Origin of the sequence: Streptomyces sp. NPDC086519 (genome assembly GCF_040686075.1) — a bacterium.
GTDB lineage: Bacteria > Actinomycetota > Actinomycetes > Streptomycetales > Streptomycetaceae > Streptomyces > Streptomyces shenzhenensis.
Map to the genome: position 1 here is coordinate 56,364 of NZ_JBFBJL010000004.1, position 115,343 is coordinate 171,706.

The following is a 115,343-nucleotide window of genomic DNA, read 5'->3' on the forward strand; positions in this document are numbered from 1 at the left end:
CCATCGCCGCCACCCTGGGCTTCACCCTCGAGGAGGCCGAACACGGCCGGGCGGTCTTCGTACTGGTACCGGGCGAGGAGCACTACAACCCGATCGGCAGCGTCCACGGCGGCGTCTACGCCACGCTCCTGGACTCGGCGGCCGGCTGCGCGGTGCAGTCCGTGCTTCCGCAGGGCGTGGGTTACACCTCGCTCGACCTGACCCTGAAGTTCCTGCGCCCGGTCACCGTCGACACCGGGAAGGTCCGCGCCATCGGCACCGTCCTCAACGCCGGGCGCCGCACCGCCCTCGCGCAGGCGGAGCTCCGTGATTCCGAGGACCGGCTGCTGGCCCACGCCACCAGCAGTTGCATGCTCTTCCCGGTCCAGCCGCGCTGACCGCCACGCGCCGCGCGCCGACGGCAGGGGTTCTCGACGAGCCGCTCGTCGAGGAGCTCCCGCGACTCCGGCGGAGACCACCGTGGTTGCCTGTCCCCGTTGCGGCCGCGGTGGCCGGCGCCGCGACCGGTGATGCCGGCGACGAACCGCGCGAACAGTGGGCCCGACAGTGCCCGAGCAGCCGACCCGCCGCGGGACGGCGCTTTCCGGTGCGGCATACTCTCCCGATGGGTTCACGCACTTCCCCGATCAGCCGGTCGATCACGATACGGAGGGCGGTCGCGCGGGATGCCAAGCGGCTCACGCGGCTCGTGCGTGGCTCAGGCGCCTACGCGGGTAAGTACGCATCCGCGGTGGCGGGCTACCGGGTCGGTCCTGACTACATCGAAGCCCACCGCACCTTCGTGGCCGTCGGCACCGACGAGTACGGAGGCCGGGTCATCGGGTTCTACTCGCTCGTCCTCGTTCCACCGGAGCTCGACCTGCTGTTCGTCGCCGACGATGCGCAGGGACGGGGTATCGGGCGGCTGCTCGTCGCGCACATGCAGTCCGAGGCCCGTGCCGCCGGGCTCGACCGTGTCAAGGTCGTGTCGCATCTTCCCGCCGAGGACTTCTACCACCGCGTCGGTGCGGTGCGGACCGGGACCGCGCTCGCGAACCCGCCCGCCGTCCCGTGGGACCGTCCCGAATTCGAGTTTCGCATTCCTTCGGAATGACGCGGTGTACCGCGTCGCAGGGCACCGGCCTCGCCTGCGGCTGCCGGCGCACCGCGGCATCTCCAGGGGGAAGCGCGGGCCCGCCCAGCGCTACGGCGTGGGGGGCCGCTGCGGGGAGCGGAGTACGAGCAGGGTGATCTCGCTCGGGGCGAAGACGCGGAAGGGCGGGCCCCAGAAGCCGGTGCCGCGGCTGGTGTAGAGCAGGGTGCGGCTGCCGTGGCGGCTGAGGCCGGCGAGGGCGGGCTGGTCGATGCGGACCAGGTGGTGGAAGGGCCAGATCTGGCCGCCGTGGGTGTGGCCGGAGAGCTGGAGGTCGACGCCGCCGGCTGCCGCCCGGTCGACGAACTTGGGCTGGTGGGCCAGGAGCAGGACGGGGTGGTCGGGGTCGGCGCCGTGCAGGGCTCCGGCGAGGTGGGCGCCGTGGCCGGCGAGGCCGGAGTACTCGGCGGTGACGTCGTCCACACCGGCGACCACGAGGGTGTCGCCACCGCGTTCGAGCAGCAGATGGCGATTGCGCAGCGGCTCCCAGCCCAGCTCGTCCATCAGGTCGACCCAGCCCTGGGCCTCGCTGTAGTACTCGTGGTTGCCGGTGACGTAGACCCGGGCGCGGGTGGCCTGCACGGTGCCGAGCGGGGCGGCCTGGGCGCGGCGGCGTTCGGCCGTGCCGTCCGCGATGTCTCCGGTGTGGCAGACCAGGTCGGCTTGCAGCGTGTTGACCGTCTCGCAGACCCGCGCCGACCAGCGGGCGCGGTCGAGCGGGCCGTAGTGGGTGTCGGTGATGAGGACGACGCGCGTGCCGTCCAACCCGGCCCCCAGGCGCGGAAGTCGCACGTCCAGGCGGCGTACCCGTGGTACCCGGCGGGCCTCGGCGTACCCCCAGGTGAGCAGCACGGTAGCTACGCCGAGGACCGCCCAGGTGACGATCCGGGCCCGGTCCTGGCCGTCGCCGGCGCCGGTCACGGTCAGGGCGAGCCGCAGCGGGACGCCGAGCAGGACGGACCAGGCGAACAGGATCCAGACGGCGCCCAGCAGGGTGTCTCCGACGATCGCCGCCCAGTCCTGCTGGCGTCGGCCGTGGCCGCGCGCCATCGCGAGCGGCATCCCGATCAGGCCGAGGGCGAACAGGGCGGTGCCGGCGAGCGTGACGGGGAGCGGCCAGTGCTGGCCGGTGTACAGCAGCAGCAAGCAGGGCACGGTCCACAGCAGCACGGGGGCGATCAGGGGGAGGTAGCGCAACAGGCGGTGCAGTCGGCTCTGCTGAGTCGGGCGCGCCGCACTGTCGGCGGATCGGGTCTCGCTGGTGTCGGTCACGCTTCCCCTCCTTGAGCGGCCAGGCTGCCGTCGCGCGCACTGTATCCGGCCGTCCCGGGCCGGCCGGACGGACGGGGGTTCATGGTGGGCGGCCCCGTACGCCGAGGCGGCCTCCGATGTCCAGCAGTCCGTCGTGGATCCGCTTGCCCGTGCGGCGCTGCTTCCGCGGCGCGGTCCGTCCGCCCACCTCGGCGGCTTCGAGCGGTTCAAGAAGCAGCTCACCGTCGCCACCACCTCCGTCCAGGGCTCCGGCTGGGGCGTACTGGCCTGGGAGCCCCTCGGGCGCCGCCTCGTCGTCGAGCAGGTCTACGACCACCACGGCAACGTCGGCCAGGGCACCACCCCGCTGCTGGTCTTCGACGCCTGGGAACACGCCTACTACCTGCAATACAAGAACGTCCGCCCCGACTACGTCACCAAGCTGTGGGACCTGGTCGACTGGGAGGACGTCGCCGCCCGCTACGCCGCGGCAACCGGCGCCTGACCCACGTCACGACCGCACCCGGCGGGCCTGGAAGCCATCGTGGCGTGGCCCGCCGACTCGTTCCGGCGCTCTTCCGACCAAGATCAGAAACACCCGCGGTCAAGGTCCCCGGTGGCGTCACGCGCTTGCCGGCCGGCCGCCCGAAGGGCCGGCTGGCCGCCAGGGAGGAGCGCCATGGCACGGCCTCGGTGTGACCGAGGCAGGCCGGCCACTGTGGGTGGCCGTACGGCTCCTCGGCCGCCGCGGCGGCTTGGTCATCTGATGTTCGAGGTCCTGGTGGTCCATTGGGCCAGCGTGAGCCCGCCGGCCAGGGCCGCGCGGGCCGGCCTGCGCCGACGGGGCGGCACGTGGCCGCGCCCGGCCCGGCCGTCCCGGTGCGCCTGCTGGGTGCGGCGGGTGCCGCAGGCCAGGGAGTCGCGGAGGAGGGACAGGTGCGGCGGTACGGCCGCAAGGCGGTCATGCTCGTTCGGGGCCGCCACCGCTCGCTGCTGGTCGGCGGTGAAGGACCGATCCTCGACGGCCGTCCTGTCGCACCTCGTGGTCGGACTCTGGGCTTCGATCATGGTGAGACCTCCGTTCACCGTCTCACCTTCGCCCAGGAAGGGCCCCTCGCGCGTCGTCCTCCCGCAGTGATTCCCGACTACCACGGCCGCGGTATGCGGCACGCCCGCCTACAGCCGGGAAAGACATGGACATACCGAGGCGCACAGCGAGCGGACCACTACGCGGACGCCTGCGCCTCCGGTTCGGTCGCCGGACTGACCAGGCCGCACCGGTAGGCGATGACCACGAGCTGTGCCCGGTCGCGGGCCGCCAGTTTGGTCATGGCTCGGTTGACGTGGGTCTTGGCGGTGAGCGGACTGACGAACAAGCGTTCGGCAATCTCGTCGTTCGACAGGCCCAGTGCGACGAGCCCCACGACATCGCGTTCCCGCCCCGTCAGGCACTCCAGGCGCTCGTGCACCCCCGCCGGGCACGTCTCCGGCTGCGACAGGAAGCGTTTGATCAGCGCGCGGGTGGCCGCCGGCGAGAGCAGCGCCTCGCCGGCGGCGATCGTGCGGACGGCCTCGATCAGCTCCTCGGGGCGCGCACCCTTGCCGAGAAAGCCGCTCGCACCCGCGCGCAGCGCCTCGGCGACGTGCTCGTCGTCCTCGAACGTGGTCAGGATGAGGACTCTGACCGCTGTGAGGTCTGCGGACTCGCTGATGAGCCGGGTGGCGTCGAGGCCGTCCATCTCCGGCATGCGGATGTCCATCAGGATGACGTCCGGATGCCGGTCACGCGCCAGGTCCACCGCTTCCTGCCCGTTGGACGCCTCGCCCACCGTCTCCATGTCGTCCGTGGAATCGAACAGCATTTTGAAAGTGCCCCGCAGCAGGGCCTGGTCATCGGCAATCAGCACGCGAATCGTCATGGCTGTCTCTCCTGGGTGGTTCGCCGAACGTCTGGCAGGGGCGCAGTGGCAGGTCGGCCGTCACGAGGAAGCCGCCCTCCGGGCGCGATCCCGCGTGCAGTCGGCCCCCGACCGTGGCCGCCCGCTCCCGCATCCCGATCAGCCCGTGTCCCGTGCCCTCGGGAGAGGGCTGCCCTCCGGTTCCCCCGTCGTCCTCAATGGTGATCGTCAGCCGCTCCGGGCGGTATTGCAGGATCAGCCGGGCGTGGTCGGTCCCCGCGTGCTTGCGGACGTTGGTCAGGGCTTCCTGCACGATGCGGTACGCGGTCAGATCGACCGCCGGAGCCAGTGGTGCGGCGATGCCGCGCCGGGCGTGGCTGACGGCCAGCCCGGCGCGTTCGAAGGAGGCCAGCAGCGCGGGTATCTGAGCAAGGCCCGGCACCGGATCCCGCGAGGCCACCGGATCGCCGGACTGCCGCAGCAGCCCCACGGTCACCCGTAGTTCGTCGAGCGCCGACCGGCTGGTGTCCCGGATGTCCTCCAGGGCGGCCAGGATCTGTTCCGGTCGCCGTTCCGCCAGATGCGCGGCCACGCCTGCCTGAGCGTTGATCAGGGCGATGTGATGCGCGACCACGTCGTGCAACTCCCGTGCGATCCGGACTCGTTCGGCCGCCACCCGCTGCTGTGCCTCCTGTTCGCGCGTGCGTTCCGCGTGTTCCGCGCGTTCCTCCACGGCTGCCACGTAGGCGCGGCGTGAGCGCACCCCGTCTCCGACGGCGGCGGGCAGCGCCGTCCACGCCAGCATCGCCGCGTTGTCGGGGGCCAGCCATGAGTGCGGGGCGCCCGCGATGGCGGCGCCGACCAGAACGGCGGCCGAGGCGGAGGCGGCGGCCCAGGCGGTACGCCGGTCGGTCAGTGCGGCCACGGCGTAGACGGACACCAGCACCGGGCTGATCACCAGCGGGCTCTCCCGGAACCCGAGCACGATGAAGCCCAACCCGCAGCCGACCGCGGTGGCCAGTACGCCGAAGGGGTGGCGGCGTCGCCAAGCCAGGGCGGAGCAGCCGAGGCCGGCCAGCACCACAGCAGGCCACCACAGCGAGACCTGGTGTTCGTGCGGTTTGATCGAAGCAGCCACGACGGACAGCACGAACAGGACAGCCAGGCCCAGTGCCTCCCGCACACCGATCCCGGCCCACGCTCCTCGCCTCCAGGCGTTGATCACTGCCATGCCACCACCGTAGGGTCGGCGGCCGGATCGGGCATCGTGGCGGCCCGGCAGCGGCCTCCTGGGCCGGTCGCCTGATGCGCGGACCCGGTCCGTGTCCGGTGGAGGCGCCGACGCCGGGCTGCCGCAGCGGCCCTTCGACGCGCGGACGGTGGCGGCGCCGGGCGGGCAACCCCGAGACCTCGCGGCACCGGGTCCGGGCAGCCGGCGCGAGCCGGCCGCGCGGACGCCGGGCGGAAGGGCCGACCGAGCCGCCGACACCGTCGGAGGCGGAGAACACCGCTCCGCACAGGAAGGTCCGCGAACCGGAGGAGGAACGCGAGACCTCGCGCCCGCTCCAGCTTCTGCCACTGGCCTCGGACGGCCGCGGACCGGGCCGCGCCGCACAGAGCGCAAGGGCGGCTGCTCTTGGACGGTGGCGGGGGCGACCACCAGTGCCCCGGCCGCGATCAGCCCGAGCGTCCTGGCGGGTCGGCGCCGGGCGCCTTCTGCATCCGCGCCTCTTCGTGGCGCTCGCTCTGTTCGGCGGCCAGCCGCAGGTGGTGGATTGCCCCTGGCATGGGCCGAGTTGGCTGGAAAGCGTTCCGGGAATGCTTGACTCCGGTATGCATGTCCGTGATGGTAGTGCTTGGGCTTCACCGTGGGAGCCCTCCCACGACGTGGGACGCCCACTTCTGTCAGCAGTCCACCCTTCTGTCGCCGTGATGCGTTTTCTCATGTCAAGCACATTGATCTGCTACAGCCGCCAGCCCCGGCGTGCCGAGGGAAGGCGCCAGCGTGTGAAATCGTCGGTTTGCGAGGAGAGGCAGCTGTGGGCGAGTTTTCGGACACACCATCAGGTTGTACGACATCGATGTCGCGAGCGCTTCCGTGAGGCGCGGACACGCATGAGGACCCCGGTCCGCGCCGCCCCCGAGAGTGTCCGCCCGCACGGGTGGCAGTCCCTCCGAGGGCGTGCGCTCGCGGAGTTGCGGTGACCCCGTTGACCCAGAGTCCGACGTACCGCGCACTGATGAGCGCCGCAGGCGTACGCTCCCGGCGCTCAGTCCCGACCCGGGACTGCTCGCCCTCTGCCACCACGCCCGTTGCCCGGTGCGGCACGAGGGCCAGAAGGAACTGCTCCGCGCCGTCCGGCGCCTGCTGGACGAGGGCCACCCCTGCAACGTCCTCCTGCACCGCCTCGCCCCGCAGCCCCCGCGCGGCGAGGACCTGGACGGGATCGCACGCGACCATGCGGCGCCGGCCCGGATCGACACCGGGCCGACGAGCGACCCGGAACCGCGGGACCGGGCGGCGTCCAGCGATTTCGGCGTCGTCCCGTCCACGGTCGGGACGGACACCTTCCTTGCGGCGATGGGTGAGGCGATGGCCTGCGGTGCCGTGCCGGCCGCGACCGCACAGCGCGGTATGCGGCACTCCAGGCACTCCTTCGACCTGGACGCCCCCGGGGCCACCGGTCCGGCGGTGCCCCGCCCGTTCCGGGTGGCCGATCCGTTGCTGACGGACGCGGTGCGCGACGGGGCGGTACGCATGCTGAACCTCTGGCACGACGCCCCGGAACGCCTGGCCGGGCCGCGGCAACGGGCAGTCGTCGTCGGCCGCGGCCTCGCTTGGAAAGCGAAGCGCGGCCGCTTCCTCGCCGTCTCCGCCGCCTGCGGGGCCGGGACCAGGCCCGCCGACGCCACTCCGGCCGTGCACGGGGCAGTGGGCACGCGACTGCCAGGCACCGGTGCGCCGTCCGGCGTGGGGCACGGGCCGCCCCACGGTGAGGACGGCGGCAGCATGTCCGTGCGCTGGAACGACCCCGACGCGCGCCGGGCGGAGGCCGTCCCGGCCGCGCCCTCCGGCGTCCCTACGGTTCCGCCGACACCGTCCGGCGGCTGGTTCACCGGCACGGTCCCCCACGTCGCCGACGGGCCGCTCGCAGTGCTCGTCACCGACCACCGGGACAGGACGACATGGGCCGAACTCGCCCTCGGGGAACCGATGTCGCCGGCCTGACCACCGGGGCCGGGAGCGCCCGGCGACCCGCCGATCCCCGCGTGAACGTCTCGTTCACTGTGCCACTGCCATGGACGGATCCGTTTGATCATTGAACAGAGAAAGGCCGGCGCGTTGACGGATGACCTGCGCTTTGTCCTCCTGGGGGCGGTTCGCGCGTATCGCGGCAACACCGAGATCCGGGTGGGGCCGCCGCAGCAGCAGGCCGTGCTGTCGATACTGGCCCTGAACTCCGAGCATGCCGTGTCCATGGCCAGGCTGATCGAAGGACTGTGGGGGGACAAACCGCCCAACCGTGCCGTGACGACGGTACGCACCTACGCCTGGCAGTTACGCAAGCTGCTGGAACCGGATTTAGCCGCGCCGCGGCTGCTGCTGTCCGTAGGCGGCGGCTACCAGATGACGGTTCCCCAGGCCTCACTGGACGTGCGGCAAACGGAGTCCTTGTTGAACGAGGCGTTGCGGGCCAGGGCCGAGAAACGCCATCAGCAGGCCGACCGCCTGCTCGGGACGGCGTTGCGGATGTGGCGCGGCGATCCGCTGGCAGGTGTGCCCGGACCGTTCGCCGACCGGCAGCGCGAACGGCTGGAGGAACTGCGGCTCGTCATCCTGGAGGAACGCTTCGACCTGGCGATCGTGCGCGGCCGACACCACATGGTCATTCCAGGACTCACGGAACTGATCGCTTCCTGTCCCCTGCGCGAACGGCCGCACGGCCTGCTGATGCGGGCGCTCTACGCGGTCGGCAGACAGACCGACGCGCTGGCGGTCTTCAGCGACGTGCGTCGCCGCCTGGTGGAAGAACAGGGCGTCGAGCCGGGGACCGAGTTGTTGGCCATACACCGCCGCATCCTCGACGCGGATCCGACGCTGCTGTCCACCCCGCCCGCGCAGCCCAGGACACGTGGCGTGCGGCCGATCGAGGGGCGGCCGGCCGGTGACGGAGCACACGAGGGCGCCTCTCGCCGAGCACCCGGTGACGACTCCGCCGCCGGACCGGCGGCCGCCTACCGGGAGGACGACACCCGCGTGTTACCCGGGCCGGCACAGCTTCCCCCGGACCTGCCCGACTTCACCGGCCGGTCCGCCCAGGTGGCCCGGCTGTGCAACCTGCTCACCACGCGCGGCCGCTCGACACCGCCCGTGGTGGCGATCACGGGCATGGGAGGGGTGGGCAAGACGGTGCTGGCTCTGCACGTCGCCCATCAGGTGTGTCATGCCTATCCCGACGGGCAGCTCCACGCCGACCTGCACGGCAGCCACGAGAACCCGGCCGACCCCGCCGTGGTCCTGGGCGGATTCCTGCTGGCCCTCGGTGTGCCGAGCGAGGCGATACCCGAACGGCTCGACGAACGAAGCAAGCTGTTCCGGTCGGTCGTCAACCGTCGACGGTTGCTCTTCCTGCTGGACAACGCCCGCGATGCCGAGCACCTGAGGGATCTGCTGCCCGGGTCCTCCGAGTGCGGCGTCATCGTCACCAGCCGACCCAGGCTGTTCGGGGTTCCGCTCAGTGTCCAGCTGAAGCTGGACGCCTTCTCCTGCGCCGAGGCGCTGGAACTGCTCGGGACCGTCATCGGTCAGCAGCGCCTGGCCCGAGAGCGGCCGCAGGCGAAGGAACTCGTCCGGGTCTGTGGATACCTGCCGCTCGCCATCCGTATCGTGGCCGCGCGGCTGGCGGGCCGGCCACGATGGACCATCGCGGTGCTGGCGGCCCGTCTCGCCGACGAGCAGCGCAGGATCGCGGAGCTGCACGTCGGTGGTGTCGCCATCAGCGCTGTGTTCGAGATGGGCTACCGGCAGCTCATGCCCGAACAGGCGCGCGCCTTCCGGCTGCTGGCGGTGGTCGGCTCCCCGGGCATCACGCTGCCGACCGCCGCGGCGATGCTGGCACTGGACGAGGAGCAGGCTGAGAACCTGCTCGAATCCCTCGTCGACGCGGCCATGCTGGAGTCCCCCCGGCCTGGCGTCTACTGCTACCACGATCTGACCCGGGTCTTCGCCCAGCACCGGTTGGAGGAGCTCCACGAACACGACCAGCGGGACGAGGCACTGCACAGGCTGCTGGAATTCCTGCTGAGCACGGCGTGCAACGCGTTCATCCACGCGGTCCCGGGCGACCCGGTGGGCGAGGCACTGGGACCCCGCACCACGCCGGGACTGCGATTCGCCGACATGCATGCGGCACGCGACTGGGTCCACGCCGAAATCCCCACCATCACGGCGGCCCTGCACCTCGTCGAGCGGGCTCCGGCCGCCAACACGCGGGCCGCGCGCACCGCGGTCGACCTGCTGATCGCGCTCAGCCCGTTCAACCGCGACCCGGGCGCCGGACAGCTCCAGGGACCGGCACGCGCGCTGCTGCGGGCCGTCGAGCCGACCGGGGATCCCCGGACAAGCGGCCGTGCGCTGCTGCTGCGCAGTTCGCTGGCGCTGCAGAGCGGGCGCACAGCCGAAGCCGAGGAGTACGCCCTGGCAGCCGTGGCGGCGGCACGGCAGGCCGGTGACATCGTGATCCTCCGGCAGGCGCTCAACGACCTCGGGCTGGCGGTGCACTACATGCGCCGCTACGACGAGGCCGTGAACTGCTATGACGAGGCCATCACGCTGGCCCGTGAACTCGGCCACCGCTCGGGGGAGGCCGCCACGGTGATCAACGCCGCGCTTGCCCACGTGCACAGTGGAAGGGCCGACCGAGCCGTGACCGCCTGCGAGAGCGCGCTCGAACTGCTGGGCGACATCGGTGACCGGGCCGGAACGGCGTACGCGCTGTACGTACTGGGCCTGGCGTTGCACGAGCAGCGCCGTTACGACGAGGCGCTCGCGCGGTATCGCGACTCGCTGGCGGTGAGCCGTTCCCTCGGGGTCCGTGATCGCGAGGCGTACACGCTCTACCGGATGGCCGAGACACTGCGGGTGACCGGGAGGCTGCAGGAGGCGGTCCACTGCGCGACCAGGGCCACCGTCCAGTGCGAGGAACTCGACGCGGCCCGCGACCTCGCGCAGGCTCTGAGGGTGCTGGGCCTGACCCAGCTCGACCTCGGTCACGTCGGTACGGCTCGCCATCACCTGGAACGTGCCCGGGCGATCTTCGCCGAGCGGGAGCTACCGGAGTCCGCAGAGGTCGCGCGGCTGCTGGACGGGATGCCGCGCAAGCCCGGCACCTGAGATTCATCCTCAGCGGCGGGATCCGGTGCTGTTCCAGTCATCATAGAGTAATTCGGCTACTACAGAAGGCCTGTTCGTCCCGGCAGGACAAATGCTGTGCATCGCAGTCCACCTTGATCCTCGATATGCGTGGCAATCGCGATAACGCGTGGAGAATTGGATACCATAAGGCCGACCATTCTTGACGGCGTTCAGCCGGCGCCGCACGGGTTCGGCGACGTCGGCAGCGCAGCCGCCCTGCCGGCGAGGCCGTCGTGTCCGGTGCGACGTCGAACCAGGTCCGGGCGCCACCGGCGTCCTGGACGGCCGTCACCGGTATAGGGCGCCCGCCGACCGCCGCCGTGTTCGTCCGCGGAAATTCCCCCCTCGAACATCCGCATTCGGCCAGGACCGCCGCATCCGCCCCATCGACGTCGGCGAACGCCGACGCCGCGCCGGCCGCGATCTCCCGCGCTCACCGAAACCGGACGGCACCGCTGCGACTGTTCGACGCCCGAGCAAAGCTCGTGCCACAGTGGGGACCGACTCGTCGACAGGTTCCCTCAGCACTGTTCGGAGACCATCGCTGATCTCGCGGGTGAATACCCGAAGTTCTGGCCGGAGTTCGCGGCCACATCACGCGCTGCCGCGCACGACGGTGAGCGGAAGATCAGCGGCTGAACGCCCAGAGAAAAGCCTGGCCGAAAAAGGAGTGTTCCGTGGCACCCAAATCCCTCGCCCTGGAGTTATACGCGAACGCCGATGAACTGGTGGACCACCAGTTCATGAACCAGATGCGCGAGCAGGACATCACCCCGGTCCCCACCGACCCGTCGCTGCCGCGTTTCACGCTGGTCGTCGGCCCGTCCCCGTTCACCATGCCACGCGGCTGGGAATTCTTCCTGACCTCGCCGTACGAGGGCGCGAGCTACATCTCCACGGTGCTGCACAACGCCGGATACCCGGTACGCATCGTCGACGTCCGCTACGACCTCGACCCGTTGAAGTCGGCGTACGACCAGATCGTCGGGCAGACCGATGTCCTGGGCGTGTGCACCTTCGAGGACAACTTCCCGTTCTGCCGCGAACTGATGGCGAAGGTCCGCGAAGCGGAGCCGGACGTACCGATCATCGTGGGCGGCTCGCTGTGCACGTCGGTACCGCACATCTTCATGCAGAACACCGACGCGGACATCGTCGTCATCAGTGAGGGTGAGATCACCATCCTGGAACTGATGGAGAGCTACTCCGCGGGCAACTGGTCGCGGGATCTGCCCCACATCCGTGGCATCTGCTACCGCACCGCGGAGGGCGAGGCCAAGCGCACCCGGCCGCGGGGCCAGATGATGGATCTCGACGCGCTGCCCAGGATGCGGCTGGACCTGTGGCCGCAGTACCACAGCCCGATGGGCCTGCAGCCGCAGATCATCTCCTCCTACAGCCGCGGCTGCAAGATGGACTGCTCCTTCTGCTACCGCACGACACCGCAGGTCAGGGCGAAGTCCCCGGAGAAGATGGACCGGGACATGGCCTGGCTGAAGAGCCAGTACGGCATCGAGTTCTCCTTCTTCGTCGACCTGACGTTCAGCTCGCACCGCAAGCAGACCCTGGAGATCTGCGATGTCATCAAGGACCACGACATCCGCTGGACCTGCCTGACCCGCTGCGCCGACATGGACGTCCCCCGGATCAACGCCATGCGGGACTCCGGATGCGACATCATCCTGTACGGCGTGGAGTCGCTGGGGACCGATGTGCTGCGCGAGGCCCGCAAGGGCAGCAGCGAGAACCTGACGGTGCGTGCCATGCGCACCACCTTCGACGCCGGTGTGCGGTTCGGCTCCCTGCTCATCGTGGGGCTGCCGAACGAGAGCGAGGAGTCGCTCAACCACATGGTCGAGTTCGCCGAGACCTACAACCACGTGACGCGGGTCAAGTACCTGTCGGCCATGCCCGGTACCACGGTCTACAAGCAGGCCATCGCCTCCGGCCTGATCCGCTCGGAGATCGATCACCTGAACTGGCTGTCGATCGAACAGGCCCTGCACGAGGACGAGTTCCTCAACGTGAGCAACCTGCCCGAGCAGGTGTGCCGGGACGCCTACAAACGCATCTACGACTCCTACCAGCCCGGGCCCGTGATGGACTTCCGTCACTTCCCCGAACACTTCCAGTACTTCCACCCGCAGCCCGATGACGGCCTGGAGCGCTCCACCGATTACGCCGGCACCGGCTGGCGTAGTGAGTTCAGCTCCGCGGCAGGCCCGCTGGCACCCGGCTCCGACCGGTTCACCCTCGACAAGTGCGCCTCCCCCGAGGTCGCGGCGGCGGGCAGCAGTCTCATGCAGTGCGGCGCCCAGAAGATGACGTCGCCCTCGCTGGTCGGCGTCGGCGACGCATGACGGCTCAGGACGGCCCGATCCTGATCATCGGCACGGAGCGGTCCGGATCCAACCTGCTGCGGCTCATCCTCAACGCCCACTCCCGGATCACCGTCCCGCATCCGCCTCACTTCATGCGGTTCCTCACGCCCGTTGCCAGGTCCTACGGTGACCTGTCGGCCCCGGCCGGGCGTGCCCGCCTGACAGCGGTCGCCCTCGGCCTGCTGCGCCGGCACATCCATCCGTGGCCGCACCCGATCGACGCCGAGCGGGTGCTGGCCTCGGCCTCCGCAGGCCAGGGGCTGTTCGGGATCGTGGCCGCGATCTACGAGGAGCACCGGATCGCCGTGGGCAAGGCCCGCTGGGGGTGCAAGAGCACGTTCATGGTCGATCATGTGGCCGAAGTGCTGGCCGTCCGTCCCGACGCACGGTTCGTGTGGCTGGTCCGGGACCCGTGCGACGTGGCTTCCTCGGCCAAGCGCGCGGTGTTCGGGCCCAGTCACCCCTACCGCATGGCCGAGCTGTGGAGGGCCCAGCAGGAAAGCGCCCAGGCCGCGCTGGAGACCCACGGCCCCGATGTGGTGTACCTGCTGCGCTACGAAGACCTGGTGTCCCGTCCGCAGCAGGAGATCAGCCGGCTCTGTGCGTTCCTCGGCGAGCAGCCGGAGCCGGCCATGCTGGAGCATCACAGGTCCGCCGACGCACACCAGACCGCCCGGTTGGCGCAGGCCTGGCGCCAGGCCGGGCAGCCGGTCAGTGCCGACCGGATCGGCACCGGCCGCATGGGCCTGTCCACCCGCGAACGCCTGCTGGTGGACAAGGTGACCGAGCCGGTGAAACGGTCACTGGGCTACCCGGTCGACCCTGCGGCCCGCGCCGAACCCGATCCCTCGCCCCTCGCCGTGGCGTTGCGCTCGGCCTGGCTGCGCGCCCGTATCGAGTGGCGCTCACTGCGCGAGGACGACAACCATCGTGCACGGATCCGCCGCGACGCCTATGTGCGGTGGATCCGTCTCCGAACGGCGGTGCTGCCGGGACGCGCCCCGACCGCTCCTGGGCCGCACCTCACCGCGTACCGGAACACGGTCTGATGCCGCGGAGCCGCACCCGACCCGTTCCCTCACCGCCGATCTCCCGCGCCCTGCCTGCTCCCGACTGGGTGTGAAGGAGCACGGGCCCATTTCGAGGAGTTCCCCTTGACCATCAGTCGCAAGGACGTAGCCGACCACTTCTCCCTGCGGGCACCCACCTACGACCGCTCCAGTTCCTGGTGCACCGACACGAAGCTCGGCGAGCTGCTACTGGCCCTCGCCAGGCCCGGCCGGCAGGACCGCGTACTCGACGTGGCCTGCGGCACCGGCCTGGTGTCGCGTCTGTTCACCGGGCGGGTGGCGGAGCTGGTCGGAGTCGACCTCACCGAGGAGATGGCCGAACAGGCCGTCCCGCACCTTGACCGGCTGGTGGTCACCGGGGCCGAGCACCTTCCTTTCGAGGACTCCACGTTCGACATCGTCGTGTGCCGGCAGGGCGTCCAGTTCATGGACCTGCCCGCGGCGGTCGAGGAAATGGTCCGGGTGGTGCGGCCCGGCGGCCGGGTCGTCCTGGTCAACCTCTGCGCCTACGACGAGCGGGACCGCGAGGAGTACTTCGAGATCCTGCGGCTGCGCAACCCCGTACGACGCCACTTCTTCCTCCCCTCCGACCTGGAGGAACTGCTCCGCAAGGCGGGATGCGACCAGACGGAGACCCGGTCGTACGTTTCCGTGGAGAACGTGGACGTCTGGTCGGACAACGGCGCCATCGAGGAGGACCGCCGGGAAGCGATCCGTGAGGTCTACCGCAACGCCTCCTCCGACTTCCGCTCGCTGCACGCGGTCCGCGAGGCCGACGGGCGGTTCACCGACCACATGCTGTTCGTCCTGGCGGCCGGGTCCAAACCACCGACCGCGCGCACCAGTTCCGAGGAGAGCCATGACGCATCTGTCTGACGGACTCGCCGGTGACCTGCGCGCAGCACTCGCCGGGGAAGCGGCGTCCGCACTGCGCTACACCTACTTCGCCCAGACGGCCGAGATCGAGGGGCATGGCGAGATCGCGCGGCTGTTCACGGAGCTGGCCGACAGCGTCGTCTGTGCCGCGCACGGGCATCTGGACGTGTTACGCGACGCCGGCGACCCCGACGGCCAGGACGGCGTCGGCGACACCCGGCTCAATCTGGCCTCCTCGCTGGTCGACGCCCTCCACGACGCCGGCGAGCTCTACCCGCGGCTGACGACCGCCGCCCACGAGGAGGGGCACGCCGACGCCGCGAGCTGGCTGAGCACCCTCACGGCGCTCAAGAAACGGCACACCGGCCGTCTGAAGGCCGCACTGGACGACCTCACCCGCTCACCCGGCGAGCAGCCCGCCCTCGTTGCGCCTCACGGAGGAGCCGATGACTGAAGATCTCCTCACACAGACCGCGGCGGCACCGAACCGGTACGACGCGGCGTCGATTGTCGTCTTCTCCGGTCTGCAGGCAGTGCGCCGCAACCCCTCGATGTACATCGGGTCCACCACCGCGGAGGGCCTGCACCACCTGGTGTTCGAGCTGTTGGACAACGCCGTCGACGAGCACAAGGCCGGCTACTGCGGCACCCTGTCGGTGACCCTGCGCGCCGACGGCACATGCGTCGTGGAGGACGACGGCCGTGGCATCCCGGTCGATCCGCACCCGGACACCGGCCGACCCGCGTGCGAGGTCGTCCTCACCACCCTGCACTCCGGCGGCAAGTTCACCAGCGGAAACTACGTGCATTCCGCCGGTCTGCACGGGGTCGGGCTCTCCTGCGTCAACGCGCTCTCCGAGTGGCTGCGCGTGGACGTGCGGCGCGGTGGCGTTCACTACAGCCAGGAGTACGCCCGCGGTGAGCCGAAGGCCGAACTGGCCGAGGAGAGCCCGACCGAGCGTCGCGGCACCGTCATCACCTTCCTCCCGGATTCGTCGATCTTCGACACCGTCGAGTTCTCCGCCCGGACCCTCGGCGAAAGACTCCAGGAGATCGCCTTCCTGCACAACGGCCTCACCGCCCGGCTGGTGGACGAACGCACCGGCACGGAGACGAGGTACGCCTTCAGCAGCGGTGTCCGCGGCTTCCTCGGCCACCTCAACGCCGGTGCCCTCACCGTCCATCCCGAGCCGGTGGTCGTGTCCTTCGCCGCCGACGACACCGTCTCCTTCGATCTCGCCTTCCAGTGGACCGAGGGCTACACCGAGGAACTGCGCAGCTTCGTCAACGGTGTGCGCACCGACCAGGGCGGGGCCCATGTGGACGGCATCCGGGCGGCGTTGTCCGAGGTGATCAACCGCTATGCCACCGCCCACCGGCTGCTGGACTCCCGCACCGGCGAACGCATCACCACCGTGGACGTGCTCGAAGGTCTCACCGCGGTCGTATCGTTGCGGATGGCCGCTCCCAGATTCGACGGGCAGACCAAGAAACGGTTGCAGAACGCCGAAGTGGGCCGGGTGGTGCAGAAGGCCGTGGAGGCCGAGTTCACGCGCCGCATCGAGTCCGACGACCGCCTCGGACGGCAGGTGGCGAACCGCGTTCTGGACGCTGCCCGAGCCCGGCTCGCCGCCCGTCTGGCGGGCCGCACCGCCCGGCACCAGCGCCGCGAGCTGGACATCGACTACACGGTCTACCAGCGACAGTTCGGGATCCGTTCCAAGGACTGGCACGACTCGTGCACCTGGCTGACCGACGAGGAGCTGCTGACCAAGCACGCCGACATGTGTGAGGTCCCGACGGACGCCAGGCTGCTGGACGTGTGCTGCGGCAGCGGCGTCGTGGGCGCCTCCTTCCGGGGCCGGGTCGGGGAGATGATCGGCCTGGATCTCACACCGGAAATGGTCGAACTGGCGTCCACCCGGCTCGATCGCGTGGACCGGGGCACCGTGTACGACCTGCCCTACCCGGAAGCCTCCTTCGACCTGGTGGTCACCCGTGAGGTGCTGCACCTTCTGCCGCAGCCCGAGCGGCCGGTGTCGGAGATCTTCCGGGTGCTGCGCCCCGGCGGTCAGTTCATCGTCGGCCAGATAGTGCCGTACGCCGACGAGGACGCCTTCTGGATGTACCGCGTCTTCAAGAAGAAGCAGCCGCTGCTCTACCAGATGTTCCGCGAGGAGGAGTTCCGCTCCCTGCTGCTGGGCGCGGGCTTCACCGACGTACGGATGACGGAGCACCTGCTCTGGGAGTCCATCGACCGGTGGATCGACACCCACGAGACGACTCCGGCGCACCGGCGTGAGATCCAGCGGCTGTTCTACGACGCACCGCCCGAGGTTCGCAGCGTCCATCCGTTCGAGGTTCTGCCCGACGGGTCCATCCGGGACCAGTGGCGATGGTGCGTGTACTCGCTCAGGAAGCCCCAGTGATCCGCGCAACGGACGTGCATCCCACCGCCGCGACCCCCGACGTGCTGTCGTCCCTGCACGACCGGCTGAAACTGCTTCGGCAGGAACGCGGCAGCGCCACAGAGGACTTCACGGCCCAGGTCAGGTCCCTGCTCGTCATCGCCTCCAGCTCGCGCGGCGGTTCGAGCATGCTCACCGAGACGCTGCGCGCATCGCAGGACCTCGTCCATCTCCAGGCGGAGATCAACCCGTTCCTGCGACTGGTGGGCCTCGGCCATCCGGACAGCGGGAGCGGCTCCGACAGGCTCGACGCCGGGCACCTCGACACGCTCGCGCCGGCCCTCCGGCACCTGCTCGACGAGGAGCTGGCCCGTGACGCGGGTGCCGTGGCCGACGACCCGGACCCGGAGCAGTTGGCGCTCGACGTGGCCTGGCGGCTCGCGGTCCAGTGGCCGCACGTGCCGCTGGACCCGCTCGAGGTCGCCGGCCTGGCCAGGAGCCTGCTGGGCAGCGCTCCGGCCCCGGACCCGGGCGCGGTGACCCTGGCGGTGCTGCGGCACCTGCACGGACTGGGGCTGCCGGTCAACCCCTGGTACTACGACCTGCCCCGTGACCTGCTGCGCCGGGAGGGCTTCGGTACGCCCTCGTCCAACGCCCCCGGGCCCTTCCTGATCGAAGAGCCGCCGTTCGTACTGGCCCGCCCGTGGCGCCGGGTCCGGCCCGCTGATCTGCGCGACCGGACGCTGGTGGTCAAGACGCCCAGCAACGTCTACCGCCTGGACTTCCTGCGGTCGCTGTTCCCGAACGCACGGGTACGGGTACTGCACCTGACCCGCAATCCGGCCGCCGCGGTGAACGGCCTGTACGACGGGTGGCTGCACAACGGCTTCCACGCGCACCGGATGAACGCACCCCTGGCGATCGGCACCTACGTGGAGCGGTGCGAGGACAACCGGTGGTGGTGGAAGTTCGATCTGCCTCCCGGCTGGCAGGAGTTCACCGACGCTCCGCTGCTGAACGTCTGCGCCTTCCAATGGCGCAGCAGCCATCAGGCAGTGCTGGACGACCTCGAATCCGGCCGGACGGAGAGCCTGACCCTGCGCTTCGAGGACTTCATCGGCGGGTCCGAACGCCGCATCGCGTCCTTCGAGCGGTTGAGCCGCTGGCTCGGTATCCCGCTCCGCGGTGCCTTCCGGCACGCCGTCCACCACGGCATCGCCCCCGTGGTCGCCACCGCGCGGCCCCGCGCAGGCCGGTGGCAGACGCGGGCCGACCTGATCGGGCGGGCGCTGGACAAGGCGACCCTGCACGTGGCCGACCGCCTCGGTTACGTCGACCCCGCCCACTGGATCTGACCGAGGAGCGCATGACCACAGGCCAACGGCCCGCAATCGGCGGTTTCGGCACCGCCGGCGAACGGGCGGACGAGAAACCCCCGGGACGGCCAGGGGCCGGCCCGGGGGCGCAGTGCGGCCGCGCCGGACAGGGGGAGCACAGACGGCGCCCCGCGCTTGCGGACCACGTGCCCGAGGCGGGCCCGCGGGCGCTCGGCGCCGGCACGTCGAACCGGATGCCCCCGGACAAGGACCACGTCGCTTCGCGACCGCCCCGGCACCTGTCTTCCCTGCCCACGGCCCCCTGCCGACAGGAGCGAGAATGACCGATCTGCCCGACGCCGGGATCGGCGTCATCGGCGGCTCAGGCTTGTATTCCTTCCTCGCCGACGTCACCGAGGTGATGGTCGAGACACCCTATGGTCCGCCCAGTGACGCGCTGCTCATCGGCGAGTACTCGGGGCGGACCGTCGCCTTCCTGCCGCGGCACGGCCGTACCCACTGCGTTCCCCCGCACCGCATCAACTACCGCGCCAACCTGTGGGCACTGCACTCCGTCGGCGTGCGCCAGATACTCGCGCCCTGCGCCGTGGGCGGTCTGCGTCCGGAGCTCGGGCCGGGCACCCTCGTCATCCCCGACCAGGTCGTGGACCGAACGCACGGCCGGGAACACACCTTCTACGACGGCCGTCGGCGCTCCGACGGTGCTGTTCCGCGAGTGGTGCACGTTCCGATGGCCGACCCGTACTGCCCGGTGGGCCGGGAGACGACGCTGGCGGCAGCCCGTGCGGAGGGCTGGGAACCGCGCGAGGACGGCACGCTGGTGGTCATCCAGGGACCTCGCTTCTCCACACGCGCCGAATCGCGCTGGTACTCCGCCGCCGGCGGGTCGATCGTCGGCATGACCGGCCAGCCGGAGGCATCGCTGGCACGCGAACTGGGCATCTGCTACACCTCGATCGCGCTGGTCACCGATCTGGACGCGGGTGTGGAGGCCGGTGAGGGCGTCACTCAGGACGAGGTATTGCGCGTCTTCTCGGACAACATCGACCGGCTGCGCCCGGTGCTGTTCAGCGCCGTGAAGAGACTTTCCCGCCGGCGTTCCTGCCCGTGCGGTCACGCCCTGGACGGCGTGGAAACCGGAATCGGCGTGTCCTGACCGCAGCTCAAAAGGGGCCGGCCTCACAGAGGCGCCGGGAGCCGCAGTGACTCACCATCCGGTACGGGGTCCCTCGGCGGCGTACTCCTGCGCCCGGTGCCGTACGAGCTCCGGCAGTTCTCCACGGGCGAGGTCGGCGCACGTGGTGGTCTCGAGCACTTGGCGCAGGCTGGCCCGCACGGCCCGCCACACGTCCGGGAGCGCCGCGGCGGGGCCCGGGTACTCCAGCCCGCTCAGACTCAGGTCCCGCACCTTGGCCAGGGGGCCGTCCACTGCCCGGATCACTGCCGCAAGGCTGATGTCCTCGGCCGCCGCGGCCAGCACGTATCCGCCGCCGGGGCCGCGCACGCTGGACACCAGATGGGCCATCCTCAACTCCCGCAAGACCTCGAAGAGAAAACGCTGCGGGATGTCCTGACGAGCCGACACCTGCTCGGCCGTGAGAGGCGTGCCGGCGGCAGCTGCAAGCTCCGCCATCGCACGCACCGCGTAATCCGTCCTTGCCGAGATCCGCATTCGGAAAGATTCTCACAGCCACCCGCCCCGACGAAATGGCTGCGGGAACGTGAATACCCCGGTGCTTGCCGGTAGTTCATGAAAATGGTGAACTACGGCGTGCTGGTGCATGCATAGCCCGTGCGTTGCGGACCGGGCCGTACCCGCCGCCCAGCCCCGACTTCTCGTCAAGCACGGCGCCCACGCGATCAGTGCCCGGCGTCGGCCCGGCCAACTCGTCGTACCGACAGGAGGCAGCATGACGCCATCCACGTCCGCGCCGCGGGGATCCGTGGCGGTTGTGGGTCTGGGTGCGGCCGGAACACTGGTCGCCATCCAGCTGTGCGAGACCGCCGTGCGCAGGCGGATCCCGCTGGAGGTCCTGCTGATCGACCCGGCGCCGGAGGCCGGGCGGGGCAGGGCGTATGCCAGCCGTGATCCTCGGCACCTGCTGAATGTGCGTGCCGGAGACATGAGCTGTTACCCGGATGATCCCGGCCACTTCGTGCGCTGGCTCTGTCGCCACGGAGAACCCACCGTCACCGCTGCCGACTTCGTCTCGCGGTACCGCTACGGCGCCTACCTCGCGGACACCCTCGGTCAGTCCATCATCGCGGCACACGGCACCGTGAAAGTCCGCCGGCTGCGTACCCGGGTCACCGGCTGCCGTTTCGGCGGCGGGACCGGCGCGGCCGCCCGACTCGAGATGGCCGACGGCACGGCCGTCGACGCTGACGGGGTGGTGCTGGCCAACGGCCCGACGTCTCCTTCCTCCGCCAGGTTGCCCACTGCCCTGCGCAAGAGCGACCGCTTCATCGCGGATCCGTGGGCGCCCGGTGCTCTGGACGCCTTGGCCGCACCCGGATGTACGGACGACGTGCTCCTCGTCGGCACCGGACTGACAGCTGTGGACGTGGCCCTGAGGCTGGAGCGGCCCGGCCGTACGGTTCACGCCGTGTCCCGCAACGGGCTGCTGCCCCGGGCGCACATGGTGACGCACCTGCTCCCCGAGGCATGCGGCGATCTGCGCCCGGGGCAGCCACTGCCCGTGGTGCGCGCTGTGGTGCGCCGGCACCTGAGCCGGGTTCTGCGTGCCCAGGGCGACTGGCGCCCCGCGATGGACGGCCTGCGCCGGCACACGGCGGAGCTGTGGGCGTCCCTGTCCCTCGACGAGCGCGTGGAGTTCCTCGAACAGGACGCCGCCTTGTGGAACGTGCACCGTCACCGCATGCCGCCGGTGACCGCCGAGGCCGTGGCCCGGATGCGCCGAACGCGGCGGCTGCGTACGAGGCGGGGAGAGGTCGTCGGCGCTCGGGCGCTCACGCCGGACAGGTGGGCCGTCGTCCTCGGCGACGGCCACGAACTCGGTGCCGGCTGGGTGGTCGACTGCACGGGCCCGGGCCTGCTCCTGACGGACTCACCCGATCCGCTGTGGCGGAACCTTCAGGGGCATGGCGTTGCGGTGCCGGGTCCCCTCGGCATGGGCGTGTCCACCGTGGACGGGCGGTTGCGCGACCGGTCCGGGAGCACGCGCCACCCTGTGTGGACGCTGGGTGCGCCGCGCCGGGGTGAGCTGTGGGAGACCACCGCGATTCCGGAGATCCGTGTCCAGGCCGCGGCGGTGGCCGAAGGAGTGCTCGCCCTGCCGGCCGTCCGCCGCGCCGCGGCCGCGTCGGTCCGGCGCGTGATCCGGCGGCCCTCGGACGGCGGCGGGCTCGCGCTCAGTACTCACTCCGCCGCCGCGGCCGCGTACCGCTCAGGGACGGATCGCGTGCTGAAGGTGCAGGCCGGGGCCGAGAGGGCGTTCCGCCGAGCCACGGCCCTCGATCCGGGCTTCGCCGCGGGCCACGCCGCCCTTGCTCTGATCGGATACGAGAGCGGTGCCGACGTCGACATCCATCGTGCGCTGGCGGATGCCCGCAGATGCGCGCGCGAGCGGGCCGACGAACGCGAGCGCGCCTTCGTGGAGATGGTGGCCCGGCGGGTCCGGGGCACAGCCGCCGAAGCCGACGAGGCCCTGCTGCGGTACCTCGGCGAGTATCCCGGTGATCGGCTGGCACTCGCGGCCGCGGTCCCGACCATCTCCTTCGCCGGACTGCACGACGCCCACGGCGGCGCGGCGGTGCGGCTGGTCGAGCAGACCGCGCCGGCCCACCGGGGGCACTGGTTCCACACGTCCCTGCTTGCCTTCGTACGGCAGGAGGAGGGCAGTTACGACGAGGCCGGTGCGCTGGCCGAGCAGGCGCTGGCCGCGGAACCCCACTCGGGTCACGCCATGCACGCGCTGGCGCATGTGTACTACGAACGCGGTGACCACCGGACGGGACGGGCACGGCTCGACGAGTGGCTCGGCAGCCACGGGCGCGGGGTCACACACCGCGCCCACTTCTCCTGGCACGCGGCTCTGCACGAGTTGGCCCTCGACGACGCCGTGGCCGTGCGCCGCAGGTGGACGGCCCAGCTGGCTCCCGCGAAGGTCAAGGGAGTCCGTGCGCTGGTCGATTCCGGTTCCCTGCTGTGGCGGGCGTGGCTGACCGGGTCCTGGCAGGGCCGGATGCCGATCGCCGACGTGATGAACGCGGTCGCCGCGGACGCCTTGGAGCACCCGGTCACCGCCTTCACCGCCCTGCACGCGGCGGTCGCCCTCACCGCCGCGGGCGACCTTCCGGGGCTGCGGCGGCTGCAGTGCCACGCCTTGGACGCCGACCCGGTGCAGCGGGAGGTCATCGCGCCGCTGTGCGAGGCGTTCGGGCACGTCGTGGAGGGGACATGGGCAGAGGCGGCCGGGCAGCTGGAACACATCCTGCCCAAGCTCCCCACTGTCGGCGGCAGCGCCGCACAGCACGAGGTGGTCGAGGAGACCCTGCTGTACGCGCTGGTGTCGGCAGGTCGCTGTGACGACGCCAGAGCACGTCTGCAGGAGCGTCTGGACCGCCGCTTCTCCCCGTACGACCGCCGCCGGCTCACGGCGCTGACGACCTCGCCGGAGCCGGACGAGCCAGTGAGCCCTGCATCGTGGTCACTGGTCGGGTGACGCCCGCAACGCCGGAGGCTCCGGTGCCGTCGAGGAACCGTCCGCGGTCTCGACTCGGCGCCACCGCAGCCTCGTCGGCTCCTGTCCGCCGCACGCATGGCCGGCTGCGGGGTCATTCCTCCCGCAGGACCGGCTTCGGCAGCAGAGCGGTCAGCAGCACGCCGGCGAGGAGGAACGCCGAGCCGGTCAGGAAGGCCAGCGAGTAGCCCGCGGTGAGCTCTTCCGGGGCGATGACGCCTGATTGCGCATGCGAAGAGATCCGGCCGGACGCCGCCGCCGTGAGGACGGTCAGGCCAAGCGCGCCGCCCAACTGGCTGGATGTGTTGAGTACTCCGGAGACAGCACCCTGCTCGGGCGCCGGCACCCTGGAGGTGGCCGCCGCGGTGATGGGCGTCATCAGCAGTCCCGCGCCGGTCATGGTCAGGATGCCGGGGCCGAGAATCGTGCCCAGGAAGGTGCCGTGAACGGTGAGTGTGCTCTGCCAGACCATGCCGCCGGCCGCGAGCAGCCCGCCCGCCGCGCCGATCAGGCGGGCGTCCACGTGCTTCATCAGCCGTGGCGACAGTGTGGAGCTGAGCACGACCGACACGGTTTGCGGGAGAAAACAGAGTCCGGTTTGTACGGGGCTGTAGTGGAGCAGGTTCTGCATGTAGAGGGTGAGGAAGTACCACACAGGGAGAGTTGCCGCGCCGGCGGTGAGCAGGACCGTGTTCGCGACGGACACCGAGCGGATCCGGAAGAGCCGCAGCGGGATCAGGGGCTCGGCGGTCCGCGACTCGACCAGGACGAAGAGCGCGAGGGCGGCCAGGCTGCCGGCGACCGGCAGCAGTGCCTGCCAGGACGCCCAGCCGTGCGGTGTGCTCTGCGCGATGCCGTACGCGAGCGCGGCCACGCCCGCGGTGACCAGCACGGCGCCGGACAGGTCCAGCCGCCGGGCGAGTTCGTCGCGGCGCAACGGGAGACAGAGCGCGGCGCTCACCAGGAGCAGCGCCCCGATCGGGACGTTCACCAGCAGCACCCAGTGCCAGGACAGGACGCTGGTGAGCACACCGCCGATCAGGCCGCCCGTGGCCCCGCCTCCGGCGCCGACCGCGGTCCAGATGCCGATGGCCTGGGTGCGTTCAGGGCCCTCGGGGAAGGTCGTGGTGATGATCGACAAGGTGGTCGGTGCCAGCACCGCGGAGCCGAGGCCCTGTACGGCGCGGGCGGTGACCAGCATCCAGGGTTCCTGAGCCAGGCCGCCGACGAGGCTGGCCGCCGTGAACAGGCCGAGGCCGGTGAGGAAGGTGCGTTCGCGGCCGAAGAGATCGGCGAGCCTGCCGCCGAGCAGCAGGAATCCGGCAAAGGTGAGCGTGTAGGCGCTGACGACCCACTGGAGTTCGGTCTCACCGAGGCCCAGGTCGGTGCGCATGGACGGCAGTGCCACATTGACGACCGACACGTCGAGCACGACGAGGAACTGCCCCCCACAGACCACCGCGAGCACCGCCCAGGCAGGCCGGGTCCGTTTGCGCTCCTCTAAGTGGGCGGGCTCGAGCGACTGACTCATTTCGTTCACTCTTCCTGCTTCCTGTGTGGTCGGCGTCGAGGCCTCACGGTGCCGACCCGCGCCGGCCGGGGAAGGGAAGGCGCATTCTAAACACGCCCGTGAGCTGCGCACGAACGCTACGTCGACGCCGCGCACCGCACCCGGGGCAGGACCGCGGAGAAATGATTGAACACCATGGTCGCGAACGGAATCCCTGCATTACTCTCCGTCGGGAACGGCCCGCGGCAGCCGGGCAATCCTCTGCATGAATCCTCAGGTTCACAGGGTCATGGAGTCGCCGATCAGTCCGTGCTCGGCAGGACGAGTGAGGACAGCGAACCGGGTGGCGTGCGACGGAGCTGCCCGCATGTTCACGGAGCCCCGCTCTCTGCCTCCACGGCGGATGGGAGGGAGCCGGTGACAGAGCCGTTTCCACCTCCGACCGCACCGACCGGCACCTCGGCTGCCGACTGATCTGGGAGTGATGCGATGGGCGAGTCCACCCCTGCCTCGATGCCGCCGACTGTCTCCGACACCGGGGACGGCACCGCCGCCGGGGAGAAGGAGGGTGTTCCGGGTTCCGGCGGCGACACGGGGCCCGGGCCGGGAGACGCTGCCGCGCCGGCGGCGATGGAGCTGAGCGGAGTCGTCAAGCACTTCTCGTCACGTCGGCGTACCACGGTGGCGCTCGACGGTGTCGATCTCACCGTCCGCAAGGGCGAGTTCGTCAGTCTGCTCGGTCCCTCCGGCTGCGGGAAGTCCACCGTGCTGCGGCTGCTCGCCGGACTCGAAGAGCCCACCGCGGGCCGGGTCCGCGTGCACGGGCGTCCACCGGCGGCCCTGGTCGCGGAGCACCGGCTGGGCGTGGCCTTTCAGCACCACGCACTGCTTCCCTGGGAGAGCGTCGCCGGGAACGTCGCCCTGCCCTTCAGGGCTGCGGGCCGCCCGGTCGACCGAGACAGGGTCAGCGAGCTGCTCCGGCTGACCGGGCTGACGGACTTCGCCGAGGCACGCCCCCGCCAGCTGTCGGGAGGGATGTGCCAGCGGGTCGCCATCGCGCGGGCCCTCGCCCTGAATCCCGAAGTGCTGCTTCTCGACGAGCCGTTCGGAGCGCTGGACGTGGTGACACGGCGCCGCCTCAACTTCGAGCTCGCGCGCATCTGGTCGGAGCAGCGCATCACCACCCTCCTGGTGACCCATGATGTGGAAGAGGCCGTGCTGCTCGCCGACCGAGTGGTGGTGCTGACTGGTCGACCGGGCCGCGTGCGGCATACGGAGCAGGTCCGCCTGCGGCGCCCGCGCGGCAGTCAGCTGACGCGGGAGCACGATTTTCACGAGCGGGTCGACTGGCTCACGGCACTGCTCGACGGCGACCTCGGCGGCCCTGCGGCCGCCGACGAGAGCCGCCCCGCCGAACCGGGCCGCCGACTGCCGCGAAGGCACGGCTGGTGAGGGCCGAGCGGGCCGGACGCATCCGGACGGGGATGCTGGTGACGGCGGGTGCCGTGCTGTCGGTCGGCGTGATGGAGGCTGTCGGACGGCTGGAGCTCTTCGGCAGCGACTGGCCGCCGCTCAGCCAGGTGTTCGGCATCCTGCGCGATCCGGTCATGCGTACCCTGCTGGGCAGGTCGCTGAGCGCCACGGCGGGCGAGGCGGGGACCGGGTTGCTGACCGGCACGCTCACAGCGGTCGCCGTCGCGGTGCTCGGAGTGCTGCTGCCCGTGCTGCAACCGGGCCTGGACCGGCTGGCCGCGGTCATCAATGCCGTGCCGCTGATCGCGCTCGGCCCTCTGCTGATCGCCGCCGTGGGCCGTGAGGGCAGCTCGGCCCTGATCGCGGCGCTGGCGGTGGGGTTCGTCATGTTCGTCTCCATGACCTCAGGTCTGGAGGCGGCGAGCGCGGCGCACCGGGACGTGCTGACAGCCCTCGGCGCGCCCCGGATCACCACGCTGGTGCGGCTGCGACTGCCCGCGTCGGTGCCGACGGCGCTCGACGGCCTCACCCAGGCGGCTCCGGCGGCCGTGCTCGGCGCAATCGTCGGCGAATGGTTCGGTGCGCCGCGCGGGCTGGGAACACTGCTGGTCAGCGCCATGCAGAACGACCAGACGCTGTTGCTGTGGGCGGCGGGAACGGCCGCCGGCCTGCTGGCAATGGCGTCCTACGCGGTGACGGGGGCACTGCGCTCCTCGATGGCCTGGAGGTTTCAATGAGCGCGCCCGGCGCGTCCTGGCGGCGCGTCCTGGCGGCGCTGGGTGCGGTGCTCACCCGGAACTGGACGGTGCTCGCCCTGGTGCTCGCCTGGGAGTTGTGGGTACGCGCCCGGCACCTCAACGCCATCGTGGTGCCCGCCCCGTACGCCGTGGTGTCCGACATCGTCCGGAACCCGTCCGCCTACGCGGGCCCCCTGGGGCACACCCTGCTGAACTCGGCCGTCGGCCTGGTTCTCGGTATGGCACTGGGGGTGTGCTGTGCCGTCGCGGTCTGGTCCTCACGGGTGCTGCTGGGGCTCCTGACGCCGCTGGTGATGATCATGCGAGCGGTTCCTGTGGTGGCGATGATCCCGGTGATCGCCGTGGTGACGGGGTACGGGGCGGCTGCGGTGACGACGGTCACCACCCTGGTCTCGTTGTTCCCGGCCTTTGTGATGGTGCTGTCGGGGCTGCGTTCGGCGCCGGCGGCGATGACCGACGTGTTCACCGTCCTGGGGGCGTCCCGTCTGACGGTGCTGCGCAGGCTTCTGCTGCCGCACGCGGTTCCGCACTTCCTCGTCGCGCTGCGGCTGACGGCCCCGTCGGCGGTGCTCGCTGTGATGCTGGCGGAGTATCTGCTCGGCCGGGAAGGCCTGGGGACGCTCTTCGCCGACGCGACGATCTTCGTGGCGCCGCAGCGCGCCTGGGGTGGCGCTCTGATCGCCACGGTGGTGTCCGTCGGGTGTTTCGTGGCCGCGCGCGGTGTGGAGCGCCGCTACGCCGCCCGGTTCCGCTGACCTCTTCTCCTCGGTCTTTCCGCCTTCCGTCTTCTTTTCCGTTCCGTCCATTCGAAAGGACCGTCCGACATGTCCGCGTCCCCATCCCCTCGTCCGCAGCCGCACGAGTCCGTGTCCGCCCTGTCCCGCAGGCGTCTGCTGAAAGCGGCCGGTGCGACGGGGGCCGCCGCTCTCGGGGGCGGTCTGCTCGCCGGGTGCAGTAACACGGGCAGTGCGCAGGCCTCCTCGTCGACGGGCCGGGTGCGCGTGGCGCTCGGCTGGCTCAAGGACATCGAGTTCGCCGGGTTCTGGTACGCGGACTCGGCCGGCTACTACGCGGAGGAAAACCTCAGCGTCGAATTCCAGGCGGGCGGACCGAACGCACCGGACACCACCTCCCTGCTGGCCAGCGGGCAAGCCGACATCGGCGTGCACGCCAACATGCAGATCCTGCTGGGAGCCGTCGCCCAGGGAAATGACTTCGTCATGGTGGGGGCCGGGCTGCAGACCAACCCGGGCGGACTGATCTCCCTGGCCTCGGACCCGGTGCGGCACCCCCGGGACCTCAGCGGAGCAAAAATCCTGGGCCAGGTGGGAGCCAAACCGCAGATCAACGCGATTTTCGAGCTGGCGGGACTGAAGAAAGACTACGAATTCATCCCGGCCGGATCTACCGTGGACCCCCTTCTGAAGAAGAAGGGGAAAGCGTTCACCGGCTATGTCACCAGCCAGCCGGTCACGCTGGAGACCAAGTACAAGATGAAACCCGGCAGGGACTTCTTGTCGGTGACCTACGAATCGCTCGGGCTGCCCGCGTATGCGACCATCGTGTACTGCACGGAGACATTCCTGAAGCAGCACAGGACGGTGATGGAGCGGTTCATGCGCGCCACCATCCGCGGCTGGCAGGACAACGCCAAGAATCCGGAGCGTGCCGCGCACCTCGTGGTCGAGAAGTACGGCGCCGATCTCGGCCTCGACCTTACGGAGCAGATACGTGGGAATGAGATCCAGACCTCATTCATGGAGAATGCGATGACCCGCAAGAAGGGCATCTTCCGACTGGACACCGAGCGGCTGCGCGGACCCATGTACGCAGGACTGCGCGCCGCGGGCGTGAAGAACCTCCCGGATGCGGACAAGGTCGTCGACCACAGCATCCTGGACGCCGTCTATCGCGGGCGCAGCCGCGTGTGACCCCCGCCTGCGGGTGCGGAACGCGGAGTGTGTGCCGCGCCCGCAGGCGCAGGCGGGGCCCCGACCCGTGTCAGCGGCCGTTCAGGGCAGCGCGCAGCTGCTCCTCGACTCGCTCGGGGGACGGCAGGGGGTCGCCGAGCGCGTGGTAGAGGACCCGGAGCGTCCGCTCGTAGTAGTGGTGGTCCAGGGGCGTGCCCGTCTCGAACGAGGCGTATGCCATCTGGTACATGACCGGCATGAACTGGCGCACGTGCCGCGCACGCTCACTGGTGGCGGGCCACCGCTCGCAGATCAGGTGCCAGTTGTCCTCGTAGACCTTCAGGGCCGTGGCGTCGTCGGAGGTCGGGGTCGTCAGGCTCTCGACGTTGGGGATCCGGTGCAGGGCGATGGCGACCTCCGGCTGATGCGTCACCCGGTACTTGTGCCCGTGCACCAGTCGCAGGAAGAACTCCCAGTCCTCCTCGACGGGAAGCGCCGTGTCGAAGAACGCCCCGGCCGCGCGGGGAGAACGGCACACCACCGCGGACGGCGCGAAATGGTTGGTGACGTCGAGCAGCCCGCGGTCGAAGGGGAAGTCCAGCCGGACGAACACCTCGGCCTCGTCGATCGTCGTACCGGTGACCCGGGTCCGCGCGATGTTGATGTTGACGTAGACCAGGTCGGCGCCGTTCCGCAACAGCGGCAAGGTGCCGGTCAGGTGCTGCGGACTGAAGACGTCGTCATCGTCGAGGAACGCCACGTACTCGCCCTCGGCCACCTCGAGCCCGGCGTTGCGGGCCGCCGACGGGCCGCCCTGCGCCGGCTGGTTGATGAGGCGCACGTTCAGGGACCGGCCGGCGGCCTCGACCACGTCGTCGACAGGAGCACCGTGGTCGTTGACGACGATCACCTCTAACTGACCGTCGAAGTCCAGGGTCTGTACGCTCTGCAACGCAACGGCGAGGCGCTCGGGGCGATTGTAGGTCGGGATAATGACACTGACCAGCACTGATGATCCTCTCAAGGGTTCGGGTCGGGCGTGGGAAAGCAGAGGTTCCCCCGGCACACCTGTATCGGCGGTGCCTACAGTGACGCCCGGTCGACGGGACGCGTCGCAGGGGCCGGAGTCTATCGATCCGAGGGGTTCGCCGCCCTGCCGCCGTGGGACGGCCCGACTGACGGGGTGTCGGGCGAGCGGTGCAGGACACCGGTGAGACAACCGAGTGCGCCGGCTGCCCGGACGTACTCGCCGACGTCCACGACGCGTGTCCGGATGCCGGCTTTCTCCAGCCGCCGCCGGGTGCGCGGGCAGCCGTCCGGCATGAGGACCCGTCCGGGGGCGAGCGTGACGAAGTTGAGGCTGCGGGCGTGCACCACCTCGTCGTCGGGCTCGAATTCGATCAGCTCGTAGTCCCGGGCCCGCAGGGCGGCGCGCAGTTCGTCGGTCGCGGCGGCCGAGTGGAGGACCGCCTGCCGAGGACCGACGGGTACCAGCGAACCGAGCAGATGCTGCACGCCTGGGCCGAGCGGTATCGGCAGAACCGTCACCCCCTGCTCGCCCAGGACGTGGCGCAGCGCGGCGACCCCGGCCGCGTCGGTGCGGAAACCGGTGCTCACCAGGACCGTTTCGCTGTCGATCCACAGGGCGTCGGCCCCCTCGAACGATGCGGTGCCACGGACGGTGTGCACGATCGGGACGCCCGCCTGCGCCAGCGCGAGCGCCGCGTGACGTTCCTCGCCGGCCCGCTGCGCCGACGCGGTCCGCCCCAGCACGGCCCCTTCCGGGGTGACCAGGAACAGATCGCGCAGGAAGATCACGTTGGGCGGGGCGTCCGGTGGCGGGTGCGCCACATGGACAGCGACGCCCTCGGCCCGGAACGCCTCGGCCACGGCGTCCGTCTGCGCGCGGAGCCGCCCGAGGTCGACCCGGTGCGTCATCAGCTGCGCGCGGGCGTCGGTCACGGCGCCCGTGCTGTCGGGCGGCCGGGCGAGGAGCACGGATCGCAGCGGGTCGGTCTCCGAGCGGTAGCCGCAGCGCGCCCAGGTCCGGCCCGCGGCGACCTCCGCGGCATGGCTGCCGGGGCGGGCCGTCCAGCCGGGGCCGCCGAGCGTGCTGGGGTGGTCCGGCCCGGTGCGGGACGCGGTGTCCATGCCGGGGCCTCAGACCGAGTAGCCGAGGGAGCGGAGCTGACCACGTATGTCGTCGGTCACTGTGGTCGGCTCGGGCTCTCGCAGGGCGGTGCGGTAGTCGTCGAGCAGGGCCAGCAGATCCGCGCCGTCGTCGTCCGGGTCGGGCCTGGGCACGCCGTCGGCGCCGAACCGTTCGACCTGGACGCGGTCACAGGGGGTGGCCCGCTGGAGCGAGTCGGAATAGTGCCGCGTCATCCGCACCACCCTGCGGTCGCCCAGATAGGCGGCGTGCCCGACCAGGAAGTGCGGCAGCGGGCCCGGGGTCCGGCCGTTGAGCTGCCGTTCCTGGAAGGCGATGAAGTCGTTCAGCTCGACGTTGTAGGACTCGGCGACGGCGGACGCGTCCCCGTCAAGGGGTTCCGTGCCGCGTACCACGGAGGCAAGGGAACGGCCGTCGAAGTTCTTGAGGGCGGGGGCGGGGATGGCAGCGAGGTCCAGCGCGGTGGGGGCGATGTCGACGGTACGGATGCGGTGTTCGTACGTGCCCGGCGGTATTCCGTCGCCGACGATGATCAGTGGGACGCGCAGTACCCCTTCGGACATCGAGTTGAAGTGCCCGTTGGTCTGCTCGTCGAACTCCTCGCCGTGGTCGGCGAAGAGGACCAGCAGCATCCGCTTGCCGGTGGCGGTGACCCGTTCGGTGAGCCGGTCCAGGAAGGCGCTCAGCCGGGTGGCCTGGAAGTGCGCGACGCCGTCGAGGTACAGCTGGAAGAGCCGGTCGTACGCCCCCTGCTGGTGCAGATACGTGGTGGCACGCTTGTAGCGCATCAGCAGGTCCGCGTCCTCGGCATCGCGGTACGTCTCCACCAAGCGGTCGACGAACGGCAGCTCGTCGGGGAGTTCGGCCTCCAGCTCGGCCACCTTCTCGCGGTAGGCGTCGCCGCCCAGCGTGAGGTTGTGGAATCCGTACGGCACATGGACACTGCCGAAGTGCGCCAGGGCGACGCTGCGGTCCGCGGCCGCCACCGCTTCGACGAAGGCGTCGTCCTCCTCGACGAGGTAGGTGTCGATGTCCCGGGTGAATCCGAGTTCCTTCCCCAAAATGATGGGAAAGTCGACCTTCATCACGGTACGACGCCCGTCGCGCCGCCCGTACGTGAATATCGAAGGGGCCCTCAGTGAGCCGTTGTAGAATTCGTGAAGCCCATTGTGGAGCGGATACTGACCAGTGAATATCGCGCCATGCGAAGCCGCCGTGTAGGGCGCGGCGCTGATCATGTTCGGGAAGTACGCCCCGCGGGAAGCCAGAGTGTCGAGCACCGAGGTGCGCACCGGGCGGATATTCCGGTAGGTGTGCGGCCAGAGCGGTTTCGGATGCGCGGACATCGCGTCACTGCGAAGTGTATCGACAGACACCAAGACGACGTGGTCGTAAGGGCTTGACTGATGCACGGAAATCCGCCTCCGGTGGGCTCTTGGGGGGTGAAGCGGGCGGGGATGCGATGTTCGAGTGTGGAACACCTTCGGTTGAACGGTGTTGAACGGCGGCGCCAGGACGGCCCTGCGGCACGGCGGACCGGGGCAGAGGGGGCGTCAGCCCGCCGGCTTGCCGTCCGCCGCCGTGCCGTCCGCCGCCGTGCCGTCCGCCGCCGTGCCGTCCGCGGCCCGGTCCTCCGCCTGCGGCGGATAGATCTCCGGGTTGTCGAGCGGCAGTTTCAGCCAGGACAGCATCTGCCGGAGCTGGTCGTACGCGGCGAGCCGGGCCTCGTCGGTGCCGGCGCTCTCGGCCCGGTCGACGGGCTCCCACAGCCGGTGGATCATCACCGGACCTATCTCGAGCAGGCCTCCGCTGCCGCCGGTGGCCCACCGCGCCAGGACGTACCGGGCGATGGCCCCCACCGGGATGTCCAGATTGCGGGACATGCCGCGCAGGGTGTGCAGCGGGTCGAGCAGACCGTACCCGACGACGTCCGACTTGAAGTTGGCGTGCGGATCATCCTTCGCCCAGGTGCCCCGCCAGCGGCGCAGGCACACGACGTCGTCGCCGTCCTCACTCGTCCACACATCGGCGCCGGACGGTTCGCTCGCCACCCGGGTCTCCTTCCCGATTCCTCCGGCAGATCCGGGTGAATCTTCCTTCCGGATACACGATCGCGCAACTTTCCTTTCAGGCGGGCGGATGTTCATTCCCCCGCGCTGTACAGGAGGAGGCCGCACCGGTTAAATCTTGGAGCCACGCCTTTTCCAGCCGCGTCCCGACACCTCGCATGCCACGCCACCGCCGAGCTCCTGGGCCGGTCATTCTTGCAGGCAACCCCGGGTGAAAAGGAGTAGCGAATGCTGTCTATCACCAAGGAGTTCCATTTCTCGGCCAGCCACCAATTGGCGCACCTGCCGCCGGACCATCCGTGCACCCGGCTGCACGGGCACAACTACGTGCTGGTCGTGGAACTTTCCTGCGCGGACGAGTCGGTGAACCAAGCGGGGTTCGTTCGGGACTACCGGGAACTGGACTCGCTGAAGAAGTGGATCGACGAGGTCCTGGACCACCGTCACCTGAACGACGTCCTGCGGGAGCGCAATCCCTCCGCGGAGAACCTCGCCCGCTGGGTGCACGAGAAATGGTGCGAGGATTTTCCGGAAATGACCGCGGTCCGGGTGTCCGAGACACCCAAGACCTGGGCCACCTACCGGCCCGCCGCGTAGCTACGAGGAGGTGGGGCACATGGACAGGCCGAAGCTCGTCGTCAACGAAATCTTCGGCCCCACCTGAGTCCGTCCAGGGTGAGGGTCCGTCCACAGGCCGGTCGTGTGCGTTCCTCCGCCTCGGCGGCTGCAACCTGACCTGCACGTGGTGCGACACGCCGTACACATGGGACTGGACCGGCAGTTCGGAGTCCGGTGTCGCGCACCAGCCGGCTGACGAGCTGCATCCGATGGCCGTCGAGGACGTCACCGAGCGGCTGACCGCGCTCGGTACCGGTCTCGTGGTCGTCTCCGGCGGTGAGCCGCTGAGCCAGCAGGAGCGGCTGCTGCCCGTCATCCAGGCGGTACGCGCGGACGGCCGTGAGGTGGAGATCGAGACCAACGGGACCGTCGCGCCCCTGCCGGAACTGGTCGCCGCCGGAGTGCGGTTCAACGTGTCGCCCAAGCTCGCCCACTCCGGGGTCGCCGGGCGCCGGCGGCTCGTGCCGGGCACGCTCACCGCCTTCAACGCGTTGCCGGGCACCTGCTTCAAGTTCGTGTGCGCCGGGCCGGGTGACCTCGTCGAGGTCGAGGAGCTGGTCCGGGCGTACGCACTGGACAACATCTGGATCATGCCGCGCGGCCAGTCGCCGGAGGAGATCGCCGAGGGGCTGCGGGTCCTCGCTGATCCGGTCGTGGCCCGTCAATGGAATCTGACCGGGAGGCTGCACGTGACGCTGTGGGGAAACCAGCGGGGGGTATGAATGGGCCGCGACTTCAACACTTCGACACCGTTCCGAGCCGGGCACACCGGCCGGCCTCAGCCGGACCCCCTGGAGCGCATCGCCAGGGAGCTGCTGCTGGAGCTCGGTGAGGACCCGCAGCGCGAAGGACTCCTGGGGACACCGGCACGCTGGGCACGCTGGTGGCGGGAGTTCACCGAGTACGAGCCGGGCACGCTGGAGACCGTCTTCGAGTCGGCCAGCAGTGAGACCGTCGCGGTCTCCGGGATCGACGTCTGGTCCCTGTGCGAACACCATCTGCTGCCGTTCTCCTGCCGGGTCACCATCGGGTACCGGCCGCAGGGGCAGGTGCTGGGGCTCAGCAAGTTCGCCCGGATCGTCCACCAGCACGCCCACCGACTGCAGTTGCAGGAGCGGCTGACCTCCGACATCGCCGACGCGGTGGCCAAGCTCACCGCCTCCGCGGACGTCGCCGTGCTGTGCCGCGGCGAGCACCTGTGCATGGCCATGCGGGGCATCCGCAGCCCAGCCACGATGACCACGGTCGCCTGGCGGGGCGCGTTCGACGACCCCGCCGTACGAGCGGAGTTCCTCACACTCCAGCCGCCAGCCGCCCAGTGACCGGCGCCCGTTGACTTCGGCGCACGGGGCAGAGAGGACCGCAACACCAGATGCATGTCACCGAAGAGCTGCGGACCGGGCTCAGCTTCGACGATGTTCTGCTCGTGCCGCAGCGCACCGCGCTGCGCAGCCGCCGCCATGCCGACCTGAGCACCGAGCTGCTGCCCGGCCTGCGGCTGCGCATCCCCGTCCTGTCCGCCAACACGCAGTGGTGCACGGGTGACCGTATGGCCGTGGGCATGGCCCTCAACGGCGGGCTGGGCGTGCTGCACCGGATGCAGACCGTCGACCAGCAGGCGGACCAGCTCCAGGCGGTCAAGGCCCGTGAGCCGACCGCACAGGAGCGGGCGGCGGGCGCGACGCTGGACGCCATGGGACGGCTGGCGGCGGGTGCCGCCGTCGGGGTGACCGGGGACTGGCGGGAGCGGTCCGCACGGCTGGTCGAGGGCGGGGCCGACCTGCTGGTGGTCGATGTCGCGCACGGCCACAGCGACCAGGTCCTGGAATCCGTCGCCGAACTGCGCGGTCGCTATCCCGCGCTGGCGCTGATGGCGGGCAACGTCGCCACCCGGGCCGGCACCCGCGATCTCGCCGAGGCCGGTGCCGACATCGTCAAGGTCGGCATCGGGCCGGGCGGGGTGTGCACGACGCGGCTGGTGGCGGGCACGGGCGTACCGCAGCTCAGCGCCGTCCTGGACTGTGCCGCCGAGGCCGCCCGGCACGGGGTGCGGGTTGTGGCTGACGGAGGCGTCCGGCACGCCGGGGACATCGCCAAGGCGCTGGCAGCCGGCGCCTGCGCGGTCATGCTCGGCAGTCTCCTCGCGGGCGCCGCGGAGAGCGAGGCGCTGCCCGCGGAACGCGACGGGCGCCGGTACAAGACGAGCCGCGGCTTCGTGTCGCTCGGCATGGAACTGACGCTGCGGCGGGCCGCCGGGCAGAAGATCACCGCCGAGGAGGTCGACGACTACGTGCCGGAGGGGGTGGAGGCCACCTTCGCCTACACGGGGCCGCTGACCCGGACCCTGCGGCAGCTCACCGGCGGTGTGCAGTCGGCGCTCAGCTACTCCGGCGCCGACGGGCTCGACGCGTTCCGTGAACGGGCCGAGTTCGTCCGAGTCACCGCGGCCGGCCAGGTCGAGAACACCCCGCACGTCCGCGCGCGGACCGAGCACATCGAGATCGACCATGTCGCCGAGGCGGTGCACAGTGAACGGGCGTGAGCAGGCGGGCCCCACCGCCGCGGTCGCCGAGCAGCCTGGCATGTGGACCCGGCAGGGCCCCTACGAGCTGGGCTGGGACGACCTGCGGACGGCACTCGACCGGATTGCCGCGGCCCTGCGCGCCGACGGGTTCGTGCCCGGTGCGGTCCTCGCGGTGGCGCGCGGCGGACTGGTCGCCGCGAGCTATCTCACCTGTGTCCTCGACGCGCCCGTGATGCGCGTCGTACGGGTCCGCCGCACCCGTGACGACAGCCAGTACGCGGCCAAGCAGCCCCCACTGCTGGAGCAGGAGGGCCCCGCTCTGGAACCCGGCACCCCGGTGCTGGTCGTGGACGACATCGTGGGCACCGGCGCCACCGCGGACGTGGTCCGCTCGCACCTTCTGGCGGCGGGCTTCGAGGCCGCGGACCTGCGGTTCGCGGCCCTGGTCCGCAACCACCGCAGCGGATTCGTGCCGGACTACTGCCCGGCGGTCGTCGACGACTGGGTCGTCTTCCCCTGGGAACAGGGATGGAGCCGCACCCCCGGAGTCCGGCCCTTTCCGCTGGACGAGGCGCCGTGAGCAGACGCGGGGCGGGAGCCTTCGCCGGCAGCGGGCTGACCCGCGTCGCACCGGCCGAGGCCGGACTGCCCGCCTGCTACGGGGCGGTGGACGTCTACACCTGCGACCGGCCGCTCAGTGCCGAGGTGGACGTGGCCCGCACCCTGGCCGAGCTGGAACAGCAGTACGGTGCACGGCCCACCACGGTCTTCACCCGGATCACGGACCGTCCCGGGACGCAGGTCCTCGGGCACCCGTATCCGCGGGCGGTCCTGCTCGCGGCGCTCGGCACGGACGAGGGCAGCCGGCTGGAGGAGATGTCCGCCCGTCTTGCCGCGGCGCCGCACCCGGTGCTGCCCGTGCCCACCGGAACCGCGCCCGCGGCGGGCGGTACCACGCCACCGGGACGGGTGGAACTGGGCGGCCTGGACGACCTGCCCGTCCTCCAGCACCGTCCGGGCGACGGCGGACGGTATGTGACCGCCGGGATCGGGGTCACGACCCGGCCGGACGGCTCCGACGTGAACCTCGGCTTCTACTGCGTGCAGGTGGTGTCCTCCCGCCGGGCCCGGATCTTCCTCGATCCGCGCACCGACGCCCACCGCAACCTCATGGCGTGGGGTGCCGCGGGTACGCCCATGCCGCTTTCGGTCTTTCTCGGCGCGGACCCGGTCTATGCGGTGGTCGCCGCCTCCCGGCTGCCCGCCGAGGGCAACGACTACCAGATCGCCTCGCGCCTGCTGCGCGGTGAGGTCACCGTCAGCGGCACACCGCCCGTTCCCGCCGACGCCACGCACGTCCTCACCGGCCTGGTGCGCTGCGAGCGCGAAACCGAGGGCCCGTTCGGCGAGTTCAAGGGCTACTACGTGGAACAACGGCAGGGATTCGTTCTCGACATCACCGGCGTGACCGCCCGCCCGGGAGCCCCGTGGCCGAGTATCGTCGCGGGTGCGGAGTCCGGACTGACCCTGATGAGCTTCCAGAACGAGTATCTGATGTACGCGCACCTCTCCGGGCTTGGTCTGCCGGTCCGGTCGGTGCGCTACTCGCTGGAGGCGCGCGGCGAGTTCGTCGTGTCCATCGAGACCGACGCGCCCAGCCTGGAACTCGTGCGGGAGGCCATGCGGTTCGACGTCCGCTGCAAGCTGTTCCTGTGCGGGCCCGATCTCAGCAGCATCGGCCAGGCCCTGGCGACCCACGGTTTCGTCAGTCACCGCGAGCCGTACCACCGCAAGGGCAGAATCGAGGGCGAGCGGCTGGGGCTCGCGCTGGTCATCCCGCCGGCCGGGCGCCCCGTCGAGTACTGACCAAGGACTGAGGAACGCGCACAGTGACCAACCGCTTCTCCCGCATCCTGCCCGTTTCCCTGATGGTGCTGCCCGGACCGGGCGGCACCATCACGTTCGTCCGCCAGCTGAAGGGGCCGTACGCGGACAACTGGCTGCTGCCGGGCGGCGGTATCGAGCCGGGCGAGTCCGCCGGGGCGGCAGCGGTCCGCGAGGCGTACGAGGAGACGGGCTGCCGGGTGGATTCCTGCTCACCGTTCGCCGTGTACGAGTTCACCGGGCAGTGGGCCGAGGGCCGGTACCACCTGGTGATGTTCGGGTTCCTCGCGCACGGGACCCACCGGGTCCCCGACGGTTTCCAGGGGCACAACGTCGGTGCCGTGCGGCAGGTACGGATCGGCGAGCTCCCCCTGCACTCGACCGACCTGCAGATTCTCACCGACGCGGGTCTCGCCTCCTACCGGGAGCCGGAGATCAGCAGGGCCCTGGCCGCCGACGGCATCACGATGCACGCCCTGCGGGTGAGCGGTAGCGTCACGACGTCCGTTCCCCTTCCGGGCGACGGGTGAGTTTCCGGCCGGGCTTTTCTCCGGGCGTTCAGCCGCTGATCTTCCGCTCGCCGTCGTGCCCGGTAGCGCGTGATGTGGCCGCGAACTCCAGCCAGAACCTCGCGTATTCACCCGCGAGATCGGCGATGGTCTCCGAACAGTGCTGAGGAACGCCATTGACGAGCCGGTCCCACCTCTGCACGACCTGAGCCTGTGCGTCGAGCAGCCGCAACAATGTACGACCGGTCTCCGTCGAACGCAGAGACGGATCCCTGAGTAATCGCCGCACGAGAATTGCCGGGTTCCGGGCCCGATCCTGCACGGCGGCGAGACTGGCCGGCCGCACCGGCAACTGCTGCGTGTCCTCCTTGGCGCGTTGGCCGCCTGCTCGGGCACCGGCTCCGCGCCGTTTGGACTCCGGTACCGGGTCGCGTCCCGAAGCCAGCCTCTCGCGTACGTCGTGGGCGGTGCCGATGGATATCCCGGCTTCCTTGGCGACTTTCCGCAGCGGCATGTCCGGATTGGCGGTGATCAGCCGTCCCGCCAGTTCCCGGCCGGCTGTGGCATTGATCGGGCGGACCCGGCCGTCCTGGCCCATGCGGGAGTTCGACGGCGGAGTATCCGCCGTCGAACGCCGTCGGATGGCGGCGACGGTCTTCGGTGACAGACCGCTGACCCGCGCGATGGCCCGGTCCGACCAGTGCGGATGGGACTGGACGATACGGGATGCCGCCGCCGTTCGGTCCGCCAGCGTCAGCGGCAGCCCATGTCCCGCGTTGCTCTGCACCGCGAGCACGAAGGCGTCGGCCTCCGACCCGTCGAAGAAGTGGACGGCGATTTCCCGCTGACCGCGCAGCATGGCGACCCGCAACCGGTGGACTCCGTCGATGACCCCCATGGTGGAGCGGTGCACAAGAATGGGGGGGAACTCGGTTTCGAACGAGAGGAGAAACTGGGTATGTTTCACGTCTTCCCCCCCGATGCGGGGATAGTCCGTAATCGACAGGGACTCGATGGCGACCATATGTACCGGTTCTTCGGGTGCCTTGCGCCCAATTTCCGCCTCAGGCGACACTGTTCCTCCCATTCCCAGGACATAAGACGCATTCACACGGCGACGGCCGTGAGGGAACGTCCCCTCCTCAGACAGCGTACGAGTCGCCCATCAATATCCGATCAATGCTTGATCAGTGGCGCGTGGGAAGGAAAAAAACCGTGCACAACATTCTATTCGTCTCCCTGGACACCGTTCGGGCGGATGTCGCATACTCGGGCAAGATGCCGGGCATCGAGTCACTCCGGCGCGACGGTGTCACCTTCCGCCAGGCCATTTCGTCGGCGCCCTTCACTCCTGTCAGCCACGCGAGCGTCTTCACCGGGCTGCAGCCCGCCCGGCACGGCATCCGCCATCTCCTGCGTGAACGGCTCGCCCCGGAGGCCACCACGCTGGCCGAGCGCCTGAAGGCGGCCGGCTACGCCACGGGGGCCGTGGTCTCCTGCCCGGGGCTGAACAAGTGGTACGGCATGGACCGTGGGTTCGACCACTACGACGACGAGATCCCGCGCCTGCCCGACGGCTCCGACCCGCTGACCACGCCCGACGTGAAGAAGCGCGGCCTGGCTCTGAAGCGTGCGCCCCTGGTGGTGGAGCGTGCCCTGGCCTGGCTGGAGCAGCAGGAGGGGCCGTTCTTCCTCTTCGCCCACTTCTTCGACGCCCACTGGCCCTACGAGCCCCCGGAGAACTTCTGCTCCGAGGCGGCCAACCCCTACGAGGGCGAGGTGGCCTACAGCGATCACCATCTCCAGCGCCTGCTGCGCGGAATGGAGGAGAGGGGACACGCGCGGCAGGACACCCTGATCGTGTGCTTCTCCGACCACGGTGAGGACCTGGCGGGGTGGTACCCCAACGACCACGCGGGCTCCCTCGGCCACCCGTACGAGGAGGGGCACGGGTGCCTGCTGTTCGACGCCACCCAGCATGTGCCGCTCATCATCGGCGGGCCGGGGCTGCCCCGCGGGGTCGAAGCCGGCGGCCAGGTACGCCTGGTGGACATCGCCCCCACGGTGCTGGACCTGCTGGGCATGGACAAGGGCGACCTCGACGGACTGTCCCTCACCGAGTTCTTCGGCACCGGAGGGGAGGGTGCCTCCCGGCCCGCGTACAGCGAGACCTATTACCCGGAGGAGCGCCGGGCCGACGGGCAGTACCCCGGCCTGTCCCCGCTGGCCGCGGTGAGGCTTCAGGACGACGGTGAGGGCGGTCGGCGGAAGGTGATCTGGCAGATCGGCACCGACACGGTGGAATATTACGACCTGCGCGCCGACCCCCACGAACTGAACGGCCAGCGGTTGTCCGCCGAGGCACCCCCGCAGGCCTGACCGCGGAAACCGGGCGTCGTGTTCGACTGAGGAAAATTCCCCGCTGAACACCGGTAATCACCGGGCCGGCGCCGTACGGCGGTGCTTGCCAGAACTCGCCGACAGCGGCGAGGGTGGGACCCGCCGCACCGTCCCCCAAGAGTCGACGTCACCCTGGGTGACCCAGCGTTGAGGTGGTTCCCACCCCCATGACCGAAACCGATGTGACGGCTCCGCCGCTTCCTTTCCGCCGGGGGGATTCCCCTCTCGATCCGCCGATTGAGTTCGATAAATGGCGCGCCGAAGGCCCGCTTCGCCGAGTTTCCGTGGCCAACGGCGAAACGGCGTGGCTGGTGACCCGCTATCGCGAGATGCGAGAAGTGCTCGGCAATACGAGCATGAGCTCCGACATCACCAAGAAGGGGTTCCCCTCACCCCGCGCCGAGAAGCCGAAGCCGAGCCTCGGCAATTTCACACAGATGGACCCGCCGCAGTACGGGGCGGTGCGTCGGACGATGACCAAGACGTTCATGGTGAAGAACATCGAGAGGATGCGTCCGCTCATTTCTGAGCTGACGAACGACCTGCTCGACGCCATGGCGCGGCAACCGCAGCCGGCCGACCTCCACGCCCACTTCGCCCGTCCCCTTCCCTCTCTGCTGATCTGCGAGGTGCTCGGCATCCCGCATGCCGACCGCGATCTCTTCCAGGCCAACTCCGCGTCCATCGGGGACATGTCCCTCACCGAGGGCGATGCGTACTCCGCCCGTACGGACATCGCCGAGTACCTCCTTGACTTCGTGGACGAGAAGAACCGTCGTCCCGGCGACGACCTGCTCAGCGACCTGGTGGTCAACCGGCTGCGTACCGGGGAGCTGACCAGGGAGGAGATCGCCGGCATGGCGGCCCTCCTGGTGATCAACGGGCATGAGAGCAGCGCCAGCATGATCGGCCTGAGCGTGATCACTCTGCTGAACCATCCCGAGCAGCTGCACCGGTTCATGACCGAACCGGAACTGGTGCCCGCGGCCATCGAGGAGCTGCTGCGCTATCTGTCGATCGTGCACGTCGGTCTGCGCCGGGTGGCCACCAGGGACGTGGAGATCGGCGGCGTCACCGTCCGGAAGGGAGAGGGCCTCGTCATCCCCATCCATGTCGCCAACCGGGACCCCGACGTCTTCGACAACCCCGACCGGTTCGACGTCAGCCGCCCGGAGCAGCACCACCTGGCCTTTGGCCATGGCCTGCACAAGTGCATCGCGCAGTACATGGCGAAGGTCGAGTTGCAGATCGCACTGCCCGCTCTCTTCCACCGCTTCCCCGGGCTGCGCCTCGCTGTGCCGCTGGAGGACATCTCCTTCCGCGAGGACAACGTCGTGTACTCGGTCAACGCGCTGCCGGTGACGTGGTGACGGCGGTCGTGGCCGCCGGAGGAGCTACGGCACCCGGAGCGAACGCGGTCGGCGGGCCGAGAGGAACACGGTGCGCATAGAGATCGACGAGGCGAAATGCTGCGGCGGCGGGCAGTGCGTCATCGCGGCCCCGGAGGTGTTCGACCAACGTGATGACGACGGCCTGGTGCTGCTGCTCGACGCCGCACCGCCGGCGTCGCAGTACGCCGCCGTACGGCAGGCCGCGTTTCTCTGCCCGACCGGAGTGATACGCCTCGCGGAGGACGACTGACGTGTGCTCACCGGCCGGCGCGGGTTTCTCTTTCCGTCATTTCTGCCGTGAACGGCGGCAACGAGTGCCTCGTGCACATCATCGCAGCACATGGGGAGGTCGCCCTTGAAGACTGGCAGAAGCATCGACGTTCCGGTGGAAACGCCCTCCGGTACGAGTCGTTCGGTAACCCGTCGAGTTCTGCTGGCCAGTACCATCGGCAGTGCGATCGAGTGGTACGACTTCTATCTGTACTCCACCGCTGCGGCACTTGTGCTCGGGCCCCTGTTCTTCCCGAGCCGGTCGCCCACGGCCGGGACGCTGGCCGCCTTCGCCACATACGCGGCGGGATTTGTCGCCCGGCCGCTCGGCGGCCTCCTCTTCGGGCATTTCGGGGACCGGATCGGCCGTAAGTCGATGCTGGTGCTCACCCTGCTCATCATGGGGACGGCCACCTTCCTCGTAGGTGTGCTGCCGACGTACCAGCAGGCCGGAGTCGTCGCCCCGGTCCTGCTGGTGACCCTGCGGGTGCTGCAGGGAATCGGCCTCGGCGGCGAGTGGGGCGGCGGGGTCCTGATGAGCGGGGAGAGCGCGCCGGTCAACCGCCGCGGGCTGTACGCCAGTTTTCCGGCGAGCGGCTTTCCGCTGGGGCTGTTCGCGAGCACCGTCATGTTCCGGCTGGTCTCCGAACTGCCGGAGCACCAACTGCTGACCTGGGGCTGGCGGTTGCCGTTCCTCGCCTCCATCGGCCTCGTGGTGGTGGGAGTGTTCGTCCGCCGCGGAGTGCCGGAGTCCCCGGAGTTCGTGCGGGTCCGGAAGGCGGGCAGGCAGGCGCGGATGCCGCTGGCCGGGGTGCTGCGGCAGGGGCCCACGCCCGTGCTGCGCGGCGCCCTGGCCTCGCTCGGACTGGCCATGATCGTCAGCGTCTACTCCGTCTACCTGCTGTCGTACGCCTCCGCGGGCCCGCCGGCCGGGCAGGGGCCGAAGGTGCTCAACGGGCTGCTGGCCGGAGCGCTGCTGGAGGCCCTGCTGCTCCCGGTCATGGGCCTGCTGTCCGACCGCCTGGGACGCCGGCCCGTCATGCTGTTCGGCTACGCGGTGTGCGCTGTGGTGGGGCTGGTGGCGCCGCGGTGGCTGCTCTCCGGCAGCCAGACACTGATCATTCTGACCTTCGTCCTCGCTTTGGGGATCGGGCACGCCGCGGTCTACGGAGCCGTCTCGGCCTTCCTGATCGACATGTTCCCGCCCGAGCACCGGTACTCGGCCCTGGCGGTGACGTACCAACTCGGTGCGACCATAGCCAGTTTCGGGCCCCTGGTGGCAACGGCCCTCGCGGGTTCGGCGCACACCGCAGGCCCCGGCATGTGGCTGCTCTGGGCCTGCCTGACGGCGGCAGCGGTGGCGGTGGCCGCCGGGAGGTACCGCCTGCCCGGTGTCCCCACCCCGTCGGCACGGCCGGCCGAGCAGCCGCGGGCCGGTGCCGGCCCGCCGGGCCACGGAACGCGATGATGCCACGGTCGCCGGGTGGCGCCGCCTTTCCCGGCGTGCGCCCGGCCTGCTGCGCGTCCTGCCGGATCACAGGATCGTCTTTCAAACCGCCGTCCGATTCCATTCGTCCACCACGGACAACACGTTCTTGAGCGTCCCGACCACCGCGTCCGGCACCGCGTCGTACGCCCCCAGTTCCTCCTCCGGAATGCTGCTGTGCGGAACCAGGATCGTCCGCATCCCGGCCTGCTGAGCCCCGTACACATCTTCATAGACCCGGTCCCCGACGAATGCGCACCGGTCCGGCGAAGCCGCGCCCAGCCCCGCCATCGCCGCCGTGAAGATGTCGGGGTGCGGTTTGGTCCACGGCACCTCACTGGAGTAGACGGCGGCGTCGACGTAGCCGAGCACCCCGTCCCGCTCGAAGATCTCCTCGTGCCAGCCGGCCGGCCACAGCGTGTTGGAGAGCACGCCGACGCCCAGGCCGCGCTCGCGCAGCCCGTCCAGCACCTCCAGGGCGTGCGGGTCGACGAAGGTGTGCGCCTCCCAGGCCGACCGGTACGTCGCGAGGGCCCGCGCTCCCGGTGTCACCCCGGCGAGTTCGAAGACCCTGTCGAGCCGGGCCGAGCACCGGGTCGCGCGCGAGCGCGCCATCAGTTCCCGCTCGGCCCGCAGTAACCGCTCGCCCACCTCGTACGTCTCATGCGCGCCGACCCCGTCAAGGGCGGCCGCGGTTTCCTGCCAGATGCCTGCCAGGTCCACCGTGTGCCAGGGGGTGAGGGTGCCCGCCCAGTCGAAGATCACATGCTCGACGGTCATACCGCCTCCTTCACAGCCGTCCTCCCGTACGACGGCTGCCGTACGGCGATCCGCAACAGCACCAGTCCCACCACGCCCACGGCCGGCGGACAGGGCCCCACGCCCTCCACCAGCCGGCCGCCCAGCATCGCACCGAAGCTGTCGCTCCGGGCACAGAACAGCCCGGCCGGCCCCATGACCACCAGCCCGCGACCAGCATGCGGTGCGGCGGCAGCGGGCGCACCGGATGGCCCACGAACACACCGAGTGCGGTCACCAGCGTGGTGAGTAGGGCGACCTGGGCCAGGGAAAAGGAAAGGTCCTCCCGTAACTGCGCGGGTAACGGGGTCATTTCCCCCTGCTTGTGGCGGCGAAGAGCCCGGCCGGATAAATTGGGCGGGACCTCCGTCGGAACGAGCGGGGCCTCTCGCCTTTCCGTAGGTTCTTCCGACGCCGATCCAACTTCTCGGCGCGCCGGGCGCATCCGGTCTCCTCCGGCATCAAGCCCTCCCTCGCTCTTCGACTGTTCGGGGGTCATGTGGGATACGACGTGCTCGTGCTGGGCTCGCTCGTGATCGACCGCAAGTACTTCGCCACCGGCACGCTCGGCCGGACCGACCCGGTCTGGGGCGTGCAGCGGCACCACGGCGGCGTCGGCCGGAACATCGCCGTCAACACCGCGCGGCTCGGAGCCCGTACGGTCTTCGCCGGCCTGTCCGGGATCGGGCAGGACGCCGTCGATCTGGAGGCGGAGTTGACCAGTCTCGGCGTACGGCCGCTCCATGTGCGGCGCACCGACGACGGGATAGGCCGCTGGGACGTCCTGCTCGATGAACGGGGACGGCAGATCACCTGCCGCATCGCGCTGCCCGACCCGGCCGCCGCACGACCTCTGGCCGGACCCGTCCTCGCCGGCACCGTGTCGGCGGCGAAGGCCGTGGTCGCCGAGGGCGGACTCGACGAGGACCTGCTCACCTGGCTGTCGCGGGAAGCCCGGCGGAGCGGCACACCGATGTGCTGTCTGCCCACCCGGCAGCGGGACTTCGGCCCGCGCGCCCATCTGCTGCCGCTGTACGACGTACTGCTGCTCAACACCGGCGAGGCACAGGCCCTCACCGGACTGCCGGGCACCCCCGTCGAGCAGGCGCGGCGGCTGCTCGGGCGCGGGCCCCGCGTGGTCGTGGTGACCGCGGGCGCGGACGGCGCCGCCGTCGCCTCCACCGAGCAGCCGGTGCCGCTGGCCCTGCCCGCCGAGGCAGGGCCCTGCACCGATGACACCGGAGCCGGGGACGCGCTGGCGTCCGCGTTCATCGTCCACCTCGTACGCGGCGCGAGCCCCAAGGCGGCCTTGGCCCTGGGGTTGCGCGCGGCGCGGCTGACGATCGGATGCAGGCAGAGCACCTGCCGTACCCTGGCAACGGATCCGGTGCTCACGGTGCGCCGCACCCGGCGGTGGACACCACCCGGCACGCGTGCGTCCTGAAGTCCTCACCGGGTGCGGTGCCGGGACTCGGTTCCGTACTCGGCCGGCCGAGCAGCCGTCCGGCCGCCGGGAAAGGGCCCGGGTCGGCGAGTCCGGGAGCGCGGACGACCACCCTGGAGCGTACGCCGAAGGTCATCGCGTCGCGTGCCGGTTTCCGGCGGGGCTCTCCAGCGAGCAGTCGTCGCGGTCAAAGGGGGAAGCACTTTCCCACATGGAGACGGGGCGGGTGGGCCATCCGTCCCTGCGCACCGACCGCCGGCCGCACCCCCGCCCGGATGTCGGCCCAGGGCGGCGATGTCTCCGGGCGTCCTCCGTGCCTCCTGACCGCGCCCGCAAGCCGACGCGCTGCCCGTCGGCGCGAGTGGCCCTTCTAAGGTGGGGGAGAGCTCGTCGTCGCCAGCAAGGAGTGCACGTGGAGATCGTTGCGTACGGAGTTCTCGTGGACGAGCAGCCGCTGCTGCGAGCAGCGTTCGACACCGCGTTCGACGGCCGTCACGAGCTGCGCTGTCTGGGGCTGTTCCTGAACCGGGACACCGCCCCGACGGCGGCCGGCCACGAGGTGGTGCTCAGCAGTGTCAACGACACGCTGGACGCCGAGGTGCTGCGGGCGCTGGCCGAGGGCGGCACTCGGATGATCGCTCAGCGGGCCACCGGCTTCAACAACATCGACCTGACCGCGGCCAAGGAGCTGGGGCTGACGGTGGCCCGGGTGTCGTACTACTCGCCGTACTCGGTGGCCGAGTTCGCCTGGACGCTGGCCCTCGCCGTCAACCGCCGTATCGTCAGGGCCGCGCACCGCACCCGGGAGTTCGACTTCCGGCTCGACGGGCTGATGGGCCGCGATCTGCGCGGCCGGACCGCCGGGGTAGTGGGCACCGGCAAGATCGGAGCCGCGTTCGCAGCCATCGCGCACGGCTTCGGAATGCGGTTGCTGGGCTGGGACATCGCCGAGAACCCCGACTGCGTCGCCCTGGGCATGCAGTACGTCGAGCGGGAGCAGTTGCTCGCCGAGGCGGACCTGGTCAGTCTGCACGTGCCGTTGCTGCCCGCCACCCACCACCTGCTCGACGCCAAGACACTGGGGCTGATGAAGGACGACGCGATCCTGATCAACTCCAGCCGCGGCGGCCTGATCGACACCGGTGCCCTGCTGGAAACCCTGCGCGCCGGCAGGCTCAGCGGGGTGGGTCTGGACGTGTACGAGGAGGAGGCGGGGGTGTTCTTCCTCGACAAGTCGCTTGAGGTGATGACCGACGAGCGCCTCGCACGGCTGATGACCTTCAGCAACGTCCTGGTCACCTCGCACCAGGCGTACTTCACCCAGGACGCCGTCAGCCAGATCGCCGAGACCACCGTCGCCAACGTCGCGGACTACCTCACCGGCCGCAGCAGCGACAACACCCTCGTTGCTCCGCCCGCCCCCTGAGTTCCCGGAGAGCGGCCTTTCGGGTCCGTACTCAAAGGGACGGGGGCCGCATGTGTATCGGCCTCGCGTGCGAAGCGTCCGAGCAGGCCCCGCAGAGTGATCGACCGCACTGCCGTTCACGCGTTCGCCTGGTGGTCCGTCCGCGGCCGGGACAGGGCGGTCACCTTGTATCCGAATCCTGCGTGCCATGGCGAGCCACCGGGAACCTTGGCCGCGGGACAGAGCAAGGCGCTGGCCGGCGTCGTTTTCTCCCATGGGCGGGCAGCTGCTCGAGTTCGCCGTCCCCGCCGGAACCTGGGTGGCCGAGCGGCGTGAGGACACCGCGGACGTCGCCTCCTTCCTGCTGCGCCCGGCCGACGACGCGCCGTTGCCGACGGCGTGCGCGGGCCAGTACGTCGGCGTCCGCGCGCTGATGCCCGGCAGCGTGCACCGGACCCGCCAGTACAGCCGGTCCGACGCCCCCGGCGACCGGCTGCGGCGCATCACCGTCAGGCGGGGCGCGAGCGTGGCCGATGCCCCGGTGGGAGAGGTGTCCACCCCCTCGCACCGGGCGCCGGTTCAGCTGACCCGGCGGCTCTGCGCGCCCGGATGCAGGGGAGCCGGCCCCCGGTCGTCGTCGAGGCGGCAGGTCAGGCCGGCGACGACGCCCACCACCCCGTCGACCCGGTACGTCATCCGGATCGCCACGGGTATGTCGCTGCCGTGCTCCAGGCATCCTTCCAGCGTGACCATGCCGTCCCGGACCGATACCGTCACGGCGTTCGCAGTCAGGCCCATGCCGCCGCTCAGTACGTCGTCGACGACTTCCCGGCGGATCTCCTCATCGGTACGCAGGAACACCCGCAGCAGGTCGCGTCGGGTGGTGATACCGATCAGCCGGTCCTCCTCGTCCACGACCGGGAGACGCCCGACGCCGTGGCGTTCCATCACACGTGCGGCATCCGCGACCTGCTGCTCGGGGTGCACCGTGATCGCGGGTGTGGACATCAGATCCCCCGCGGTGGCCACCCCCGCGCCGGCCGGGTACCCCGGTGCCGGCATCGGGAGCCGCGGGGCGCGGCTGCCGGCGGACGGGGCCGCCTGGTGGCGGATCAGATCGGTCTCGGAGACCACGCCGACGACCTTGTCGTCGTGGTCGACCACGGGCAGCCCGCTGATCCGGTGCCGGTCCAGCAGCCGTGCCACCTCTTTGAACGGTGTCTCCGGGCGGGCCCGGACGACCTCACCGGTCATCACTTCACCGACGATGCCGGGCATCATGCCCCCTTCCTTCCCTGTCCGTCATCGGATGCCGGAACGCACGGGCACCGATGGGCCGTAGCAGCCCCTCCGGACCTCGTCCTGGAGAGCCGACTGCTGGTGTCTGGTCAGCTTGCCTCTCGGACGGCGGCAGGGGGCAGGGCCGACCGGCCCCGAGCACAGGACCGAGCCGCCCCGCCGCCCAGGGGACGGGTGGCCGAGAGGCCAAGGACATGGGGGAGGCGCGACGAACCCGCCCCCCAACCCGCTCACGGCTGGGACCCACCACAGGAACGGGAATACCGTGATCGCCTCTGCCGGCGCTTCCCCGGCGCGTGCCGCACCCCGGTCCTGCGGATGGCGGCGGGATGTCAGGTCTTGGCGATGGTGAGCAGCACCGCGGCGTCCTCCACAGCTTGCAGGCTGTGCCGGGCTTCCGGGATGGTGATCAGGTCGCCGGTCCGGCCCTCCCAGGAGGTGCCGCCGCTGGTGAGACGGACGCGTCCGTGCAGCACCAGCAGGGTTGCCTCGCCGGGGTTCTCGTGCTCGGCGAGCACGGTGTCGGCGGTCAGCGCGAGGACGGTCTGGCGCAGGACGTGTTCGTGGCCGCCGTGGACGGTGGCGGCGCTGCGTCCGTTGGAGGCGGCCGCGGCGCGTTCCAGGTGCTCGCGGACCAGTGCGTCGAGTGAGAGCTTCTGCATGGTGACAACTTTCCACGGGGGTGAGCGGTGACCGCCGACGCGCCGCACGGGTGGCGGGCAGCGGCGTGCTCGTCCCGGAACCCGGTCAAGGAGACCGGTGCAGCTCCCGCGCCACGCGGGCCAGGTTCACCCCGTAGCCGATGCCGAACGCGTGCGGGGTGAAGAAGGCATCGCTGTCGGGATCCCAGAACTCGCGGACGATCTTGTGCAAGGTGGGGCGCCGGAAGTCGTACGGCAGCCCGACGACGCGCCCGGTCCAGGTCCGCTCCTGCGGCGGTTGTCGCAGCTCTTTCGCCACCGCTGCGGCAACAACCGCGCCGGCGGCAGCGAGAACCATGCCCTTGGGTAGTCGTCTGTTCATGGTCGGCGCGGTTCGCCGGTCCGTCGATGCCATGTTCCTGCCTCGCTCTCTGCCCGCGTCGGACTGCCCGCATCGGAACTATTCGGCTGAACCTAACTTGAAGAGCGGGTCCGGGGCGGGTGCCGAAGGTCCCGATTGCAGGGCCGGTGGGCCAGTCTCGGCGGGGCGCTGATCAATCGAAGAAACGCGACCGCTGCGGCTGCTCGGGGGAACGTTCTTCGTGGTGCCCCGTACTGGGCCTGGAACAGGTCCGTGCCGAGACAGCGCTCTCCGGTGCCGGGCGGTACGGCGACGATCAGTGCGGCACGGTGCCGCGGGTCCCGGGCCGGCAGCCAGTGGCCGGCGCGGAGGGCGGCTCCGCCGGAGACGCCGGTGAGGATGTCCTCGGTGCGGGCCAGACGGCGGGCCCCGGTGCGGGCCGGGGATGCCGCCGGACAGGACGGCTGATGCCGCCGGTTCCGCTGCCGGCATGGCATCTGACCACGCTGGTCACGGGCCTGGGCGCGCTGCTGACCGGCGCCGGAGCGGCCCTGGTGGCCACCGCGAACGCCCTGGGAACGGATACGCGCCGGCCTTGACCGCCCTGGCGCGCGGCACCTACCTGTCCCGCTCCCGCGGCCGTCCGGCCCTGGCGCGCGGACCGGATCAAGGGCCTGTCGGCCCAACGGGAGGGACTGTTCGGCCGCCGCGCCGGTCCGTCCCGACTGCGCATGCTGATCAGCGACCGATCCGGAGGTATCCCGTGTACTACCGCGACCAGCATCCGTGCGGCTGTCTCCACCGCCGTCCTCCGTCAGGGGTGCTGCGCACGGTCCGGGCCGGTCACCGTCCGGCCGCCCGCCACGTCTGCCCTGACTCCAGGGCGGCCGGACGCAGCCTCAGGGCGCTGGGCAGGGCGGTCTGATGAGCGCCACCGACCGTGCCATTCGCCTTCAGCGGCACGATGCCGGGGAGCGGCCGTTCATCGTCATCTGGGAGTCCACCCGGGCCTGCCCGCTGGCCTGTCTGCACTGCCGAGCCGAGGCCGTGCCCGACCGTGACCCGCGCGAGCTGGACACGGCCGCCGCCAAGGACCTGCTGGACCAGGTCGCCGCCTTCGGACAGCCGGCCCCGCTGTTCGTGATCACCGGCGGCGACCCGTTCCAGCGCCCGGACCTGACCGACCTCATCGCCTACGGCAGGCGGATCGGCGTCCGGGTCGCCGTCTCCCCCTCGGGCACCCCGACGCTCACCGAGGAGCGACTGCGCGCCGTGCACGCTGCGGGCGCGTCCGGTCTCTCGCTCAGCCTGGACGGCTCCACCGCGGAGATCCACGACACCTTCCGCGGGGTGCCCGGCGTGTTCCGCTGGACCCTGGACGCCTGGGACACCGCCCGCGCCCTGGGCATGAAGGTGCAGATCAACACCACGGTCGCCCGGCACAACCTGCACGACCTTCCTGACATCGTCCGCCTGGTCGCCGACCACGGCGCGATGCTGTGGAGCGCGTTCTTCCTGGTGCCCACCGGACGCGGCCGCGGTCTCGGCGCGCTGACCCCGGCCGAGGTGGAGGACGTGCTCAACTTCGTCCACGACGTGGGTCTGACCGTGCCCGCCAAGACCACCGAGGCGCACCACTTCCGCCGCGTCGTTCTGCAGCGCCGGATCCTCGCCGACGCCGGCGACGACCACGTGGCGGTGCTCGGACTCGGACCGCTCTACCGGGAACTGCGCGAGCGGGCCGCCGAGTTGGGCCTGGACATGCGAGTGCGCCGGGTGCGGCGCCCGCCGCTGGACGTCAACGCGGGCCGCGGCTTCGCCTTCGTCTCGCACACCGGCACCGTGCACCCCAGCGGCTTCCTGCCGCTGAGCGCCGGCAGCGTGCGCGAGTCGCCGCTGACATCGATCTATCGCACCTCACCGCTGTTCACCGGGCTGCGGGCACCCGGCATGCTCCAGGGCCGGTGCGGGGCGTGCGAGTTCCGCCGGGTCTGCGGCGGCTCGCGGTCGCGGGCCTACGGCGTGACCGGCGACCCGTTCGCCGAAGAGCCGTGGTGCGGCTACCAGCCCGGTTCCTTCCCGTACCGGCGGGAGCTGGCCGGGCTGCTGGCCGGTGACGGCAGCGAGGAATCGCCTGTTCGTCGCCGTCAGGCCGCCGCCCCTGGCGGCAAGGAGCACCGTGTACAGCAAGAGCGATGACCCGGCCGTGGGCGCAGGCCGCCCGCCCAGCAGGTTCAAGGCGTCCGGTCTGCGCGGTCGGCACCTGGCCGCCCATGTTCTGGTCGCGGCCTGGGGGGTGCTCGCGCTGCTGGCGGCGAGCATGCAGCAGAGTCTGCCGGTGGCCCGTTGGCTGGCCGTCCACCTGTTCCTGCTCGGCGCCGCCACCACCGCCATCGTGGTCTGGAGCGAGCACTTCGCCGTCGCCATGCTCCACGCCCCGCTGCCCGACCGGCGGTGGAGCAATGCCCGGCTGGCCGGCGTCAACGCCGCAACGCTGGGCATCCTCACCGGCGTCTGGGCCGACCTGCCCGTCCTGACCGGCGTCGGCTGTGCGCTGCTGATCGCCGCGATCACCGCGCACCTGGTGGTGCTGGTCCGCATGGGCCGCGGCGCGCTGGGCGGACGGCTCGCCCCGATCGCCGACTACTACCGGGCCGCCGCCGCGGCACTGATCATCGGCGCGGTACTGGGCTGGCTGCTGGCCACCGGCAAGGCCGGCCCGCGGCACTACACCGGGCTGAAGCTGGCCCACGTGCACGTCGCTCTCCTCGGTTGGGTCGGACTGCCGGTCCTGGGCACGCTGTTCATGCTGTGGCCCACCGTCCTGGGGGTGCGCATGGCCGAGCGCACCACGCGGCTGGCGCGCCGGGTGCTGATGCTGACCGGTGGCGGCCTGCTGATCGCCGCCGCCGGCCTGGTGGCCGCATGGCGGCCCACCGCCGTACTCGGCCTCGCCTGCTACGCGGCCGGAGTCGCCGTGGCGGTGCAGCTGTTCGCCCGTACGGTGCGCCGCCGGCCCGCGATCTCGGCGGCCGCCGCGTGGATGCTGGCAGCCGCCGCGGGATGGCTGTTCGCCGGTGTGGTCGTGGACCTCGTGCTTCTGGCCGCCCGGCCGCTCACCGAAGTACGGGACGACATGCGGTCCCTGGTCCCGGTGCTGCTCGTCGGCCTCGTCGCGCAGGTCCTCATCGGGGCCCTCACCTACCTGCTGCCCGTCGTGCTGGCCGGCGGTCCCAAGGACCGGGGGGCACTGCGGGCGGTACTCGAGCGAGGCTGGGTGCTGCGGCTCGCCGCCCTCAACCTCGGTGTGGTCCTGCTCGCACTGCCGCTGCCCGATCTCGTCGGTACGGCGGGCATCCTGGCCGCCGGGGCGGCCGGCGTCGCGTTCCTCGCCCTGGTGGCGCGGGTGCTGCTGCACAGCGGACGGGGCCTTCTCCAGGACGGCGACCAGGACGGCGTCGCGCGCCGGCCCGTTGTGTGGGGCACCGCCGCAGGTGCCGTACTGACGGTGCTGGCGGTGCTCGTGGCCAACAGCGGCGGGGACCCGAGCGGCGGGGTGAGCGCCGCCGGGACGACGGGCGCGGGCACCGGGACCACCCGCACGGTCGCCGTCACCCTGGCCGGCATGCGCGTCCGCCCGGCCAGGATCCAGGTCACCGCGGGCACCGATCTGCGGCTGAAGGTGACCAACACCGACGCCCAGCGCCACGACCTCAAGGTCGAGGACGGTCCCTCCACCCCGATGCTCGCCCACGGCCACACCCGCGTACTCGACCTCGGACCGGTCACCGAGAACCGTGCGGCGTGGTGCACCCTGCCGGGCCACCGGGCGGCCGGGATGAGCATGGACATCGTCGTCACCGGCGCCACCGGCAGCGCGAGCGCGCGCGACGGCCACTCCATGACCGCCACCGTCGGCGGCGCGCTGGACCTGTCCGCCGACTTCACCCAGGGCTGGAAGGCGCGCACGGCCGACCTGACGCCCGCGCCCGGCGGGACGGTCCACAGGGTCGAACTGCACGCCGTCCGCCGGACCGTCGAGGTGGCCCCGGGCGTGAAGCAGCAGATGTGGACCTTCGGCGGCACCGCGCCGGGCCCCACCCTGCACGGCAGAGCCGGCGACGTCTTCGAGGTCACCCTCGTCGACGACGACCCCACCATGGGGCACGGCATCGACTTCCACGCCGGCTCCCTCGCCCCGGACGGTGCGATGCGCACCATCCAGCCCGGCAAGCGGCTGGTGTACCGCTTCCGGGCCGAGAAGGCCGGAGCGTGGCTGTACCACTGCAGCACGGCACCCATGCTCCAGCACATGGGCAACGGCATGTACGGCGCCGTCGTCATCGACCCGCCCGGCCTGCCGAAAGTCGCACACGAGTACGTTCTGGTCTCCTCCGAGCTCTACCTCGGTACCCCGGGCAGCGCGGCCCAGGTGGCGAAGATGCGTCAGGACACCCCGGACGCCTGGGTGTTCAACGGCATCGCCGCCCAGTACGCCAAGCAGCCGCTGAAGCTGAAGGCCGGCGAACGGGCCCGCTTCTGGGTGGTCGCCGCCGGACCGAGCGACGGCATCTCCTTCCACATTGTCGGCACCGACTTCGACACCGTGTACGAAGAAGGCGCCTACCTGCTGAAACCCGGCGACGCCGGCGGCTCTCAGGCGCTGGACCTGGCCGTGGCCCAGGGCGGGTTCGTCGAGACGACGTTCCCCGCGGCCGGCCACTACTCCTTCGTCGACCACGACATGCGTCACGCCGAGGCCGGGGCCATGGGCATGGTGGAGGTGAGCAGCTGATGGACACCGTCGGTCTGTGGTCCCTGGTGCGGTTCGTGCACGTGGCCGGTGCCGCTCTGTGGGTCGGCGGCCAACTGGCCCTCTCCCTGGTGATCCTGCCGCTGGCCCGCCAGTTGCTCGACCCGGAGGCCAAGGACCGCTTCACCGCCTCGGCGGGCCGCCGGTTCGGCATGCTGACCGGCGCGGTGTTCCTGCCGGCGCAGCTGGCCACCGGCTGGGCCATGGCCTGGCACAAAGGCGTCACCTGGGCTTCCCTCGCCGAACCCGGGTACGGCCGTACCCTCGCGGCCAAACTCGCCCTCTTCGTGGTGGTGATGGCCGCCGCGGGCGGGCACGGCATCGCCCAGGCGAAGGGCCACTCCGAACTGGCCCGGACCCTGGCGGTCGTGTCCCTCGTCGGCTCGCTCGGAGTCGTCCTGCTGGCCACCGCGCTGCCCGCCACCTGATCCGCGGCCCGACGAAAGGAACGAGGAGGCAACATGCGTACCCGAACCCGGCTGGACGCCGCCACCGTGGAGCCGCTGCTGGCGGCGGCAGTGGCGGCCCCGTCGATCCACAACACTCAGCCCTGGCGTTTCCGCCTGGACCCCGACAACCAGGCACTCGAGGTCCATTCGGCACCGCAGCGGACACTGCCGCTGACCGACCCGATGCACCGAGCCCAGTATCTGTCGGTGGGCGCCGCGGTCTTCAACCTCCGGCTCGCCGCCGTCCACCAGGGCCGGCGGCCGGAGGTGAGACTGCTGCCGGATCCCCGCCGACCAGGGCTGCTGGCCACCGTACGACTGACCGATCCGCTCGGCGCGGACGACCAGCCGTCGGACCCTGGTCTCTACGAGGCCATCGCACGGCGGCACACCAGCCGGATGCCGTTCACCGGCCGGACCGTGCCCGAGCCGATCGTCGCGGAGATGGCGTCGGCCGCGCGCGCCGCCGGCGCACACCTGTACACACCGGACATCGCCGGAACCCGCCGACTGCTGGGCCTGACCGCCGTGGCCGAAGCACGCAACCTGGCCCACCCGGACCGCACCGCCGAAACCCGCACCTGGATCACCGCCCCGGGAGCGGACACCCCCTACGGCATACCCGTCACCGCCCTCGGCCCGCCCGACGCGGCCGCACGGATGCCGATGCGCGACTTCGTCGGTGAGCTGCCCGCTCTCCGCCTGCCCGCCCTGTGGTTCGAACGCCATGTCCAGATCGCCCTGCTGTGGACGTCCCACGACCGGCGCGAGGACTGGTTGCGGGCGGGCCAGGCCCTGCAGTACGTGCTGCTCACGGCGACCGCCCACGGATTGCGCACCTCACTCCTGCACCAGGCCATGGAATGGCCCGACCTGCGGGCGGCGGCCCTCCCGCGACAAAAACGGTGCCATCCGCACATACTGATCAGATTCGGCTACGGTCCGGCCGGCGGCCCCACCCCGCGGGCACCCGGGCGCTGCGCTGGTCGCCCCGCGGGACCGCCCGCGCCCGCTGCCGGAACAAGCTGACCAGGCGGCCTCCGGCGCCCGCCCGGCCGCCGCCACCCGCACCGGCTGAGCGGGCAAGCCGGACATACGGCTGTGGAGATACGCAGCCCGGGCCTGTCCGTCCGCCGGCAGGGACTGATGGCCCCTGCCGGCGGCGAGCCACCACGCAGAGGGAAGGGACGGACACCATGGTCCGGCCGTTGAAGACGGAGAGTGACAGCTCCCCGTCAGGTGCTCCGGTGTCCGGCCGGCCTGGCCGATGCCGGCCCTGGCCACCATCGGCTTCGCCGTCAACTTCTGGGCATGGGCGCTGCTGACCCCGCTCGGCCCGCGGTTCGAGGACTTCCTCACCCGTCCTCGTTCCAGCAGTCGCTGCTGGTGGCCGCACCAGTCCTGGTCGGCTCCCTGGGCCGTATCCCCGTGGGCACGCTGACCGACCGGTTCGGCGGCCGGATCATGTTCCCGATCGTGTCCGGGGCCACCAGCCGGCGGGTTCTTCCTCGGTACCGGCGGCACCGCCTTCGCCGTCGGCGTGCCCTGCGCCAACGCCTGCTTCCCGCCCGAGCGGCGGGGCCTGGCCATCGGCGTCTTCGGTGAGCCGTGCTGCGGAGACGCTATGGACACAGATCCGTCGGCGGTCCTAGATTCGTTCTTGTGCGAGGTCAGCCAGGAGGATCGGCGCTAATCGTCACGTAGCAGGGGGAGCATGAGATTCGGCTTACTGGGGCCGTTACACGCCCAGATCGCCGGACGCGCGGTCCCGTTGAACGGGCGGCAGGCCAAGATGCTGGCAGCACTTCTGATCGACGCCAACAACATCGTCGCCATGGAACGGCTCGTCGCCGTGATGTGGGACACCAACGCGCCCGCCACTGCGGTCCGCCAGGTCCAGGACGCTGTCTCCGGGCTGCGCCGCAACCTCGTCGCCTGCGGAACACCCGGCACCCTGATCAGCACGCGGCGCGGCGGCTACGAGATCCACCTGACTCAAGATCAGCTCGACCTGCTGGAGTTCGATCACCAGCGACACCTCGCCGAACAGCACACGACCCCGTTGGAGACAGCAGTCGCGCTGCGGCGGGCGCTGGCCTGCTGGCGCGGAGACGCCCTGGTCGGCACTCCCAGCCAAGTCCTGGAGATCGACGCGGCACGGCTGAACGAGAAACGTGCGGCCACGCTCAAACAGTGCCTGGCCATCGAACTCGGCCTGGGGCGTCATCGAGAGGTCATCGACGAGCTGACCGCTCTGCTCCACGAGCACCCCTACGACGAGCAGGTCGCCGAGCACCTGATGGTCGCCCTCTACCGGTGTCGGAGACAAGGCGAGGCGCTACAGGTGTACGAGCGGCTGCGCCGGACACTGGCCGACGAACTCGGCGTCGACCCCACCCCGCCGTTGCAGGCGCTGCATCAGCGCATCCTGACCGCAGATCCCGCCCTGGCGGCTGCGATCCCAGCAAATGGCCCCTCGGCCACGCCACCGGAGAGCCCTGCCCCGGCGGCTCCCGGGCCGGCCATGGCGATGCCGGTGCGTCAACTTCCCCTCGACGTATCTGACTTCGTGGGCCGGACCGAAGCGCTGGCCGAGATCGCCGGGCTGCTCGACGGGTCGGCGTCGAACCGGGCCCCGGTGGCCGTCATCGTGGGCGGTCCCGGTGTCGGCAAGTCCTGCCTGGTGACGCACGCCGCGCGGCTGGCGAGCGCCAACTTCCCCGACGGCCAGCTCTACCTCAACCTCGCGGCGACATCGGATGAGCCGCGGGACCCGGGGCTGATGCTGGCCGAGGCACTGCGCGCGCTCTCGATCGCCGGCAGCGCGATCCCGAACGGCCTGGCCGAACGGGCCGCGCTCTACCGGTCGTTGCTGGTGGACCGTCGCATGCTGGTGGTGCTGGACGATGCCGGTCGCGCCGATCAGGTGCTGCCCTTGCTGCCTGCGGCCGACGGCTGTGCCGTGTTGATCACCAGCCGCACTCTGCTGACGCAACTTCCCGGCGCTCGGCACATCGACCTGGACGTGCTGAGCCCGGCAGAGGCGCGCGAGTTGTTCACGGGAATTGTCGGGCGGCGGCGGGTCGAGCGGGAACCGGGGGAGGCGGACGCGATCCTCGACTGCTGCGGCAACCTGCCGCTGGCGATCCGGATCGCCAGCGGCAAGCTCACGGGCCGCCCGGCTTGGTCGCTGCGGGTGCTGCGGGAACGGATCGAGGATGAGTCCCGGAGGCTGGCCGAGCTGAGGATCGGGGACCTCAGCGTGCGAGCCAGCGTCGAACTGAGCTTGCGGCTGCTGCCGGCCGACGCGGTGCGCGCGCTGAGCCTGCTGGGTCTGCTCGGCGCCTACACCCTGCCCGGCTGGGTGGTCGGCCCGCTGCTCGACCGCTCGGACGCCGAGGAGGTGCTGGACACCCTCGTCGACGCCAGCCTGGTGCGGCTGACCGCCACCGACGCCCTCGGCGAGCCGCGTTACCGGCTGCACGACCTGATCAGGACCTGTGCCGTGGAGATCGCCGCCCCACTGCCGACGGAAGACAAGCGGGACGCGATCATCCGGGTGCTGGCCGTTTGGCTTGAGCTGGTTGGACGCGGCACCGATCGGCTGCCGGCGGCCGGGCTGCTGGCAGCCGTGCCCGGTTCGGCACCGCGCCGGTCGCTGCCCGATGCGGTCGTGGACCGGCTGATGGCCGACCCGGTCGGCTGGTTCGACGCGGAACGCGACAACCTGCTCGGCGCGGTGAAACTGGCCGTGGACTGGGGCCTGGACGAGATGGCCTGGGAGCTGGCGGCCGGCGCGGCGACCTACTACGACCACCGGTGTCTCTATCAGGACTGGCAGCACGGGCACCGGCTCGCGTTGGCCGCGGCCGAGGCCGCCGGCAACGCGCGCGGCGCATCGGTGCTGCTACGCGGTCTTGGCCAGCTGCACATCTACCAAGACGAGTTCGATCGGGCCGCCCGGGCCCTGGAGTCCTCCCTCGGACTGTGTCAGGACGGTGGGGACAAACGCGGCGAGGCGCTGTCGGTGGCCATGCTGGGTACGGTCAGCCGGGTGCAGGGCCGTGACGACGAAGCCCTCGAACGTGTCGAGCACGCCCTGGCCATCGCGGCCGGTGAGGGCGACCGGCACATCGAAGCGCAGCTGTCCTGCTCCATGGCCGTGATGAAGCTCATGCAGGGCAGGCTCGACGAGGCGGAGTTCTGGTTCGACGGGGCCTTGAGCCAGGCCAGGGCGCTGGGCGACGGGCATCGCGTGGCCGTGGTGCTGCGGCGGTTCAGCCGGCTGCACGATCGGCGTGGTGATCCGGACGAGGCGCTGCGCTGCCTGTGGCAGGCCTTGGTCACCTTCGAGAATCTGGCCGACGAGCGGTGCGTTGCGTACACGCTGCTGGAAGTCGGCCGCGTGTACGCGGGTCAACACGACCGGGACCGGGCGAGCCCGGCGTTGGAGCGCGCGGCGGGCCTGTTCCACCGGCACGGCGACCGCCAGGACGAGGCCGCCTGCTGGCAACTGATCGGCGACCTGGACGCCGCCGCCGGCGCTCACCACCTGGCGCACCAGCACCGAGGGCGGGCGCTGCGGCTGTGGCAGATGATCGGCGACATCAACCAGACGAAAGCTCCGGCGCGACCGTCGTCGCCGTGAGGTGGCCATGTCCCTGATCGGAGATGTCTGTCCGATCAGGGGCCGTGAGGCAACGCGCGGGGACCGCACCGCCCATGGGCAACCGCCGCTTGACCAAGGGCGCCGAAAGGGGTTGTCAGCGCGTGCGGTCCCCACCGTGTCCGCCCGCGACACACCGCGGACGCTGCAAGACGCGCCACGGAGCGTACGAGGGACGGCCGAGCATCCGTTCCCGACGAGCAGGGGCCAGGCGGCGGGCGAACCGTCGGGACGCTGCTGCGAGGCTCCGTCGGCGTCGACCCCACACCTTTGCCGGGCACTGGTGAGGCGTTGCACGACCATCGGGAAAGGCCCTGCCGCACAGTGCGGCGTCATTCGGCAACGGACGACAGCCAGCCGGAGCTACCGGACCGTGAGGCGTCCTCCGCTGCGCTGTGCGGGGCCAGTCCCGTCGAGCGTCCCTCGGGATGCCGGCCCGGGAGGTCTTCCACATGGTCAGATGGCGGCAGCCAGGACCCCGCTCAGAGGGGCTGTCGTGACAGATGAGAGGCTCAGGCGGGTGAGTGAGACACCGATGAACACCCTGCAATACCGCTTTGACGGGCCAGAAGACGCCCCGGTCCTGATCCTCGGTCCCTCACCGGGTACCACCTGGCTCATGTCGTAGAAACCGTCTCTGGGCATCCAGTTGGTCCAGGTCGAGCGCGTAAGTCAAGGTCAGAGCCTTGTGGCGCGAGAGCGTCCGCGGGGTTGGCGACACGCCTGTGATCGCTCGTGACACGTGAGGACCCCCGTCGGCTTGCTTCGCCGGGGGGTCCGGCGTAGAAGGGACCGCGTCGGCACGCTGATGGCAGGCGAGCCACGGGCGGGGAGAGGGCAGCGGCTCAGAAGAGAACGCTGGAACTGCCGGGTGATCGATGCCGGGCAAGGACCTGGGCATCATCACCATGCTCATCGGCATCGTCGGCGGACTGCTCGGTGGCTGACTCGGGATCAACGTCTGATCTGCGAGGTCTCCGATCTGAGGCGTTGAACGCCGAGTGAATCAATATCTGTTCCCGAGGGATCAGTTTTTGGAGGGCCGCGCAGCCGGAGTTTTTGCCGCGAAGAGCAGAGTGGAATTATCCAACGCACACGGGCGACTCCGGCGTGCTACTGTCCATCTCAGTTGCAGTTGTGGTTCCCAAAACTTCAAGTGCCCCCGCCAGGCTTCTGCCGGGCGGGAGGACTTTTGTATTTCCGGTCATTTCCGGGCGGGGTAATCATCGCGGCGACACGGCGTCCGCGCAGCGTGGACGCCGATGCACTGCCCCAAAGGAGATATGGCATGGCTGCTGGTACCGTGAAGTGGTTCAACGCGGAAAAGGGCTTCGGCTTCATCGAGCAGGACGGTGGCGGCGCCGACGTGTTCGCCCACTACTCGAACATCGCCGCGCAGGGCTTCCGTGAGCTGCTCGAGGGCCAGAAGGTGAACTTCGACATCGCGCAGGGCCAGAAGGGCCCGACGGCCGAGAACATCGTTCCGGCCTAACGCTCACGCGCAATCCGTAGCTGGGGCCCGCATCCCTCGGGGTGCGGGCCCCAGCTGCACGCGTATCCCGCAGCGGCTTTCACCCGCGGGACGACCCGGAGGAATCCGCAGTACCACCACAAGCGGTTCCTCCCCCAGGGCGCAGGCGCATCCTGAAGCGCTGCATCGCAGCGGGCGCCCGGATCTCAAGGTCCCCATCGCGTCACCCATTTCAGCACCTGTGCCCACGGATGTTTCCGCCGGCCAGATCTGCTTTCTTTTGTCACCGGTCCATACTTGTAATTCTCCGTGCCATTCATCGCGGCGGGAATTCCTTGATATGTGCCACATCGAGGAAGGTTCCGCATGAACCGCACGTACACGAACGACCGCTCCACCCGCGCCCGTGACGGCCGTTCCGACGCCGGAAGGGGCGCCGGCGGCCATGGCTCGCGGGCACCGCGTCGTACCGGCGGGCCCGCGCGCTCCGGCGGTTACGGCCGTCGGCCCGCCGCAGTGCAAGGTGAGTTTGCGCTGCCCAGGACGATCACCCCCGCGCTGCCCGCCGTTGAGGGCTTCGCCGATCTCGACATGCCCGAGCAGTTGCTGGCCGAACTCGGCAGGCAGGGTGTGACCGCGCCGTTCCCGATTCAGGGAGCGACGCTGCCGAACTCCCTGGCGGGCCGTGACGTCCTCGGGCGCGGCCGCACCGGTTCCGGCAAGACCCTGGCCTTCGGGCTCGCCCTGCTCGCGCGTACCGCTGGGCAGCGTGCTGAGCCCCGTCAGCCGCTGGGGCTGATCCTCGTCCCGACGCGTGAGCTGGCACAGCAGGTGACCGACGCGCTGACCCCGTACGCCCGCTCGGTGCGGCTGCGGCTGGCCACGGTGGTGGGCGGCATGTCGATCGGCAGGCAGGCCGGCGCGCTGCGCGGCGGAGCCGAGGTCGTGGTCGCGACCCCGGGCCGGCTCAAGGATCTCATCGACCGCGGCGACTGTCGGCTGAACCACGTGGGCATCACCGTGCTGGACGAGGCCGACCAGATGGCTGACATGGGCTTCATGCCCCAGGTCACCGCGCTGCTCGACCAGGTGCGCCCGGAGGGGCAGCGGATGCTGTTCTCCGCCACCCTGGACCGTAACGTCGACCTGTTGGTGCGCCGCTACCTGACCGACCCGGTCGTGCATTCGGTCGATCCGTCGGCCGGTGCGGTCACGACGATGGAGCACCACGTCCTGCACGTCCACGGCGCCGACAAGCACCGCACGACCACCGAGATCGCGGCCCGGGACGGGCGCGTGATCATGTTCCTGGACACCAAGCACGCCGTCGACCGGCTGACTCAGGACCTGCTCGACAGCGGGGTGCGGGCCGCCGCGCTGCACGGCGGCAAGTCGCAGCCCCAGCGCACCCGCACGCTGGCGCAGTTCAAGACGGGGCACGTCACCGTGCTGGTGGCGACCAACGTCGCGGCGCGCGGCATCCACGTCGACAACCTCGACCTGGTCGTCAACGTGGATCCGCCGACCGACCACAAGGACTACCTCCACCGAGGCGGCCGTACCGCGCGCGCCGGCGAGTCCGGCAGCGTCGTCACCCTGGTCACGCCGAACCAGCGCCGAGGCATGGTCCGCCTGATGTCGGACGCCGGAATCCGGCCGCAGACCACCCAGATCCGCTCGGGGGACGAGGCCCTGAGCCGGATCACCGGCGCCCAGGCCCCGTCCGGCATCCCGGTCGTCATCACCGCGCCGGTGGTCGAACGCCCCAAGCGCAGCGCCTCCTCCCGAGGCCGCCGTCGCCCCGCCTCGGCGAGCAGGCGCACCCCGGTACGCCAGTCCGGCTTCGGCGCGGTGGCCTAGAACTTTCGTGATCAGGAAGCCGTCCCATCTCCGAAGGAGGCACCTTTTGACGCTTGTTCAGACACAGTCCCGCCCGGTGGACGCCGACCCCGTGCACAGGACGGCGGTGGAGGTCATGGACGCGGCCGGACCGCAGGTCTGTGACGACATGAGCGTCGAGGTGGCGCTGGCCGTCATGGCCGCCGCCCGCACGGCCCGGCTGGTCGTCTGCGACCAGGACGGCGAGTGCACCGGCCTGGTCACCCACGCCGAACTCGCCGCCGTCCGTGACAGCTCCGACTACACGGACCGTGTCCGCCTGCGCGACATCCTCGGCGACCACGGTTCGTTCGCCTCACCCGTGACCACGATGGCCGAAGCCGAGCACGCGATGCGCACCCGCCGGCTCGGTGCCCTGCCGGTGGTCGACGAGCAAGGCAGCGCTCCGGGCATCCTCGCCCTCTCCCGCTGAAACACCTCGCCCCTGGTCGGACCGTTCTCCCCTTCTCCCTGTGAGGCCACATGCGCTGCGTCATCGCCCGCTTCCCCTTCGAGCTCACCAAGAGCGGCGTGCTGGAATCGATGAAGGGCATCAAGCCCGAACCGGTCACCGGCGAATCGGTGATCATCGGCCGCCGCCACTACCCCGTCAAGCAGGTCGGCCAGGTCATCACGCGCCAGGACCGCCGTGACTTCAGCGCCACCGAAGTCCTGCGGGCCATGGCTGCGCTCGGCTTCACCTGCCGCGCCGTTCCCAAGGCAGTGCCGCTGCAGATTCTCGGCCCGATGCAGCACGCCTCCGCGATGCTCGGCACCCCCGTCACGGCCTGATCGGATAAACAGACACGAGCCGACACCTGAGCAGCAGTGTGGGCCCGACCGGTACGCCGGTCGGGCCCACACCGTGTGCAGCGGGTTCCCGTCACCGTTGCCCTACAGGATCCGGGTGACATCGAAGTGCAGACGCGTGGGCGGCCCGTCCTCCTTCACGGGGGCGTCGAAGACGGCGGGCGAACTCGCCCAAGTGAGCGGAATCCCCCAGCACAGCCGACACCCTCTGCCTCCACACCGCTTCGGCAGCCGGCCACCGGTGATGACAGCGCCACCGGTGGCCGCGGCCAGGGACATCTGGTTGCTCTGGCCGGACTCCACCAGGGCGGCAACGTCAACCGGCAACTCGTCGGGCTGCGGTATGAGGCGGATTGTGTTCGTCGGCCATCCGGCTGCTTGAGCGGTGACGCTACCGGGCAGGGAAGGCGCTCACGGTCTCGCCGCCGGAGGCCCGGCGGGCCATGCCCCCTGCCCTGGCTACCCGACCCCTGTGCCCCGCCCTCCACCTGCCAACCCCGCAGAGCCCCAGTGCTTGCCTGAAAGGGGCGGAGGACCACAGCCGACGCATGACGGCACCCGCTGCCGCGAGCCCGTGTCTCCGCAGCCCGCGGACTGCTCGAGTCGGGGGCCGTGCTGGTTCGCCACCAGCTGCTCGATCATCCCGGGATCGTCGAAGGCGGCACAGGGCCTTTTGCCACGCTCGTCAACCGTCGGCCTGGGGGCGTCACGGCTGGAAATGTCCGTGCCGGTCGGTGGTGTTCTCACGAGACGCAGTGTCGGCCGGTGCCGTCGACGGCAGCCGCGGCACAGGCGGCGACGTCACGCCCAGCCCGACATGCCACGCGGTGGTGGGTCACCGTGAGAGCCGGCCAGAGCCTCGCAGCTGCTTGAACCATCCATGGGGACCGGTCGAGGCGGAGTACCTCGTCTTCCAGCGCGCGAAAATCTGTACTCGCTGGAGTAGACATCGGCCGACGCTGCGGTTAAGGTTTCTCTTGTAGCCGAGATCAAGAGAGGCCCGGCAGAGATGAACTGCCGGGCAGCAGTACGCAGTTGCAGTTGGTATGACGGTGCGGTGGTGGAGTTCCGAAGCCAGAGTGGTCGCAGGACGGCGACGGGACTGACGACCGGACCGGGCGGCCCGCAGTGATCAGGGGCCGCCATGAGCAGTACCGCAGTGGCAGTTTCCGTTAGTGAGTAGTTGATCAAGAGGGAAGAACGGAGGAGCCGAGCGCCATCAGGATCGCCCGGGTGGAAGCCTTGGACCCGGGTACCGCAGGACATCGATAGTGAGGTGGTCTCCGGTCGAGCAACCGCGATCCCCGCGCCCCCGACAGCGTCTCGGTCGGGTCTGCGGAAACAGAGGGCCGGTGCAGTATCAGGGCCGGCAGATGGTGTAGGAGTTCCTTCGGGGCCCTGGTGCCAGTACGGCGCCAGGGCCCCTCGATGTGTCCCAGAGAGAGGTGCAATGACAGCAGACGACACGTTCGGCCGTCTCGATGACGACGACTACCCCGCCTACACCATGGGCCGGGCCGCCGAGATGCTCGGCACCACACAGGGCTTCCTGCGCGCCATCGGCGAAGCCCGCCTCATCACCCCGCTGCGCTCCGCGGGCGGGCACCGCCGCTACTCCCGCTACCAGCTGCGCATCGCCGCCCGTGCCCGGGAACTCGTCGACCAGGGCACCCCCATCGAGGCCGCCTGCCGCATCATCATTCTCGAAGACCAGCTTGAGGAAGCCCAGCGCCTCAACGCCGAATACCGCCGCGCCACCGAATCGGCGGACCCGACCGCAGCAGCGTGAGACGAGCGTGCCCGTCCGCGTCGGCGGGTACCGCACGCATGGTCTGCCGTGCGGTGTGATCGTTTCCGGTGGTGACGCGGCGTGTGGGCGTGTAGCGTCTGCGTCAGCTGTCGTGGTTCGGAACTCCCCCTTGCCCACGCCTTCGGTGTGGGCGTTTTGCTGTGCTGTGCCGCAGGGACCAGGGCGATCACCTCTGCCTTCCACATGGAGTGGTAGGCGTTCATCGACTGGAAGGCATCAGACATGGCAACGGGAACTGTGAAGTGGTTCAACGCGGAGAAGGGTTTCGGTTTCATCGCCCAGGACGGCGGCGGCCCGGATGTCTTCGCGCACTACTCCGCGATCAACTCCACGGGATTTCGTGAGCTCCAGGAGGGCCAGGCCGTGACGTTCGACGTCACCCAGGGCCAGAAGGGTCCGCAGGCCGAGAACATCACCCCGGCCTGACCTCACAGACCCGCCCGAGGGATCGCGCACACTGCGTCCGGTGAGCGCCGCCCGTGTGGGCTTTGCCGCCCACGGGGCGAAGCGCCTGCTCTCGTGCAGGGCGTGCACGATCAGGGGCCGCGCAGCCATTGCTGCGCGGCCCCTGATCTGTTGAGACGGGTGTGACCTCGGCCGAACTTCCTGACGGAAGCCCTGATCTTGCCCATGGCCGGCCGTTCCACTCGGCTTGGGCAGGCCCAATCGGCGGGAGGGTCGGCGGGGCTGGAGTTCACGCGGTGGCGAGCCGGCCCGGGCCCGGCGATGACCCTGGGGTCCTGGACCGACCTTTTGCATGCCCCCGCGGCCAGGCTCAGCGGGACGGTACGGCGGCCCCTCTGGTACACGTCGGTGTAGGACCGGTTCGCGATGACGATGTACGCCAGGGCGTGCGCGGTCTCGCCGATCTCCCGCATCACCTCCGCGTCCGGCGCCCCGCGCAGGAACAGTTCGAGGAGCCCGATGGCGTCCCCGCAGTTGGTCACGGGGGCGACGACCCGCACCAGCGCGCCCTCACCCTTGTCCTCCACGCTCGGGCGCTGGGTGCGGATCACGTCGTCGTACAGGGTGCCGCGCAGCGTGATGCGCCGGGCGGGTTCATCGGTGTCGACGCTGCCCGCCGCCCCCAGCCGTACGACCGAGTCGCCGGTGAAGTCGGTGATCAGGAACGACACCGAATTCGCCCCGAGATGATCCTTGAGCATGCGCGCGACCTCGTCGAGCGACTCCACGGGCGCCGCGGTCTCCTCCGCCGCCGGAGTCCCCGCCAAGGCCATCAACCTTTCCCCGGCGACGCCCGTTCTCCGGAGTACGACTGGTCGGTCCACCGCCTCCAGGCTGGCCTACGGTCACCGCGACTCCTTGCCGCTCGCTTGGCCGGTGTTCCACTCGGCCAAGCGCCCGTTCCTTCTCGCTGGCTGCTTGCTTGTTCTGGTCGATGAGGTGGTGCCAGGTGGGTGGCTGCTGACTCTCGTGCTCGGCCTCGATGCAGGCGAGACCGTGAACGAAACCGGAAACCGTGCCGCCGGGGCTCAGGCGTCGATGATGACGGGGATGATGAGGGGCTTGCGGCGGTAGGTGCGGAAGGCCCAGTTCGCCACGGCGCGGGCGACGAGTTGTTCGAGTTGGCGGGCGTCCCCGACGCCTTCCTCGGCCGCGGTGGCCAGGGTCTTCTCGATGACGGGGATGACGGGCTCGAAGGTGGTGTCGTCGTGGACGAAGCCGCGGGCCAGGAAGTCGGGGGCCTCGGCGAGGGCGCCGGTGTCGGCGTCGACGATCGCCACCACCGTGACCACGCCTTCCTCCGCGAGGGTGAGTCGGTCCTTGAGGGACGCTTCGGTGGCGCCGCCGACTTCCATGCCGTCCACGTAGACGTTGCCGGCGGGGACCTTGCCGGTGATGGACACGCGCCCGTCGACGAGGTCGACGACGACGCCGTCCTCGGCGATCACGACCCGCTCGGGGTCGACACCGGTACGGATGGCGAGGTCGCCGTTGGCCCGCAGGTGGCGCCATTCGCCGTGCACGGGCATGACGTTGCGGGGTTTGACGATGTTGTAGCAGTAGACGAGTTCGCCCGCGCTGGCGTGACCGGAGACGTGCACCTTGGCATTGCCCTTGTGCACCACGTGGGCGCCCCACCGGGTCAGGCCGTTGATCACCCGGTAGATGGCGTTCTCGTTGCCGGGGATGAGGGAGCTGGCGAGCAGGACGGTGTCGCCCTTGCCGATGCGGATCACATGGTCGCGGTTGGCCATCCGTGACAGCGCGGCCATCGGTTCGCCCTGGGAGCCGGTGCACACCAGAGTGATCTTGTGGTCCGGGAGCTTCTCCAGCTCCTTCGTGCTCACGATCAGACCGGAGGGGACCTTCAGGTAGCCCAGGTCACGGGCGATGCCCATGTTGCGGACCATCGACCGGCCGACGAAGGCGACCTTGCGGCCGTGCTGGTGGGCGGCGTCCAGGACCTGCTGGATGCGGTGCACATGGCTGGCGAAGCTGGAGACGATGACTCGGCGTGGCGCGGTGCGCATGACCTGCTCGATCGCCGGGTTCAGCTCACGCTCGGAGGTGGTGAAGCCGGGTACTTCGGCGTTGGTGGAGTCGGTGAGGAACAGGTCCACGCCCTCCTCGCCGAGGCGGGCGAAGGCGCGCAGATCGGTGATGCGGTCGTCGAGAGGGAACTGGTCCATCTTGAAGTCGCCTGTGTGCAGCACCATCCCGGCCGGGGTGCGGATCGCGACCGCGAGGCTGTCCGGGATGGAGTGGTTGACCGCCACGAACTCGCAGTCGAAGGGCCCGAAGCCACGCCGGTCGCCCTCGCGCACCCGCACGGTGCGCGGCCGGATGCCGTGTTCCTTGAGCTTGGCCTCCAGGAACGCCAGCGTCAGCTTGGAGCCGACGACGGGAATGTCGGACCGCTCGCGCAGTAGGTACGGCACGCCGCCGATGTGGTCCTCGTGGCCGTGGGTGAGGATGACGGCCACGATGTCGTCCAGCCGGTCCCGGATCGAGGTGAAGTCCGGCAGGATCACGTCCACGCCGGGCTGGGTCTCCTCGGGGAACAGCACGCCGCAGTCGACGATGAGCAGTTTGCCGGCGTGCTCGAAGACGGTCATGTTGCGGCCGATCTCACCCAGGCCGCCCAGGGCGATGACCCTCAGCCCTCCTTCGGGCAGGGTAGGGGCGGCTTTGAGGTCGGGGTGTGGATGACTCATACCTCGACGTTACCCGCAGAGCGGAACGAGATGATCTGTTGCCTGTGCGATCTCTCTGTGGCAACGGGGGAGACGGTGAGGTCCCGCTGAGGCGCGGGGAACGCCTGCGCCAGCGGTTGGGGGAGGTGGAGTACGGCCTATCCGGGGGACGAGCGAAGCGGCAGCCCGGGGACGGTGTCAGTGCCCTGTGCAAGGCTGTCAGGCCGACGGTCAGGGGGGCGGATGAACGAGCCGATCAGCGAAGAAGCCGCTGCCGGATCTGCCGTATCGCACGACGGGAGAACCGCTCCTCGAAGTCGATCACATCGACAACCATGCGGCGGGTGGGCGCGACTACCCGAGCGCGAAGGCGTTGCTCGTACCGACTGAAGGAGGGCACGCGCCCGGAGGGCCCACTGCCGACACGGCCACGAGTACATGCTGGAGAACGTCTACCTGGGCTCTCGTCGGCAGGCCCGCCAGTGCCGGAGCGGGGCAAGGCCCGCTAGGTCCACCCCGGCGATGTGACATCTCGTGACAGATGAGAGGGTCAGGCGGGTGAGTGAGACACCAGCGAACACCCTGCAATACCGCTTTGACGGGCCAGAAGACGCTCCTGTCCTGATCTTGGGTCCCTCACTGGGTACCACCTGGCACATGTGGGACCGGCAGATCCCGGAGCTGATCCAGCAGTGGCGGGTCTTCCGCTACGACCTGCCCGGGCACGGTGGCGCCCCGGCGCACCCCGCGGTCTCCGTGGCCGATCTGACCGCCCGGCTGCTGGCCACGCTGGACTCCTTCGGTGTGCAGCGCTTCGGCTACGCGGGCTGCGCGCTCGGCGGTGCCGTCGGCGTCGAACTGGCTCTGCGGCACCCGGAGCGGATCGCCTCGCTGGCGCTGGTCGCCACCTCGCCCCGGTTCGGGACGGCGGACGAGTTCCGCCAGCGCGGCGTGATCGTACGGACGAACGGCCTCGACCCGATCGCCCGTACCTCGCCCGACCGCTGGTTCACCGGCGGGTTCGCCGCCGCCCAGCCCGCGATCACCGAGTGGGCCGTGCAGATGGTCCGCACCACCGACCCCGGCTGCTACATCGCCGCCTGCGAGGCCCTGGCCGGCTTCGACGCGCGGCACGAACTTGCCCGGGTGGGCATCCCCACGCTCGTCCTGGTCGGTTCGGACGACCAGGTCACCGGTCCCGCCGAGGCCCGCACCCTGGTCGCCGGGATCCCGGACGCCCGGCTCGCGGTCGTACCCGGTGCTTCCCACCTGGTCCCGGTCGAGCAGCCCGTCGCCGTCACCGACCTGCTGGTCCGGCACTTCTCGACCGCCTGGCAGCCCGCCTACGACTCGACCACGGGCCAGATGGCCATCCCCGCCGCCCCGGTCAAGCCGGTCCTGGCGGCCGCTCCCCAGGCCGTGCCGCAGGTCGCTCCCCAGGTCGCGCCGATCGCCGAGATCGCCCCGGCGGTCGTGGCGCCGCAGCCGTTCGGACGGCCCGACCCGTACGACGCGGGGCTGAAGGTCCGCCGGGAGGTGCTCGGGGACGCGCACGTGGACCGGGCGCTGGCGCAGGCCGACGAGTTCTCCGGCGACTTCCAGGAGTTCGTCACCCGCTACGCGTGGGGCGAGATCTGGGACCGGCCGGGCCTCGACCGGCGCTCGCGCAGCTGTGTCACGCTCACCGCGCTGGTCGCGGGCGGCCACCTGGAGGAGCTGGGCTTCCATGTGCGGGCGGCCCTGCGCAACGGCCTCACCCCGGACGAGATCAAGGAGGTGCTGCTCCAGGCTGCGGTGTACTGCGGGGTGCCGGCCGCGGGCAGTGCGTTCCGGGTCGCCCAGCAGGTCATCCGCGAGGAGACCACTCCCGAGGGCTGAGGGAGTCGCGGGGGACCGGGGGAGTCCCGAGGACCGAGGAGCGGTTGGGGGCAGGATGGTGACCATGAAGCTCACCAAGAAGTCCCACGCGTGCGTGCGTCTGGAGAAGGACGGGCGGGTCCTCGTCCTCGACCCCGGCGGGTTCAGCGAGCAGGACGCGGCCGTCGGCGCCGAGGCCATCCTGATCACCCACGAGCACGCCGACCACTTCGCCGAGGACCGGCTGCGGGCCGCGCTGGACGCCGACCCGGCCGCCGAGATCTGGACGCTGAAGTCCGTCGCCGACCAGCTCGCGGCGGCCTTCCCGGGCCGGGTGCACACCGTCGGCCACGGCGACACCTTCACCGCCGCCGGCTTCGACGTCCAGGTGCACGGCGAACTGCACGCCGTGATCCACCCGGACATCCCCCGCATCACCAACGTCGGCTACCTCATCGACGGCGGCAAGGTCTTCCACCCCGGCGACGCCCTCACCGTCCCCGACCATCCCGTCGAGACGCTGATGCTCCCGGTGATGGCGCCCTGGAACAAGATCTCCGAGGTCATCGACTACGTCCGTGAGGTGAAGCCGCAGCGCGCCTACGACGTCCACGACGCCCTCCTCACCGATCTGGCGCGGCCGATCTACGACCGCCAGATCGGCGCCCTGGGCGGCACGGACCACCAGCGGCTGGCGCCGGGGGCCTCGGCCGACGTCTGAGGCCGGCTGACTGAGGCCGCCTGGCTGAGGCCCGGCGGCCGACGGCGGCGGCGGGTGCCTCAGGCCCGATGGCCGGGGCCCGGTGCCCGAGGTCCGACGGCCGAGGCCGGTTGTCACAGGGGCCCGGTAGGTTGTGGAGCATGCGCATCGCTACCTGGAACGTGAACTCGATCACCGCCCGCCTGCCGAGGCTCCTCGCCTGGCTGGAGAGCAGCGGCACCGACGTGCTCTGCCTCCAGGAGGCCAAGGTCGCCGAGGAACAGTTCCCGTTCGAGCAGCTGCGCGAGTTGGGCTACGAGGCGGCGGTCCACGCGACCGGCCGGTGGAACGGCGTGGCGGTGCTCTCCAGGGTCGGCCTGGAGGACGTCGTCAAGGGCCTGCCCGGCGACCCCGGCTACGACGGCGGTGCGGAGCCGCGCGCGATCTCGGCGACCTGCGGCCCGGTCCGGGTCTGGTCGGTGTACGTGCCCAACGGCCGCGAGGTGGCCCACCCGCACTACGCCTACAAGCTCCAGTGGTTCGAGGCGCTGAGGGCGGCCGTCGCCGGGGACGCGGGCGGCAGCCGCCCCTTCGCGGTCCTCGGCGACTACAACGTGGCACCGACGGACGACGACGTCTACGACGTGGCCGTCTTCGAGGGCCTCACCCATGTCACCCCCGCCGAGCGCGCCGCCCTCGCCGCCCTGCGCGAGACCGGCCTGACCGACGTCGTCCCGCGCCCGCTCAAGTACGACCACCCCTACACCTACTGGGACTACCGCCAGCTCTGCTTCCCCAAGAACCGCGGCATGCGCATCGACCTGGTGTACGGCAACGAACCCTTTGCCAAGGCTGTGAAGGACGCCTACGTCGACCGCGAGGAGCGCAAGGGCAAGGGCGCGTCCGATCACGCCCCGGTGGTGGTGGACCTGGAGGTGTGAGTGTCAACCTGGGACCATGAACATCCCCTTTCTGGGTAACAGGCACGGCAAGACAGGTGGCGTCCCCCACACCGCCGACCCCGATCTGCTCGCCGAGTGCGAGCTCCTGCGCGCCCAGGCGGCCGAGGAAGGTGTCGCGCTCGACGACACCCCGGCCTCGCTGGAGGCCCTCGACCAGTTGCTCCCGCGCTGGCGGGAGGACGAGGAGACCATGGCCTGGCTCGGTACCGACGCCGGCCTGTATCTGGGCACCGTCCTGACCCGGACCGTGTCCGGCGCCGAATGGGAGATCAGGGCGGACGGGGAGCCGGTCGTGCGGCTCGCGTCCGGCCGGGAGTTCGAGGTCGTCGAGTCCGGCCACGACTGGGCCGCGGACGGGGTCCCCGAACTCTCACAGCTCTACGCGGAGGTCGCCGAGGCCTGAACGGCGGCCCGCCCGCGCGGCGGGCCGGACGGCGCTCCGGACAGCGATCCGGACGGGGCTTCCCGCGCGGTGACAGCAACAGCGATAAAGGCGGCATAAATACGGCTAATGCCCGAAAAGTGCGTGTCGCGGCTTAAGTCCGCTCCCGGCTGGATAGTTTGCGGCAACCAAGACACAGCTGAGAGTGGGTAGGGCTGCGTATGGCCGTCGATCCTCTGATCGAACCGCGGGACGTCACCAAGTACTACGGCGAGCCGCTGCCCGCTCTGGTCGCCGGACTCACCTTCTGCGACAGCTCGGTGCTCGCCGGGGCGTTCCGCTCCAGGGCGAACAGCGTCGAACGCGGCCGGCGGGAGGCCGCGTTCGCGCTCGGCATGCGCAAGACCCGGGTCATGTCGTACGTCCTGGTGCCGCAGGCCGTACGGGCCGTGCCGCCCGCCGTCGTCAGCCGGCTCGTGGTGGCCCTGAAGGACACCTCGCCCGGCTGTCTCATCACCTACGAGGAGTTCCTCCATGCCGGGAAACCGATCGCGTCGAACCTCGACTACGATTTGCCCTTCATCCCTGTGGTGATGGTGATCTCGCCGATCTGCATCGGGATGTGCATGTTGCTCTCGTGGTTCGCCGGCTGGGTGGCCAGGCGGGAGCGGCACAGTCCCAAGACCGGGGCCGCCGAGGTGGCCCCGGCCGAACCGGGGACGCTGCTGCCGTAGGGGGCAGCAGCCAAGGGCCAGGCCCGGCCGGCGGCAGCCGGAGATCACTGCTCGCGCAGCGGAACGGACACGTACGACGGGTCGTCCACCGGCGAGGAGAAGGTCAGCTGCGCGCCGGACGGGTTGTGCTCGGTGTAGAGCGGGTCCACCGTGTCGATCACCAGCGCGAGCCGGTGTCCGGCGGGCACGTCGTAGGCCGTGGAGAACAGGTCCAGGTTCACGTCGAACGCCTTGCCGGGCGTCCGGCCGTGCCAGGTGTACGGCGCGTGGCTGACCAGCTTGCCGAGGCCGAGCGGCCCCACGTCGTAGAGGTAGGCGACGAGGGTGCCGCTCTCCGCGGTCGGCGTGAGGGTGGTGTGCAACGTGGCCGTGCCCCGCACCTGTTGGGCGCTGCCGTACCGCTCCGACTGCCAGACGGCGGCCCAGCGCCGGGGCAGCAGCGGGATCGAGGCGACCGGCGGCAGCTGGGCGACCTGGTCGAGCAGGCCGGAGAGGAGGACGACCCCGCCGTCCGCGCCCGAGTCGACGTTCGCGTGGATGGTGGTCGAGCCGGCGAGGGCGAGCCTCCTGCGGGTGGCGCCCACCGACTTCCAGTCCGGGTAGCCCTCGTAGTCGCCGCCGGTACGGGACTTGAGCCGCACCGGCTGCTCGCGGTCGACGCCGTTGTCCGTGCCCTTGAGGTAGTGGTCGAACCAGCGCTCGGTGTCGGTCCACACGTCGTTGGGCAGCCCCAGCAGGCCGGACAGCTCGGCGGTGGCGTGGTCGCCGGGGCGCAGCTCCAGGCGCTTAGGGACGGTCAGCTTGCCGTAGAAGTCCGCGTACTGGTTGGCCGGGAAGATGGAGTCGCCCCAGGCGTTGGCCATGAAGACGGCCGCGCCGTTCTTGTTGAGCTGATCGGCATAGGTCGCGGCGGAACGTTTCGCCCCCCAGGCGATCATGTCCTGCTCCTTGGCCAGGTTCGATGCGTAGAAGTCGTCGAAGATCTGCCGGACTTCGGGGCTCTCGCGCCCGGTGAGGGTCGCCGAGCCGTCGAGCAGGGCGGCCGCCTCGACATGCTGCGTACGGCCGGAGTAGATCGAGGCGATCAGATCCGCCCAGCCGCTGAGCGCGCCGACCGCCTTGATCCGCTTGTCGTGCGCGGCGGCCAGCAGGCTGATCCCGGCGCCGTACGACACCCCCGCCATGCCGATGTGCTGCGGATCGGCGTCGGTGTTGGCGAGCGCCCAGTCGATCACCTTGGACGCGTCCGCCACGTCCGCCGGACCGGCCACGTCTATCTGCCCGCCGGACTGCCAGAAACCGCGCACGTTGTAACTGAGCACGATGTAGCCCGAGTTCGCGAGCTCCTGGGCCTGGGCCAGGTACTCGACCTGGGGCAGCGACCAGCTCGTGGGCAGCACGATGAGCGGGTAGCGCCGTGCGGCGTCGGCGCCGGCCGGCGTGACGACGTTCCCCTTCAGGACCGTGCCGCCGTCGCCGGTGATGTCGACGAAGCGGACGGAGGCGGCGGCCTGGGCGGCCGGGGCCAGGCCGATGAGGGTGCCGGCGATCAGGGCCGCCGAGACGGCTCCTGCGGCGGTCGTGCGCACGGCGGTGGCACGGCGGGCGGGGCGGCGGCTCGCGGTGGCGCGACCAGGTCCCATGGGTCACTCCTCACTCGTGTCAGTGCAAAGTGACCCGACGGTAACCTCGACCTCTTACCGCAAGTAACCCGTCGGTAAGTTACGTGCGGGTAACGATCGTTGAATGGCGCAGGTAATCAGGAGGCGCGGTGCGAGGCGCGGGGCGTCTCGGTCGCGTCGGGCGGCAGCGGTGCCTGGGCGGCACGGGTGACGTCCTCGACGAGTTCGACCACGTCGGGGCCGTACGCCTGCGAGTTGACCACCTTGAGGAGCAGTACGAAGGAGTTGCTGCCGTGCTTGCGGGCGAGCCGCTGGTGGTTGCGGGCGAGGTAGCGGGTGGCCGCCTGGTTGGTGATCGCGCGCTGCCCGCAGAAGAGGAACACCGGGCGGGCGTCCGGGCGTTGGCCGGCGGTCAGACGGGCCAGCAGCACGTACTCCGTGATACCCGGATCCAGCCGGTAGCGCTCGGTGCCGATCTGGAAGGCGCCGCGGTCCGGGCCCGGCTCCGGGTCGATGTTGACGCGGACGCCCGGCAGCATCGCCGACATGTGGGCGAGCATGCGGCGGTTCGACCCCGGACCGCCCACGCAGAACTCGGTACGCTCGCCGAAACCCTGCTGGACGTTGTCCTGGGTGACCATCTGGAGGTTCGCGCCGCAGTCCTTGATCAGCGCGGCCAGCTCCAGGAGCGCGAACACGTCGAAACGGTGGACCGCCGGTTCGGACGTGGCCGGATCGCGGTTGACGACCAGCAGCGACTCGGAGTTCTCCGGCAGCCCGAAGAAGGCCTGCTTGCGGCGCAGGCTCCGGCGCCACAGCGAGGTACGGGCCAGCCAGCCGAGCGCCGCGCTGATGCCGGCCGCGACGACGCCGAGGATAATGTTGCGCAGGTCGTCATTCATGGGCGCGCATGCTAGCGGTCACAGGTGGCCGGAACGTACCCGTGTTCGGAGTGTGGCGGTCGTATGACAGTGCCCTGAATGTGGCTGTCGGGGTCGCGGCCCCGCCGGTACGCTGCGCGGACGTTCCGGAACTGGAGGTGCGGATGCGTCGCCCTGTCGCGCGGAAACTGACGGTCCTGGCGGTCTCGGCCGCCGTGATGTCGGTGGGGGCGGCAGCGCCTCCCGCATCCGGCGCCGGCACCGCCGCGAAAACCCCGGTGGCCGTCGGCTACGGCGGGGCGGTCGCCAGCGTCGACGCGGATGCCACCGCCGCCGGTATCGAGGTGCTCCGCAAGGGCGGCAACGCGGTCGACGCGGCCGTCGCGACCGCCGCCGCGCTCGGCGTCACCGAGCCCTACTCCTCCGGCATCGGAGGCGGCGGCTACTTCGTCTACTACGACGCCAAGTCCCGTACGGTGCACACCATCGACGGCCGCGAGACCGCGCCGCTGACCGCCGACTCCAACCTGTTCGTGGAGAACGGCCGGCCGCTCGCCTTCGCCGACGCCGTGAGCAGCGGACTGAGCGTCGGCACCCCGGGGACGCCGGCCACCTGGCAGACGGCGCTCGGCCGGTGGGGGACCCGGCGGCTCGGCAGTGTGCTCAGACCGGCCGAGCGGATCGCCCGCAACGGATTCGTCGTCGACGCCACCTTCCAGTCGCAGACCGCCGCGAACGAGACCCGGTTCCGGTACTTCCCCGACACGGCGAAGCTGTTCCTGCCGGGCGGGAAGCTGCCGGTGGTGGGCTCCACCTTCAAGAACCCCGAACTGGCCCGCACCTACGAGGAGCTGGGGAAGAAGGGGGTCGGGGCCGTCTACCGGGGGGACCTGGGCAAGGACATCGTGTCGACGGTCGACAACCCGCCGGTGGATCCGGCCTCGGGGTGGAAGGCGAGAGCGGGCAAGCTGTCCGTGAACGATCTGGCCGCCTACCGCGCCAAGGTGCAGGCGCCCACCGAGACGGGGTACCGCGGGCTGAAGGTCTACTCCATCGCGCCGTCGTCCTCCGGCGGGACGACCGTCGGGGAGGCGCTCAACATCCTGGAGAACACCGACCTCTCCAAGGCCGGTGAGGTGCAGTACCTGCACCACTTCATCGAGGCGAGCCGGATCTCCTTCGCCGACCGCGGGCGCTGGGTCGGCGACCCCGCGTTCGAGGACGTGCCGACGAAGGGGCTGCTGTCGCAGCGGTACGCCGACGAGCGGGCGAAGCTGATCAGCGACGACGCGGTGCTGACCAGCCCGGTCGCGCCGGGCGACCCCGACGACCCCGGGTCGACCGGTACGGCGGCGCCGACCACGTACGAGGGGGAGAACACGACGCACCTCACGGTCGCCGACAGGTGGGGGAACGTCGTCTCCTACACGCTGACCATCGAGCAGACCGGTGGCAGCGCGATCACCGTTCCGGGGCGCGGGTTCCTGCTCAACAACGAGCTGACCGACTTCTCGTTCACGCCGGCGAACCCCGCGGTGCACGACCCGAACCTGCCGGGGCCCGGGAAGCGGCCGCGGTCCTCCATCTCGCCGACGATCGTGCTGGACAGGGCGAACCGGCCGGTGGTCGCGGTGGGGTCACCCGGTGGGGCGACCATCATCACCACGGTCCTTCAGGTGCTGACCGAGTTCCTCGACCGGCATCTGCCGTTGGTCGACGCGATCGCGGCGCCCCGTGCTTCGCAGCGGAACGCGGCGAAGACCGAGTTGGAGCCGGCGCTGTACAACGACCCCGAGCTGAGGGGGAAGTTGGAGGCCATCGGGCACGCGTTCTCGTTGAATCCCGAGATCGGGGCGGCTACGGGGGTGCAGCGGCTGCCGGGTGGGAAGTGGCTGGCGGCGGCTGAGACGGTGCGGCGGGGTGGAGGGTCCGCGCAGGTGGTGGATCCGGTTCGGTAGTTCGCGGGCTGCGGGGGCGTGAGGGCCGGCCGCGCCCACGCGGCGGAGCCGCACATCGCTACAGCCCCACGCCCCTGAAGGGGCGCCTCAGGCCGGGGCGCTCGGCTGGTTCTGCTTGTTGAACACCAAGCGATCGCCCACCGCGTCCACCGTCACCTGACTGCCCTCCACGATCGTGCCGTCCAGGAGCAGCCGGGACAGCTGGTTGTCCACCTCCCGCTGGATGGTGCGGCGCAACGGCCGGGCGCCGTACTCCGGCTGGTAGCCGTGTTCTGCCAGCCAGTTGACCGCCGCGTCCGTGAAGTGGGCCGTGATGCCCTGGGAGTGCAGCATGCGGCGGGTGTGCTCCAGGAGGAGCTCGGTGATCTCGCGCAGCTGGTCGCCGCTGAGCCGGAGGAAGACGACCACCTCGTCGATGCGGTTCAGGAACTCCGGGCGGAAGTGGTCGCGGAGCGGGCGCAGGACCTGTTCGCGGCGGGCCTCCTCGGTCGCCTCCTCGTCGCCGGGGCCGAAACCGATGCCGGCGCCGCGCCTGGTGATCACGTCCGAGCCCAGGTTGCTGGTCATCACGATGACCGTGTTGGTGAAGTCCACCGTGCGTCCCTGGGAGTCGGTCAGGCGGCCGTCGTCCAGGACCTGGAGCAGGATGTTGAAGACGTCGGGGTGGGCCTTCTCCACCTCGTCGAGGAGGAGGAGCGAGTAGGGGTGGCGGCGGACCACCTCGGTGAGCTGGCCCGCCTCCTCGTGGCCGACGTAGCCGGGCGGGGCGCCCACCAGGCGGGAGACGGTGTGGCGCTCCTGGTACTCGCTCATGTCCAGCCGGACCATCCGGTCCACGCTGCCGAACAGCGCCTCGGCGAGCGCGCGGGCCAGTTCGGTCTTGCCGACGCCGGTGGGGCCGAGGAAGAGGAAGCTGCCGATCGGGCGGTTCGGGCTCGCCAGTCCGGCGCGCGAGCGCATGACCGCCTCGGAGACGACGGCGACCGCCTCGTCCTGGCCGACCACCCGCTGGTGCAGATGCGCCTCCAGGCCGAGCAGCCGTTCCTTCTCCTCCTGGGTGAGGCTGCTGACCGGGATGCCGGTCTGGCGGGAGACCACCTCGGCGATGGCCTCGGCCGTCACCTCCAGGTTCAGTCCCTCGTCCGCCTGGTCCTCGCCGGAGAGCTCGGTGATGCGGTTCTTCAACCCGCATATGCGGTCGCGTAGCTGGGTGGCGCGTTCGTACTGCTCGTCGGCGACCGCCTGGTCCTTGTCCCGGGTGAGCTGTTCGATCTCGCGCTCCATGGCACGCACGTCGCTGCCCTTGGTGCGGGCACCAAGGCGGACCCGGGCGCCCGCCTGGTCGATCAGGTCGATCGCCTTGTCGGGCAGCCGGCGGTCGGTGAGGTAGCGGTCGGAGAGCTCGACCGCGGCGACCAGGGCCTCGTCGGTGTAGCGGACCTGGTGGTGGGCCTCGTAACGGTCGCGCAGCCCGCGCAGGATCTCGATGGCGTCCGGCACCGTCGGCTCGGGCACCAGGATCGGCTGGAAGCGGCGGGCCAGCGCCGCGTCCTTCTCGATCTTGCGGAACTCCTCCAGCGTGGTCGCGCCCACGATGTGCAGCTCGCCCCGGGCCAGCGCCGGCTTGAGGATGTTGCTCGCGTCCATCGCGCCGCCCTCGCCGCCGCCCCCGGCCCCGACCACGGTGTGCAGCTCGTCGATGAAGACGATCAGCTGGTCGGAGTGCGAGCGGATCTCGCCCACGATGTTGGTGAGCCGCTCCTCGAAGTCGCCCCGGAAACGGGTGCCGGCCACCACGCCCGGCAGGTCCAGGGCGACCACCCGGCGCCCGGCGAGCCCGTCCGGCACGTCCGCGTCGGCGATCCGCTGGGCCAGCCCCTCGACGATCGCCGTCTTGCCGACCCCGGCGTCCCCGATCAGTACCGGGTTGTTCTTGCCGCGCCGGGAGAGCACCTCGATGGTCTGCTCGATCTCGTCGTCGCGGCCGATGACCGGGTCGATCCGGCCCTGGCCGGCCAGCTCCGTCAGGTCGCGGCCGTACTTGTCCAGGGTCGGCGTGCCGCCGGCCCGGCGCCGGGTGTCCTGGCCGGCGAGCGAGCGGTCGGTCTCCGCGGCGTCCGGCGGCAGGCCGGCGGCGGCGAACCGGGCGGCGTTCAGGATGTGCCCGGCGGCCGAGTCCGGGTTGGCGGCGAGCGCGCCCAGCACGTGTTCGGGGCCGATGTACCCGGCTCCGCTGGCCCTGGCCAGGTCGTGGGCGTCCAGCAGGGCCCGCTTGACGGCGGGGGTGAGGGAGAGCGAGGTCGGCGGGGGCGCCTCGCCGGGCGGGTGCTGGACCGGGCCCGCGCGGCCGTCGATCTCCGTCGCCAGCGAGTCGGGATCGGCGCCGGACCTGCTCAGCAGGGAGCGGGTGGGTTCCGCCGCGAGCGCCGCGCGCAGCAGATGCTCGGTGTCGAGGTCCCGGCTGCCGTGTTCGGCGGCGTACTGGGCGGCGCCCTTGACCAGTTCCCTGGCCGGCTGGCTCAGCAGCCTGCCGATGTCGATCTGCCGAGGCCCCTGGCGGGCTCCGCCGCCCCCGAAGAAGCGGGCGAGGAACTCTCCGAAAGGGTCCTGTCCGAAGCTGTCCGGTCCGGGGTAACCGCTGGTCATGAGCGTTCGTTCCGTTCCGGCGTCCCGGCGCCTGGCGGGACGCGCTCGCTGGTCGACGTGCCGGTCCACGCGGGTGCCCCTGCAGGGCCCGGTCACACCACCTTCGCACGCCCGCCGGAGGGGGGCATGTTCAGCCGTTCGGCGGCGGGCCCGTGTACGCCACCGCATTTCACGGGCAGCGGCCGCCCAGCCCGCCGCAGAGAATTCACCAGAGGAATTCAGCACCGGCCGGATGCGGAATCCGGCCGGTGCTCCGGACGCGCGTCATGCCAGGTGGGCAGCGGCCGTCGGTATTCGGCCGGGGCCGCCGCCTTGCTCAGGGGCGGAGGCGGCGGAGCACCGGCTGACGCCGCGTGGGCCGGGGGATCGGGACCCTCACACGCACGTTTTCCGTGAGAGCTCCTTCGCTGCTCGGGCGGATGTTTCACCGCCCGTCACGGATATGCGCGCGGGGGCCGCCGTCGTTGTTCAGCGTTCTGGAGAATCCTTTTGTGCGGCGCCCACCCGCATGTCGCGACAAGAGACACCCGGGAAATTCCCGGGTCAGCTCTCTGACTTCCTGGCCGTGAGAATCCGCGGGCCCGACTCCGTGATCGCCACCGTGTGCTCCGCGTGCGCGGCCCGGGAGCCGTCGTTCGTGCGCAGGGTCCAGCCGTCCGCGGCCGCGTGGTAGCCGTCCCGGCCGCCGATCAGCATGGGCTCGATCGCGAGGACCATGCCGTGCCGGAGCGGGAGGCCGCGGCCGGGGCGGCCCTCGTTCGGTACCCCGGGGTCCTCGTGCATACGGCGGCCGATGCCGTGGCCGCCGAAGTCCTGCGGGATGCCGTACCCGGCGTCCCGGCACACCCGGCCGACCGCGTGCGCGATGTCGCCGATGCGGTTGCCGACGACCGCCGCCGCGATGCCCGCCGCGAGCGCCCGCTCGGCCGTCTCGACCAGCCGTACGTCCGCCGGGCGCGGCCTGCCGACCGTGAAGCTGATCGCCGGGTCGCCCGCCCAGCCGTCCAGTACCGCACCGCAGTCGATGGAGACCAGGTCGCCGTCGCGCAGCCGGTAGCCGGTCGGGATGCCGTGCACGATCGCGTCGTTCACGGACGCGCAGATGACGGCGGGGAACGGGGTGGGCGCGAACGAGGGGCGGTAGCCGAGGAAAGGGGAGGAGGCCCCGGCCTCGCGCAGCACCCCGCGCGCCACCTCGTCCAGTTCGAGAGTCGATGGACGACCTCGTGGAGCGCTGAGCCCCGGCCGTCGTGTGGCGTGCATCGGTCAAGATCGGGCAATGAGGGCTCCGCCCTTCCGCCGAAAACTCCCCGTAGCACCCCTGTAACACGACTGGTGTTGCCTACGAAGCGGAGTGTTCCGGTCTGGCGGGAGTCGAGCGATGACTGTGGATCAGCTCCCGGGCCGGGTGCGGGAGTTCGCGAACTACCTGAACGGCCTGCTGGCGCGCCTCGACCAGGGCGCCGGCTGGTGCGCCGTCTTCTGGCAGCGCGATCCCGACGGAATGCAGGCCTGTCTCGGCGGGCGCGAGCTGCCGCCCTGGGACGTCGTGGCGGCGCTGCTCCAGGATCTCGCGACCGGCTACGGCCCCGAGACCGCCGCACGCGAGGCCGAGCAGGCCCGCCTCCTGCACACGGACGCGCTCACCGCGTACGACGCGCGGCCGGGCGCCCGCGAGGACCTGAGCGACCGCCTCGACATCACCCTCCGCGAACAGCGGTACGCCGCCGACCGGCTGGCCCAACTCGGCCGCGCCCTCGACTCCGCTCACTCCCGGGAGGAGGCCGAGGCCCTGCACGTCGACCTCGCCTGGGCCCGCGACGACCACCAACGGGCGACCGCCCGGTGCGCCGAGCTCCGGGCCCGGATGGCGAGGCTCCGGTACCGGACCGAAGTCGCCGGCCGCCTGCGGGGCGGCACCCCCGCCGTGGCCCCCCGGCCCGCCCCGGCCCCGGCTGCCGCCCCGGCCGCGACTCCCGTACCCGCCCCGGTCTCCACCCCGGACCCGGCCCCTGCCCCCGCGCCCGTCTCGGACCCCGTCCCCGCCCCGGCGAAACAGCGCAAGCGGCGGCGGGGCAGCGCCCGGTTCGCCGGCATGGCCGAGGACGAGGCCGCCCCCACCGTCGTACCGCTGACGCCGGAGGCGCCCGTGCCGGGTGCCGACACCGGCCGTCGTACCCCCCGCGGAGCCCGGTTCGCCGGAGCCGCCGAGGTGCCGGTGCCGACGGAGCCGGTGCCGGCACAGCCCGACGAGGAGGCCGGGCGGGCCGTGGCGGCGGCCGTGGAGCGGCTCGAACGGCTGCGGGCCGAGGGCCGCACCGGAGAGGCACACGCGCTCCTGGCCGAGGTCGCGCACTGGTCCGCCGCCCGGTTCCCGCTGCTCGCGGACGCCCTCCAGCGGTCCGGACTCGGCGCCGACTGGGCCACGCTGCTGTGGGAGACGGCCTCGCTGCCCCCCGCCCGGCTCGTCGCGGCCGCCGACGCCCTGACCGCCGCGGGCCGGACCGACGACGGCCGGCAGATCCTGCGCCAGGGCGTCGCCCGCCCCGCCACCGAGATCGGCGAGGCCGTCCTCGCCCTGGACACGGAGGGCCGCCACCGCGAGGCCCGGGCCCTGCTGGACACCTACGTCCAGGTCCGCACCCCGGAGGAGGCGGCCCACAGCGCGGAACCCGATCCCCGGCGCATGGTGCCGCTGCTGCTCCGTTCGGCGCAGTCGGTCTCCGACCAGCGCCACTGGGACCTGCTGCACGCACTGCGGGTGGCCGGCCTCGCCTCCTGAGGCCCGTCCGCCGTGGCGGGGCCGGCCGCCACGCTCCTCCACCAGGGTAGGAAACGCCATCGACTCGGCGGCTTAACGACGATGGTCTTGGCAAGGACTCCAAGGAGGCTTACTTTCGTCCCTCTACGGGCGTAGAGGCCTCTGACGACCCGCCGAAGGAGCAGTTCATGGCCAACGTCGTACGCGCCGCTCTGGTCCAGGCCACCTGGACCGGCGACACCGAGTCCATGGTGGCGAAACACGAGGTGTACGCCCGCGAGGCGGCCCGCCAGGGTGCGAAGATCATCGGATTCCAGGAAGTGTTCAACGCCCCCTACTTCTGCCAGGTCCAGGAACCCGAGCACTACCGCTGGGCCGAGCCGGTCCCGGACGGCCCCACGGTCAGTCGTATGCGGGAACTCGCGCGCGAGACCGGCATGGTGATCGTCGTCCCGGTCTTCGAGGTCGAGCAGTCCGGCTTCTACTACAACACCGCCGCCGTGATCGACGCCGACGGCACCGTCCTCGGCAAGTACCGCAAGCACCACATCCCGCAGGTGAAGGGGTTCTGGGAGAAGTACTACTTCAAGCCCGGGAACGCCGGCTGGCCGGTCTTCGACACCGCCGTCGGCAAGGTCGGCGTGTACATCTGCTACGACCGCCACTTCCCCGAGGGCTGGCGGCAACTGGGCCTCAACGGAGCCCAGTTGGTCTACAACCCGTCGGCCACCTCGCGCGGCCTGTCGGCCTACCTCTGGCAACTGGAGCAGCCGGCCGCCGCCGTCGCCAACGAGTACTTCGTCGCCGCCATCAACCGGGTGGGCCAGGAGGAGTACGGGGACAACGACTTCTACGGGACGAGCTACTTCGTCGATCCACGTGGGCAGTTCGTGGGGGAGGTGGCGAGCGACAAGAGCGAGGAACTCGTCGTCCGTGACCTTGACTTCGACCTGATCGAAGAAGTACGGCAGCAGTGGGCCTTCTACCGCGACCGCCGTCCCGACGCCTACGAAGGGCTGGTACAGCCGTGAAAGACCTCTTCGCCCGCCACCGCCAGGTCCTGCCCGACTGGCTGGCTCTCTACTACGACGAGCCCCTCGAAATCACGCACGGCGAGGGACGGCACGTCTGGGACGCGGACGGCAACCGGTACCTCGACTTCTTCGGCGGCATCCTCACCACGATGACGGCGCACGCGCTGCCCGAGGTGACGAAGGCGGTGAGCGAGCAGGCCGGCCGGATCATCCACTCCTCCACCCTCTACCTCAACCGTCCGATGGTCGAACTCGCCGAGCGCATCGCTAAGTTGAGCGGCATCCCGGACGCCCGCGTCTTCTTCACCACCTCCGGCACCGAGGCCAACGACACGGCGCTGCTGCTGGCGACCACCTACCGCCGGAGCAACACCGTCCTGGCGATGCGCAACAGCTACCACGGCCGCTCCTTCAGCGCGGTCGGCATCACCGGCAACAAGGGCTGGTCCCCGACCTCCCTCTCCCCGCTGCAGACGCTGTACGTCCACGGCGGCGTCCGCACCCGCGGCCCGTTCGCCGGGCTGAACGACCGTGACTTCATCGCCGCCTGCGTCGACGACCTGCGCGACCTGCTCGGCCACACCCGCCCGCCGGCCGCGCTGATCGCCGAGCCCGTCCAGGGCGTCGGCGGCTTCACCTCCCCGCCCGACGGGCTCTACGCCGCCTTCCGCACGGTGCTCCAGGAGCAGGGCATCCTCTGGATCGCCGACGAGGTGCAGACCGGCTGGGGCCGCACCGGCGAGCACTTCTGGGGCTGGCAGGCGCACGGCCAGAGCGGCCCGCCGGACATCCTCACCTTCGCCAAGGGCATCGGCAACGGCATGTCCATCGGCGGGGTGGTGGCCCGCTCGGAGATCATGAACTGCCTGGACTCCAACAGCATCTCCACGTTCGGCGGCACCCAGATCACCATGGCGGCGGGCCTCGCCAACCTGTCGTACCTCCTGGAACACGACCTCCAGGGCAACGCCCGCCGGGTCGGCGGCCTCCTCATCGAACGACTCCGCGCGGTCGCCGCCCAGCTGCCCGGCGTACGCGAGGTCCGGGGCCGCGGTCTGATGATCGGCGTCGAGCTGGTCAGGCCCGGCACGGACGAGGCCGACCCGAAGTCCGCCTCGGCGGTCCTGGAAGCGGCCAGGGAGGCCGGCCTCCTGATCGGCAAGGGCGGCGGCCACCACACCAGCGTGCTGCGCATCGCCCCGCCGCTGTCGCTGACGGCCGCGGAGGCGGAGGAGGGCGCGGCCATCCTCGAACAGGCACTGAGGAGTGCCTACTAGGCGCTCTGCCGGAAGCGCCGCGACCCGCCGTGTGTCGACTGCGGCGCCGTCGTGGCCGGCCGCGCAGTTCCCCGCGCCCCTTCGGGGGCGCTGCCTGAGGCCCCGTAAGGGGCGCGCGGGGAACTGCGCGACCAGCCCCCACCGGCCCGCAGGCCTCCACTCGCACCGAACCCGACCAAGGGACCACGCACGATGACCGCCACTTGGGATCCCCCGAACACCACAGACCCCATACTGTCGGTCCGCCAGATCCTCGCCCTGGAAAGGGTCCTCGCCGGCGACCCCGAGGTGGTGGCCGCCGCGGCCCACCTCGACCGCCCCGTCCGCTGGGTGCACGTCGCCGAGGCCCCCGACGTCGGCGTCATGCTCACCGGCGGCGAGATGGTCCTCACCACCGGCGTCCTGCTCGCCGGCGACGAACACAAACAGGCCGAGTACATCCAGTCCCTGCACCGGGCCGAGGCCGCCGCCGTGGTCCTCGGCCTCGGCCGCGCCTTCCCCGCCCCGCCCGAGGCCATGCGCCGCGCGGCGGACAGGTGCGGCCTCCCGCTGGTGGTCCTGCACCGCCCCTTCCCCTTCGCCGAACTGACGGAGGAGGTCCAGTCCCGCCTGGTACGGCGGAAGTTCGCCGCCGTCAGCCTCTCCGAGTCGGTCCGTACCGCCCTCACCGGCCTGATCACGGCCGGCGCCCCCCTCCAGCGGCTCCTCGACGAAGTCGCCGTGCACAGCGCCTGCCCCGTCGTCGTCACCAACCTCGCGCACCGGGTCCTCGCCACCGCAGGGGAGCGGTCGGCCGTGGACGACGTGCTGCGCGACTGGGAGCGCATCGCCCGGCAGGCCGGCGGCAGCGCCGGCGACGGCTGGATCCGCGCCGAACTCGGCGGCCGGGGCGAGCGCTGGGGCCAGATCATGCTCTGCGGCCACCGCGGCGACACCGCCACCGGACGGCTGCTCGCGGACCGCGCCGCCGAGGCCCTGGTGCTGCACCGCATGCTCGGCGGCGGCTCCGCCCACACCTGGGAGGAGCAGTCCGCGCAGAGCCTGCTGACCGACCTGGTCTCCGGGGTCGTACCGGCCCGCCAACTGCTGCCCAGGGCCCGGGCGGCCGGTCTCCCGGTCAACCGGCGCAGCTTCGTCCCGCTGGTCGTACGGGACGCCGAACCGGCCCAGCTGGAGCGGATCCTGCGCCTGCTGGGCCTGCCCGGACTCGTCGCCGAACTCACCGAGCGCACCACCGCCGTCCTCCTCAGCCTCGCCCGCGACCAGGACGCCGACGCCCTCGCCGCGCACTTCGCCGCCCGGCTGCACGACGAGTCGGCGGGGCCCCGCGCGGTGGTCGCCGCCGCGGGCGCCCGTACCGTCTGGGACGACGTACCCGGTGGCCTGCGCGAGGCCCAGCACGTCGCCGACGCGGTCGCCGACACCACCGCGGCCCTCGATCTGCCGGCCGTCGTCCGCCTCAGGGACGTCCACCTGCGCGGCCTGATCCGGCTGCTGCGGGACGATCCGCACGTCCAGTCCTTCGCCGAACGCGAGCTGGACGGACTGCTGTGCCCGAACGGCACCGACCCGGACCTGCTCGGCGTCCTGCGGACCTATCTCGCCACCGGCCGCAACAAGTCCCGCACCGCCCAGCTCCACCACGTCTCCCGGCCCGCGCTGTACCGCCGCCTGGAGGCGATACAGACCCGGCTCGGCGTCGACCTCGACGACTTCGAGCAGGCGGCCTCCGTGCACATCGCACTCCTCGCGCACGACGCGCAACAGCAGTGAAACATGCGACGACCTGGGAAAACGGCGGTGAAACATGGGTCAGCGGCAGCGTGACACGGTGGCACGCCGGGAGCCCGCAGACGTGACACGATGGCACTCAAAGCCCGCTTTCGGACTTTCTAGGCTCCTCGCACATCGAGCGACACACGCCCGAGCGACCGGAGGTCCCGATGAGCCGAGTGATTCGCGCCGCCCTCTTCCAGACCGCGTGGACCGGCGACAAGGAATCGATGATCCAGGTCCACGAGCAGGCGGCCCGCGACGCGGCCGCGCAGGGCGCCCAGGTCCTGTGCTTCCAGGAGCTGTTCTACGGGCCGTACTTCTGCCAGGTCCAGGACAAGGCGTTCTACGAGTACGCCGAGCAGGTCCCGGACGGCCCGATCGTCCAGCGTTTCCAGGCCCTCGCCCGCGAACTGGGCCTCGTCCTGATCCTGCCGGTGTACGAGGAGGAGCAGCCCGGAGTCCTCTACAACACCGCCGCCGTGATCGACGCCGACGGCTCGTACCTCGGCAAGTACCGCAAGCACCACATCCCTCAAGTCCCCGGATTCTGGGAGAAGTTCTACTTCCGCCCGGGGAACGCCGGCTGGCCGGTCTTCGAGACGGCCGTCGGGAGGATCGGCGTCTACATCTGCTACGACCGCCACTTCCCGGAAGGCTGGCGGGCGCTGGGCCTCGGCGGTGCCGAGATCGTCTTCAACCCGTCGGCCACCTCGCGCGGACTCTCCCGCTACCTCTGGCAGTTGGAGCAGCCGGCGGCGGCCGTCGCCAACGAGTACTTCGTCGGAGCGATCAACCGGGTCGGCGTGGAGGACCTGGGCGACAACGACTTCTACGGCACCTCCTACTTCGTGGACCCGGAGGGCCAGTTCGCCGGCGAGGTGGCCTCCGACAAGGAGACCGAACTCGTCGTCCGCGACCTGGACCTGGCCAAGCTCCGCGAGGTCCGCGACCGCTGGCAGTTCTTCCGGGACCGCCGCCCGGACGCTTACGGCCCGCTGACGGCTCCGTAGAAGCAGACGGCGCCGTTCGCGCCCCAAAGGCGCGCGGGGCAGGGCTGAACATGCGGCTGCCGCCGCGTGGGCGCGACCAGCCACCGTCGGACCCGTACGTGACCACGAACGAGAGGACCCCATGACCGGCCGTACAGTAATCCGCGGCGGACTCGTCATCACCGCGTCCGACGAGATCCACGCCGACGTCCTGATCGAGGACGGCCGTATCGCCGCCCTCGCCGCCTCCGCAACGCCCGCCGCCGAGGCCTTCACCGCCGAGCGCACCATCGACGCCACCGGCAAGTACGTCATCCCGGGCGGCGTCGACGCCCACACCCACATGGAACTGCCGTTCGGCGGCACCTTCGCCTCCGACACCTTCGAGACCGGTACCCGGGCCGCCGCCTGGGGCGGGACGACCACCGTCGTCGACTTCGCCGTGCAGAGCGTCGGACACAGCCTCCGCGAGGGCCTGGACGCCTGGCACGCCAAGGCCGAGGGCAACTGCGCCGTCGACTACGGCTTCCACATGATCGTCTCCGATGTGAACCAGGAGACCCTCAAGGAGATGGACCTGCTGGTGGAGGAGGGCGTGACCTCCTTCAAGCAGTTCATGGCCTACCCGGGCGTCTTCTACTCCGACGACGGCCAGATCCTGCGCGCCATGCAGCGCTCCGCCGAGAACGGCGGCCTGATCATGATGCACGCCGAGAACGGCATCGCCATCGACGTGCTGGTGGAGCAGGCGCTGGCGCGCGGCGAGACCGACCCCAGGTATCACGGCGAGGTCCGCAAGGCCCTCCTCGAAGCCGAGGCCACCCACCGCGCCATCAAGCTCGCCCAGGTCGCCGGCGCCCCTCTCTACGTCGTGCACGTCTCGGCGATGGAGGCGGTCGCCGAGCTGGCCCGGGCCCGCGACGAGGGGCTCCCGGTCTTCGGCGAGACCTGCCCGCAGTACCTCTTCCTGTCCACCGACAACCTCGCCGAGCCCGACTTCGAGGGCGCCAAGTACGTGTGCAGCACGCCGCTGCGCCCCAAGGAGCACCAGGCCAAGCTCTGGCAGGGCCTTCGGACCAACGACCTCCAGGTCGTCTCCACCGATCACTGCCCCTTCTGCTTCGTCGGCCAGAAGGAACTCGGCCGCGGCGACTTCTCGAAGATCCCCAACGGCCTGCCCGGCGTGGAGAACCGGATGGACCTGCTCCACCAGGCCGTCGTCGACGGACACATCACGCGCCGCCGCTGGATCGAGATCGCCTGCGCCACCCCGGCCCGGATGTTCGGCATGTATCCGAAGAAGGGCACCATCACCCCGGGCGCCGACGCCGACGTCGTCATCTACGACCCGCACGCCGAGCAGGTCGTCTCCGCCGAGACCCACCACATGAACGTCGACTACTCGGCGTACGAGGGCAAGCGCCTCACCGGCCGGGTCGAGACGGTCCTCTCACGCGGCGAACCGGTCATCACCGAGCGGGAGTACACCGGGCACGCCGGGCACGGTGTCTACACCCCGCGCTCCACCTGTCAGTACCTCAACTAGGAGCAGCGCACATGGACTTCGGACTCGTCCTGCAGACCGATCCGCCGGCCTCCCGGGTCATCAGCCTGATGAAACGGGCCGAACGCAACGGCTTCCGGTACGGCTGGACCTTCGACTCCGCCGTGCTCTGGCAGGAGCCGTTCGTGATCTACAGTCAGATCCTGGCGAACACCAGCAAGCTGACGGTCGGACCGATGGTCACCAACCCGGGCACCCGCACCTGGGAGGTCACCGCCTCCACCTTCGCCACCCTCAACGACATGTTCGGCAACCGCACGGTGTGCGGCATCGGCCGCGGCGACTCGGCGATGCGGGTGGCCGGCCGCAAGCCCAACACCCTCGCCCGCATCAGCGAGGCCATGAAGGTGATCCGCGCCCTCGGCCGGGGTGAGGAGGCCGACCTGGGCGGTACGGTCATCAGCTTCCCGTGGATCAAGCCGGGCGCCGAACTCCCGGTCTGGATGGCCGCGTACGGCCCGAAGGCCCTGAAGATGACCGGGGAGGAGGCCGACGGGTTCATCCTCCAGCTCTCCGACCTCTACCTCACCGAGTACATGGTCAAGGCGGTGAAGGACGCGGCCGTGGCCGCCGGCCGCGACCCGTCCGAGGTGACCATCTGCGTCGCCGCCCCCGCCTACGTCACCGAGGACGACTCGCCCGATGCCCTGGCCCACGCCCGCGACCAGTGCCGCTGGTTCGGCGGCATGGTCGGCAACCATGTCGCCGACCTGGTCGCCAAGTACGGCGAGCACTCCGCCGCCGTGCCCGACGAACTCACCGACTACATCAAGTCCCGTCAGGGCTACGACTACGCGCACCACGGACGCAGCGGCAACCCCGACACCGAGTTCGTGCCCGACGAGATCGTCGACCGCTTCTGCGTCATCGGCCCGGCGGAGAAGCACATCGAGAAGCTGAACGCCCTGCGCGAGCTGGGCGTCGACCAGTTCGCCGTCTACGACATGCACGACGCGCAGGAGGCCACCATCGACGCGTACGGGACGAAGGTCATCCCGGCCGTCAACGGCTAGCCCACTCCTGGCAGTTGGTCTCCCCCTTCCCACCGTTCCGGGAAGGGGGCCAGGGCGCACCCCACAGGCGTACCCCCCCGTCCCGCCCGCACGGCCTTTCCCGTCCCACCTCACCCTGATTGGCCTGCCCATGACCGACACCGCTCCCTCGGCCATACCCATCTCCGGTCAAGTCGCCCTCCCCGACGGGCGCGTCGAGCTCACCCCGGGCTCGCCGCCGCCGAGCGGTCCGTACGCCAACGAGGACCTGCTGCCGGTCCCCGTCGCCAAGCGCACCTGGACCACGTACAACTTCTCCGCGCTCTGGGTCGGCATGGCCCACAACACGGCGTCCTGGACCCTGGCCTCCGGGCTCATCGCGGTCGGCATGGACTGGAAACAGGCCGTGTTCACCATCGCCCTCGCCAACCTGATCGTCCTCGTCCCGATGCTGCTCACCGGGCACGCCGGACCCAAGTACGGCATCCCCTTCCCGGTCTTCGCCCGCGCCTCCTTCGGCGTACGCGGCGCCAACCTCCCCGCCGTCGTACGGGCGTTGGTGGCCTGCGGCTGGTTCGGCATCCAGACCTGGATCGGCGGCGAGGCGATCTTCTTCCTCGCCGGCAAGCTGATCGGCAGCGGCTGGTCCGACACGGGAAAGATCGGCGGCTACCCCTGGACCATGTGGCTGTCGTTCGCGCTCTTCTGGGTGCTCCAGGTCGCGATCATCTACCGGGGCATGGAGACGATCCGCCGCTTCGAGAACTGGGCCGCGCCCTTCGTGCTCGTCGGCGCCTTCGTGATGCTGGTCTGGATGAGCAACAAGGCCGGCGGCCTCGGCCCGCTCTTCGACCAGCCCTCCAAGCTCGGCTGGGGCGGCGGCTTCTGGAAGATCTTCTGGCCGTCCCTGATGGGCATGATCGGCTTCTGGTCCACACTGTCGCTGAACATCCCCGACTTCACCCGGTACGGCAAGAGCCAGAGGGCGCAGACCTGGGGCCAGGCACTGGGCCTGCCCACCACCATGACCCTCTTCGCCTTCCTCTCCGTCCTGGTGACCTCCGGCTCGCAGGCCGTGTACGGGCAGCCGGTCTGGGACCCGGTGCAGCTGGCCGCGAAGACGGACAGCGTGGTCGGCCTGCTCTACGCCCTGGTCACCGTGCTGGTCGCGACACTCTCCGTGAACATCGCGGCCAACCTGGTCTCGCCCGCCTTCGACTTCTCCAACATCGCGCCCCGGAGGATCAGTTTCCGCACCGGCGCCCTGGTCACCTGCGTCCTCGGCGTACTGATCTTCCCGTGGAAGCTGTACTCCGACCCGCAGGGCTACATCTTCACCTGGCTCGGCCTGGTCGGCGGTCTGCTCGGTACGGTCGCCGGCATCCTCGTCGCCGACTACTGGATCCTGCGCCGCACCCGCCTCGACCTGACCGACCTGTACCGCACGGGCGGCCGCTACTGGTACGACGGCGGCTGGAACTGGCGGGCGGTCGTCGCCTTCCTCGCCGGAGGCATCCTCGCGATCGGCGGCGCCAGCTTCAAACCGCTGATCGACGGCCGCCCCGTACCGGCCCTGTCCTCGCTCGCCGACTACGGCTGGGCGGTCGGCCTCGGCACCTCCCTGGTGCTGTACCTGGGACTGACCCTGCTGGTGCGGCCCAAGGAGGTGTGAGTCAGCAGGCGTGAGTCAGCAGGCGCGCGCACGAAGGGCGGCCAGGCGGGTCACTGGCTGCCCTTCAACGCGGTCACCGCGCTCTTCGCCGCCTGGATGGCACCCTTGTTGATCACGTCCGTGCTGGGCGCCTTCTTGGACTCGAAGTCGCTGCCGTTGTACGTGACGACCACCAGCGCGTTGGAGACCTGGGCCATCACCACGCCCTCACGGGTCTGCTGTTTGTCCTCGGTGGTGAGGTTCACGACCGAGTAGCCGCTGTCGCCGAGTCCGGGCACGGCCCCGCCGCCGCTCTTCTCGGCGACCCGGTCCTTGTACTCCTTCGCGGCCGCCGCGTCGGTGTCCATGATCTCGAAGGAGACGTCGAGCCAGCGGTAGTCGTACCCCTTGAGCGCGTTCCAGGAGCAGGTGCGGCGCAGCTTGGTGTCGGTGGAGGGGATCTCCTTGCCGGCCGTCTTCGCGCCGGGCACCAGCGACTTGAGGGTGGCGACGGGGATGCTGCCGCAGGGGGCGGGGGAGGCGGAGTACGTCTTGGTGGCCGCCGTCGACGCGGAGGACGACGACGCGGCGTCGCCCGCCGACTGGCCGGCCGCCTGCTGGGCCGAGGTGTCACCGGAGCCGGTGGACGCCGTCTTGTCCGGGCCCGACGCCATCACCCAGCCCGCACAGGCGAGCACGGCGACCGGTGTCAGGCGCGCGGTGAGGGCGAGCGGCAGTGGAAGAGAACGCAAGTCGCACTTCTCGCTGGGGACGGTGTGCGGAGGAGTCCACACTGCGGACGGGACGCCAGTTTCACACGAGTCCCTGTGGGGCGGAAGTGGAATCCGTGCGTTGCCTGTGGGCCGGGCACGGCGCCCCGTTGACGGCCGCCGTCGGCCGTCCCCCTACATCCGGAATGTCGTGTGCCCGCGGTCCCTGTACATCCGGAATGTCGTGACTGCATCCGGCCGCGAGGGTGACCGGAGTCACCGTCACGCCCGTGCGGGGCGGGCAAAGTCGTTTGCGCCCCCTGTTGTCCGGCCGCCAGCCTTTCGGGTATGACCACGACATCCCCATCCGAAGAGCCCGTGTCCACCGGTCTGCGCGCGGACGTCCTCGCCTACTACAACGAGGGCAAGGAGGACGCGCGGCTGCGCGACGGGGTCGGGCTCCTGGAGTTCTGGCGCACCCAGGACGTACTGCGACGGCTGCTGCCTGCCGCGCCCGTGCGGGTGCTGGACGTGGGCGGCGGCAGCGGGGTGCACGCCGAGTGGCTGGCGGCGGACGGACACGTCGTCGACCTCGTCGACCCGGTGCCGCTGCATGTGGCCCAGGCGGCCCGGCTGCCCGGCGTCACGGCCCGTTCCGGGGACGCCCGTGAGCTGCCCGTCGACGACGCGGCCTACGATGTCGTACTGCTGCTGGGACCCCTCTACCACCTGCCCGAACGGGCCGACCGGATCAGGGCGCTGGCCGAGGCGCGGCGGGCGGTACGGCCCGGCGGACTGGTCGTCGCGGCGACCATCAACCGGTACGCGATGCTGCACGACCTCCTGCACGAGGAGCGCTACTTCGAACCGGTCCAGCGGGCCGTCGCCGACGCCGTCTCCGAGGACGGCAGGCTCGCCTCGCAGTGGGACGGCAGCCTCTTCACCACCGCCTATCTGGCCCAACCGGCCGAGACGCCGGAGGAGTTCACCGAGGCCGGACTCGCCGTCGAGGGGCAGTACGGCGTCGAGGGCATCGCCTGGCTGATGGGCGGCGTTCAGGAGTGGCTGGCCGACCCCGAACGCCGGGCGGCCGTGCTCGCGGCCACCCGGCGGATCGAGTCCGAGCCGTCCCTGCTCGGGGCCAGCGGGCATCTGCTGACCGCGGGACGCTCAGTCGCGTGAGTTGCCGAACAGCAGCCGGTAGCCGACGAGCAGGACGAGGGAGCCGGCGATCGCGGCGCCCCAGGTGTAGAGGTCGAAGAAGTGCTTCTCCACCGGGCGGTCCAGGAAGCGGGAGGAGAGCCAGCCGCCCACGAAGGCGCCCGCGATGCCGATGAGGGTGGTGCCGATCAGGCCGCCCGGGTCGCGGCCGGGCAGCAGGACCTTGGCGACGGCTCCGGCGAGGAGACCCAGGACGATCCAGCCGATGATGCCCACGAGCTCTGCCTTTCGGTACGGGTGTGCCTTGCTGGGTTGCGTTGTTGCGCAAGCCTATGAACGGTGGTGGCCGCCGGCGACGCCTGACGTCGAGCCGTCGATGATCTGTCACCCGCTCATGACAATGCGGGGAACGCGGGGCGGACGTTGCGGGGAGGCTGCCGGGGAGGGGTGACCGCATGGCTACACTGAGTGGCGTCTGTGCGGAGACCGGGCGAGGAGGGGGCGCGCTGTGGGGGAGAACGTCGGCGGCTTCACGGACCCCTCCGACGGCGTGCTGACGGAGGCGGCCGCGGTGTTCGGGCTGCTCGCCTCGCCGGCCCGGCTGCACATCATGTGGGCGCTGTCCCAGGGGGAGAGCGACGTGACGTGCCTCGCCGACCGGGTCGGGGGCGCCCTGCCGGCGGTCAGCCAGCACCTGGCCAAGCTCAGGCTGGCCGGTCTGGTGCGCTCCCGCCGGGAGGGCCGGCGGCAGGTCTACTACGTGGACGATCCGGACATCGTGACCGTGGTACGGGTCACCGTCGGGCAGCTCACCGCCCGCTCGCAGCAGGTCCCGGCGCCGGTGCGGCGGTTGTACGAGGCCGGCGTCTGACCGCGCGGGCGGGGTCCGGCGCGGGGGCGGACGGCAGGTGTGTCCTGGAGGTTTCATGAGATCCCTCACCTGTGAATTCGGGTGGGGTCTGTGCTGCCGGGGCCGTGGGTTTGTTAGATTGCGCAATCACGCAACCCAAATGGGCCCAGCACGCGGCTGCCCGTACCCCGCCGCGGACGCCCGACCCGCCCGACCGTACCCGCAGACGGACCCGACCGTTCATGGGAGTGGAAGATGACCGACCCGTGGGACGGCCCGGGAGGCCAGGCCACGCGCCACCGCACCGACAGGGTGCCCGGACAGCGCGGATCCCTGCCCGACGGGACGCGGCCGACCGGCGGCCGGGCCGCCGCCCGGCAGGCGGCCAAGACCCGCGGCGGCAGGCGGTCCCGGCGGGCCAGACCGGCGGGCCGCGGCAAGCGGGTCCTGAAGATCATCGGCCTGTGCACGGCCGTCCTGGTCCTGGTCACGGCCGGCGCCGGCTGGTGGTTCTACCAGCACCTCAACGGCAACATCAACAGCGTCTCCCTCGACGGCAAGGGCGGCACCGAGAAGGCCGACGCGTTCGGCCGGACCCCGATCAACATCCTGGTGATCGGCTCGGACGCCCGGACCAGCAAGACCGACTGCAAGCTCGGCGGCGGCTGCTCCCAGACCGGCGTGCAGAGCGGCAACGGCAACGCGGACGTGGAGATGGTCGTCCACATATCCGCCGACCGCTCCAACGCCACGGTCATGAGCATCCCCCGCGACACCATGGTCGACGTTCCCGCCTGCAAGGACAGTTCGAGCGGCCAGTCCACCTCCGGCTACTACGGCCAGGTCAACAGCGCCCTCCAGTACGGGGCCGCCTGCCAGGTCGCCACCGTCCACCAGCTCACCGGCATCCCCATCGACCACTTCGTCAAGCTGGACTTCTCCGGCGTGGTCAAGATGTCCGACGCGGTCGGGGGTGTCTCCGTGTGCGTCAACTCCAACGTGTACGACACCTACTCGCACCTGAAGCTGTCCAAGGGCAGCCACACCCTCAAGGGCCAGGCCGCGCTGGAGTTCGTCCGTTCCCGGCACGGCTTCGGCGACGGCAGCGACCTGGGCCGTACCGTCTCCCAGCACATCTTCCTCAGCGCGATGATCCGCAAGTTCAAGAGCGCGGGCACGCTGACCGACCCCACCGCCGTATACAGCCTCGCGAACGCCGCCACCAAGGCGCTCACCGTGGACGACGGGCTCGGCAGCATCAAGAAGCTGATCTCGCTGGCGGCCGACGTGAACAAGGTCCCCACCAAGCGGATGACGTTCACCACCATGCAGACCGCCCCCGACCCCAACAACTCCAACCGTGTGGTGGTCGGCTCGGGTGCCAAGGACCTGTTCGCCACCATGGCCAACGACCAGTCGCTGACCACCGCTTCGGGCAAGAAGTCGGCGGCGGGCTCGGCGGCCGCGAGCGCGAAGCCGACCGCCACCGCGACCGTCCCCGCGTCCCAGATCGCCGTGACCGTCGAGAACGGCACCGACATCACCGGCCGCGCCTCCGCCATCGCGAACGCCCTGATCTCGCAGGGCTTCAGCACCGGCACGAGCACCGCCAACGCCCCGGCCTCCGCGACCACGACCACCCTGACCTACGGCAGCGGCGACAAGGCCGAGGCGCAGACCGTCGCCAAGGCTCTCGACCTGCCCGGCTCGCACCTCAAGTCGGGCGGCGGCAGCGGCGTCGTCCTGGTGGTCGGCAGCGACTGGACCAGCGGCACCTCCTACCCGGCGAGCTCCGGCGACACCAAGGCGGCGGTCGCCAACGCCAACGCCTCGACCGCCAGCGACTCCAAGACCTGCGCCAAGGTCAGCCCCTACAAGACGGTCAGCCTCAACGGGATCCCGATGACACCCGCCCAGGCGTACGCGGCGGCGTCGAACAAGCCCGACTCGGACGAGTGACGGGGAGAGGCGAGCCCCACGACGGGGTTCGCCTCGCCACGGCCGTGAAAACATGGAGCCGCCAGACAGGTGGCCCGGCCGTGCGCACAGCGAGGTGACAGATGCAGTTCACCACCCGTCCCACCCTCCAGGGCAGCTTCGGCATGGTCTCCTCCACGCACTGGCTTGCCTCCCAGTCGGCGATGGCCGTCCTGGAGAGCGGCGGCAACGCCTACGACGCGGCCGTCGCCGGGGCCTTCGTCCTGCACGTGGTCGAGCCGCACCTCAACGGGCCCGCCGGTGAGGTGCCGATCCTGCTCGCCCCGGCCGATGGCGAGGTACGGGTGCTGTGCGGTCAGGGCGTGGCCCCGGCCGGCGCCACCGTCGCCCACTACCGGGGGCTCGGCCTGGACCTCGTCCCCGGCACCGGCCCGCTGGCCGCGGCCGTCCCCGGTGCCTTCGACGCCTGGCTGCTCCTGCTGCGCGACCACGGCACCCAGCCGCTGGACGAGGTCCTGAAGTACGCCATCGGCTACGCCGAGCACGGGCACCCGCCCGTGGAGAACGTCGGCGCCACGGTGGCGAGCGTGCGAAGGCTGTTCGAGACCGAGTGGACGTCATCGGCCGAGCTCTACCTGCCCGGCGGCCGGGCACCCCGCCCCGGTGAGCTCTTCCGCAACCCCGCCCTCGCCGTCACCTGGAAGCGGCTGCTCGCCGAGACCGCGGGCGCCGGGGACCGGGAGGCGCGGATCGACGCGGCCCGCGAGGTGTGGCGCACCGGCTTCATCGCCGAGGCCCTGGTCCGCCAGGCCGCCCGCCCCACCATGGACACCAGCGGCACACGGCACACCGGCACCCTCACCGCCGCCGACCTGGCCGGCTGGTCCGCGAGCTACGAGAGCCCGGTGTCGTACGACTGGAACGGCTGGACCGTGTGCAAGGCGGGCCCCTGGAGCCAGGGCCCGGCCCTCCTCCAGCAGCTCGCCCTGCTGCCGCCCGAGCTGCCCGCCCACGGCTCCGCCGACTACGTCCACCTCCTCGTCGAGGGCTGCAAGCTCGTCATGGCCGACCGCGAGGCCTGGTACGGGGACGCGGCCGAGGTACCGCTGGCCGAACTGCTCTCGGCCGCGTACAACGCCGGGCGGCGGGAGCTGATCGGCGCCAAGGCCTCCGACGAGCTGCGGCCGGGCAGCCCCGGCGGGCGCGAGCCCCGGCTGCCCGGGTACGCGCGCGTGGAGACCCGGCCGGACACCGCCTTCGACCCGCTCGGCGCCGGTGAGCCGACCGTCGCGCAGGTGCCCGGGGACCCCCAGGTCGCGGACGACGGCCGCACCCGGGGCGACACCTGCCACCTGGACGTCGTCGACCGCTGGGGCAACATGGTCGCGGCCACGCCGAGCGGCGGGTGGCTCCAGTCCAACCCCGTCGTGCCCGAGCTGGGCTTCCCGCTGGGCACCCGGCTCCAGATGGCCTGGCTGGAGGAGGGCCTGCCCAACTCCCTCACCCCCGGCCGGCGCCCCCGCACCACCCTCACCCCGTCGATCGCCCTGCGCGACGGCGTCCCGGTGCTGGCCTTCGGCACGCCGGGCGGCGACCAGCAGGACCAGTGGCAGCTGCACTTCTTCCTCGCCGTCGCGCTGCGCGGCGAGGTCCGCGGCGGTCTCGACCTCCAGGGCGCGATCGACGCCCCGAACTGGCACAACGACAGCTTCCCCAGCTCCTTCTACCCCCGTGGCCGCCGCCCCGGGAGCGTGACCGTCGAGTCCCGCACGGACCCGGAGGTGGTGGCCGGGCTGCGGCGGCGCGGCCACGACGTGACGGTCGGGCCGGGCTGGTCGGAGGGGCGGCTGTGCGCGGTGGCACGGGACCCGCGAACCGGGGTGCTGTCGGCGGCGGCGAACCCGCGCGGGATGCAGGGCTACGCGGTGGGGCGCTGACGCCGGCGCGCCGACCTGGTGCGGCCGTCCTCGGCCCGCCGATCCTCCGTCCTCGGCCCGCCGATCGCCGGCACCGCCTGTTCGTCCGCATTCCATGTCCCGTACGTCCGAGCGGCGGGGATTGTCAGCGCGCCGTGCTCTCATGGAGGCATGATCGAAGCAACGGAGACCATCGACGAGTTTCTCCTCCAGCACGCCGGTGACGTCGAGGACGCCATCCGCAAGGCCGCCCGGACCGAGATCCAGCCCCGCTGGCGCCGGCTCGCCGACCACGAGGTCGACCAGAAGAACGGCCCGCACGACCTGGTGACGGACGCCGACCGGCTCGCCGAGCGGTACCTCACCGCGGCCCTCGGCTCCCTCCTGCCCGGCTCCGTCGTGGTCGGCGAGGAGGCGGTGCACGCCGACCCGGAGACCTACGGCGCGCTCCAGGGCGACGCGCCGGTGTGGATCGTCGACCCCGTCGACGGCACCCGCCAGTTCGTACGCGGCGAGGACGGCTTCTGCACCCTGGTCGCGCTCGCCCACCGGGGCGTCCTGCTCGCCTCCTGGACCTACGCCCCGGCCCGCGAGCAACTCGCCACGGCGGTACGCGGCAAGGGCGCCTTCCTCGACGGCGAGCGGCTGCTGGCCGGTGCCCCCGAGGCGGGCCGGGACCTGCGCATAGCCACCTCCCACCCGGACTACACGACCGACGCGCAGAAGCGCGCGCTGCTCCCGCTGTGGAGCGACGGCGTCGCCCCGCGCCCCTGCGGCTCGGCCGGCCTGGAGTACCTCGCCGTCGCCCGGGGCGAGTTGGACGCCACCACGTTCAGTTGGGAGGCGGCCTGGGATCACGCGGCCGGGCTGCTGCTGGTCGAGGAGGCGGGCGGCACCCACCTCACCCTCGCCGGCGAGCCGTTCCGCGTCACGGGCGGCAACACACTGCCGTTCACCGCGGCCCGGGACGCCGCCACCGCTCACCGGATCGTGGACCTGCTGCTGAACCCGCACTGGTAACCCGAGCGAGGGGGGTGTCAGTCCCCCGGCATATCCTGAAGCCGAGTGGCCATCGGCTGACGAAGGGGTCCGAAGGTGCCGTCGATGCTCGATGCGGTCGTGGTGGGGGCGGGGCCGAACGGCCTGACGGCCGCTGTGGAGCTGGCCCGGCGCGGGTTCTCCGTGGCCCTCTTCGAGGCGCGGGACACCGTGGGCGGCGGTGCCCGCACCGAGGAGCTCACCCTCCCCGGCTTCCGGCACGACCCGTGCTCGGCGGCCCACCCGCTCGGCATCAACTCGCCGGCGTTCCGCGCCCTGCCCCTGGAGCGGTACGGCCTGGAGTGGCTGCACGCGGACCTGCCGATGGCGCACCCCTTCCGCGACGGCCGCGCCGCCGTGCTGGCCCGCTCCGTGGCCGAGACGGCCGCCTCCTTCGGACCGCGTGACGCCGGCACCTACCGCAGGCTGGTCGAGCCGTTCCTGCCCAAGTGGGACACCCTGGCCCGGGACTTCATGTCCCTGCCGCTGACCGCGCTGCCACGCGACCCGGTCACCCTCGCCCGGTTCGGCCTGGCCGGGCTGCCGCCCGCCACCCTGCTGCTGCGCCGCTTCCGCGACGAGCGGGCCCGCACCCTCTTCGCCGGTCTCGTCGCCCACGTCATGGCCCCGCTCAGTGGCTTCGCCACCGGCGCCGTCGGCCTGGTCTTCGCGCTCGCCGCACACGCCCGCGGCTGGCCGGTGGCCAGAGGCGGCTCCCAGGCCATCTCCGACGCCCTCGCCGCCTACCTCACGGACCTCGGCGGCGCGATCCACACCGACTACGAGGTCAAGCGCCTCGACGACCTGCCGCCCGCGCGGTCGTACATCTTCGACACCTCGCCCACCGCCCTCGCCCGGATCGCCGGCCTCGGCAACTACTACCGGGACTACCGGTACGGCCCGGGCGTCTTCAAGATCGACTACGCGCTGGACGGGCCGGTCCCCTGGACGGCACCGGAGGCCCGCCGCGCCGGGACCGTGCAGATCGGCGCGGACAGCGCGGAGATCGGCACCGCCCTGCGCGCCGCCGCCCGCGAGGGCCGCGCCCCCGACCGCCCGTTCATGATCACCGTGCAGCCGAGTGTGGTGGACCCGGGCCGCGCCCCCGCGGGCAAGCAGGTGTTCTGGGCGTACGCGCATGTGCCGAGCGGCTGGAGAGGCGACCTCACCGAGGTGATGGAGCGTCAACTGGAGCGCTACGCACCGGGGTTCCGTGACCGCGTGCTGGCCCGCGCCACCGCGGGCCCCGCCGAACTCGCCGCCCGCAACGCCAACTACGTCGGCGGCGACATCGGCACCGGCGCGGTCTCCGGCCTGCAGGTCCTGCTGCGCCCCAGACTGTCCCTGTTCCCGTACGGCACCCCGCACCCGGCCGTCTTCATCTGTTCCTCGGCCACCCCGCCCGGTCCGGGCGTGCACGGCATGTCGGGGCACAACGCGGCGAAGGCCGTGTGGAGGAGGCTGCGGCAGTCATGACCCGCATCACCCTCGTCCAGGGCGACATCACCCGGCAGAGCGTCGACGCCATCGTCAACGCGGCCAACTCCTCCCTGCTCGGCGGCGGAGGCGTCGACGGCGCCATCCACCGCCGCGGCGGCCCCGCCATCCTCGCGGACTGCCGCAAGCTGCGCGCCTCCCGGTACGGGAAGGGCCTGCCCACCGGCCAGGCCGTCGCCACCACGGCCGGCGACCTCGACGCCCGGTGGGTCATCCACACCGTCGGCCCCGTGTACTCCAAGAGCGAGGACCGCTCCGGCCTGCTCGCCTCCTGCTACCGCGAGTCCCTCCAGCGTGCCGACGAACTCGGCGCCCGCACGGTCGCGTTCCCCGCCGTCTCCACCGGCATCTACGGCTGGCCGATGGACGACGGCGCCCGGATCGCCGTGACGACGGTCCGGGAGGCGGACACGGCCGTCGAGGAGGTGCGGTTCGTGCTCTTCGACGAGCGGGCCCACGAGGCCTTCGCACGTCAGCTCCCCTGAGCTGACCTCCGCGGCTCGGGATCCGCCGTTTCCGCTCGGCGGTCGAGCGTGATCGCCAGAGCGATGAGCAGCGGGCCGAGGACCCGGGAGAACCCGGCGTCCCGGAGACCGGGAACGCAGGCGCATCGCGTCCGGACGACATCCCGGCCCGCCCCCCGCGGGCCGTCCGGAGTGCCACCGGCGCGCCCGCACCGCACTCTGGAGGCAGGAGAGGAGCGATGCCATGCCGACCAGCGGGCGGGTGCCGCGCACCGGCTCCCGGCCCGTGCCGTCCGGGTGGCGCCGACGGACCGCGCGGCTGGTCGCCCGGGCGAAGGCGGTGCACCGGCGGGCCGAGGTCCGGTTCCCCGTCGTCATCCATCTCGCGGACCGCATGGTGTCCGTGAGCATCTTCGACACCGCCACCCGGCTGGCCGCCCAGAGTTTCCTCGCCGCCGTTCCGCTGCTCTTCGTGTTCGCCGCCTACGCCCCGCCGGCGATCCGGGACCAGCTCATCAGCTCCCTGCGCTCGGTGTTCGGACTGACCGGTCCGGCCGAAGCCCAGCTCCAGCAGCTGATGGAGCCCCAGGGCGAAAGCCTGCGGCAGACCACCGGCGTGATCGGCGGGCTGATGGTGCTGATCTCGGCCACCGCGGTCAGCCGGGCCGTGCAGCGGCTGTGCCGGCGTGCCTGGGAGATCCCCCGGGGCGGCATCCGGCCCGTACCGTGGCGCTGGGTGGCCTGGCTCGCGCTGTGGATCGTCGCGCTGGTCCTGCAGGGCGCGCTGCACGACGGCTTCGGTCTGGGCGCCTGGCTGGGCATCCCGGTCACCTTCGGCGTCCAGGTGGGCCTGTGGTGGTGGACGCAGCACCTGCTGCTCGACGGCGGCATCGGCTGGAAACCGCTGCTGCCCGGCGCTGTGATCACGGCGATCGCCTTCACCGCCCTGGCGGTGACCGCGAAGCTCTACATGCCCGGGGCGCTCAACCGGGCCCTGGCCGGTTACGGCCCGCTGGGGTCGGTGTTCGTGCTCCTGTCCTGGCTGATCGTGGTGTGCCTGGCCGCCACCCTCAGCATCAGCTGCGGCGCGGTCCTCGCACAGGAACCGTTCCTCGCCGGCCCGCTCGGCAGCCCGCCGCCGCGCCGGGACCGGGACGACCGGGACGCGGGGACCTCCTGACGGCGGGCGACCGTGGCGCAAGGGCGCCGTGGACGGCCCGGGGCCCCGCGCCCTGCACGGCGGTGGCAAGGCTGGGATCCTGATCGAGTGGAGCACCGACCACGGCCTGCCGGACCCGGGAGGTGATCCCCGTGGCCGCGAGGGACGACAGCGTACGGGAACCCCTCCCGTACGCCGATCCGCTGGGCGAGCCGTTCCTGCGCACCCGGTTCGCCCTGCCGGCCAGGCCCGCCACCTTCGTGCGCAGGGCCCGCCTGACCGACCACCTCGACCAGGCCCTCGACACCCCGCTGACCCTGGTCAACGGCGCGGCCGGCGCGGGCAAGACGCTGCTCGTCGCAGACTGGGCGGCAGGACTCGGGCAGCCGGTCGCCTGGCTCACCGGCGAGGTGGGGGACCGGCAGCCGGGCGTGTTCTGGGCCTACGTACTGCAGGCGCTGCACTCGGCCGGCGTCCCGCTGTCCGCCGGAGCGGGCCCCGGCCCCGGACCGGCGGGCCCGGTGGACCACCGGCTGCTGGCCTGCCTGGCCGCCGAGCTGAGCGGCCGCGACCGGCCGGTGGTCCTGGTGCTCGACGAGTTCCACCGGCCGGCCACCCGGGAGAACGCCGAGCAGCTGGAGTTCGTGCTGCACCACGCCGGAAACGGACTGCGGCTGGTCCTCGTCAGCCGGACCGAACCACTGCTGCCCCTGCACCGCTACCGGGCGTCCGCGGCCGTCACCGAGATCAGGAACGACGAACTCGCCTTCACCCCCGAGGAGGCCGCCGACCTCCTGGCCCGGCACGGCCTGCGGCTGCCGGCCCCGGCCACCCGCGCCCTGGTGGAGCGCACCGGGGGATGGGCCGCCGGGCTGCGGCTGAGCGCCCTCGCCGCCCGGCAGAGCACCGACCCGGAGACGTACCTGAAGGAGTTCGAGGCCGGACGCAGCACCATCGCCGACTTCCTCCTCGCCGAGGTCCTCGGCACGCAGCCGGCCCAGACGCAGGACCTGCTGCTGCGCGTCAGCGTCCTGGACCGGTTCCGCCCCGAGCTGGCGGAGGCGCTGACGGGCCGCCCCGGCGCCGAGTCGCTCCTGGCCGGTCTGTGCCGCCAGAACTCGTTCGTCGAGGATCTGGGCCACTCCTGGTACCGGCTGCACCCGCTGTTCGGGGAGATCCTCCGGGTGCATCTGCGGGCCCGTCTGCCGGGCCTCGAACCGGAACTGCACCGCCGCGCCGCACGGTGGCTGCGGGACTTCGGCGCGGTGCCGCAGGCGCTGACGCACGGCGCCGCCGCGGGCGACTGGGAGTTCACCGCCGGCGTGTTCGTCGACGACCTGGCGATCGGTCAGCTCTTCACCGGCCTGCGCGCGGACCATCTCCGCGCGTTCTTCTCCGGGATGGATCCGCAGGCCACGGGCGCGGCGGCGGATCTGGTGAGGGCGGCCCGAGAGCTGTCCGAGCGCGATCTCGACCACGGCCTGGCCCACCTCGGCCACGCCGAGGAGCAGCTGCCCGCGGGCCCGGCCGCCGACGCGAGCCGGCTGAGCTGCACGCTCCTCGAATCCCTCGCCGCCCGGCTGACCGGTGCTCCCGGCAGGGCCGAACAGGCGACGGCCACGGCCGCGCGACTGCGCCGTGAGGTGCCCGGCCACCTCCTGGCGAAGCACCCCGAACTCGCCGCCCTGCTGCTCACCCATCTGGGCTCGGCACGGGTGTGGGCCGGGCGCTTCGACGCGGCGCGCGCCGTCCTGACCGAGGTGCTGGACGGCCCCGGCGGCGCCGCCACGGCACTGGCACGGGAAGACTGTCTGGGCCATCTGGCACTGATCGACTACCTCGACGGCTGGGTCGGCAGGGCGGAGAGCGAGGCCCTGGCCGCGGCGGAGGCGACCCGCGGCGCCGGCGGGTGCCCGTTCCCCGGGGCGTTTCCCGGGGCCGGTCTCGGGCAGCTGGTGCTGGCCGCGGTGTCCGTCGACCGCGACGAACTGGAGCGGGCCCGGTCTCTGCTGGACGAGGCGGCCGCCTGCGGTGCCGTCGGCGCCGACCCGGTGACCGAGGCGTGCCGGGCGCTGGTGACCGCCCGGCTGCTGCTGGCCCGCGGTGACGCGCGGGCGGCCGCGAACGCCGCGGCCCCGGCCGTCGCCGCCCTGACGACCGCGCCCTGGGCCGAGGTGCACGCGGCGCTCGCCGCCTCGGCCGTCCATCTCGCCGAGGGCCGCCCCGACACGGCCGCCGGGATGCTGGACGCGGTGCCCTGCTCGGGGGAGCCCCGGTACGCCGCGGACGTGGCCTGGGCCCGGCTCGCCGCCGGCCGTCGCGCGGAGGCCGTCGAGACCGTCGAGCGGCTGTGCGGGAGCGACCGGACCGGCCCCGGGGTCACCGTCCGGGCCACGCTGGTACGGGCCCGCGCCGCGGCCGAGGCGGGGAACACCACCGCCGCGGCCAAGCTGCTCGCCCGGGCCCTGCTGGACGCCCGCCCGGACCGGCTGCGGCGCCCGTTCCTGGACGCCGGGCCCGACATCCGGCGACTCCTGGAGGCCCCCTACCTGCACGGCCTGGCCGCCGGGTGGCTGCACGGCGACGCCCGCACGCCGCACGGCGGCCCGGGAACCGGCACCGAACCCCCGGCACTGGTGGTCGAGGAGCTCAGCGGACGCGAGCGTGAGGTGCTGGCCCGGCTGGCGCAGATGATGTCCACGCAGGAGATGGCCGCCGATCTGTACATCTCCGTGAACACGGTGAAGACACACCTCAAGAGCGTGTACCGGAAACTCGGCGTGAGCCGGCGTGGTGACGCGGTGCGCCGGGCCCGGGAGCGCGGACTGCTGTGACCCCGATGCGGCCCCGGCCCAGGGCCGCCGTGAGCGCCCGTCCGGGGCGCCGCGCCGGGCGGTGGCCCGGACGCCACGCGCTGAGCACGCGCGGGAACCGCGACGCCCACGACCGGCCGGACCACGGCTGGTGGGCGCCCGCGCCGGCAACCGATGACACTGAGCTTGCTCTCGGACATGGGGCGAGACTCACCTGCGCCGGGTGAGGCCGGCTGACGCCGTACGGCGCAGGATCGCGAGGTAGACCGCAGCACGCCGGCGGCGGGAGACGGCTCATGCACTGCGAGATCCGCGTCGAAGGGACCATGTCGGACATGCTCACACGGGCCTTCCCGGAGCTGGAGCATGTGACGATGTCCGGCCAGACGGTCCTGTTCGGTCCCGTCGTCGACGAGGCACAGCTCTATGGCCTGCTGGACCGCTGTCTGTCGCTGGGACTGCGGGTGGTGGAGATGCGGCGGCTGCCCGAACCGGGGTGACCGCGGCCGGGTCCACGGTGTCCGGCCGGGCGATGCCCTGCCAGTCCCGCGGCCGGCGCACGGAGAGGTCCCGGCCGCCCCCGACGAAGCCGGCCGCCGGCCTTTCGACGTCCCACTCGAACCGGCCCGGGAGGGTCTCGTCGACGTCGTCGATGTCGAAGACCGGACGCGGTTCGGGCGAGACCTGCAGCCGGAGGTCCGGCAGGCGGGCGGCGCCGCACAACCGCGCCCGGACCCGGCGGCGCCCTCCACTGCGGCGCCCCCGCCGCGGCTCCCCCGGAACGCCGGGGGATCACCCGCCGTGGGTGACCCGCGGCCCCGACCGGCCGCGCCGCGGCGCGGCCCGCGCACACGGGTGAGCGGCGCCGGTGACCTCCTCGCCCGCGGCCCGCCCCTCCGCCCGCCGCCCCGCTCGGCGGCAGGTCACCCGGTCCCGGACGGGGTACCGCCTCGTGGCTCGCCCCTGGTCCCGAACGGAACCCCGGTCGCCATGGGTACCGCGCCGCGCACGATCACCCGCGCCGGGTGAGGAACCCCGGCGTCCGACGAGCGCACGCTGGGACGGCAGGGCGCGGCCGACCGGCCGGCGCCGTGGACGGAGGACGTACATGAGTGCGCAGACCTACCTCGCATACGACTATCCGCTGCTGAGCGCCTTCTGGACGATGTTGTGGCTCTTCCTGTGGATCATGTGGCTCGTCCTGCTCTTCCGGGTCATCGTGGACATCTTCCGTGACGACTCGATGGGCGGCTGGGCGAAGGCCGGCTGGCTGGCCCTCTGCATCGTGGTCCCCTTCCTGGGCGTCCTCGTCTACGTGATCGCCCGCGGGAAGGGCATGGGGCAGCGGGAGATCGCCCAGGCCCGCGACCAGCAGAAGGCGTTCGAGTCGTACATCCGGCAGACCGCCCAGAGCGGCACCGGGCAGACCAGCAGCGTCGACGAACTGGCCAGGCTCTCCGAGATGAAGTCCCGCGGTGACATCTCGGACGAGGAGTTCCGCAGGGCCAAGGCCATGGTCCTGAGCAACTACCCGCCGGCCGAGCGCTCCGGCTCGGTGCCCACCGCCCACGGGCGCTGAGCACCCTCTCCGAGAACGAATCGAGGCAGCCGTATGACCGCGACACATCCCGCGCGCCACCCGCACCAGCACACCGCCAAGATGGCGTGGGCCGGAGGACTGACCGCCTTCGCTGCCGTCATGCTCATGATCGCCGGACTGCTCGCGGTGTTCCGGGGCATCATGGCGATCGCCCAGGACGACGTCTTCGTCACGACCCCCAACTACGTGTTCAAGTTCGACCTCACCAGCTGGGGCTGGATCCACCTGGTCCTGGGCGTGATCGCCGTGGCCGTGAGCGTCGGCCTCTTCCAGCCGGCCGCGTGGGCACGCGGCGCCGGCGTCGCCATCGCGGCGCTGGTGATCATCGCCAACTTCCTCTCCCTGCCGTACTACCCGGTGTGGTCCGTCGTGATGATCGCGCTGTCCGGATTCATCATCTGGGCGCTGTGCGTGGTGCGCGGCGACGACGCGGCGGACACCGCGGACCAACGCGCGGGCTGACGGGCCGTTCCGCACTCGGCGTGCGGGGCCTGGGCGTGCGGGGCCTGGGCGTGCGGGATCTGGGCGTACGGGACTCGGTGTGCGCGACCGCGCTCACACCGAGTCCCGTACGATGATCCGCGCCGGCACCGGCACCAGCCCCGCCGCGTCCAGCCCCAGCGCGGTGCGCGCGGCCAGCCGGCCGCGGGCCTCCGCGTCGATGTGCACGGTGGTCAGGGCGGGGGTGCTCAGCTCGCCGTACTCGGTGTCGTCGTAGCCGATCACCGCCAGGTCGCCGGGGACGGTCAGGCCGAGGTCGTGCAGGGCGGTCAGGGTGCGCAGGGCGAGGTCGTCGTCGAAGGCGGCGACCGCCGTGACGTCCGGGTGCGCCGCGCGCAGCGCGGCCACCGCCCCCGTGCCCGCCCGCCGCGGCCGGGGCACCGTGAACGGCACCGGCGGCGGCAGGCCCAGGCTGTCCAGGGTGTGTTCGGCGAACCGCCGCCGGGCCCGCGCGAGCGCGGAGTCCTCCTCCGGCAGGGCCAGCGCGATCCGGCTGTGCCCGTGCTCGGTGAGGTGCCGGATCTGCAGGGCCGAGATGGTCTGGCGCGGATCGTCGTTCAGGACGAAGCTGACCGTGGCGGACCCGCTCATCGAGCCGCCCCGGCGCCCGCACGCGGTCGTCCGGTCCCGGCGGCGCCGGAGGGGACCAGATGGGCCTCCGCCGCGCGGCGGAACGCCGGGAACAGCGGATGCCGGTCACCGCTGCGGGTGGCGAGGACCACCTGGAGGGAGTCCGCGTCCTCGATCGGGACGACGACGATGTCCGGCCGCAGGTTGCCGCGGAACCCGGCCGGCGCCAGGGACACCACCTCACCGTTCGCGACCAGCTCCAGCTTGTCCTCCAGCGTCTCCACCAGGGCGCCGAGGTTGGTGTGGCCGGGAGGATTCGCGCCGATCCGGTCGGAGCCGGTGAAACGGGGGAGCGGCTCGTCGGCGAAGTCGGCCAGGGTGACCGACTCCTTGCCGGCCAGCCGGTGGCCGAGCGGTACCAGAAGGACGCGCGGCTCGTCGTAGAGGGCCGTGATGTCCAAGCCGTCGGCGCAGAACAGGAACCGGGTCACCACCACGTCGACCCGGTGGTCCAGCAGCGCGGAACGCGGTTCGTTCCAGTCCACGTGCAGGGTGCGGACGTCGGCCTCCGGGTGGCGGTGGCGCAGCTCGCGTACGGCCGGGGTGACGATCTGGTGGGTGGTGTACCCGACGGTGAACAGGCCGTGCGCGGCGGCCGAACGGGCGCTGGCGGCGGCCCTGGCCGCACTCCGCAGCAGCTCCCTGGCCTGCGGCAGAAAGGTCTCCCCTGCCTCCGTGAGCCGGGTGCCGCGCGGCGTGCGGTCGAGCAGCCGCACGCCCAACTCCCGCTCCAGGCGCCGGATCTGACGGCTCAGCGACGGCTGTGCGAGATGCAGTGCGTCGGCCGCGCGGCCGAAGTGCAGCTCCTCGGCGACCACGGTGAAGTAGCGGACCAGGCGCAGTTCCAGGTCCACCGGCGGTACGAAGGAATCGGGCACCCCTCGACTCTACTCCCGCCGCCTCTGCTCCCGCCGTCGTGAGCTGCGGTCATGACCGCAGCGGCATCACCGGGTGCGGAACAGGTCTTGGACCCGGGCCCAGGGCCGGGCGCACGCTGAGGTCATCCCAGCAGTCCTACTCTCCATGAGGTGATGTGTCATGCGTGTGTTCGTCACCGGCGCCACCGGGTTCATCGGCAGCGCGGTCGTCCGTGAACTGCTCGGCGCCGGCCACCAGGTGCTCGGCCTCGCGCGCTCGGACGCGGCCGAGGCGGCCCTGAAGGAGGTGGGAGCGGAGGCGCACCGCGGCGACCTGACCGACGTCGACGGCCTGCGGGTCGCGGCGGACGCGACGGACGGGGTGGTCCACACGGGCTTCATCCACGACTTCTCCGACCTGCACGGCGCCCTGCGCACCGAACTCGCGGCCCTGGCCGCCTTCGGCGACGCCCTCGCCGGCTCCGGCCGCCCCCTCGTCATCAGCTCCGTGACCGGCCTGCTCACCCCCGGCCGCCTCGGTACCGAGACCGACGGCTCCGACCCGGCGGCGCCCGGCGCCCACCGGGCCGAGTCGGAGCGGGCCGCCCTGGCCCTGGCCGACCGCGGGGTACGGGTCTCGGCGATCCGGCTCCCCGCCGTGCACGGGGCCGGCGACCACGCCTTCGTCCCGGCCCTCATCGGGATCGCCCGGGACAAGGGCGTCGCCGCCTACGTGGGCGACGGCACCAACCGCTGGTCGGCCGTGCACCGCTTCGACGCGGCCACCCTCTACCGCAAGGCCCTGGAGACCGCCCCGGCCGGTGCCGTGCTGCACGCGGTCGCCGAGGAGGGCGTCCCGCTGCGCGGCATCACCGAGGTCGTCGGCCGCCGGCTCGACGTGCCGGTGGTGTCCCTCGCACCGGAGGAGGCCGCCGGCCACTTCGGCTGGATCGCGGCCTTCGTCGGCAACGACAACCCGACGTCCGGCGCCGCGACCCGCGAGCGGTACGACTGGCAGCCCGCGCAGCCGGGGCTGCTGGCCGACCTCGACCAGGACCACTACTTCGCCTGACGGCCGTAGCGCCTCCGTGGCCCTCGGGGGCCTCGGTGTCCTCGGGGTTCTCGGGGTCCCGAAGGCCAGGGCACCTTCGTGTCGGATTTCCGCCAGCATCGGCCACACCCGGTGGCCGATGCTGGACCCATGCAGAAAGGGATGCACCTCGACCGCGAGCACTGCGTACGGGCCGTGCAGTCGAAGGACGCGCGGTTCGACGGCTGGTTCTTCACCGCCGTCCTGACCACCCGCATCTACTGCCGGCCCAGCTGCCCGGTGGTACCGCCCAAACCCGGGAACATGACGTTCTACCCGAGCGCGGCCGCCTGCCAGCAGGCCGGGTTCCGGGCCTGCAAACGCTGCCGTCCCGACACCAGCCCCGGTTCCCCGGAGTGGAACCAGCGCGCCGACCTGGTCGCCCGCGCCATGCGGCTGATCGCCGACGGGGTCGTGGACCGCGAGGGCGTGCCCGGCCTCGCCGCCCGCCTCGGCTACAGCCCCCGGCAGGTCGAGCGCCAGCTGCTTGCCGAACTCGGCGCCGGCCCGCTGGCCCTCGCCCGCGCCCAACGCGCCCAGACCGCCCGCCTGTTGATCGAGACGACCCCGCTGCCGATGGCGGAGATCGCCTTCGCGGCCGGCTTCTCCTCGATCCGCACCTTCAACGACACCGTCCGCGAGGTCTTCGCCCTGTCCCCGAGCGACCTGCGCGCCAGGGCCCCGAAGAAGAGCACCTCGGACACCCCCGGAACGCTGTCCCTCCGGCTGCCCTTCCGCGCCCCCCTCAACCCCGACAACCTCTTCGGCCACCTCGCGGCCACCGCCGTACCCGGCGTCGAGGAGTGGCGGGACGGTGCCTACCGGCGGACCCTGCGGCTGCCGTACGGCCACGGCGTCGCCGCCCTCACCCCGAAGCCCGACCACATCGCCTGCCGGCTCACCCTCAGCGACCTGCGGGACCTGCCCGTCGCCATCAGCCGCTGCCGGCGGCTGCTCGACCTGGACGCCGATCCGGTCGCCGTCGACGAGCAGCTGCGCACGGACCCCTTCCTGGCGCCGCTGGTCGACAAGGCGCCGGGGCGCCGGGTGCCGCGCACGGCCGACGAGGCGGAGTTCGCCGTCCGGGCCGTGCTCGGCCAGCAGGTCTCCACGGCCGCCGCCCGCACCCACGCGGCCCGCCTGGTGAGGGCCCACGGCACCCCGGTGGACGACCCCGAGGGCGGTCTCACCCACCTCTTCCCGTCCCCCGAGGCGCTCGCGGACGTGCCCCCGGAGTCGCTGGCGATGCCCCGCACCCGCCGCACCACCTTCGCCACGCTGGTCGGCCAACTGGCCGACGGCACCCTCCACCTGGGTGTCGAGAGCGACTGGGCCGAGGCGCGCGCCCGGCTCCTCGCCCTTCCCGGTTTCGGCCCCTGGACCGTCGACGTCATCGCCATGCGGGCCCTCGGCGACCCGGACGCCTTCCTCCCCACCGACCTCGGAATCCGCCGCGCCGCCCAGGAGTTGGGCCTGCCCGGCACCCCGGCCGCCCTCACCGCACGCGCGGCCGCCTGGCGCCCCTGGCGGGCCTACGCGGTCCAGTACCTGTGGGCGACCGACAGCCACCCGATCAACTTCCTGCCCGTATAGCCGTCGTGAGGACCATGCCATGAAGAACCACACCGTGACCGACAGCCCCTACGGCCCCCTCACCCTGGTCGCCGAGGACGGCGCCCTGTGCGGTCTCTACATGGCGGACCAGCGCCACCGCCCGCCCGAGGAGACCTTCGGCGACCGCGACGACGAACTCTTCGCCGCGGCCAAGGAACAGCTGACCGCCTACTTCCGGGGCGAGTTGAAGGAGTTCACCCTCGAACTGCGACTGAACGGCACCCCGTTCCAGCGCAGCGTCTGGGAACAGCTCTCCCTGATCCCCTACGGAGAGACCCGCTCCTACGGCGAACTGGCCGAAGCCCTGGGCAATCCCAAGGCCTCCCGCGCGGTCGGCCTCGCCAACGGCCGCAACCCCATCGGCATCATCGTCCCCTGCCACCGCGTGATCGGCGCCAACGGCAGCCTCACCGGCTACGGCGGCGGCCTGCCCCGCAAGCAGCGCCTGCTGGACTTCGAACGGGGTGCGGGGCTCTTCTGACCGGACTGAAGCGTGGCGAGCGACTTCGGCAGGTTTTCGGCCGACGCTCCGGACGGGTCATGTGGCGGACGGGCCAAACGGGCGCGGGGGACGTCGGGGCGGTGGTTCACCGTCATCCCTGTCCGGCGGCCGGTGCCGGAACGGGACATCGTCATGGACCTGTTCGGGTCTTGACCAGGTGCGATAGTCGGCGGGTGGATCGCCTCGTTCCCATTCCGGGTCCGCCATCTCGAAGCGGCGCGCGCCTGTGACCTCAAGAAGATCTTGCAGCATCCGGCGGGTCAGGGCCTGGTCGAGGTGCTCGGCGACCCCTTCCGATCCCCAACGGACAACAAGTTCGGCGGCTTTTGTGAGTCCTTCCGTGGACGCACCTGGAAACGCCAGGGCGAGGGAGGCGCGTACAACCTCAACGGCGTCTTCGGACCGCACGGTTACCGCCTCCTCTCACAGACGATGCAGATGCCCGCCTGCGCTGTGATGACGAACGTGAGATGTGCGGTGTCCTGCGCTTGGCCGAGGCATTCATGTCGGTCCAGGTGAGCGTACTGCTGGGTCGACACCATGTCTCGGATGAAGACTTCCCAGTGGTCCTGGGCGCGCTCCCAGTCGTTGCGATGGGCGATGCGTACCCACGCGTCGATGAAGTTCTGTTGGGCGTAGGAGCCGTGGAAATACGTCCGCAGGTCTGGGATGAGACCAGGGGGTTTCAGCCTCTGCCCCCAGGTACGGCGGCGGAACAACTTCTCTGTGGAGATGGCCTTCACGCTGCTGATGCGCTGGGCGATGACATGACCTGCCACGCCACCGATGATCGCCGGCACAAGGAGCCACCCGACGACGGACGGCAACCACAGCGCGAAGCGATCCGGGGGGTCGATCAGGGTGAAGGCCCTGTACACGTGACTGGGTGAGGTGGTGCGCGCGGCGTAGACGTATACGGCGATCGCGCCTGCAGTGAGTGGTACGCCCCAGTCGATCAGCCACTGGGTAAAGCCTTTGAGTGCCTTCCTTGATCGCCATGATCGGCGTATTCGCGCACGTAGAGGGCTCTTGACCGGTGCCAGCTTCAAGTCCGGCGGGATCGGGATGGGTCCCCCAGGCAACACAGTCCCCCGTTCACGACTCGCTGCGCGCATGATCTGCGCAGTACAGATCCCATCGCGTCAGTGGGGGTAGATTTTGCACCATCTGCCAGACCGGCGCCAACTGATCATGGGATCGTGTCACCGCCGTAACCTCGGGCGCCGTCAGGGCGCCCCAGACGCTGATCGCACGGGTGAACCTCGAATCTCTTGGTTGGTCACCCGCTCCTGGGGGCCTCAGCGCACCTCGCGCTTCAGGGAGGCGGGAAGCCTCCGGTCGCAAGGCGGTGGTGGAGGTAACGACATGCGCCCTCATCGAGCGGGCGGACTGTCACGAGGCGGTGCTTTTTCAGTCGAGGTTGTCGGCGGCGGCCTTGTAGTCAGCAGCCTGCTTCGGGGTCAGGTAGTGGGACACCCGCACAAGGGCCGCACCGTGAACGTAGTCGTATTCGGCGAGCATCGGCATCGCCTTGGTGACGGACTGGATGTACTGCGCGCGGGCCTGTGCGTCGGCCGGGCTGCCGAACACCTCGATAGCACCGCCGCGTTCGACGTCACCCTTGTCGGTGCCGCTGACGTCGCCAGCCGAGATCCGCGTGTCATCGAATGTGATCTTCGACGTGTACTGATTCGGGCGGCCCAGCAGGTGGTTGGGGTCGTTGTCCGCGGTGACGGTTCCGGAAAGCCTCGCCGTGCTCACGAGGGTGGAG

At 71.2% G+C, this 115,343-nt stretch carries 96 protein-coding genes and 6 pseudogenes (2 of these 102 cut by a window edge); 72 read left to right on the forward strand and 30 right to left on the reverse strand.

Going from position 1 to position 115,343, the window contains the following annotated elements; all coding sequences use genetic code 11:
• Both AB0P24_RS05985 and AB0P24_RS05990 read left to right on the forward strand, forming a co-directional pair.
• Window positions 1-377: the 3' portion of a PaaI family thioesterase gene (locus tag AB0P24_RS05985; RefSeq protein WP_365790991.1), read on the forward strand. It extends 118 nt beyond the left edge of the window; the window shows 377 of its 495 coding nt (coding positions 119-495); its start codon lies off the left edge, out of view; it ends in the stop codon at window positions 375-377.
• A gap of 227 nt (window positions 378-604) precedes the next feature.
• Window positions 605-1,093 (forward strand): GNAT family N-acetyltransferase, encoded by a 489-nt coding sequence (locus AB0P24_RS05990; RefSeq protein ID WP_365791138.1) that lies wholly within the window; start codon window positions 605-607, stop codon window positions 1,091-1,093.
• Between the two features lie 90 nt (window positions 1,094-1,183).
• Here the strand turns inward: AB0P24_RS05990 and AB0P24_RS05995 are convergent, their stop codons facing one another.
• Window positions 1,184-2,404, reverse strand: coding sequence for a metallophosphoesterase (locus AB0P24_RS05995; protein WP_365790992.1), 1,221 nt, complete (start codon window positions 2,402-2,404; stop codon window positions 1,184-1,186).
• 184 nt (window positions 2,405-2,588) lie between these two features.
• Here AB0P24_RS05995 and AB0P24_RS06000 point away from each other — a divergent pair.
• Window positions 2,589-2,888: pseudogene (locus AB0P24_RS06000) on the forward strand (Fe-Mn family superoxide dismutase); the annotation flags it as partial.
• Between the two features lie 254 nt (window positions 2,889-3,142).
• Here the strand turns inward: AB0P24_RS06000 and AB0P24_RS06005 are convergent.
• From AB0P24_RS06005 to AB0P24_RS06015, 3 genes are all read right to left on the reverse strand, one after another.
• Complete coding sequence (locus AB0P24_RS06005; protein WP_365790993.1) at window positions 3,143-3,451, reverse strand: hypothetical protein; 309 nt, start codon at window positions 3,449-3,451, stop codon at window positions 3,143-3,145.
• Window positions 3,452-3,609: 158 nt separating this feature from the next.
• Window positions 3,610-4,302 (reverse strand): response regulator transcription factor, encoded by a 693-nt coding sequence (locus AB0P24_RS06010; RefSeq protein ID WP_365790994.1) that lies wholly within the window; start codon window positions 4,300-4,302, stop codon window positions 3,610-3,612.
• A complete protein-coding gene (locus tag AB0P24_RS06015) occupies window positions 4,274-5,512 on the reverse strand; it encodes a sensor histidine kinase (RefSeq protein ID WP_365790995.1) in 1,239 nt (412 codons plus the stop codon). The genes AB0P24_RS06010 and AB0P24_RS06015 overlap by 29 nt, the downstream gene beginning before the upstream one ends.
• A 1,089-nt stretch (window positions 5,513-6,601) precedes the next feature.
• Here AB0P24_RS06015 and AB0P24_RS06020 point away from each other — a divergent pair.
• The 9 genes from AB0P24_RS06020 to AB0P24_RS06060 all read left to right on the forward strand — a co-directional run bounded on the left by AB0P24_RS06020 (window position 6,602) and on the right by AB0P24_RS06060 (window position 19,924).
• Window positions 6,602-7,510 carry a hypothetical protein gene (locus AB0P24_RS06020; RefSeq protein ID WP_365790996.1) on the forward strand — a complete coding sequence of 303 codons (909 nt, stop codon included), beginning with the start codon at window positions 6,602-6,604 and terminating at the stop codon, window positions 7,508-7,510.
• Between the two features lie 114 nt (window positions 7,511-7,624).
• Window positions 7,625-10,675: a BTAD domain-containing putative transcriptional regulator gene (locus AB0P24_RS06025; RefSeq protein ID WP_365790997.1), complete on the forward strand. Its 3,051-nt coding sequence runs from the start codon at window positions 7,625-7,627 to the stop codon at window positions 10,673-10,675.
• 698 nt (window positions 10,676-11,373) lie between these two features.
• A complete protein-coding gene (locus AB0P24_RS06030) occupies window positions 11,374-13,056 on the forward strand; it encodes a radical SAM protein (RefSeq protein WP_365790998.1) in 1,683 nt (560 codons plus the stop codon).
• Window positions 13,053-14,126, forward strand: a complete 1,074-nt coding sequence (locus tag AB0P24_RS06035) for a sulfotransferase (RefSeq protein WP_365790999.1) — start codon at window positions 13,053-13,055, stop codon at window positions 14,124-14,126. The genes AB0P24_RS06030 and AB0P24_RS06035 overlap by 4 nt, the downstream gene beginning before the upstream one ends.
• Window positions 14,127-14,231: 105 nt before the next feature.
• On the forward strand, window positions 14,232-15,023 hold the full coding sequence (locus AB0P24_RS06040; RefSeq protein WP_365791000.1) for a methyltransferase domain-containing protein: 792 nt from the start codon (window positions 14,232-14,234) through the stop codon (window positions 15,021-15,023).
• Entirely contained in the window at window positions 15,007-15,477 is a 471-nt protein-coding gene (locus AB0P24_RS06045) for a rubrerythrin family protein (protein WP_365791001.1), read from the forward strand. The genes AB0P24_RS06040 and AB0P24_RS06045 overlap by 17 nt, the downstream gene beginning before the upstream one ends.
• Complete coding sequence (locus AB0P24_RS06050) at window positions 15,470-17,452, forward strand: methyltransferase domain-containing protein (protein ID WP_365791002.1); 1,983 nt, start codon at window positions 15,470-15,472, stop codon at window positions 17,450-17,452. The genes AB0P24_RS06045 and AB0P24_RS06050 overlap by 8 nt, the downstream gene beginning before the upstream one ends.
• A complete protein-coding gene (locus tag AB0P24_RS06055; protein WP_365791003.1) occupies window positions 17,449-18,786 on the forward strand; it encodes a sulfotransferase in 1,338 nt (445 codons plus the stop codon). The genes AB0P24_RS06050 and AB0P24_RS06055 overlap by 4 nt, the downstream gene beginning before the upstream one ends.
• A gap of 301 nt (window positions 18,787-19,087) precedes the next feature.
• Window positions 19,088-19,924 carry an S-methyl-5'-thioadenosine phosphorylase gene (locus AB0P24_RS06060; protein WP_365791004.1) on the forward strand — a complete coding sequence of 279 codons (837 nt, stop codon included), beginning with the start codon at window positions 19,088-19,090 and terminating at the stop codon, window positions 19,922-19,924.
• Between the two features lie 51 nt (window positions 19,925-19,975).
• On the opposite strand, the gene AB0P24_RS06065 is transcribed toward AB0P24_RS06060, so the two are convergent.
• A complete protein-coding gene (locus AB0P24_RS06065) occupies window positions 19,976-20,440 on the reverse strand; it encodes an Rrf2 family transcriptional regulator (protein ID WP_365791005.1) in 465 nt (154 codons plus the stop codon).
• Window positions 20,441-20,678: 238 nt separating this feature from the next.
• Between AB0P24_RS06065 and AB0P24_RS06070 the strand changes: the two genes are divergently transcribed.
• Window positions 20,679-23,453, forward strand: coding sequence for an FAD/NAD(P)-binding protein (locus AB0P24_RS06070; RefSeq protein ID WP_365791006.1), 2,775 nt, complete (start codon window positions 20,679-20,681; stop codon window positions 23,451-23,453).
• A 112-nt stretch (window positions 23,454-23,565) separates the two neighbouring features.
• On the opposite strand, the gene AB0P24_RS06075 is transcribed toward AB0P24_RS06070, so the two are convergent.
• Entirely contained in the window at window positions 23,566-25,002 is a 1,437-nt protein-coding gene (locus AB0P24_RS06075; RefSeq protein WP_365791007.1) for an MFS transporter, read from the reverse strand.
• A 468-nt stretch (window positions 25,003-25,470) separates the two neighbouring features.
• Here AB0P24_RS06075 and AB0P24_RS06080 point away from each other — a divergent pair, with 468 nt between their 5' ends.
• From AB0P24_RS06080 to AB0P24_RS06095, 4 genes are all read left to right on the forward strand, one after another.
• Window positions 25,471-26,433: an ABC transporter ATP-binding protein gene (locus AB0P24_RS06080; RefSeq protein WP_365791008.1), complete on the forward strand. Its 963-nt coding sequence runs from the start codon at window positions 25,471-25,473 to the stop codon at window positions 26,431-26,433.
• Complete coding sequence (locus AB0P24_RS06085) at window positions 26,430-27,191, forward strand: ABC transporter permease subunit (protein ID WP_365791009.1); 762 nt, start codon at window positions 26,430-26,432, stop codon at window positions 27,189-27,191. Before AB0P24_RS06080 ends, AB0P24_RS06085 begins: the two co-directional genes overlap by 4 nt.
• Window positions 27,188-27,967: an ABC transporter permease subunit gene (locus AB0P24_RS06090; RefSeq protein ID WP_365791010.1), complete on the forward strand. Its 780-nt coding sequence runs from the start codon at window positions 27,188-27,190 to the stop codon at window positions 27,965-27,967. Before AB0P24_RS06085 ends, AB0P24_RS06090 begins: the two co-directional genes overlap by 4 nt.
• Before the next feature lie 111 nt (window positions 27,968-28,078).
• Window positions 28,079-29,143 (forward strand): ABC transporter substrate-binding protein, encoded by a 1,065-nt coding sequence (locus AB0P24_RS06095; RefSeq protein ID WP_365791011.1) that lies wholly within the window; start codon window positions 28,079-28,081, stop codon window positions 29,141-29,143.
• Window positions 29,144-29,213: 70 nt separating this feature from the next.
• Here AB0P24_RS06095 and AB0P24_RS06100 read toward each other — a convergent pair whose 3' ends face one another.
• The 4 genes from AB0P24_RS06100 to AB0P24_RS06115 all read right to left on the reverse strand — a co-directional run bounded on the left by AB0P24_RS06100 (window position 29,214) and on the right by AB0P24_RS06115 (window position 33,343).
• Window positions 29,214-30,188, reverse strand: coding sequence for a glycosyltransferase family 2 protein (locus AB0P24_RS06100; RefSeq protein ID WP_365791012.1), 975 nt, complete (start codon window positions 30,186-30,188; stop codon window positions 29,214-29,216).
• A gap of 62 nt (window positions 30,189-30,250) precedes the next feature.
• Window positions 30,251-31,273 carry an arginine deiminase family protein gene (locus AB0P24_RS06105; protein ID WP_365791013.1) on the reverse strand — a complete coding sequence of 341 codons (1,023 nt, stop codon included), beginning with the start codon at window positions 31,271-31,273 and terminating at the stop codon, window positions 30,251-30,253.
• Between the two features lie 9 nt (window positions 31,274-31,282).
• Window positions 31,283-32,773, reverse strand: a complete 1,491-nt coding sequence (locus tag AB0P24_RS06110; RefSeq protein WP_365791014.1) for a sulfatase-like hydrolase/transferase — start codon at window positions 32,771-32,773, stop codon at window positions 31,283-31,285.
• 72 nt (window positions 32,774-32,845) lie between these two features.
• Window positions 32,846-33,343, reverse strand: a complete 498-nt coding sequence (locus tag AB0P24_RS06115; RefSeq protein ID WP_365791015.1) for a DUF6027 family protein — start codon at window positions 33,341-33,343, stop codon at window positions 32,846-32,848.
• A 246-nt stretch (window positions 33,344-33,589) separates the two neighbouring features.
• Between AB0P24_RS06115 and AB0P24_RS06120 the strand changes: the two genes are divergently transcribed.
• From AB0P24_RS06120 to AB0P24_RS06150, 7 genes are read left to right on the forward strand one after another with little or no spacing between them, the layout of a single operon-like run.
• A complete protein-coding gene (locus AB0P24_RS06120; RefSeq protein ID WP_365791016.1) occupies window positions 33,590-33,958 on the forward strand; it encodes a 6-carboxytetrahydropterin synthase in 369 nt (122 codons plus the stop codon).
• Window positions 33,874-34,701 (forward strand): 7-carboxy-7-deazaguanine synthase QueE, encoded by an 828-nt coding sequence (locus AB0P24_RS06125; protein WP_365791017.1) that lies wholly within the window; start codon window positions 33,874-33,876, stop codon window positions 34,699-34,701. The genes AB0P24_RS06120 and AB0P24_RS06125 overlap by 85 nt, the downstream gene beginning before the upstream one ends.
• A complete protein-coding gene (gene folE, locus AB0P24_RS06130) occupies window positions 34,702-35,301 on the forward strand; it encodes a GTP cyclohydrolase I (RefSeq protein WP_365791018.1) in 600 nt (199 codons plus the stop codon). It abuts the gene before it with no gap.
• A 50-nt stretch (window positions 35,302-35,351) separates the two neighbouring features.
• A complete protein-coding gene (locus AB0P24_RS06135; RefSeq protein ID WP_365791019.1) occupies window positions 35,352-36,521 on the forward strand; it encodes an IMP dehydrogenase in 1,170 nt (389 codons plus the stop codon).
• On the forward strand, window positions 36,508-37,083 hold the full coding sequence (locus tag AB0P24_RS06140) for a phosphoribosyltransferase family protein (RefSeq protein WP_365791020.1): 576 nt from the start codon (window positions 36,508-36,510) through the stop codon (window positions 37,081-37,083). The genes AB0P24_RS06135 and AB0P24_RS06140 overlap by 14 nt, the downstream gene beginning before the upstream one ends.
• Complete coding sequence (locus AB0P24_RS06145) at window positions 37,080-38,369, forward strand: UbiD family decarboxylase (protein WP_365791021.1); 1,290 nt, start codon at window positions 37,080-37,082, stop codon at window positions 38,367-38,369. Before AB0P24_RS06140 ends, AB0P24_RS06145 begins: the two co-directional genes overlap by 4 nt.
• Window positions 38,370-38,392: 23 nt before the next feature.
• Window positions 38,393-38,917 (forward strand): NUDIX hydrolase, encoded by a 525-nt coding sequence (locus AB0P24_RS06150; protein WP_365791022.1) that lies wholly within the window; start codon window positions 38,393-38,395, stop codon window positions 38,915-38,917.
• 28 nt (window positions 38,918-38,945) lie between these two features.
• On the opposite strand, the gene AB0P24_RS06155 is transcribed toward AB0P24_RS06150, so the two are convergent.
• The gene (locus AB0P24_RS06155) at window positions 38,946-39,920 is read right to left on the reverse strand and encodes a ParB/RepB/Spo0J family partition protein (protein ID WP_365791023.1); all 975 of its coding nucleotides are present in this window, start codon (window positions 39,918-39,920) and stop codon (window positions 38,946-38,948) included.
• A gap of 191 nt (window positions 39,921-40,111) precedes the next feature.
• On the opposite strand from AB0P24_RS06155, the gene AB0P24_RS06160 reads away from it, so the two are divergent.
• The 4 genes from AB0P24_RS06160 to AB0P24_RS06175 all read left to right on the forward strand — a co-directional run bounded on the left by AB0P24_RS06160 (window position 40,112) and on the right by AB0P24_RS06175 (window position 44,425).
• Window positions 40,112-41,275 (forward strand): sulfatase, encoded by a 1,164-nt coding sequence (locus AB0P24_RS06160; RefSeq protein ID WP_365791024.1) that lies wholly within the window; start codon window positions 40,112-40,114, stop codon window positions 41,273-41,275.
• A gap of 377 nt (window positions 41,276-41,652) precedes the next feature.
• A complete protein-coding gene (locus AB0P24_RS06165) occupies window positions 41,653-42,666 on the forward strand; it encodes a cytochrome P450 (protein WP_365791025.1) in 1,014 nt (337 codons plus the stop codon).
• Window positions 42,667-42,736: 70 nt separating this feature from the next.
• The gene (locus AB0P24_RS06170; protein WP_365791026.1) at window positions 42,737-42,937 is read left to right on the forward strand and encodes a ferredoxin; all 201 of its coding nucleotides are present in this window, start codon (window positions 42,737-42,739) and stop codon (window positions 42,935-42,937) included.
• A gap of 105 nt (window positions 42,938-43,042) precedes the next feature.
• Window positions 43,043-44,425 (forward strand): MFS transporter, encoded by a 1,383-nt coding sequence (locus AB0P24_RS06175; protein WP_365791027.1) that lies wholly within the window; start codon window positions 43,043-43,045, stop codon window positions 44,423-44,425.
• 81 nt (window positions 44,426-44,506) lie between these two features.
• On the opposite strand, the gene AB0P24_RS06180 is transcribed toward AB0P24_RS06175, so the two are convergent.
• Window positions 44,507-45,223, reverse strand: coding sequence for an HAD family hydrolase (locus AB0P24_RS06180; RefSeq protein WP_365791028.1), 717 nt, complete (start codon window positions 45,221-45,223; stop codon window positions 44,507-44,509).
• Entirely contained in the window at window positions 45,220-45,399 is a 180-nt protein-coding gene (locus AB0P24_RS06185) for a hypothetical protein (protein WP_365791029.1), read from the reverse strand. Before AB0P24_RS06185 ends, AB0P24_RS06180 begins: the two co-directional genes overlap by 4 nt.
• A 341-nt stretch (window positions 45,400-45,740) precedes the next feature.
• Between AB0P24_RS06185 and AB0P24_RS06190 the strand changes: the two genes are divergently transcribed.
• Together AB0P24_RS06190 and AB0P24_RS06195 are read left to right on the forward strand one after the other, a co-directional pair.
• Window positions 45,741-46,685 (forward strand): PfkB family carbohydrate kinase, encoded by a 945-nt coding sequence (locus AB0P24_RS06190; RefSeq protein ID WP_365791030.1) that lies wholly within the window; start codon window positions 45,741-45,743, stop codon window positions 46,683-46,685.
• Window positions 46,686-47,097: 412 nt separating this feature from the next.
• On the forward strand, window positions 47,098-48,111 hold the full coding sequence (locus AB0P24_RS06195) for a 2-hydroxyacid dehydrogenase (protein WP_365791031.1): 1,014 nt from the start codon (window positions 47,098-47,100) through the stop codon (window positions 48,109-48,111).
• Between the two features lie 558 nt (window positions 48,112-48,669).
• Here the strand turns inward: AB0P24_RS06195 and AB0P24_RS06200 are convergent.
• The 3 genes from AB0P24_RS06200 to AB0P24_RS06210 form a co-directional block, all read right to left on the reverse strand.
• Entirely contained in the window at window positions 48,670-49,368 is a 699-nt protein-coding gene (locus AB0P24_RS06200) for a CBS domain-containing protein (protein WP_365791139.1), read from the reverse strand.
• Window positions 49,369-49,721: 353 nt separating this feature from the next.
• Complete coding sequence (locus AB0P24_RS06205; RefSeq protein ID WP_365791032.1) at window positions 49,722-50,051, reverse strand: cupin domain-containing protein; 330 nt, start codon at window positions 50,049-50,051, stop codon at window positions 49,722-49,724.
• Window positions 50,052-50,136: 85 nt separating this feature from the next.
• Window positions 50,137-50,445, reverse strand: a complete 309-nt coding sequence (locus AB0P24_RS06210; RefSeq protein ID WP_365791033.1) for a DUF5808 domain-containing protein — start codon at window positions 50,443-50,445, stop codon at window positions 50,137-50,139.
• A gap of 870 nt (window positions 50,446-51,315) precedes the next feature.
• On the opposite strand from AB0P24_RS06210, the gene AB0P24_RS06215 reads away from it, so the two are divergent.
• The 11 genes and pseudogenes from AB0P24_RS06215 (at window position 51,316) to AB0P24_RS06265 (ending at window position 64,460) form a co-directional block, all read left to right on the forward strand.
• Window positions 51,316-52,590, forward strand: a complete 1,275-nt coding sequence (locus AB0P24_RS06215) for a TIGR04053 family radical SAM/SPASM domain-containing protein (RefSeq protein WP_365791034.1) — start codon at window positions 51,316-51,318, stop codon at window positions 52,588-52,590.
• On the forward strand, window positions 52,571-55,186 hold the full coding sequence (locus tag AB0P24_RS06220) for a multicopper oxidase domain-containing protein (RefSeq protein ID WP_365791035.1): 2,616 nt from the start codon (window positions 52,571-52,573) through the stop codon (window positions 55,184-55,186). Before AB0P24_RS06215 ends, AB0P24_RS06220 begins: the two co-directional genes overlap by 20 nt.
• The gene (locus tag AB0P24_RS06225) at window positions 55,186-55,632 is read left to right on the forward strand and encodes a hypothetical protein (protein WP_365791036.1); all 447 of its coding nucleotides are present in this window, start codon (window positions 55,186-55,188) and stop codon (window positions 55,630-55,632) included. Before AB0P24_RS06220 ends, AB0P24_RS06225 begins: the two co-directional genes overlap by 1 nt.
• Before the next feature lie 33 nt (window positions 55,633-55,665).
• Window positions 55,666-56,682: a hypothetical protein gene (locus AB0P24_RS06230; protein ID WP_365791037.1), complete on the forward strand. Its 1,017-nt coding sequence runs from the start codon at window positions 55,666-55,668 to the stop codon at window positions 56,680-56,682.
• Between the two features lie 167 nt (window positions 56,683-56,849).
• Window positions 56,850-57,256 (forward strand): annotated as a pseudogene (locus AB0P24_RS06235) (MFS transporter); the annotation flags it as partial.
• A 111-nt stretch (window positions 57,257-57,367) separates the two neighbouring features.
• Window positions 57,368-60,301, forward strand: coding sequence for a BTAD domain-containing putative transcriptional regulator (locus tag AB0P24_RS06240; RefSeq protein ID WP_365791038.1), 2,934 nt, complete (start codon window positions 57,368-57,370; stop codon window positions 60,299-60,301).
• Between the two features lie 896 nt (window positions 60,302-61,197).
• Window positions 61,198-61,263, forward strand: a pseudogene (locus AB0P24_RS06245) (GlsB/YeaQ/YmgE family stress response membrane protein); the annotation flags it as partial.
• Window positions 61,264-61,607: 344 nt separating this feature from the next.
• Window positions 61,608-61,811, forward strand: coding sequence for a cold-shock protein (locus AB0P24_RS06250; protein WP_003973099.1), 204 nt, complete (start codon window positions 61,608-61,610; stop codon window positions 61,809-61,811).
• 345 nt (window positions 61,812-62,156) lie between these two features.
• The gene (locus AB0P24_RS06255; RefSeq protein WP_365791039.1) at window positions 62,157-63,650 is read left to right on the forward strand and encodes a DEAD/DEAH box helicase; all 1,494 of its coding nucleotides are present in this window, start codon (window positions 62,157-62,159) and stop codon (window positions 63,648-63,650) included.
• Between the two features lie 46 nt (window positions 63,651-63,696).
• Window positions 63,697-64,101: a CBS domain-containing protein gene (locus tag AB0P24_RS06260; RefSeq protein WP_365791040.1), complete on the forward strand. Its 405-nt coding sequence runs from the start codon at window positions 63,697-63,699 to the stop codon at window positions 64,099-64,101.
• A gap of 50 nt (window positions 64,102-64,151) precedes the next feature.
• Window positions 64,152-64,460: an SCO5918 family protein gene (locus tag AB0P24_RS06265; protein ID WP_365791041.1), complete on the forward strand. Its 309-nt coding sequence runs from the start codon at window positions 64,152-64,154 to the stop codon at window positions 64,458-64,460.
• 105 nt (window positions 64,461-64,565) lie between these two features.
• Here AB0P24_RS06265 and AB0P24_RS06270 read toward each other — a convergent pair.
• A pseudogene (locus AB0P24_RS06270) lies at window positions 64,566-64,823 on the reverse strand (hypothetical protein); the annotation flags it as partial.
• A 1,105-nt stretch (window positions 64,824-65,928) separates the two neighbouring features.
• Between AB0P24_RS06270 and AB0P24_RS06275 the strand changes: the two are divergent.
• Both AB0P24_RS06275 and AB0P24_RS06280 read left to right on the forward strand, forming a co-directional pair.
• Window positions 65,929-66,267 carry a MerR family transcriptional regulator gene (locus AB0P24_RS06275; protein WP_365791042.1) on the forward strand — a complete coding sequence of 113 codons (339 nt, stop codon included), beginning with the start codon at window positions 65,929-65,931 and terminating at the stop codon, window positions 66,265-66,267.
• A gap of 243 nt (window positions 66,268-66,510) precedes the next feature.
• Window positions 66,511-66,714, forward strand: coding sequence for a cold-shock protein (locus AB0P24_RS06280; RefSeq protein ID WP_030212004.1), 204 nt, complete (start codon window positions 66,511-66,513; stop codon window positions 66,712-66,714).
• A gap of 110 nt (window positions 66,715-66,824) precedes the next feature.
• On the opposite strand, the gene AB0P24_RS06285 is transcribed toward AB0P24_RS06280, so the two are convergent.
• Both AB0P24_RS06285 and AB0P24_RS06290 read right to left on the reverse strand, forming a co-directional pair.
• On the reverse strand, window positions 66,825-67,520 hold the full coding sequence (locus tag AB0P24_RS06285; protein ID WP_365791043.1) for a hypothetical protein: 696 nt from the start codon (window positions 67,518-67,520) through the stop codon (window positions 66,825-66,827).
• Between the two features lie 261 nt (window positions 67,521-67,781).
• The gene (locus AB0P24_RS06290; RefSeq protein ID WP_365791044.1) at window positions 67,782-69,467 is read right to left on the reverse strand and encodes a ribonuclease J; all 1,686 of its coding nucleotides are present in this window, start codon (window positions 69,465-69,467) and stop codon (window positions 67,782-67,784) included.
• A 537-nt stretch (window positions 69,468-70,004) separates the two neighbouring features.
• Between AB0P24_RS06290 and pcaC the strand changes: the two genes are divergently transcribed.
• The 5 genes and pseudogenes from pcaC to AB0P24_RS06315 all read left to right on the forward strand — a co-directional run.
• On the forward strand, window positions 70,005-71,324 hold the full coding sequence (gene pcaC / locus AB0P24_RS06295) for a 4-carboxymuconolactone decarboxylase (RefSeq protein ID WP_365791045.1): 1,320 nt from the start codon (window positions 70,005-70,007) through the stop codon (window positions 71,322-71,324).
• A gap of 64 nt (window positions 71,325-71,388) precedes the next feature.
• Complete coding sequence (locus AB0P24_RS06300) at window positions 71,389-72,024, forward strand: MBL fold metallo-hydrolase (protein WP_365791046.1); 636 nt, start codon at window positions 71,389-71,391, stop codon at window positions 72,022-72,024.
• Window positions 72,025-72,164: 140 nt separating this feature from the next.
• Window positions 72,165-72,944, forward strand: a complete 780-nt coding sequence (locus AB0P24_RS06305; protein WP_365791047.1) for an exodeoxyribonuclease III — start codon at window positions 72,165-72,167, stop codon at window positions 72,942-72,944.
• A gap of 16 nt (window positions 72,945-72,960) precedes the next feature.
• Entirely contained in the window at window positions 72,961-73,368 is a 408-nt protein-coding gene (locus AB0P24_RS06310; RefSeq protein WP_365791048.1) for a DUF6278 family protein, read from the forward strand.
• Between the two features lie 251 nt (window positions 73,369-73,619).
• A pseudogene (locus AB0P24_RS06315) lies at window positions 73,620-74,081 on the forward strand (ABC transporter permease subunit); the annotation flags it as partial.
• Between the two features lie 44 nt (window positions 74,082-74,125).
• Here the strand turns inward: AB0P24_RS06315 and AB0P24_RS06320 are convergent.
• Together AB0P24_RS06320 and AB0P24_RS06325 are read right to left on the reverse strand one after the other, a co-directional pair.
• The gene (locus AB0P24_RS06320) at window positions 74,126-75,724 is read right to left on the reverse strand and encodes a CocE/NonD family hydrolase (protein ID WP_365791049.1); all 1,599 of its coding nucleotides are present in this window, start codon (window positions 75,722-75,724) and stop codon (window positions 74,126-74,128) included.
• Window positions 75,725-75,840: 116 nt separating this feature from the next.
• Complete coding sequence (locus AB0P24_RS06325) at window positions 75,841-76,605, reverse strand: hypothetical protein (protein WP_365791050.1); 765 nt, start codon at window positions 76,603-76,605, stop codon at window positions 75,841-75,843.
• A 143-nt stretch (window positions 76,606-76,748) separates the two neighbouring features.
• Here AB0P24_RS06325 and ggt point away from each other — a divergent pair, with 143 nt between their 5' ends.
• Window positions 76,749-78,542, forward strand: a complete 1,794-nt coding sequence (gene ggt / locus AB0P24_RS06330) for a gamma-glutamyltransferase (protein ID WP_365791051.1) — start codon at window positions 76,749-76,751, stop codon at window positions 78,540-78,542.
• 87 nt (window positions 78,543-78,629) lie between these two features.
• On the opposite strand, the gene AB0P24_RS06335 is transcribed toward ggt, so the two are convergent.
• Window positions 78,630-81,188: an ATP-dependent Clp protease ATP-binding subunit gene (locus tag AB0P24_RS06335; RefSeq protein ID WP_365791052.1), complete on the reverse strand. Its 2,559-nt coding sequence runs from the start codon at window positions 81,186-81,188 to the stop codon at window positions 78,630-78,632.
• Window positions 81,189-81,731: 543 nt separating this feature from the next.
• On the reverse strand, window positions 81,732-82,451 hold the full coding sequence (map, locus tag AB0P24_RS06340) for a type I methionyl aminopeptidase (protein WP_365791053.1): 720 nt from the start codon (window positions 82,449-82,451) through the stop codon (window positions 81,732-81,734).
• A 118-nt stretch (window positions 82,452-82,569) separates the two neighbouring features.
• Between map and AB0P24_RS06345 the strand changes: the two genes are divergently transcribed.
• The 8 genes from AB0P24_RS06345 (at window position 82,570) to AB0P24_RS06380 (ending at window position 93,253) form a co-directional block, all read left to right on the forward strand.
• Window positions 82,570-83,970, forward strand: a complete 1,401-nt coding sequence (locus AB0P24_RS06345) for a hypothetical protein (protein ID WP_365791054.1) — start codon at window positions 82,570-82,572, stop codon at window positions 83,968-83,970.
• 167 nt (window positions 83,971-84,137) lie between these two features.
• Window positions 84,138-84,980 (forward strand): nitrilase-related carbon-nitrogen hydrolase, encoded by an 843-nt coding sequence (locus AB0P24_RS06350; protein WP_365791055.1) that lies wholly within the window; start codon window positions 84,138-84,140, stop codon window positions 84,978-84,980.
• On the forward strand, window positions 84,977-86,260 hold the full coding sequence (locus tag AB0P24_RS06355; protein WP_365791056.1) for an aspartate aminotransferase family protein: 1,284 nt from the start codon (window positions 84,977-84,979) through the stop codon (window positions 86,258-86,260). Before AB0P24_RS06350 ends, AB0P24_RS06355 begins: the two co-directional genes overlap by 4 nt.
• Window positions 86,261-86,452: 192 nt before the next feature.
• Window positions 86,453-88,033, forward strand: a complete 1,581-nt coding sequence (locus AB0P24_RS06360; RefSeq protein WP_365791057.1) for a PucR family transcriptional regulator — start codon at window positions 86,453-86,455, stop codon at window positions 88,031-88,033.
• Between the two features lie 170 nt (window positions 88,034-88,203).
• Window positions 88,204-89,046, forward strand: coding sequence for a nitrilase-related carbon-nitrogen hydrolase (locus AB0P24_RS06365; protein WP_365791058.1), 843 nt, complete (start codon window positions 88,204-88,206; stop codon window positions 89,044-89,046).
• A 121-nt stretch (window positions 89,047-89,167) separates the two neighbouring features.
• The gene (gene hydA, locus AB0P24_RS06370) at window positions 89,168-90,571 is read left to right on the forward strand and encodes a dihydropyrimidinase (RefSeq protein WP_365791059.1); all 1,404 of its coding nucleotides are present in this window, start codon (window positions 89,168-89,170) and stop codon (window positions 90,569-90,571) included.
• An 11-nt stretch (window positions 90,572-90,582) separates the two neighbouring features.
• Complete coding sequence (locus AB0P24_RS06375; protein WP_365791060.1) at window positions 90,583-91,602, forward strand: TIGR03842 family LLM class F420-dependent oxidoreductase; 1,020 nt, start codon at window positions 90,583-90,585, stop codon at window positions 91,600-91,602.
• Between the two features lie 130 nt (window positions 91,603-91,732).
• Window positions 91,733-93,253 carry an NCS1 family nucleobase:cation symporter-1 gene (locus AB0P24_RS06380; protein WP_365791061.1) on the forward strand — a complete coding sequence of 507 codons (1,521 nt, stop codon included), beginning with the start codon at window positions 91,733-91,735 and terminating at the stop codon, window positions 93,251-93,253.
• A gap of 50 nt (window positions 93,254-93,303) precedes the next feature.
• Here AB0P24_RS06380 and AB0P24_RS06385 read toward each other — a convergent pair whose 3' ends face one another.
• Window positions 93,304-93,984, reverse strand: coding sequence for a hypothetical protein (locus tag AB0P24_RS06385; RefSeq protein ID WP_365791062.1), 681 nt, complete (start codon window positions 93,982-93,984; stop codon window positions 93,304-93,306).
• A gap of 306 nt (window positions 93,985-94,290) precedes the next feature.
• Here AB0P24_RS06385 and AB0P24_RS06390 point away from each other — a divergent pair, with 306 nt between their 5' ends.
• Complete coding sequence (locus AB0P24_RS06390; protein ID WP_365791063.1) at window positions 94,291-95,124, forward strand: methyltransferase domain-containing protein; 834 nt, start codon at window positions 94,291-94,293, stop codon at window positions 95,122-95,124.
• On the opposite strand, the gene AB0P24_RS06395 is transcribed toward AB0P24_RS06390, so the two are convergent.
• Entirely contained in the window at window positions 95,113-95,379 is a 267-nt protein-coding gene (locus tag AB0P24_RS06395; protein ID WP_365791065.1) for a GlsB/YeaQ/YmgE family stress response membrane protein, read from the reverse strand. The genes AB0P24_RS06390 and AB0P24_RS06395 overlap by 12 nt on opposite strands.
• Window positions 95,380-95,611: 232 nt before the next feature.
• On the opposite strand from AB0P24_RS06395, the gene AB0P24_RS06400 reads away from it, so the two are divergent.
• The 9 genes from AB0P24_RS06400 (at window position 95,612) to AB0P24_RS06440 (ending at window position 107,278) form a co-directional block, all read left to right on the forward strand.
• A complete protein-coding gene (locus AB0P24_RS06400; RefSeq protein WP_365791066.1) occupies window positions 95,612-95,974 on the forward strand; it encodes a metalloregulator ArsR/SmtB family transcription factor in 363 nt (120 codons plus the stop codon).
• Between the two features lie 234 nt (window positions 95,975-96,208).
• Window positions 96,209-97,912 (forward strand): LCP family protein, encoded by a 1,704-nt coding sequence (locus AB0P24_RS06405; RefSeq protein ID WP_365791067.1) that lies wholly within the window; start codon window positions 96,209-96,211, stop codon window positions 97,910-97,912.
• Window positions 97,913-98,013: 101 nt separating this feature from the next.
• Window positions 98,014-99,828, forward strand: coding sequence for a gamma-glutamyltransferase (locus AB0P24_RS06410; RefSeq protein WP_365791068.1), 1,815 nt, complete (start codon window positions 98,014-98,016; stop codon window positions 99,826-99,828).
• Between the two features lie 150 nt (window positions 99,829-99,978).
• Complete coding sequence (locus AB0P24_RS06415) at window positions 99,979-100,827, forward strand: inositol monophosphatase family protein (protein WP_365791069.1); 849 nt, start codon at window positions 99,979-99,981, stop codon at window positions 100,825-100,827.
• 84 nt (window positions 100,828-100,911) lie between these two features.
• On the forward strand, window positions 100,912-102,321 hold the full coding sequence (locus AB0P24_RS06420; RefSeq protein ID WP_365791070.1) for an NAD(P)/FAD-dependent oxidoreductase: 1,410 nt from the start codon (window positions 100,912-100,914) through the stop codon (window positions 102,319-102,321).
• Window positions 102,318-102,827 (forward strand): O-acetyl-ADP-ribose deacetylase, encoded by a 510-nt coding sequence (locus AB0P24_RS06425; RefSeq protein WP_365791071.1) that lies wholly within the window; start codon window positions 102,318-102,320, stop codon window positions 102,825-102,827. The genes AB0P24_RS06420 and AB0P24_RS06425 overlap by 4 nt, the downstream gene beginning before the upstream one ends.
• A 223-nt stretch (window positions 102,828-103,050) precedes the next feature.
• The gene (locus AB0P24_RS06430; protein WP_365791072.1) at window positions 103,051-103,986 is read left to right on the forward strand and encodes a YhjD/YihY/BrkB family envelope integrity protein; all 936 of its coding nucleotides are present in this window, start codon (window positions 103,051-103,053) and stop codon (window positions 103,984-103,986) included.
• Between the two features lie 131 nt (window positions 103,987-104,117).
• Entirely contained in the window at window positions 104,118-106,799 is a 2,682-nt protein-coding gene (locus AB0P24_RS06435) for a LuxR C-terminal-related transcriptional regulator (protein WP_365791073.1), read from the forward strand.
• A gap of 275 nt (window positions 106,800-107,074) precedes the next feature.
• Entirely contained in the window at window positions 107,075-107,278 is a 204-nt protein-coding gene (locus AB0P24_RS06440; RefSeq protein ID WP_365791074.1) for a hypothetical protein, read from the forward strand.
• Between the two features lie 67 nt (window positions 107,279-107,345).
• Here the strand turns inward: AB0P24_RS06440 and AB0P24_RS06445 are convergent.
• Window positions 107,346-107,513, reverse strand: a pseudogene (locus AB0P24_RS06445) (DUF2252 family protein); the annotation flags it as partial.
• Between the two features lie 373 nt (window positions 107,514-107,886).
• Here AB0P24_RS06445 and AB0P24_RS06450 point away from each other — a divergent pair.
• Entirely contained in the window at window positions 107,887-108,357 is a 471-nt protein-coding gene (locus AB0P24_RS06450) for an SHOCT domain-containing protein (RefSeq protein ID WP_365791075.1), read from the forward strand.
• A gap of 33 nt (window positions 108,358-108,390) precedes the next feature.
• On the forward strand, window positions 108,391-108,840 hold the full coding sequence (locus AB0P24_RS06455; protein WP_365791076.1) for a hypothetical protein: 450 nt from the start codon (window positions 108,391-108,393) through the stop codon (window positions 108,838-108,840).
• Between the two features lie 93 nt (window positions 108,841-108,933).
• Here AB0P24_RS06455 and AB0P24_RS06460 read toward each other — a convergent pair whose 3' ends face one another.
• Both AB0P24_RS06460 and AB0P24_RS06465 read right to left on the reverse strand, forming a co-directional pair.
• Window positions 108,934-109,470 carry a substrate-binding domain-containing protein gene (locus tag AB0P24_RS06460; protein WP_365791077.1) on the reverse strand — a complete coding sequence of 179 codons (537 nt, stop codon included), beginning with the start codon at window positions 109,468-109,470 and terminating at the stop codon, window positions 108,934-108,936.
• Entirely contained in the window at window positions 109,467-110,387 is a 921-nt protein-coding gene (locus tag AB0P24_RS06465; protein WP_365791078.1) for a LysR substrate-binding domain-containing protein, read from the reverse strand. The genes AB0P24_RS06460 and AB0P24_RS06465 overlap by 4 nt, the downstream gene beginning before the upstream one ends.
• Window positions 110,388-110,547: 160 nt before the next feature.
• Here AB0P24_RS06465 and AB0P24_RS06470 point away from each other — a divergent pair, with 160 nt between their 5' ends.
• The 3 genes from AB0P24_RS06470 (at window position 110,548) to AB0P24_RS06480 (ending at window position 113,551) form a co-directional block, all read left to right on the forward strand.
• Window positions 110,548-111,438 carry an SDR family oxidoreductase gene (locus AB0P24_RS06470; protein ID WP_365791079.1) on the forward strand — a complete coding sequence of 297 codons (891 nt, stop codon included), beginning with the start codon at window positions 110,548-110,550 and terminating at the stop codon, window positions 111,436-111,438.
• Window positions 111,439-111,579: 141 nt separating this feature from the next.
• Window positions 111,580-113,049 (forward strand): AlkA N-terminal domain-containing protein, encoded by a 1,470-nt coding sequence (locus tag AB0P24_RS06475; RefSeq protein ID WP_365791140.1) that lies wholly within the window; start codon window positions 111,580-111,582, stop codon window positions 113,047-113,049.
• A 19-nt stretch (window positions 113,050-113,068) separates the two neighbouring features.
• The gene (locus AB0P24_RS06480) at window positions 113,069-113,551 is read left to right on the forward strand and encodes a methylated-DNA--[protein]-cysteine S-methyltransferase (RefSeq protein WP_365791080.1); all 483 of its coding nucleotides are present in this window, start codon (window positions 113,069-113,071) and stop codon (window positions 113,549-113,551) included.
• Between the two features lie 431 nt (window positions 113,552-113,982).
• Here the strand turns inward: AB0P24_RS06480 and AB0P24_RS06485 are convergent, their stop codons facing one another.
• Together AB0P24_RS06485 and AB0P24_RS06490 are read right to left on the reverse strand one after the other, a co-directional pair.
• On the reverse strand, window positions 113,983-114,687 hold the full coding sequence (locus tag AB0P24_RS06485) for a DUF6313 family protein (RefSeq protein ID WP_365791081.1): 705 nt from the start codon (window positions 114,685-114,687) through the stop codon (window positions 113,983-113,985).
• A 295-nt stretch (window positions 114,688-114,982) separates the two neighbouring features.
• Window positions 114,983-115,343 carry the 3' portion of a hypothetical protein gene (locus tag AB0P24_RS06490; protein ID WP_365791082.1) on the reverse strand. Its footprint extends 185 nt past the window's final position, so the window shows 361 of its 546 coding nt (coding positions 186-546); its start codon lies off the right edge, out of view; its stop codon occupies window positions 114,983-114,985.

Excerpts from the sequence above, each read along its gene's own strand:
- AB0P24_RS06135 (WP_365791019.1), top strand. The coding sequence starts at position 35,352 with ATGCATGTCACCGAAGAGCTGCGGACCGGGCTCAGCTTCGACGATGTT.
- AB0P24_RS06425 (WP_365791071.1), top strand. The coding sequence starts at position 102,318 with ATGACCCGCATCACCCTCGTCCAGGGCGACATCACCCGGCAGAGCGTC.
- AB0P24_RS06200 (WP_365791139.1), bottom strand. The coding sequence starts at position 49,368 with ATGCCCGGCATCGTCGGTGAAGTGATGACCGGTGAGGTCGTCCGGGCC.
- AB0P24_RS06460 (WP_365791077.1), bottom strand. The coding sequence starts at position 109,470 with ATGAGCGGGTCCGCCACGGTCAGCTTCGTCCTGAACGACGATCCGCGC.
- AB0P24_RS06180 (WP_365791028.1), bottom strand. The coding sequence starts at position 45,223 with ATGACCGTCGAGCATGTGATCTTCGACTGGGCGGGCACCCTCACCCCC.
- AB0P24_RS06430 (WP_365791072.1), top strand. The coding sequence starts at position 103,051 with ATGCCGACCAGCGGGCGGGTGCCGCGCACCGGCTCCCGGCCCGTGCCG.
- AB0P24_RS06205 (WP_365791032.1), bottom strand. The coding sequence starts at position 50,051 with ATGCAGAAGCTCTCACTCGACGCACTGGTCCGCGAGCACCTGGAACGC.
- AB0P24_RS06480 (WP_365791080.1), top strand. The coding sequence starts at position 113,069 with ATGAAGAACCACACCGTGACCGACAGCCCCTACGGCCCCCTCACCCTG.
- AB0P24_RS06335 (WP_365791052.1), bottom strand. The coding sequence starts at position 81,188 with ATGACCAGCGGTTACCCCGGACCGGACAGCTTCGGACAGGACCCTTTC.
- AB0P24_RS06230 (WP_365791037.1), top strand. The coding sequence starts at position 55,666 with ATGCGTACCCGAACCCGGCTGGACGCCGCCACCGTGGAGCCGCTGCTG.
- AB0P24_RS06005 (WP_365790993.1), bottom strand. The coding sequence starts at position 3,451 with ATGATCGAAGCCCAGAGTCCGACCACGAGGTGCGACAGGACGGCCGTC.
- AB0P24_RS06470 (WP_365791079.1), top strand. The coding sequence starts at position 110,548 with ATGCGTGTGTTCGTCACCGGCGCCACCGGGTTCATCGGCAGCGCGGTC.
- AB0P24_RS06290 (WP_365791044.1), bottom strand. The coding sequence starts at position 69,467 with ATGAGTCATCCACACCCCGACCTCAAAGCCGCCCCTACCCTGCCCGAA.
- map (WP_365791053.1), bottom strand. The coding sequence starts at position 82,451 with ATGCACGCCACACGACGGCCGGGGCTCAGCGCTCCACGAGGTCGTCCA.
- AB0P24_RS06440 (WP_365791074.1), top strand. The coding sequence starts at position 107,075 with ATGCACTGCGAGATCCGCGTCGAAGGGACCATGTCGGACATGCTCACA.
- AB0P24_RS06455 (WP_365791076.1), top strand. The coding sequence starts at position 108,391 with ATGACCGCGACACATCCCGCGCGCCACCCGCACCAGCACACCGCCAAG.
- AB0P24_RS06450 (WP_365791075.1), top strand. The coding sequence starts at position 107,887 with ATGAGTGCGCAGACCTACCTCGCATACGACTATCCGCTGCTGAGCGCC.
- AB0P24_RS06045 (WP_365791001.1), top strand. The coding sequence starts at position 15,007 with ATGACGCATCTGTCTGACGGACTCGCCGGTGACCTGCGCGCAGCACTC.
- AB0P24_RS06485 (WP_365791081.1), bottom strand. The coding sequence starts at position 114,687 with ATGCGCGCAGCGAGTCGTGAACGGGGGACTGTGTTGCCTGGGGGACCC.
- AB0P24_RS06185 (WP_365791029.1), bottom strand. The coding sequence starts at position 45,399 with ATGGGGCCGGCCGGGCTGTTCTGTGCCCGGAGCGACAGCTTCGGTGCG.
- AB0P24_RS06320 (WP_365791049.1), bottom strand. The coding sequence starts at position 75,724 with ATGGGACCTGGTCGCGCCACCGCGAGCCGCCGCCCCGCCCGCCGTGCC.
- AB0P24_RS06475 (WP_365791140.1), top strand. The coding sequence starts at position 111,580 with ATGCACCTCGACCGCGAGCACTGCGTACGGGCCGTGCAGTCGAAGGAC.
- AB0P24_RS06300 (WP_365791046.1), top strand. The coding sequence starts at position 71,389 with ATGAAGCTCACCAAGAAGTCCCACGCGTGCGTGCGTCTGGAGAAGGAC.
- AB0P24_RS06345 (WP_365791054.1), top strand. The coding sequence starts at position 82,570 with ATGACTGTGGATCAGCTCCCGGGCCGGGTGCGGGAGTTCGCGAACTAC.
- AB0P24_RS06325 (WP_365791050.1), bottom strand. The coding sequence starts at position 76,605 with ATGAATGACGACCTGCGCAACATTATCCTCGGCGTCGTCGCGGCCGGC.
- AB0P24_RS06215 (WP_365791034.1), top strand. The coding sequence starts at position 51,316 with ATGAGCGCCACCGACCGTGCCATTCGCCTTCAGCGGCACGATGCCGGG.
- AB0P24_RS06165 (WP_365791025.1), top strand. The coding sequence starts at position 41,653 with ATGAGCTCCGACATCACCAAGAAGGGGTTCCCCTCACCCCGCGCCGAG.
- AB0P24_RS06065 (WP_365791005.1), bottom strand. The coding sequence starts at position 20,440 with ATGCGGATCTCGGCAAGGACGGATTACGCGGTGCGTGCGATGGCGGAG.
- AB0P24_RS06090 (WP_365791010.1), top strand. The coding sequence starts at position 27,188 with ATGAGCGCGCCCGGCGCGTCCTGGCGGCGCGTCCTGGCGGCGCTGGGT.
- AB0P24_RS06310 (WP_365791048.1), top strand. The coding sequence starts at position 72,961 with ATGAACATCCCCTTTCTGGGTAACAGGCACGGCAAGACAGGTGGCGTC.
- AB0P24_RS06155 (WP_365791023.1), bottom strand. The coding sequence starts at position 39,920 with ATGGTCGCCATCGAGTCCCTGTCGATTACGGACTATCCCCGCATCGGG.
- AB0P24_RS06365 (WP_365791058.1), top strand. The coding sequence starts at position 88,204 with ATGAGCCGAGTGATTCGCGCCGCCCTCTTCCAGACCGCGTGGACCGGC.
- ggt (WP_365791051.1), top strand. The coding sequence starts at position 76,749 with ATGCGTCGCCCTGTCGCGCGGAAACTGACGGTCCTGGCGGTCTCGGCC.
- AB0P24_RS06390 (WP_365791063.1), top strand. The coding sequence starts at position 94,291 with ATGACCACGACATCCCCATCCGAAGAGCCCGTGTCCACCGGTCTGCGC.
- AB0P24_RS06060 (WP_365791004.1), top strand. The coding sequence starts at position 19,088 with ATGACCGATCTGCCCGACGCCGGGATCGGCGTCATCGGCGGCTCAGGC.
- AB0P24_RS06415 (WP_365791069.1), top strand. The coding sequence starts at position 99,979 with ATGATCGAAGCAACGGAGACCATCGACGAGTTTCTCCTCCAGCACGCC.
- hydA (WP_365791059.1), top strand. The coding sequence starts at position 89,168 with ATGACCGGCCGTACAGTAATCCGCGGCGGACTCGTCATCACCGCGTCC.
- AB0P24_RS06050 (WP_365791002.1), top strand. The coding sequence starts at position 15,470 with ATGACTGAAGATCTCCTCACACAGACCGCGGCGGCACCGAACCGGTAC.
- AB0P24_RS06420 (WP_365791070.1), top strand. The coding sequence starts at position 100,912 with ATGCTCGATGCGGTCGTGGTGGGGGCGGGGCCGAACGGCCTGACGGCC.
- AB0P24_RS06015 (WP_365790995.1), bottom strand. The coding sequence starts at position 5,512 with ATGGCAGTGATCAACGCCTGGAGGCGAGGAGCGTGGGCCGGGATCGGT.
- AB0P24_RS06120 (WP_365791016.1), top strand. The coding sequence starts at position 33,590 with ATGCTGTCTATCACCAAGGAGTTCCATTTCTCGGCCAGCCACCAATTG.
- AB0P24_RS06080 (WP_365791008.1), top strand. The coding sequence starts at position 25,471 with ATGGGCGAGTCCACCCCTGCCTCGATGCCGCCGACTGTCTCCGACACC.
- AB0P24_RS06265 (WP_365791041.1), top strand. The coding sequence starts at position 64,152 with ATGCGCTGCGTCATCGCCCGCTTCCCCTTCGAGCTCACCAAGAGCGGC.
- folE (WP_365791018.1), top strand. The coding sequence starts at position 34,702 with ATGGGCCGCGACTTCAACACTTCGACACCGTTCCGAGCCGGGCACACC.
- AB0P24_RS06125 (WP_365791017.1), top strand. The coding sequence starts at position 33,874 with ATGGTGCGAGGATTTTCCGGAAATGACCGCGGTCCGGGTGTCCGAGAC.
- AB0P24_RS06305 (WP_365791047.1), top strand. The coding sequence starts at position 72,165 with ATGCGCATCGCTACCTGGAACGTGAACTCGATCACCGCCCGCCTGCCG.
- AB0P24_RS06010 (WP_365790994.1), bottom strand. The coding sequence starts at position 4,302 with ATGACGATTCGCGTGCTGATTGCCGATGACCAGGCCCTGCTGCGGGGC.
- AB0P24_RS06275 (WP_365791042.1), top strand. The coding sequence starts at position 65,929 with ATGACAGCAGACGACACGTTCGGCCGTCTCGATGACGACGACTACCCC.
- AB0P24_RS06035 (WP_365790999.1), top strand. The coding sequence starts at position 13,053 with ATGACGGCTCAGGACGGCCCGATCCTGATCATCGGCACGGAGCGGTCC.
- AB0P24_RS06105 (WP_365791013.1), bottom strand. The coding sequence starts at position 31,273 with ATGGACACCGCGTCCCGCACCGGGCCGGACCACCCCAGCACGCTCGGC.
- AB0P24_RS06225 (WP_365791036.1), top strand. The coding sequence starts at position 55,186 with ATGGACACCGTCGGTCTGTGGTCCCTGGTGCGGTTCGTGCACGTGGCC.
- AB0P24_RS06350 (WP_365791055.1), top strand. The coding sequence starts at position 84,138 with ATGGCCAACGTCGTACGCGCCGCTCTGGTCCAGGCCACCTGGACCGGC.
- AB0P24_RS06405 (WP_365791067.1), top strand. The coding sequence starts at position 96,209 with ATGACCGACCCGTGGGACGGCCCGGGAGGCCAGGCCACGCGCCACCGC.
- AB0P24_RS05990 (WP_365791138.1), top strand. The coding sequence starts at position 605 with ATGGGTTCACGCACTTCCCCGATCAGCCGGTCGATCACGATACGGAGG.
- AB0P24_RS06210 (WP_365791033.1), bottom strand. The coding sequence starts at position 50,445 with ATGGCATCGACGGACCGGCGAACCGCGCCGACCATGAACAGACGACTA.
- AB0P24_RS06255 (WP_365791039.1), top strand. The coding sequence starts at position 62,157 with ATGAACCGCACGTACACGAACGACCGCTCCACCCGCGCCCGTGACGGC.
- AB0P24_RS06240 (WP_365791038.1), top strand. The coding sequence starts at position 57,368 with ATGAGATTCGGCTTACTGGGGCCGTTACACGCCCAGATCGCCGGACGC.
- AB0P24_RS06075 (WP_365791007.1), bottom strand. The coding sequence starts at position 25,002 with ATGAGTCAGTCGCTCGAGCCCGCCCACTTAGAGGAGCGCAAACGGACC.
- AB0P24_RS06375 (WP_365791060.1), top strand. The coding sequence starts at position 90,583 with ATGGACTTCGGACTCGTCCTGCAGACCGATCCGCCGGCCTCCCGGGTC.
- AB0P24_RS06280 (WP_030212004.1), top strand. The coding sequence starts at position 66,511 with ATGGCAACGGGAACTGTGAAGTGGTTCAACGCGGAGAAGGGTTTCGGT.
- AB0P24_RS06070 (WP_365791006.1), top strand. The coding sequence starts at position 20,679 with ATGACGCCATCCACGTCCGCGCCGCGGGGATCCGTGGCGGTTGTGGGT.
- AB0P24_RS06360 (WP_365791057.1), top strand. The coding sequence starts at position 86,453 with ATGACCGCCACTTGGGATCCCCCGAACACCACAGACCCCATACTGTCG.
- AB0P24_RS06380 (WP_365791061.1), top strand. The coding sequence starts at position 91,733 with ATGACCGACACCGCTCCCTCGGCCATACCCATCTCCGGTCAAGTCGCC.
- AB0P24_RS06410 (WP_365791068.1), top strand. The coding sequence starts at position 98,014 with ATGCAGTTCACCACCCGTCCCACCCTCCAGGGCAGCTTCGGCATGGTC.
- AB0P24_RS06250 (WP_003973099.1), top strand. The coding sequence starts at position 61,608 with ATGGCTGCTGGTACCGTGAAGTGGTTCAACGCGGAAAAGGGCTTCGGC.